The 112,655-nt window shown below is 69.8% G+C and carries 104 protein-coding genes and 1 riboswitch (2 of these 105 running past the window's edge); of the genes, 36 read left to right on the plus strand and 68 right to left on the minus strand.

All coding sequences use genetic code 11. The annotated features are described in order from the left end of the window. On the plus strand, positions 1-2,077 hold the 3' portion of the coding sequence (locus ASC98_RS11430; RefSeq protein ID WP_157597869.1) for a PAS domain-containing hybrid sensor histidine kinase/response regulator. Its footprint begins 1,109 nt before the window's first position; the window shows 2,077 of its 3,186 coding nt (coding positions 1,110-3,186); its start codon lies beyond the left edge, outside the window; it ends in the stop codon at positions 2,075-2,077. 2 nt (positions 2,078-2,079) lie between these two features. Here the strand turns inward: ASC98_RS11430 and ASC98_RS11435 are convergent, their stop codons facing one another. Together ASC98_RS11435 and ASC98_RS11440 are read right to left on the minus strand one after the other, a co-directional pair. Next, the gene (locus tag ASC98_RS11435; protein WP_235581234.1) at positions 2,080-4,368 is read right to left on the minus strand and encodes a xanthine dehydrogenase family protein molybdopterin-binding subunit; all 2,289 of its coding nucleotides are present in this window, start codon (positions 4,366-4,368) and stop codon (positions 2,080-2,082) included. Further along, on the minus strand, positions 4,365-4,868 hold the full coding sequence (locus tag ASC98_RS11440; RefSeq protein ID WP_056804212.1) for a (2Fe-2S)-binding protein: 504 nt from the start codon (positions 4,866-4,868) through the stop codon (positions 4,365-4,367). Before ASC98_RS11440 ends, ASC98_RS11435 begins: the two co-directional genes overlap by 4 nt. Positions 4,869-5,022: 154 nt before the next feature. Here ASC98_RS11440 and ASC98_RS11445 point away from each other — a divergent pair, with 154 nt between their 5' ends. From ASC98_RS11445 to ASC98_RS11465, 5 genes are all read left to right on the plus strand, one after another. Beyond that, entirely contained in the window at positions 5,023-6,072 is a 1,050-nt protein-coding gene (locus ASC98_RS11445; protein ID WP_056804214.1) for a porin, read from the plus strand. A 67-nt stretch (positions 6,073-6,139) separates the two neighbouring features. Beyond that, positions 6,140-6,394 carry a hypothetical protein gene (locus tag ASC98_RS11450; RefSeq protein WP_056804217.1) on the plus strand — a complete coding sequence of 85 codons (255 nt, stop codon included), beginning with the start codon at positions 6,140-6,142 and terminating at the stop codon, positions 6,392-6,394. Beyond that, complete coding sequence (locus ASC98_RS11455) at positions 6,379-6,825, plus strand: hypothetical protein (RefSeq protein ID WP_056804220.1); 447 nt, start codon at positions 6,379-6,381, stop codon at positions 6,823-6,825. Before ASC98_RS11450 ends, ASC98_RS11455 begins: the two co-directional genes overlap by 16 nt. Positions 6,826-6,923: 98 nt before the next feature. Next, positions 6,924-7,640 (plus strand): esterase, encoded by a 717-nt coding sequence (gene ypfH, locus ASC98_RS11460; RefSeq protein ID WP_056804224.1) that lies wholly within the window; start codon positions 6,924-6,926, stop codon positions 7,638-7,640. A gap of 160 nt (positions 7,641-7,800) precedes the next feature. After that, positions 7,801-8,631: a hypothetical protein gene (locus tag ASC98_RS11465; RefSeq protein ID WP_056804226.1), complete on the plus strand. Its 831-nt coding sequence runs from the start codon at positions 7,801-7,803 to the stop codon at positions 8,629-8,631. A gap of 9 nt (positions 8,632-8,640) precedes the next feature. Here ASC98_RS11465 and ASC98_RS11470 read toward each other — a convergent pair whose 3' ends face one another. Continuing rightward, positions 8,641-10,362, minus strand: a complete 1,722-nt coding sequence (locus ASC98_RS11470; RefSeq protein ID WP_056804229.1) for a M14 family metallopeptidase — start codon at positions 10,360-10,362, stop codon at positions 8,641-8,643. Between the two features lie 84 nt (positions 10,363-10,446). Here ASC98_RS11470 and ASC98_RS11475 point away from each other — a divergent pair, with 84 nt between their 5' ends. After that, a complete protein-coding gene (locus ASC98_RS11475; protein ID WP_056804231.1) occupies positions 10,447-11,472 on the plus strand; it encodes an RNA methyltransferase in 1,026 nt (341 codons plus the stop codon). Here the strand turns inward: ASC98_RS11475 and ilvB are convergent. Further along, on the minus strand, positions 11,418-13,220 hold the full coding sequence (gene ilvB / locus ASC98_RS11480; protein ID WP_056804233.1) for a biosynthetic-type acetolactate synthase large subunit: 1,803 nt from the start codon (positions 13,218-13,220) through the stop codon (positions 11,418-11,420). The genes ASC98_RS11475 and ilvB overlap by 55 nt on opposite strands. Positions 13,221-13,320: 100 nt before the next feature. On the opposite strand from ilvB, the gene ASC98_RS11485 reads away from it, so the two are divergent. Then, positions 13,321-13,782 carry an Lrp/AsnC family transcriptional regulator gene (locus tag ASC98_RS11485; protein ID WP_056804238.1) on the plus strand — a complete coding sequence of 154 codons (462 nt, stop codon included), beginning with the start codon at positions 13,321-13,323 and terminating at the stop codon, positions 13,780-13,782. 127 nt (positions 13,783-13,909) lie between these two features. Here ASC98_RS11485 and ASC98_RS11490 read toward each other — a convergent pair whose 3' ends face one another. The 6 genes from ASC98_RS11490 to ASC98_RS11515 all read right to left on the minus strand — a co-directional run bounded on the left by ASC98_RS11490 (position 13,910) and on the right by ASC98_RS11515 (position 19,518). Then, positions 13,910-14,824, minus strand: coding sequence for a branched-chain amino acid ABC transporter permease (locus ASC98_RS11490; RefSeq protein ID WP_235581240.1), 915 nt, complete (start codon positions 14,822-14,824; stop codon positions 13,910-13,912). Between the two features lie 50 nt (positions 14,825-14,874). Next, complete coding sequence (locus ASC98_RS11495; protein ID WP_056804241.1) at positions 14,875-15,762, minus strand: branched-chain amino acid ABC transporter permease; 888 nt, start codon at positions 15,760-15,762, stop codon at positions 14,875-14,877. Positions 15,763-15,950: 188 nt separating this feature from the next. Next, a complete protein-coding gene (locus ASC98_RS11500) occupies positions 15,951-17,156 on the minus strand; it encodes an ABC transporter substrate-binding protein (RefSeq protein ID WP_056804244.1) in 1,206 nt (401 codons plus the stop codon). A 29-nt stretch (positions 17,157-17,185) separates the two neighbouring features. Next, on the minus strand, positions 17,186-17,890 hold the full coding sequence (locus tag ASC98_RS11505) for an ABC transporter ATP-binding protein (RefSeq protein ID WP_056804247.1): 705 nt from the start codon (positions 17,888-17,890) through the stop codon (positions 17,186-17,188). 1 nt (position 17,891) lies between these two features. Then, positions 17,892-18,677 (minus strand): ABC transporter ATP-binding protein, encoded by a 786-nt coding sequence (locus ASC98_RS11510; RefSeq protein ID WP_056804250.1) that lies wholly within the window; start codon positions 18,675-18,677, stop codon positions 17,892-17,894. Between the two features lie 28 nt (positions 18,678-18,705). Further along, positions 18,706-19,518 carry an IclR family transcriptional regulator gene (locus tag ASC98_RS11515; RefSeq protein WP_056804253.1) on the minus strand — a complete coding sequence of 271 codons (813 nt, stop codon included), beginning with the start codon at positions 19,516-19,518 and terminating at the stop codon, positions 18,706-18,708. Between the two features lie 295 nt (positions 19,519-19,813). Between ASC98_RS11515 and ASC98_RS11520 the strand changes: the two genes are divergently transcribed. The 3 genes from ASC98_RS11520 (at position 19,814) to ASC98_RS11530 (ending at position 21,601) form a co-directional block, all read left to right on the plus strand. Next, on the plus strand, positions 19,814-20,365 hold the full coding sequence (locus tag ASC98_RS11520) for a cytochrome b (RefSeq protein WP_056804256.1): 552 nt from the start codon (positions 19,814-19,816) through the stop codon (positions 20,363-20,365). A 34-nt stretch (positions 20,366-20,399) separates the two neighbouring features. Continuing rightward, entirely contained in the window at positions 20,400-20,966 is a 567-nt protein-coding gene (locus ASC98_RS11525; protein ID WP_056804259.1) for a YceI family protein, read from the plus strand. Between the two features lie 62 nt (positions 20,967-21,028). Beyond that, complete coding sequence (locus ASC98_RS11530; RefSeq protein WP_056804810.1) at positions 21,029-21,601, plus strand: YceI family protein; 573 nt, start codon at positions 21,029-21,031, stop codon at positions 21,599-21,601. A gap of 30 nt (positions 21,602-21,631) precedes the next feature. On the opposite strand, the gene ASC98_RS11535 is transcribed toward ASC98_RS11530, so the two are convergent. Then, entirely contained in the window at positions 21,632-23,179 is a 1,548-nt protein-coding gene (locus ASC98_RS11535; RefSeq protein WP_056804263.1) for a methyl-accepting chemotaxis protein, read from the minus strand. 101 nt (positions 23,180-23,280) lie between these two features. Further along, entirely contained in the window at positions 23,281-26,265 is a 2,985-nt protein-coding gene (locus ASC98_RS11540; protein WP_056804265.1) for an L-glutamate gamma-semialdehyde dehydrogenase, read from the minus strand. Positions 26,266-26,357: 92 nt separating this feature from the next. Between ASC98_RS11540 and ASC98_RS11545 the strand changes: the two genes are divergently transcribed. After that, a complete protein-coding gene (locus ASC98_RS11545; RefSeq protein ID WP_056804268.1) occupies positions 26,358-26,840 on the plus strand; it encodes an Lrp/AsnC ligand binding domain-containing protein in 483 nt (160 codons plus the stop codon). Here ASC98_RS11545 and ASC98_RS11550 read toward each other — a convergent pair. Further along, positions 26,829-27,530 (minus strand): YggS family pyridoxal phosphate-dependent enzyme, encoded by a 702-nt coding sequence (locus ASC98_RS11550; RefSeq protein ID WP_056804272.1) that lies wholly within the window; start codon positions 27,528-27,530, stop codon positions 26,829-26,831. The two genes, ASC98_RS11545 and ASC98_RS11550, sit on opposite strands and share 12 nt — an antisense overlap. Positions 27,531-27,632: 102 nt before the next feature. Between ASC98_RS11550 and ASC98_RS11555 the strand changes: the two genes are divergently transcribed. The 4 genes from ASC98_RS11555 to ASC98_RS11570 are packed head-to-tail and all read left to right on the plus strand — an operon-like array spanning position 27,633 to position 31,442. Next, the gene (locus tag ASC98_RS11555; protein ID WP_056804275.1) at positions 27,633-28,676 is read left to right on the plus strand and encodes a type IV pilus twitching motility protein PilT; all 1,044 of its coding nucleotides are present in this window, start codon (positions 27,633-27,635) and stop codon (positions 28,674-28,676) included. A 50-nt stretch (positions 28,677-28,726) separates the two neighbouring features. Beyond that, complete coding sequence (locus ASC98_RS11560) at positions 28,727-29,380, plus strand: cyclic nucleotide-binding domain-containing protein (protein ID WP_082541831.1); 654 nt, start codon at positions 28,727-28,729, stop codon at positions 29,378-29,380. 18 nt (positions 29,381-29,398) lie between these two features. Beyond that, complete coding sequence (locus tag ASC98_RS11565) at positions 29,399-30,535, plus strand: PilT/PilU family type 4a pilus ATPase (RefSeq protein WP_056819964.1); 1,137 nt, start codon at positions 29,399-29,401, stop codon at positions 30,533-30,535. Between the two features lie 13 nt (positions 30,536-30,548). After that, complete coding sequence (locus tag ASC98_RS11570) at positions 30,549-31,442, plus strand: NAD(P)-dependent oxidoreductase (protein WP_056804280.1); 894 nt, start codon at positions 30,549-30,551, stop codon at positions 31,440-31,442. A 32-nt stretch (positions 31,443-31,474) separates the two neighbouring features. Here the strand turns inward: ASC98_RS11570 and ASC98_RS11575 are convergent, their stop codons facing one another. The 3 genes from ASC98_RS11575 to ASC98_RS11585 form a co-directional block, all read right to left on the minus strand. Beyond that, a complete protein-coding gene (locus ASC98_RS11575; RefSeq protein WP_056819966.1) occupies positions 31,475-32,140 on the minus strand; it encodes a BON domain-containing protein in 666 nt (221 codons plus the stop codon). Next, a complete protein-coding gene (locus ASC98_RS11580; RefSeq protein ID WP_056804286.1) occupies positions 32,137-32,733 on the minus strand; it encodes a phosphoheptose isomerase in 597 nt (198 codons plus the stop codon). Before ASC98_RS11580 ends, ASC98_RS11575 begins: the two co-directional genes overlap by 4 nt. A 71-nt stretch (positions 32,734-32,804) precedes the next feature. After that, on the minus strand, positions 32,805-33,176 hold the full coding sequence (locus ASC98_RS11585; protein ID WP_056804289.1) for a YraN family protein: 372 nt from the start codon (positions 33,174-33,176) through the stop codon (positions 32,805-32,807). Between the two features lies 1 nt (position 33,177). Between ASC98_RS11585 and rsmI the strand changes: the two genes are divergently transcribed. Then, the gene (gene rsmI / locus ASC98_RS11590; RefSeq protein ID WP_056804291.1) at positions 33,178-34,098 is read left to right on the plus strand and encodes a 16S rRNA (cytidine(1402)-2'-O)-methyltransferase; all 921 of its coding nucleotides are present in this window, start codon (positions 33,178-33,180) and stop codon (positions 34,096-34,098) included. 58 nt (positions 34,099-34,156) lie between these two features. Here rsmI and ASC98_RS30310 read toward each other — a convergent pair whose 3' ends face one another. Next, entirely contained in the window at positions 34,157-34,915 is a 759-nt protein-coding gene (locus ASC98_RS30310; RefSeq protein ID WP_157597870.1) for a hypothetical protein, read from the minus strand. A gap of 209 nt (positions 34,916-35,124) precedes the next feature. Here ASC98_RS30310 and tldD point away from each other — a divergent pair, with 209 nt between their 5' ends. Beyond that, complete coding sequence (gene tldD, locus ASC98_RS11595) at positions 35,125-36,600, plus strand: metalloprotease TldD (protein ID WP_056804294.1); 1,476 nt, start codon at positions 35,125-35,127, stop codon at positions 36,598-36,600. Positions 36,601-36,617: 17 nt separating this feature from the next. On the opposite strand, the gene ASC98_RS11600 is transcribed toward tldD, so the two are convergent. Together ASC98_RS11600 and ASC98_RS11605 are read right to left on the minus strand one after the other, a co-directional pair. Further along, on the minus strand, positions 36,618-38,324 hold the full coding sequence (locus tag ASC98_RS11600) for a hypothetical protein (RefSeq protein ID WP_157597871.1): 1,707 nt from the start codon (positions 38,322-38,324) through the stop codon (positions 36,618-36,620). Positions 38,325-38,422: 98 nt separating this feature from the next. Continuing rightward, positions 38,423-39,217, minus strand: coding sequence for a fumarylacetoacetate hydrolase family protein (locus tag ASC98_RS11605; RefSeq protein WP_056804300.1), 795 nt, complete (start codon positions 39,215-39,217; stop codon positions 38,423-38,425). 334 nt (positions 39,218-39,551) lie between these two features. Between ASC98_RS11605 and ASC98_RS11610 the strand changes: the two genes are divergently transcribed. Continuing rightward, positions 39,552-40,670 (plus strand): 3-deoxy-7-phosphoheptulonate synthase, encoded by a 1,119-nt coding sequence (locus ASC98_RS11610; protein ID WP_056804305.1) that lies wholly within the window; start codon positions 39,552-39,554, stop codon positions 40,668-40,670. A gap of 113 nt (positions 40,671-40,783) precedes the next feature. Further along, positions 40,784-41,068 carry an EF-hand domain-containing protein gene (locus ASC98_RS11615; protein WP_056804307.1) on the plus strand — a complete coding sequence of 95 codons (285 nt, stop codon included), beginning with the start codon at positions 40,784-40,786 and terminating at the stop codon, positions 41,066-41,068. A 15-nt stretch (positions 41,069-41,083) separates the two neighbouring features. On the opposite strand, the gene ASC98_RS11620 is transcribed toward ASC98_RS11615, so the two are convergent. The 9 genes from ASC98_RS11620 to ASC98_RS11660 form a co-directional block, all read right to left on the minus strand. Further along, on the minus strand, positions 41,084-41,659 hold the full coding sequence (locus tag ASC98_RS11620; RefSeq protein ID WP_056804312.1) for a cob(I)yrinic acid a,c-diamide adenosyltransferase: 576 nt from the start codon (positions 41,657-41,659) through the stop codon (positions 41,084-41,086). Between the two features lie 2 nt (positions 41,660-41,661). Beyond that, on the minus strand, positions 41,662-42,228 hold the full coding sequence (locus ASC98_RS11625; protein WP_056804314.1) for a DUF805 domain-containing protein: 567 nt from the start codon (positions 42,226-42,228) through the stop codon (positions 41,662-41,664). Positions 42,229-42,352: 124 nt separating this feature from the next. Next, a complete protein-coding gene (locus tag ASC98_RS11630; RefSeq protein WP_056804817.1) occupies positions 42,353-43,711 on the minus strand; it encodes a DUF58 domain-containing protein in 1,359 nt (452 codons plus the stop codon). 10 nt (positions 43,712-43,721) lie between these two features. Beyond that, on the minus strand, positions 43,722-44,714 hold the full coding sequence (locus ASC98_RS11635) for a MoxR family ATPase (protein WP_056804317.1): 993 nt from the start codon (positions 44,712-44,714) through the stop codon (positions 43,722-43,724). 9 nt (positions 44,715-44,723) lie between these two features. After that, positions 44,724-46,052 carry a DUF4350 domain-containing protein gene (locus ASC98_RS11640; protein ID WP_056804321.1) on the minus strand — a complete coding sequence of 443 codons (1,329 nt, stop codon included), beginning with the start codon at positions 46,050-46,052 and terminating at the stop codon, positions 44,724-44,726. Continuing rightward, positions 46,049-46,855: a DUF4129 domain-containing protein gene (locus ASC98_RS11645; RefSeq protein WP_235581235.1), complete on the minus strand. Its 807-nt coding sequence runs from the start codon at positions 46,853-46,855 to the stop codon at positions 46,049-46,051. Before ASC98_RS11645 ends, ASC98_RS11640 begins: the two co-directional genes overlap by 4 nt. Next, the gene (locus tag ASC98_RS11650; protein ID WP_056804325.1) at positions 46,845-47,570 is read right to left on the minus strand and encodes a hypothetical protein; all 726 of its coding nucleotides are present in this window, start codon (positions 47,568-47,570) and stop codon (positions 46,845-46,847) included. Before ASC98_RS11650 ends, ASC98_RS11645 begins: the two co-directional genes overlap by 11 nt. Beyond that, complete coding sequence (locus ASC98_RS11655) at positions 47,560-48,627, minus strand: stage II sporulation protein M (RefSeq protein WP_056804327.1); 1,068 nt, start codon at positions 48,625-48,627, stop codon at positions 47,560-47,562. The genes ASC98_RS11650 and ASC98_RS11655 overlap by 11 nt, the downstream gene beginning before the upstream one ends. Continuing rightward, positions 48,624-49,337 carry an RDD family protein gene (locus tag ASC98_RS11660; protein ID WP_056804330.1) on the minus strand — a complete coding sequence of 238 codons (714 nt, stop codon included), beginning with the start codon at positions 49,335-49,337 and terminating at the stop codon, positions 48,624-48,626. The genes ASC98_RS11655 and ASC98_RS11660 overlap by 4 nt, the downstream gene beginning before the upstream one ends. 107 nt (positions 49,338-49,444) lie before the next feature. Between ASC98_RS11660 and ASC98_RS11665 the strand changes: the two genes are divergently transcribed. From ASC98_RS11665 to ASC98_RS11685, 5 genes are read left to right on the plus strand one after another with little or no spacing between them, the layout of a single operon-like run. Beyond that, complete coding sequence (locus tag ASC98_RS11665; RefSeq protein ID WP_056804333.1) at positions 49,445-50,866, plus strand: FAD-binding oxidoreductase; 1,422 nt, start codon at positions 49,445-49,447, stop codon at positions 50,864-50,866. Positions 50,867-50,876: 10 nt separating this feature from the next. Continuing rightward, positions 50,877-51,827: an ABC transporter permease gene (locus tag ASC98_RS11670; RefSeq protein ID WP_056804336.1), complete on the plus strand. Its 951-nt coding sequence runs from the start codon at positions 50,877-50,879 to the stop codon at positions 51,825-51,827. Between the two features lie 8 nt (positions 51,828-51,835). Beyond that, on the plus strand, positions 51,836-52,663 hold the full coding sequence (locus ASC98_RS11675) for an ABC transporter permease (protein ID WP_056804339.1): 828 nt from the start codon (positions 51,836-51,838) through the stop codon (positions 52,661-52,663). Beyond that, complete coding sequence (locus ASC98_RS11680) at positions 52,663-53,652, plus strand: ABC transporter ATP-binding protein (RefSeq protein ID WP_056804343.1); 990 nt, start codon at positions 52,663-52,665, stop codon at positions 53,650-53,652. Before ASC98_RS11675 ends, ASC98_RS11680 begins: the two co-directional genes overlap by 1 nt. Positions 53,653-53,696: 44 nt before the next feature. Beyond that, on the plus strand, positions 53,697-54,113 hold the full coding sequence (locus ASC98_RS11685) for a DMT family transporter (RefSeq protein ID WP_056804346.1): 417 nt from the start codon (positions 53,697-53,699) through the stop codon (positions 54,111-54,113). On the opposite strand, the gene ASC98_RS11690 is transcribed toward ASC98_RS11685, so the two are convergent. From ASC98_RS11690 to ASC98_RS11715, 6 genes are all read right to left on the minus strand, one after another. Beyond that, positions 54,091-55,758 carry an FAD-dependent oxidoreductase gene (locus tag ASC98_RS11690; RefSeq protein ID WP_157597872.1) on the minus strand — a complete coding sequence of 556 codons (1,668 nt, stop codon included), beginning with the start codon at positions 55,756-55,758 and terminating at the stop codon, positions 54,091-54,093. The two genes, ASC98_RS11685 and ASC98_RS11690, sit on opposite strands and share 23 nt — an antisense overlap. Beyond that, positions 55,755-57,326: a polyamine aminopropyltransferase gene (locus ASC98_RS11695; protein ID WP_056804350.1), complete on the minus strand. Its 1,572-nt coding sequence runs from the start codon at positions 57,324-57,326 to the stop codon at positions 55,755-55,757. Before ASC98_RS11695 ends, ASC98_RS11690 begins: the two co-directional genes overlap by 4 nt. Further along, the gene (locus ASC98_RS11700) at positions 57,323-59,422 is read right to left on the minus strand and encodes a nuclear transport factor 2 family protein (protein ID WP_157597873.1); all 2,100 of its coding nucleotides are present in this window, start codon (positions 59,420-59,422) and stop codon (positions 57,323-57,325) included. Before ASC98_RS11700 ends, ASC98_RS11695 begins: the two co-directional genes overlap by 4 nt. A 104-nt stretch (positions 59,423-59,526) precedes the next feature. Next, positions 59,527-59,748, minus strand: coding sequence for a DUF350 domain-containing protein (locus ASC98_RS11705; protein WP_056804825.1), 222 nt, complete (start codon positions 59,746-59,748; stop codon positions 59,527-59,529). A 49-nt stretch (positions 59,749-59,797) separates the two neighbouring features. Continuing rightward, positions 59,798-61,366 (minus strand): DUF4178 domain-containing protein, encoded by a 1,569-nt coding sequence (locus ASC98_RS11710; protein WP_056804356.1) that lies wholly within the window; start codon positions 61,364-61,366, stop codon positions 59,798-59,800. A gap of 88 nt (positions 61,367-61,454) precedes the next feature. Continuing rightward, positions 61,455-62,492, minus strand: coding sequence for an SPFH domain-containing protein (locus tag ASC98_RS11715; protein ID WP_056804358.1), 1,038 nt, complete (start codon positions 62,490-62,492; stop codon positions 61,455-61,457). Between the two features lie 103 nt (positions 62,493-62,595). Between ASC98_RS11715 and ASC98_RS11720 the strand changes: the two genes are divergently transcribed. Next, positions 62,596-63,702: an acyltransferase gene (locus tag ASC98_RS11720; protein ID WP_056804362.1), complete on the plus strand. Its 1,107-nt coding sequence runs from the start codon at positions 62,596-62,598 to the stop codon at positions 63,700-63,702. Between the two features lie 6 nt (positions 63,703-63,708). Here ASC98_RS11720 and ASC98_RS11725 read toward each other — a convergent pair whose 3' ends face one another. Continuing rightward, positions 63,709-64,596: an EpsD family peptidyl-prolyl cis-trans isomerase gene (locus ASC98_RS11725; protein WP_056804365.1), complete on the minus strand. Its 888-nt coding sequence runs from the start codon at positions 64,594-64,596 to the stop codon at positions 63,709-63,711. Positions 64,597-64,782: 186 nt separating this feature from the next. Between ASC98_RS11725 and ASC98_RS11730 the strand changes: the two genes are divergently transcribed. Continuing rightward, positions 64,783-66,018 carry an FAD-dependent monooxygenase gene (locus ASC98_RS11730; protein WP_056804368.1) on the plus strand — a complete coding sequence of 412 codons (1,236 nt, stop codon included), beginning with the start codon at positions 64,783-64,785 and terminating at the stop codon, positions 66,016-66,018. Positions 66,019-66,158: 140 nt separating this feature from the next. Here ASC98_RS11730 and ASC98_RS11735 read toward each other — a convergent pair whose 3' ends face one another. From ASC98_RS11735 to ASC98_RS11755, 5 genes are read right to left on the minus strand one after another with little or no spacing between them, the layout of a single operon-like run. Beyond that, positions 66,159-67,370, minus strand: coding sequence for an ROK family transcriptional regulator (locus tag ASC98_RS11735; RefSeq protein ID WP_056804371.1), 1,212 nt, complete (start codon positions 67,368-67,370; stop codon positions 66,159-66,161). Then, positions 67,367-67,801: an RbsD/FucU family protein gene (locus tag ASC98_RS11740; RefSeq protein WP_056804374.1), complete on the minus strand. Its 435-nt coding sequence runs from the start codon at positions 67,799-67,801 to the stop codon at positions 67,367-67,369. The genes ASC98_RS11735 and ASC98_RS11740 overlap by 4 nt, the downstream gene beginning before the upstream one ends. A 16-nt stretch (positions 67,802-67,817) precedes the next feature. Next, positions 67,818-68,615 (minus strand): ATP-binding cassette domain-containing protein, encoded by a 798-nt coding sequence (locus ASC98_RS11745; RefSeq protein WP_056804377.1) that lies wholly within the window; start codon positions 68,613-68,615, stop codon positions 67,818-67,820. Beyond that, a complete protein-coding gene (locus ASC98_RS11750) occupies positions 68,615-69,568 on the minus strand; it encodes an ABC transporter permease (RefSeq protein ID WP_056804380.1) in 954 nt (317 codons plus the stop codon). Before ASC98_RS11750 ends, ASC98_RS11745 begins: the two co-directional genes overlap by 1 nt. Beyond that, a complete protein-coding gene (locus ASC98_RS11755; protein WP_082541834.1) occupies positions 69,568-70,584 on the minus strand; it encodes a sugar ABC transporter substrate-binding protein in 1,017 nt (338 codons plus the stop codon). Before ASC98_RS11755 ends, ASC98_RS11750 begins: the two co-directional genes overlap by 1 nt. 186 nt (positions 70,585-70,770) lie before the next feature. Here ASC98_RS11755 and ASC98_RS11760 point away from each other — a divergent pair, with 186 nt between their 5' ends. Next, positions 70,771-71,694: a carbohydrate kinase gene (locus ASC98_RS11760; protein ID WP_056804382.1), complete on the plus strand. Its 924-nt coding sequence runs from the start codon at positions 70,771-70,773 to the stop codon at positions 71,692-71,694. Positions 71,695-71,698: 4 nt separating this feature from the next. Here the strand turns inward: ASC98_RS11760 and ASC98_RS11765 are convergent, their stop codons facing one another. The 8 genes from ASC98_RS11765 to ASC98_RS11800 form a co-directional block, all read right to left on the minus strand. Continuing rightward, complete coding sequence (locus ASC98_RS11765) at positions 71,699-72,805, minus strand: DSD1 family PLP-dependent enzyme (RefSeq protein WP_056804385.1); 1,107 nt, start codon at positions 72,803-72,805, stop codon at positions 71,699-71,701. Then, positions 72,802-73,491, minus strand: coding sequence for a histidine phosphatase family protein (locus ASC98_RS11770; protein ID WP_056804386.1), 690 nt, complete (start codon positions 73,489-73,491; stop codon positions 72,802-72,804). The genes ASC98_RS11765 and ASC98_RS11770 overlap by 4 nt, the downstream gene beginning before the upstream one ends. 18 nt (positions 73,492-73,509) lie before the next feature. After that, positions 73,510-74,136 carry a YbhB/YbcL family Raf kinase inhibitor-like protein gene (locus tag ASC98_RS11775; RefSeq protein ID WP_056804831.1) on the minus strand — a complete coding sequence of 209 codons (627 nt, stop codon included), beginning with the start codon at positions 74,134-74,136 and terminating at the stop codon, positions 73,510-73,512. Positions 74,137-74,159: 23 nt separating this feature from the next. Further along, complete coding sequence (locus ASC98_RS11780) at positions 74,160-74,483, minus strand: DUF1840 domain-containing protein (protein ID WP_056804389.1); 324 nt, start codon at positions 74,481-74,483, stop codon at positions 74,160-74,162. Next, positions 74,480-75,733, minus strand: a complete 1,254-nt coding sequence (locus ASC98_RS11785; protein WP_056804392.1) for a cyclopropane-fatty-acyl-phospholipid synthase family protein — start codon at positions 75,731-75,733, stop codon at positions 74,480-74,482. Before ASC98_RS11785 ends, ASC98_RS11780 begins: the two co-directional genes overlap by 4 nt. Before the next feature lie 102 nt (positions 75,734-75,835). Then, a complete protein-coding gene (locus ASC98_RS11790) occupies positions 75,836-77,908 on the minus strand; it encodes a bifunctional diguanylate cyclase/phosphodiesterase (protein ID WP_082541835.1) in 2,073 nt (690 codons plus the stop codon). Beyond that, positions 77,905-79,206 carry an HD-GYP domain-containing protein gene (locus tag ASC98_RS11795; RefSeq protein ID WP_056804395.1) on the minus strand — a complete coding sequence of 434 codons (1,302 nt, stop codon included), beginning with the start codon at positions 79,204-79,206 and terminating at the stop codon, positions 77,905-77,907. The genes ASC98_RS11790 and ASC98_RS11795 overlap by 4 nt, the downstream gene beginning before the upstream one ends. 167 nt (positions 79,207-79,373) lie before the next feature. Next, positions 79,374-79,814 (minus strand): Lrp/AsnC family transcriptional regulator, encoded by a 441-nt coding sequence (locus ASC98_RS11800; protein WP_056804834.1) that lies wholly within the window; start codon positions 79,812-79,814, stop codon positions 79,374-79,376. 120 nt (positions 79,815-79,934) lie between these two features. Here ASC98_RS11800 and ASC98_RS11805 point away from each other — a divergent pair, with 120 nt between their 5' ends. The 4 genes from ASC98_RS11805 to pcaF all read left to right on the plus strand — a co-directional run bounded on the left by ASC98_RS11805 (position 79,935) and on the right by pcaF (position 83,817). Then, a complete protein-coding gene (locus tag ASC98_RS11805) occupies positions 79,935-81,053 on the plus strand; it encodes a saccharopine dehydrogenase family protein (RefSeq protein WP_056804398.1) in 1,119 nt (372 codons plus the stop codon). Positions 81,054-81,151: 98 nt separating this feature from the next. After that, positions 81,152-81,853, plus strand: a complete 702-nt coding sequence (locus ASC98_RS11810) for a 3-oxoacid CoA-transferase subunit A (protein ID WP_056804401.1) — start codon at positions 81,152-81,154, stop codon at positions 81,851-81,853. A 5-nt stretch (positions 81,854-81,858) separates the two neighbouring features. Continuing rightward, complete coding sequence (locus ASC98_RS11815; protein ID WP_056804837.1) at positions 81,859-82,494, plus strand: 3-oxoacid CoA-transferase subunit B; 636 nt, start codon at positions 81,859-81,861, stop codon at positions 82,492-82,494. 120 nt (positions 82,495-82,614) lie between these two features. Continuing rightward, positions 82,615-83,817, plus strand: coding sequence for a 3-oxoadipyl-CoA thiolase (pcaF, locus tag ASC98_RS11820; protein WP_056804405.1), 1,203 nt, complete (start codon positions 82,615-82,617; stop codon positions 83,815-83,817). Positions 83,818-83,951: 134 nt separating this feature from the next. Here the strand turns inward: pcaF and ASC98_RS11825 are convergent, their stop codons facing one another. From ASC98_RS11825 to ASC98_RS11880, 12 genes are all read right to left on the minus strand, one after another. Then, entirely contained in the window at positions 83,952-84,821 is an 870-nt protein-coding gene (locus tag ASC98_RS11825) for an EamA family transporter (RefSeq protein ID WP_369820439.1), read from the minus strand. A gap of 8 nt (positions 84,822-84,829) precedes the next feature. After that, entirely contained in the window at positions 84,830-85,936 is a 1,107-nt protein-coding gene (locus tag ASC98_RS11830; RefSeq protein WP_056804411.1) for a GGDEF domain-containing protein, read from the minus strand. A 51-nt stretch (positions 85,937-85,987) separates the two neighbouring features. Then, entirely contained in the window at positions 85,988-87,274 is a 1,287-nt protein-coding gene (locus ASC98_RS11835) for an FGGY-family carbohydrate kinase (RefSeq protein ID WP_056804414.1), read from the minus strand. Between the two features lie 520 nt (positions 87,275-87,794). Beyond that, entirely contained in the window at positions 87,795-88,109 is a 315-nt protein-coding gene (locus ASC98_RS11840) for an L-rhamnose mutarotase (RefSeq protein WP_056804417.1), read from the minus strand. Next, a complete protein-coding gene (locus ASC98_RS11845; protein WP_056804421.1) occupies positions 88,109-89,074 on the minus strand; it encodes an ABC transporter permease in 966 nt (321 codons plus the stop codon). The genes ASC98_RS11840 and ASC98_RS11845 overlap by 1 nt, the downstream gene beginning before the upstream one ends. Then, positions 89,071-90,054, minus strand: coding sequence for an ABC transporter permease (locus ASC98_RS11850; protein WP_056804424.1), 984 nt, complete (start codon positions 90,052-90,054; stop codon positions 89,071-89,073). Before ASC98_RS11850 ends, ASC98_RS11845 begins: the two co-directional genes overlap by 4 nt. After that, positions 90,051-91,586, minus strand: coding sequence for a sugar ABC transporter ATP-binding protein (locus tag ASC98_RS11855; RefSeq protein ID WP_056804427.1), 1,536 nt, complete (start codon positions 91,584-91,586; stop codon positions 90,051-90,053). The genes ASC98_RS11850 and ASC98_RS11855 overlap by 4 nt, the downstream gene beginning before the upstream one ends. Positions 91,587-91,794: 208 nt before the next feature. Further along, on the minus strand, positions 91,795-92,724 hold the full coding sequence (rhaS, locus tag ASC98_RS11860; protein ID WP_369820440.1) for a rhamnose ABC transporter substrate-binding protein: 930 nt from the start codon (positions 92,722-92,724) through the stop codon (positions 91,795-91,797). Positions 92,725-92,833: 109 nt separating this feature from the next. Continuing rightward, positions 92,834-94,126, minus strand: coding sequence for an L-rhamnose catabolism isomerase (rhaI, locus tag ASC98_RS11865; protein WP_056804430.1), 1,293 nt, complete (start codon positions 94,124-94,126; stop codon positions 92,834-92,836). 17 nt (positions 94,127-94,143) lie between these two features. Then, positions 94,144-96,243: a bifunctional rhamnulose-1-phosphate aldolase/short-chain dehydrogenase gene (locus ASC98_RS11870; protein WP_056804431.1), complete on the minus strand. Its 2,100-nt coding sequence runs from the start codon at positions 96,241-96,243 to the stop codon at positions 94,144-94,146. A 285-nt stretch (positions 96,244-96,528) separates the two neighbouring features. Beyond that, a complete protein-coding gene (locus tag ASC98_RS11875) occupies positions 96,529-97,473 on the minus strand; it encodes a LysR family transcriptional regulator (protein ID WP_056819967.1) in 945 nt (314 codons plus the stop codon). Next, entirely contained in the window at positions 97,470-98,033 is a 564-nt protein-coding gene (locus tag ASC98_RS11880; protein WP_082541836.1) for an Lrp/AsnC family transcriptional regulator, read from the minus strand. The genes ASC98_RS11875 and ASC98_RS11880 overlap by 4 nt, the downstream gene beginning before the upstream one ends. 192 nt (positions 98,034-98,225) lie before the next feature. On the opposite strand from ASC98_RS11880, the gene ASC98_RS11885 reads away from it, so the two are divergent. Both ASC98_RS11885 and ASC98_RS11890 read left to right on the plus strand, forming a co-directional pair. Continuing rightward, the gene (locus ASC98_RS11885; protein WP_056819970.1) at positions 98,226-101,786 is read left to right on the plus strand and encodes an indolepyruvate ferredoxin oxidoreductase family protein; all 3,561 of its coding nucleotides are present in this window, start codon (positions 98,226-98,228) and stop codon (positions 101,784-101,786) included. Positions 101,787-102,116: 330 nt separating this feature from the next. Further along, positions 102,117-102,374 carry a hypothetical protein gene (locus tag ASC98_RS11890; RefSeq protein WP_056804446.1) on the plus strand — a complete coding sequence of 86 codons (258 nt, stop codon included), beginning with the start codon at positions 102,117-102,119 and terminating at the stop codon, positions 102,372-102,374. A 39-nt stretch (positions 102,375-102,413) separates the two neighbouring features. Here ASC98_RS11890 and ASC98_RS11895 read toward each other — a convergent pair whose 3' ends face one another. The 8 genes from ASC98_RS11895 to ASC98_RS11930 all read right to left on the minus strand — a co-directional run bounded on the left by ASC98_RS11895 (position 102,414) and on the right by ASC98_RS11930 (position 110,037). Continuing rightward, positions 102,414-102,743: a low molecular weight protein tyrosine phosphatase family protein gene (locus ASC98_RS11895; protein ID WP_056804449.1), complete on the minus strand. Its 330-nt coding sequence runs from the start codon at positions 102,741-102,743 to the stop codon at positions 102,414-102,416. Positions 102,744-102,758: 15 nt separating this feature from the next. Next, complete coding sequence (locus ASC98_RS11900; protein WP_056804453.1) at positions 102,759-103,826, minus strand: phospholipase A; 1,068 nt, start codon at positions 103,824-103,826, stop codon at positions 102,759-102,761. Positions 103,827-103,974: 148 nt separating this feature from the next. Continuing rightward, positions 103,975-105,585 (minus strand): chitinase, encoded by a 1,611-nt coding sequence (locus ASC98_RS29430; protein WP_082541837.1) that lies wholly within the window; start codon positions 105,583-105,585, stop codon positions 103,975-103,977. Between the two features lie 165 nt (positions 105,586-105,750). After that, entirely contained in the window at positions 105,751-106,725 is a 975-nt protein-coding gene (locus ASC98_RS11910) for a hypothetical protein (RefSeq protein ID WP_056804456.1), read from the minus strand. Position 106,726: 1 nt separating this feature from the next. Then, positions 106,727-107,458 carry an outer membrane lipoprotein-sorting protein gene (locus ASC98_RS11915; protein WP_056804458.1) on the minus strand — a complete coding sequence of 244 codons (732 nt, stop codon included), beginning with the start codon at positions 107,456-107,458 and terminating at the stop codon, positions 106,727-106,729. Between the two features lie 11 nt (positions 107,459-107,469). Then, positions 107,470-108,678, minus strand: a complete 1,209-nt coding sequence (locus tag ASC98_RS11920) for an FtsX-like permease family protein (RefSeq protein ID WP_056804461.1) — start codon at positions 108,676-108,678, stop codon at positions 107,470-107,472. Further along, positions 108,675-109,346, minus strand: a complete 672-nt coding sequence (locus tag ASC98_RS11925) for an ABC transporter ATP-binding protein (RefSeq protein WP_056804463.1) — start codon at positions 109,344-109,346, stop codon at positions 108,675-108,677. Before ASC98_RS11925 ends, ASC98_RS11920 begins: the two co-directional genes overlap by 4 nt. A 46-nt stretch (positions 109,347-109,392) precedes the next feature. Further along, positions 109,393-110,037, minus strand: coding sequence for a hypothetical protein (locus ASC98_RS11930; RefSeq protein WP_056804466.1), 645 nt, complete (start codon positions 110,035-110,037; stop codon positions 109,393-109,395). Positions 110,038-110,174: 137 nt separating this feature from the next. After that, positions 110,175-110,287: riboswitch (TPP riboswitch) on the plus strand. Positions 110,288-110,347: 60 nt separating this feature from the next. Between ASC98_RS11930 and thiC the strand changes: the two genes are divergently transcribed. Both thiC and ASC98_RS11940 read left to right on the plus strand, forming a co-directional pair. Next, positions 110,348-112,240, plus strand: coding sequence for a phosphomethylpyrimidine synthase ThiC (gene thiC, locus ASC98_RS11935; protein WP_056804469.1), 1,893 nt, complete (start codon positions 110,348-110,350; stop codon positions 112,238-112,240). A 2-nt stretch (positions 112,241-112,242) separates the two neighbouring features. Continuing rightward, on the plus strand, positions 112,243-112,655 hold the start of the coding sequence (locus ASC98_RS11940) for an FAD-dependent oxidoreductase (protein WP_056804473.1). 640 nt of this gene lie beyond the right edge of the window; the window shows 413 of its 1,053 coding nt (coding positions 1-413); it begins with the start codon at positions 112,243-112,245; its stop codon lies off the right edge, out of view.

Raw genomic sequence — 112,655 nt, forward strand, 5'->3', positions numbered from 1 at the left:
GCTCGAGACGCTGCCGGTCGGCGAGGGCCTGGGCGTCGCGGATTTCGACCTGGTGTCGCTCGACGGCCGGCCGCTGAGCGCGCAGGCTTCGGGCATGCGGGTGAACGCGCCGGGCGGGCCGGCCACGCTGTCGATGTTCCACGACATCACCGCGCGCGTGCAGGCCGAGACCGCGCTGCGGCGCTCGCAGGCGATGCTGTCGCACCTGGTGGCGACCAGCCCCGACTGCATCACGCTGACCGAGGTCGCGAGCGGCCGCTACGTGATGGTCAACGAGAGCTTCACGCGCATCACCGGCTGGCACAGCGACGAGGTGGTCGGCCGCACCGCGCTCGAGATCGGCGTCTGGCACCGGCAGGCCGACCGCGAGGCACTGGTCGCAGGCCTGGCCCGCGGCGGCCTGGTGACCGACCTGCCGGCGACTTTCGTGCGGCGCGACGGCACGGTGGTGTCGCTGCTGCTGTCGGCGGCACGCTTCCGGATGGACGACCAGGACTACCTGGTGCTGAACGGCCGCGACGTCACCGAGACCGAGCGCGTGCGGCTGCAGCACGAGGCGATCCTGCAGAACGCGTCGATCGGCATCGCGCTGACGCGCGAGCGCCGCTTCATGCAGGCCAACCCCTGCTTCGAGGCGATGTTCCGCTGGCCGCCCGGCGCGCTGATCGGCCAGCCGGGGCAGGTGGTGTGGAGCGACGAGGCGGCCTATGCCGAGATGGGCGCGCTGGTCGGGCCGCGGCTGGCGCAGGGCGAGCCGGTGGAGGTCGAACGCATGATGCGGCGCGGCGACGGCAGCAGCTTCCTGTGCCGCCTGCTCGCGCAGGCGGTGGACCCGTCGCACCCGAGCCAGGGCGGCACGATCTGGATCGCCGAGGACGTGACCGAGCGGCGCGCGTTCGAGCAGGCGCTGGCCCATGCGCGCGACGTGGCCGAGGCGGCCAACCAGGCCAAGAGCGCCTTCCTCGCGAACACCAGCCACGAGATCCGCACGCCGCTGAACGGGTTGCTGGGCCTGGCGCGGCTGGCGATGCGCCCGGGGCTCGACGCGCCGCGCCGCGACCAGTATCTGGCGCAGATCCAGGACAGCGCGCAAAACCTGGCGAGCATCATCTCCGACATCCTCGACCTGTCGAAGATCGAGGCCGGCAAGCTCAGCGTCGAGGCGGTGGCCTTCGACCTGCGCGGGCTGCTGGTGGCGGTGCACCGCGCGTACCAGTCGCTGGCGCAGGCGCGCGGGCTGTCGCTGCGCCTGGCGATGACGCCGGAGGTGCCGGGCACGGTGCTCGGCGACCCGGTGCGGGTGCGGCAGATCCTCAGCAACTACCTGACCAACGGCATCAAGTTCACCGAGCGCGGCCAGGTGACGCTGGAGGCGGCGCTCGGCGCGGACGGGCGGGTGCGGCTCGCGGTGCTCGACACCGGCCCGGGCATCGACGACGCGACGCAGCAGCGGCTGTTCCAGCCGTTCACGCAGGCCGACTCGTCGACGACGCGGCGCTTCGGCGGCACCGGCCTCGGCCTGTCGATCTGCAAGGAGCTGGCGACGCTGATGGGCGGGCAGGTCGGTGTCGACAGCGCGGTGGGCCGCGGCAGCCGCTTCTGGGCCGAACTGCCGCTGCCGGCGACGCCGGCGCACGAGGTCGGCACCGATGCGGAATCGCTCGACGTCGCGTCGCTGGCCGGCGCGCACGTGCTGATGGTGGAGGACAACCCGGTCAACATGATGATCGGCGTCGCGATGCTGGAGCAGTGGGGCATCGACGTGGTGCAGGCGGTCGACGGGCTGGAGGCGCTGGTGGCGGTGCGGCGCTCGGTCGACGAAGGCCGGCTGTTCGACGCGGTGCTGATGGACGTGCAGATGCCGCGGCTGAGCGGCCACGAGGCGGCCCGCAAGCTGCGCGAGCAGCACCCGGCCGACGAACTGCCGATCATCGCGCTGACGGCGGCGGCGCTGGTGTCGGAGCGCGACCAGGCGCTGGCCGCGGGGATGAACGAGTTCCTGACGAAGCCGATCGATGCGCACCGGCTGCGACAGGCGCTGCTGCGGGCCGTGGCCCAGACAGAGCAGCGCCCGTAGCCCTACGAGAGCGGCAAGGCTCGTTGCCGCTTGCCGGTCAGCGCATACAGCGCGTTCGCCAGTGCCGGCGCCGCCGGCGGCGTGCCGGGCTCGCCCATCCCGCCGGGCGCGCGGGCGCTCGGCACCAGGTGCGTCTCGATGTGCGGGCAGTCGGCCAGCGTCAGCACCTTGTAGTCCGGAAAGTTGCGCTGCCTGACCGCGCCGCCGTCGATGTCGATGCGGCCGTGCAGCGCCGCCGACAGCCCGAAGATCACCGCGCTCTCCATCTGCTGCGCGACGATGCCGGGGTTCACGACGGTGCCGATGTCGGCCGCGCAGACCACGCGGTGGATGCGCGGCCGGCCATCGACCAGCGACACCTCCATCACCTGCGCGACGATGCTGCCGAAGCTCTCGTGCAGTGCCACGCCGCGCGCCTGGCCCACCGGCAGCGGCCGGCCCCAGCCGGCCTTCGCGGCCGCGAGCTTCAGCACCGCGGCATGCCGGGGCATGTCGCCCAGCAGCCCGAGCCGGAACGCCACCGGGTCCTGTCCGGCCGCCTCGGCCAGCTCGTCGATGAAGCATTCGCTGAAGAACGCATGGTGCGAATGCCCGACCGAGCGCCAGTAGCCGACCGGCACGGCGCTGTGCGTCGCGACCTGCGCGATGCGCTGGTGCGAGATGCCGTACGGCAGGTCGTACAGGCCTTCGGCCGCGCTCTTGTCGGGCGTGTCGACCGGGCCCGCCAGCGACGGCAGCACGCGCTCGATCCAGCGCGGCGTGATCGCATCCCCGGCCGCGGTGATCGTCAGCCCCGAGACCATGCCCTTGCCGTCCAGGCTCGCCTGCATCAGCGCGACGCCGGCCGGCCGGTAGAAATCGTGGGCGATGTCTTCTTCGCGCGGCCACACCAGCTGCACCGGGTGCCCGCCGCATTCGATCGCGATGCGCACCGCCTGCGCGACGAAATCGACGTCGAGCCGCCGCCCGAAGCCGCCGCCCAGGTAGGTGACGTGCAGCGTCACCGCCTCCAGCGGCACGCCGGCCACGCGGGCCGCGATCGCGCGCGCCATGTCGGGCACCTGCGTCGGCACCCACAGCTCGACGCCGCCGTCGTGCACGCGCGCGGTGCAGTTGATCGGCTCCATCGGCGCATGCGCCAGGTAGGGTGCGCGGTACAGCGACTCGATCTGCCGCGCGGCGCCGGCGCGCGCCTGCTTCACGTCGCCGCGGGTGTGGAACGCGAAGCCGCCATCGGCCTGCGCCGCCGCGCGCGCGGCCTGCTCCAGCGCCTCGTCGATGCGCTTCGTGTCGGCCGCGCCGGCCGGCGGCGGGGCCCAGTCGATCTCCAGCGCCTGCGCGCCGCGCCGCGCATGCCAGGTGCTGCGGCCGACCACGGCCACCGCGGCGGTCGAGCCGGCATACGGCCCGAGCCGCACCACGCGCTGCACGCCGGGCAGCTGCATCGCCGCGTCGACCTTCACGCGCTGCGGGCTGCCGCCGAGCATCGGGCAGTGGCGCACCACCGCGTACAGCTGGCCCGGTTCGCGGGTGTCGAGGCCGAAGCGCGCGCTGCCGTTCACCTTGGCCGCCAGGTCGGTGCGCGGCGCGGCCGTGCCGATCAGCGTCCAGTCCTTCGGGTCCTTGGTGCGCACATCGCCGATCGGCGTGGCCGCGGCCAGCTTCGCGAGCTCGCCGAAGTGCGCATGCGGGCCCGACACATGGCTGACGATGCCGCCATGCACCTGCAGTTCCGCGCGCGGCAGTTTCCATTGCAGCGATGCGGCGCCCAGCAGCTGCGCCCGCGCGGTGGCCGCGGCCAGCCGCAGCACGTCCCACGCGTCGGCGATGCTCGACGAGCCGCCGGTCACGCTGACGCCCAGTTCGCGCGCGAATTTGCTGACCATCCACTGGCCGGCCTTGACGGTCGTGGTCTCGCGGCCGGGCTCGGTGTCGTCGGGGTGGAAAGGCAGCGCGCCGACGAACATCGCGACGTTGCCGTACAGCGATTGCGGCGCCGCCTGCACCAGCTTCACGCGCGACAGCGGCGTGTCCATCTCGTCGGCCACCAGCATCGCGAGCGCGGTGTGCACGCCCTGGCCCATCTCGCTGCGGTTCATCGCGAGCTGCACGAGGCCGTCGGGCTCGATGCGGATCCAGCCGTTCAGCGTCACGCTGCCGTCGGCGGCCGGCAGCGGGTCGGAGGTGCCGGTGCGGCTGCGCGGCGGCAGCGCGCTCCAGCCGACCAGCAGCGCGCCGCCGCCGGCCAGCGCGCTCAGCAGCAGGCTGCGGCGTCCGATCGACGGGCTCATGCGCGCGCCTCGTTCGAGCGGTCGGACCGGTGCGGCTCGCCGCGCAGCACGGCTGCGGCGCCCTTGATCGCCTCGCGGATGCGCGGGTAGGTGCCGCAACGGCACAGGTTGGTGATCGCCGCGTCGATGTCGGCATCGGTGGGCGACGGGTTCTTCGCCAGCAGGTCGGCCGCGGCCATCAGCATGCCGCTCTGGCAATAGCCGCATTGCGGCACCTGGTGCGCGATCCACGCCTGCTGCAGCGCGTGCGGCTGGCCGGGGGCGCCGAGCGCCTCGATGGTGCGCACCGGCTTGCCCTGCACGGCCGACAGCGGCGTCACGCACGAGCGCGCCGCTTGCCCGTCGACGTGCACCGTGCAGGCGCCGCAGGCCGCGACGCCGCAGCCGAACTTGGTGCCGGTCAGCATCAGCACGTCGCGCAGCACCCACAGCAGGGGCATGTCGGGTTCCACCGCGTCGGGCGGCAGCGGCAAGGTCTGGCCGTTGACGGTCAAATCCATGGGTCGGGTCACTCCGGTGTCGGTCCCCATTCTGGGCCGGGCGCGGGGCCGCCGTTGTGGCGTCAACGAAACGGGGTGTGACCGGGCGCACGCGCGTCCGGGTTTATCCTGACGCCCTTTTCGTCCTTTCCACCGCCTGCCGGAGTTCCGCTGCATGAACCGTCGTCTGTCCTGCCTGGCCGCTGCCGCGGTCTCCGCCATCACGCTGTCTTCAGCCGCCTGGGCGCAATCGGCCTCCTCGACGCCGTCGGCCTCGTCGGTCACGCTGTACGGGCTGGTCGACATGTCGGCCGGCCGCTTCCAGGATGCTGGCGCCCAGCGCACGCTGCGCGCCGAGAGCGGCAAGCTGACCACCAGCTTCCTCGGCTTCAAGGGCACCGAAGACCTCGGCGGCACGCTGAAGGTGAAGTTCGCGCTGGAGCATTACCTGCGGGCCGACACCGGCTCGGTGGGGCGCAATGCGGCCGATCCCTTCTGGGGACGCAACGCCTACGTCGGCTTCCAGGGCGATTTCGGCACCAGCACGCTCGGCCGCAACACCACGCCGCTGTTCGTCTCGACGCTGTCGTTCAATGCGATCGGCGATTCGTTCGGTTTCTCGCCGAGCATCCGCCAGGTCTTCGCGCCGAGCACCGGACTGGCCTTCCAGGGCGACGTCACCTGGAACAACTCGCTGCTCTACAACACCTCGAGCGCCGAGGGCTACAACGTCGGCCTGATCGGCAACCTGGGCGAAGGCGCGCCCGGCGCGACCGGCCGCAACCTCGGCGGCAACTGGGTGCTGCTGACGCCGACCTGGGGCGCGACGATCGCGTACCAGCAGGTCAAGAACGGGCTGGTCGCGGCGCCGGTCGGCTTCGACCGCCAGGACACGCTGCAGCTCGGCGGTTCGTACGATTTCGGCCTCGCGAAGCTGTATGCACAGGCGACGCGCGTGAAGACGCGGGCGACGGTCGAAACCCGGTCGAACATCTACGGACTCGGGCTCGCGGTCCCGGTGGGCGCGCTCGGCAAGGTGGTCGCGCAGTACGGCCAGGCGAATGCCGATCTGAACCCGGGCGAGGTCAAGAACCGCACCGTCACGCTCGGCTACGACCATGCGCTGTCGAAGCTGACCGATGCGTATGCGGTGGTGATGAGCGACCGGCTGACGAATGTGGACAGCGGCACCAGCGTCGCGGCGGGCCTGCGGGTGCGGTTCTGAAAAACTTGCGTTCCCTTGCGGTTTCCCCGATAAACGGCGGAACCACCCGCGCCTGTTCGGAGGCTTCATGAAAAGAGACGATGCAGAGTTCCAACTCAATCTGGAAGTCTTCAGGACCCGGCTCCCGAAATTGCTGGACGAATCGAAAGACCAGTACGTCATCATCGCTTCGGGCGAGATCGTCCAGGTCTTCGAGACGTATGAAGCGGCGTTGAGCTTCGGCTATCGGAGCTTCCCTTCCGACGGTGCGCAGTACCTCCTTCAAAAGATTGCGCCAATCCCCGAGCGTGCCGACATCCACATGGCATGTCGAGCCGCCTGAGCTTTCAAATCGTTCAAGATCGGCCTCTGATCGAAGTGGAGGTCAAGCCCAGTCTTGTTTTTCAGCAAGTCTTCGCCAACAACGCGCCTCACCTCGTTCCCTCCACGAAGCAGCTGTTTCTCGTGGACACCGGCGCGACGTTCTGCGTCATCGACGAGGGCCTTGTCGCCAACTGGAGATTGCCGAAGAACAATCCGGTCATCGTTGGATCCGGAACCCAGATTTCAGCGGCAGGTTGGCGGTATGACCTGTCATTGAAGCTGCAGGACAGCCAGGGCGGCAGTTGGATTCACAGCCTGGTCCCGGTTGCCACCGTCAAGCCCGGCCACTTCGGGGCCGAGGTCTTCGCAGGAATCATCGGGATGGACATCATCAAACAGGCTGTCTTCCATCTGGATGGCCCTTCAGGCAGTTGCTCGCTGACCTGGTAGAGATTGCATGGTCGCAGCCTGAACGCTGCGTTCAAAGCGCTTGCGCGTTCGGGCGCTGCGGCGGCGGCACACTGTCGGGTCGATCGGAGAACCCTGCCATGCCTGCCACCGCCCTTGCCCACCTGCCCGCCGATGGCGCGCCCCAGTTGTTGTTCCTGCTGTTCCATGGCGTCGGCGCCAACGCGTCCCACATGGAACCGCTGGCGCAGCGCCTGGTCGCCGAGTACCCGCAGGCGGCCGTGGTCTGCCTCGATGCACCGCATCCGTTCGACGGCGTGCCGGGCGGCGGCAGCGGCTGGCAGTGGTTCTCGATCCAGGGCATCACCGAAGACAACCGCCCGCAGCGCGTCGCCGAGGCGCTGCCGCGCTTCATCGCCACGGTGCGCAGCGTGCAGCAGCAGCTGAACATGTCGTGGCCGTGCACCGCGCTGTGCGGCTTCTCGCAGGGCGCGATCATGGCGCTCGAGGCGGTGCAGGCCGAGCCGGCGCTGGCCGGGCGCGTGCTGGCCTTCAGCGGCCGCCACGCGACCGCGCCCGGGCATGCGCCCGAGGACACCACCGTGCACCTGTTCCACGGCATGGCCGACCGCGTGCTGCCCTGCGGCCCGGCGATCGATTCGGCCGAGCGGCTGGTCGCGCTCGGCGGCGACGTCACCGCCGACGTGCTGCCCGGCATCGGCCATGAGCTGCACCCGCAGCTGCTCGACAAGGCCGTCGAACAGCTGCGCACCTTCCTGCCGAAGAGGGTGTGGCGCCAGGCGATGAGCGAGGCGCCGATCCTGCCGCGCAGCGCGTCGAGCGACGAACTGGGCTGATCGCGAGCCGGGGCCGGGAGGCCCCATCGGTGGCATGGGGTTTGCTGACTTGCATACAAGCCGGTACCCATCGGGATCGCGTGCGCCAAGCCGGGGCATGCGTCGAGGCGGTGCCGGCCTGTTCCGCCGCATCACCACAACCCATCCCGAAGGATTCCCCATGCGTACACGCACCCTGTCGAAGTTCGCGGCCTGTGCCGCGCTGGCCGCCTGCGCCGCCGCCGCCCAGGCCGCCGAATGGAGCGATGCCTTCATCGGCTTCACCTACGGCACCAAGTTCAAGGAACCCGGCAGCGACGCGGACGTGAAGAAGAAGGTGGCGACGCTGCAGTACGTCGGCGGCTACAAGTACGGCGTCAACTTCTTCGCGGTCGACATGCTGGCCTCCGACGAGAACAACGCCGCCAACAACAGCGACCGCGGTGCGCACGAGGTCTACGTCACCTACAGCAACACGGTGAGCTTCGGCAAGGTCAGCGGCAAGCCGATGAAGTTCGGCCCGATCCGCGACGTCGGCTTCCAGTTCGGCTTCGACTTCAACTCGAAGAACGATGCCTTCGGCGCCGGGCTCACGAAGTACATCGCCGGCCCGAAGGTGGAGTTCGACGTGCCGGGCCTGCTGACGCTCGGGCTGCTGTACTACAAGGAGAACAACAACAACTCGATCGCCGGCACGCATGTGAACTTCGATGCGGCACCGCGCCTCGCGACGGTGTGGAGCTTCGATTTCAACGCCGGGCTGCCGGCGGTGTTCAAGGGCTGGGGCACCTGGACCGGCGAGAAGGGCAAGGACGGCTTCGGCGGCGACACCGCGGCCGAGACCTGGACCGAGATGGGCCTGCTGTGGGACGTGGGCTCGGCTGCCGGCACGCCGAAGACCTTCTATGCGGGCTTCGGCTACCAGTACATCAAGAACAAGTTCGGCAACCCGTCATCGCTGGCGGGCACCAAGGTGTCGGCGCCTTCGTTGAAGGCGGAGTACCACTTCTGAACGCCAGGCCTAGTCGAGCACGACCTCGGTCTTGACGGCGCCCGCGCGGTCGGCGCGGGCACTCAGTGCCAGCCGCGTGCCCTTCGGTGCGCGCACCACCCATTCCGCCACCGCCCGATCGGCCGTCACCTCGCGCGTCGGCAGGAAGGCCTGCAGCGTGCTCTTCGGCCCGTGGCCTTCGAGCTGCGGGCCTTCGATGCGCTCCTTGCCGCTGACCAACGACACCGTCGCATCGCCCGCCGGCAGGTGGATCTCGAACATCGTGCCGCGCACCGTCTTGCGCGCCAGCGCCCGCTTGCTCACATAGGCGGGCAGGTAGCCGCTGTTGCACACCGCGAGGCGCACGCGCCAGGTGTCGGGGCCGAGCGCGCGCACCTCGGTGCGCAGCAGTTCGAGCCGGGGCAGGCTCAGCGCGATCTGGTTCATCCACGCCGGGAAGCGCGCCGCCTCGCGCTCGCGCAGTTCGGGCGGCGGGTTGCGCCAGAAATTCATCTTGTCCCAGCCGCCGATCTCGACCGCGCCGAGCTGCGGATGGTGGAAGGGCGTCCACGCGACGTGGGCCTGGCCGCCGCACTGCTCGTCGCTCCACTTCAGCAGCTTCAGGTCGTCTTCCACCGGGTGGTCGCGGAACCAGTCGATCCACTTGTAGCCGGTGATGCCGGCCTCCTTGTTCGGCGACCACAGCTCCACCACCCAGAACAGCGCCCCGAGGTGCTCGTACACCCAGTCCTGCGTGCCGGTGATGACCTCCTTCGGGTGGTACTTGAAGTCGTGCCAGATGCTGATCGCCGGATAGCCGGTCAGCTTCTCGCCGAGCGCGCTGAAGCGCTTGTACGACCACAGGTCCTCCGGGATCATGTCGTCGTCGCTCTGCGTGCCCATCGGCCGCAGGATCACGCCGCTGTGCGTGTGGTAGCTGATCGCCGCGCCGATGTTCGGGTGCTTCAGGATGAACTCGACCATCGCCCGCACCTCGGGCTCGCTCGCGGGGTACGGGCCGGCGCCGACCTGCTCGAACTCCTGGCGCCAGGCCGACGGGAAGTTGCGGTTCAGGTCCAGCCCCTCCTGGTCGCGGTTCACGTTGACGGTCAGCCCGTCGTAGTTCTTCAGCAGGCCCTCGGGCATCAGCCGGTAGTACTCGCCGCCGAACTCGCCGGGCTCGCGCGGCACCATCAGCCGCTCGTCCTGCGGGCACTTCTTGTAGGTGCCGTGCGGATCGGGGATGCGCATCGTCAGCATGCGGCCGTCGCCGTCGACGTCTTCCAGCGTCAAGCCCTCGACCGGCTCCTCGTCGAATGGGTAGCTGCGCGTCGACGAGCGGATGTGGCGCGGCCGGTCGGCCAGCGCCAGCTCGGCGCCATCGGGGTTGATGCGCGGGCACAGGTAGATCGCGCGGGTGTCGAGCAGCTGCGTGACCTGGCGGCCGGTCTCGTCATCGCGGCCGTACTGCGTCACCAGGTGGTGCAGGTAGTACAGGCAGGTCGTGCTGGCGGTGAGTTCGGCGGCGTGGATGTTGCCATCGGCCCAGAACGCCGGCTTGTCGGTGTCGGGGCCGGTCGCGGTGTTGGTGACGGTCGCGAGCCAGATGTCGCGGCCCTCGTGGCTCTTGCCGATCGAGCGCACCTGCACCAGGTCGGGGTGGGCGTCGGCGTAGTCGAACAGCAGCCGGGTCAGGGCGTCGTACTTGTAGAAGATGTCGAAGCGGGGCGTGGGCGTGGCGGGCAACGTCATGGCGTACGTCTGGGCGGTTGGGGGCGAAGGCAGGAGTGTCGCGCAACGCGGGCCGTTAGACTGTGGCGCCCTCCGCCGACCCCCATGCGCATCGCCACCCTCCGCCAGCAGCTTCGCGAGCACGGCGCCAAGCCCGTTCACGAGGAACGCGTGCTGCGCCAGTGGTCGCGCGCGCTGCCGCAGGACGCCGGCAAGCGCCGCCCGGAGGATTTCCTGCCGCTCGCGCTGCGCGAGGCCCTGCCGGCGCTGATGCAGCAGCTCGACGGCCTGGCGCGCCTGCGCTCCGAGCACCCGGCCGATGACGGCTCGGCCCGCCTGCTGGTCGAGCTGCCGGACGGCCAGACCGTCGAGAGCGTGCTGCTGCCGCGCGACGGCCTGTGCGTGTCGACCCAGGTCGGCTGCGCGGTCGGCTGCGTGTTCTGCATGACCGGCCGCGACGGGCTGCTGCGCCAGGTCGGCAGCGCCGAGATCGTCGCGCAGGTGGCGCTGGCCCGCGCGCGCCGGCCGGTGAAGAAGGTGGTGTTCATGGGCATGGGCGAGCCGGCCCACAACCTCGACAACGTGATGGAAGCGATCGAGCTGCTCGGCACCGCCGGTGGCATCGGCCACAAGAGCCTGGTGTTCTCGACGGTCGGCGACCCGCGCGTGTTCGAGCGCCTGCCCGAAAGCCCGGTGAAGCCGGCGCTGGCGCTGTCGCTGCACACCACCAAGGCGGCGCTGCGCGAGCAATTGCTGCCGCGCGCGCCGCGCATCGCGCCCGACGAACTGGTCGAGCTCGGAGAGCGCTACGCACGCTCGACCGGCTACCCGATCCAGTACCAGTGGACGCTGCTCGACGGCATCAACGACGGCGACGACGAGATCGACGGCATCGTGCGGCTGCTGCGCGGCAAGTACGCGATCATGAACATGATCCCGTACAACACCAACGAAGGGCTCGACTTCCGCCGGCCGAGCGCGGAGCGCGCCGAGGCGATCGCGCGCACGCTGCACGGTCGCGGTGTGTTGACCACGCTGCGGCAGTCGGCGGGGCAGGAGGTGGAAGGCGGCTGCGGTCAGCTGCGCGCCCGCGCGCTGCCGGCGGGCAGCATTCCGATCCACGCCGCCTGAGCCTGCGGGCCGAGCAGCACCTCGTGGTGCGCGCGACCGGCCGGGATCATCGGCCAGCAGTTCTCTTCGGGTGCCACCACCACGTCGAGGAAGAACGCCCCATCGCTCGCGAGGCATTCGGCCAGCGCATCGTCGAGCTCGCTGCGCTGATCGACGCGGCGCGCACCCCAGCCGAAGGCCTTCGCGAGCGCGACGAAATCCGGCTGCACGTCGAGCGCACTGTGGCTGTAGCGCTCGCCGTGCACCAGCTGCTGCCACTGCCGCACCATGCCCATGTGACCGTTGTTCAGCAGCACCACCTTGACCGGCGCACCGGCCTGCACGGCCGTCGCCATCTCCTGGATGTTCATCAGGATCGACGCGTCGCCGCTGACGCAGACCACCAGCCGGCCGGGGTGCGCGACCTGCGCGCCGATCGCCGCCGGCAGCCCGTAGCCCATCGTGCCGGCCCCGCCCGACGTGAGCCAGCGCCGCGGCGCGTCGAAGCGCAGGTGCTGCGCAGCCCACATCTGGTGCTGGCCGACATCGGTCGAGACGATCGCGTCGCGGCCCTCGAGCGCCGACTGCAGCCGCACCAGCAGCGCCTGCGGCGCGATCTGCCCGGGCGTGTCGTCGAAGGCCAGCGAACGCTGCGCGCGCCAGCCGTCGATGCGTGCCCACCACGCGTCGAGCCGGCGCGGGTCGAGGGGCTGCGGGCCGAGCATCTCCAGCAGCGACTGCAGCAGCCAGCCGCAGTCGCCGACCAGCGGCACCTGGGTCTTCACGACCTTGTTGATCGAGGTCGCGTCGATGTCGACGTGGATGAAGCGCGCCCCGGGGCAGAAGCCGTCGAGCCGCCCGGTGACGCGGTCGTCGAAGCGCGCGCCGACGCACACCACCAGGTCGGCCTCGTGCATCGCGAGGTTGGCCTCCAGCGTGCCGTGCATCCCCAGCATGCCGAGGAACTGCGGGCTGGATGCCGGGAAGGCGCCCAGGCCCATCAGCGTCAGCGTGCACGGCGTGTGGCAGCGATGCACCAGCTCGGCGAACGCCGCGCAGGCGGCGGGGCCGGCGTTGATCAGGCCGCCACCGCCATAGAACACCGGCCGGCGGGCCTCGCGCAATGCGTCGACGGCGCGGCGCAGCGACGCGTTCGGCCTGGCCGGTCGCGGCAGCGTGAAGGCGCCCGTCGCGCCGTCGGTGATCGGCACCTGCGGCGCGAGCTGCACATCCTTCGGCACGTCCAGCAGCACCGGCCCCGGCCGGCCGCCGGCGGCCACCGCCAGCGCCTTGCGCAGCAGCGGCCCCAGCTGCGCGGCGCTGCGCGCCTGCGCGTTCCACTTCGTCACCGGCCGCGAGATGCCGAGCGCGTCGCACTCCTGGAACGCGTCGGTGCCGATCGCCGTCGTCGCGACCTGGCCGCTGATGCACAGCACCGGCACCGAATCGCACAGCGCGTCGAGCAGGCCGGTGGTGGTGTTGCTCATGCCGGGCCCCGAGGTCACGAACACCACGCCGATGCGGCCGGTGCTGCGCGCATACCCCTGCGCCGCATGCACCGCCGCCTGCTCGTGCCGCACGAGGATGTGGCGCAGCCGCGGCTCGCGGTGCAACGCGTCGTACAGCGGCAGCACCGCGCCGCCGGGGTAGCCGAACACGGTGTCGACGCCGTGCGCGAGCAGCGTCGCGATCAGCAGGTCGGCGCCGTCGGGCGCTCGCTCGGTAGGGGCGGCGGGCTGCAGGCATCGGACGGCGAGGGGTGCGTTCATGCCCGGAAGTTTCTCGTGCGAGGCGCAGCAAAGGCTGCTGAAACTTCGGCGGGTTACGATGCCGGCGGCAAATTCTCCTGCGCCTTCACAAGGTCACAGCATGCAGCTCGACAAGTTCGACATCGCCATCCTCGAAGCGCTGCAGCGCGACGCCCGCATCAGCATGGGCGAGCTCGGCGCGCAGGTCGGGCTGACCAGTTCGCCGTGCTGGAGCCGCATCAAGCGGCTGGAGCAGGCCGGCGTGATCGAGGGCTATTCGGTGCGCGTGAACCCGGCGGAGGTCGGGTTGCCCGACACGGTGATCGTGCAGGTCACGCTGGACAGCCACTCCGACGAGGCGCTGTTCGAGTTCGGCCGCGCGCTGGAGGCGATCCCCGAGGTGCTGGAGGCCTTCCTGGTGTCGGGCGACTACGACTACTACGTGCGCATCGCCGTCAGCGACACGCGCGACTACGAGCGGCTGCTGCGCGAACGGCTCTACAAGATCCCGGGAATCCGGCACAGCAAATCGAGCTTCGTGCTGCGGCAACTGAAGCAGAGCCTGCTGCCCTTGCGCCGCTGAAGAACCCGTTCGCCCTGAGCCTGTCGAAGGGCCCGATCATCCTGAGCTTGTCGAAGGACCTGAGCCTGTCGAAGGGCCTGCTCGCATCGAACCGGAGCTTCGACAAGCTCAGCCCGAACGGAACGGGTCAGCCGCTCTTGCGCTTCTGCCAGGCGATCAACTCGCCGACGAACCCACGCCGGAACGCGATCACGCACACCACGAAGATCACGCCGATGATCACGGTGACCCACGAGCCGACGCGGTCGGCCAGGTAGTCCTGCAACCCGATGATCGTGAACGCGCCCAGCACCGGCCCGGCAAACGTGCCCATGCCACCGAGCAGCGTCATCAGGATCACCTCGCCCGACAGCGACCAGTGCACGTCCGACAGCGTCGCGAAGCCGAGCACGAAGGTCTTCATCGCCCCGGCCAGCCCGGCGATGCCGGTCGACAGCACGAAGGCCAGCAGCTTGTAGCGGTCGACGTCGTAGCCGAGCGAGATCGCGCGCGGCTCGTTCTCGCGGATCGCCTTCAGCACCTGGCCGTACGGCGAATGCACGATGCGCAGGATCAGCACGAACACCGCGACGAACACCGCGAGCACGAAGAAGTACATCGCGAGGTCGTTGGCCATCGGGATCAGGCCGAACAGCTTGCCGCGCGGCACGCCCTGCAGCCCGTCCTCGCCGCCGGTGAACGGCGCCTGCAGGCAGACGAAATAGACCATCTGCGCCATCGCGAGCGTGATCATCGCGAAGTAGATGCCCTGGCGGCGGATCGCGATCAGCCCGACCACCAGCCCGAGCGCCGCGGCCACCAGCGTGCCGGCGACGATGCCGAGCTCCGGCGTCCAGCCGGCGCTGCGCACCAGCCAGCCGGTGATGTAGGCCGCCGCGCCCATGAAGGCCGCATGCCCGAACGACAGCAGCCCGGTGAAGCCGAGCAGCAGGTTGAAGGCGCACGCGAAGATCGCGAAGCACAGCGCCTTCATCATGAACACCGGGTAGATGCCGATGAAGGGCGCGATCACCAGCAGCGCCAGCAGCACGCCCCAGGCGATGACGGATTTGCGCTGGAAGGCGTCGTTCTTGGTCGGGGTGGACACCACGCTCACTTCTCCTTGCCGAACAGGCCGGCCGGGCGGATCACCAGCACGATCGCCATGATCACGAACACCACGATGTTCGAGGCCTCGGGGTAGAACACCTTGGTCAGGCCCTCGACCAGGCCGAGCATCAGCCCGGTGAGGATCGAGCCGAGGATGGACCCCATGCCGCCGATCACCACCACCGCGAACACCACGATGATCAGGTTGCTGCCCATCAGCGGCGTGACCTGGATCACCGGCGCCGCCAGCACGCCGGCCAGCGCCGCCAGTGCCGCGCCGCCGGCGTAGGTGAACATCACCATGCGCGGCACGTTGATGCCGAAGGCCTGCACCAGCGCCGGGTTCTCGGTGCCGGCGCGCAGCGTGGCGCCGAGCCGCGTCTTCTCGATCAGGAACCAGGTGCCCAGGCACACCGTGAGCGACGCCACCACGACCCAGGCGCGGTAGTTCGGCAGCACCATGAAGCCGAGGTTCGTCGCGCCCTGCAGCGCGTCGGGCACGTTGACCTGCTGGCCGGAGACGCCGAACTGGTCGCGGAACAGGCCTTCGGCGATCAGCGCGAGGCCGAAGGTCAGCAGCAGGCCGTACAGCGGGTCGAGCTTGTACAGGTGCTTCAGCAGCGTGCGCTCGATGACGACGCCGAGCGCGCCGACGATCACCGGCGCGAGCACCAGCGCGCCCCAGTAGCCGAGGCCCCATTTCTCCATCGAGAACCAGGCCACGTAGGCGCCGACCATGTAGAGCGCGCCATGGGCGAAGTTGACGATGCCCAGCAGGCCGAAGATCACCGCCAGGCCCAGGCTCAGCATCGCGTAGAACGAGCCGTTGACGAGGCCGAGCAGCAGCTGGCCGGCGAAGGCCTGCAAGGGGATGCCGAAGATTTCTGTCATGGGGTGCGTCTCAAGAATTCCGTTCGCCCTGAGCCCGTCGAAGGGCCCGATCATCCTGAGCCTGTCGAAGGGTCGGGCTGAGCCTGTCGAAGCCTTCGTGCCTGGGCGCCAACCCTTCGACACGGGCCTTCGACAAGCTCAGTCCCTGCTCAGGGCGAACGGGGGTGAGCGGCCGAACGGGGGTCACATCACTTCCAGCTGGCGCACTTGCTCTCGGCCTTGGTCGTGAACGCCGCGTCGCCCTTGATCGTCTCGACCACGTTGTAGTAGTCCCACGGCTCGGTCGACTTGTCGGGCGTCTTGACCTGCATCAGGTACATGTCGTGCACCATGCGGCCGTCCTCGCGCACCGTGCCGTTCTTCGCGAACATGTCGTTGACCTTGGCCTTGTGCAGCTGCGCGAGCACCTTGTCGCCATCGTCGGTGCCGGTCGCCTTGACGGCCGCCAGGTAGTTGGCCGTCACCGAGTAGTCGGCCGCCTGCAGCGACGACGGCATGCGCTTGACCTTCTCGAAGAACTTGCGGCTCCAGGCGCGCGTCTCGGCATCCTTGTTCCAGTACCAGCTGTCGGTCAGGTACATGCCCTGCGTCGTCTTCAGGCCCAGCGAGTGGATGTCGTTGATGAACACCAGCAGCCCGGCCAGCTTCATCGTCTTCGTGACGCCGAACTCGTTGGCCGCCTTGATCGCGTTGATGGTGTCGCCGCCGGCGTTCGCCAAGCCCAGGATCTGCGCCTTGCTCGATTGCGCCTGCAGCAGGAAGGACGAGAAATCGCTGGCCGACAGCGGATGCTTGACCTGGCCGACCACCGAGCCGCCCGCGGCCTTCACGACGTTGGTGGTGTCGTTCTGCAGCGCCTGGCCGAACGCATAGTCGGCCGACAGGAAGTACCAGCTCTTGCCGCCGGCACGCACCACCGCGCCGCCGGTGCCCTTGGCCAGCGCCATCGTGTCGTAGGCCCAGTGGATGGTGTACGGGCTGCACTGCTCGTTGGTCAGTGCCGAGCTGCCGGCACCGACCGCGATGAACGGCTTCTTCTTCTCGAGCGCCACCTTGGCCATCGCCAGGCTGGTGCCGGAGTTGGTGCCGCCGATCAGCATGTCGACGCCCTGCGTGTCGAACCATTCGCGCGCCTTCGCGGCGGCCACGTCGGCCTTGTTCTGGTGGTCGGCCACGACCAGCTCGACCTTCTTGCCGTTGACCATGCCGCCGGCGTCGGCGATCGCCATCTTGATCGCCTCGACGCCGGCCGGGCCGTCGATGTCGGAGTACAGGCCGGACATGTCGGTGATGAAGCCGATGCGGATCACGTCGCCCGAGACCTGCGCGTGCACGGGCACGGCGGCGGCGGTGGCGACGAGCGAGCAGGCGGCGGCGATGTGTCTCAGTTTCATTGAGGTCTCCTTGTGGTGGATGCTTGAAGTCAGACGCCCAGGTACTCGTGGAGCTGGGCCAGGCGGTCAGGCAACTCGGCCTGGGTGAACTCTTGAATGATCTGGCCGTGCTCCATCACGAGGAAGCGGTCGGCCAGCGGCGCGGCGAAGCGGAAGTTCTGCTCCACCATCACGATCGTGTAGCCCTGGCGGCGCAGCAGCACCACCATCTCGGCGAGCTTCTGCACGATGACCGGAGCCAGGCCCTCGGAGATCTCGTCGAGCAGCAGCAGCTTCGCGCCGGTGCGCAGGATGCGCGCGACGGCCAGCATCTGCTGCTCGCCGCCCGACAGCCGCGTGCCCTGGCTGCCGGCGCGCTCCTGCAGGTTCGGGAACATCGCGTAGATCGCGTCGACCGCCATGCCGCCGTCGGCGAGCTTCGGCGGCAGCAGCAGGTTCTCCTCGGCCGACAGGCTCGAGAAGATGCCGCGCTCTTCCGGGCAGTAGCCGATGCCGAGCCGCGCGATGCGGTGCGTCGGCAGCGCGATGGCCTCCTGCCCGCGAATGCGGATCGAGCCCTGGCGGCTGCCAGTCAGGCCCATGATCGCGCGCAGCGTGCTGGTGCGCCCGGCGCCGTTGCGCCCGAGCAGCGTGACGACCTCGCCCTCGTCGACGTGGAAGTCCACGCCGTGCAGCACGTGCGATTCGCCGTACCAGGCCTGCAGCCCGCGGACTTCGAGGAAGCGTTCGGCCATCTCAGTGCGCTCCGGCGAGTTCGACGTTGGCGGTGCCCATGTAGGCCTCGACCACCGCAGGGTTCTTCGAGACCTCGCTGTACGGCCCTTCGGCCAGCGTGGCGCCGCGCTGGAGCACGGTGATGGTGTCGGCGATGCTCGAGACCACGCTCATGTTGTGCTCGACCATCAGGATGGTGCGGTTCGCCGACACCTTCTTGATCAGCTGGCGGATGCGGTCGACGTCTTCCAGCCCCATGCCCTGCGTCGGCTCGTCGAGCAGCATCAGCTCGGGCTCCATCGCGAGCGTGGTCGCGATCTCGAGCGCGCGCTTGCGGCCGTAGCTCAGCTCGACGGTCGGCGTGTCGGCGTACCCGGCCAGGTCGACCTCGGCCAGCAGCGCGCGGGCGCGGTCGTTCAGGCCGTGCAGCGTGCGCTCGGACTTCCAGAAATGGAACGAGGTGCCGAGTTGGCGCTGCAGCGCGACGCGCACGTTCTCGAGCACGCTCAGGTGCGGGAACACCGCCGAGATCTGGAACGAGCGGATCACGCCGCGGCGCGCGATCTGCGCCGGCTTCTCGCGCGTGATGTCGTTGCCGTTGAACAGGATCTGGCCGCGCGTCGGCGTCAGGAACTTGGTCAGCAGGTTGAAGCAGGTCGTCTTGCCGGCGCCATTCGGGCCGATCAGCGCGTGGATGTGACCGCGACGGACCTTCAGGTCGACCTGGTTCACCGCGACGAAGCCCTTGAACTCCTTCGTCAGCGCGCGGGTTTCGAGGATGGTGTCGGTGGGGCTGGCTGTGCTCATGGAACCTGGAACTCCTCTTCGGTGCGGCTCAGGCGGCCGGCGCGAGCGTGCTGCCACCCAGCCGCTGCGTCAGCTCGCGCGCGACGCGCATCACGGTCTCGCTCTGCTGCGCCGCGACCTGCGGATCGAGCATCGCCTTCTGCAGGCAGACGCCGACGCCGGCCACCGCCTGGCCGGACGCATCGAACACCGGCGCGCCGAAGCAGTACACGCCTTCGCGCACGCTCTCGTCGTCGATGCTGTAGCCGCGCCGGCGGATCTCGGCCAGTTCGTCGACCAGGTCGCTGCGCTGGATCGGCGCGCGGTTCATGAAGGCCGGCAGCCGGCTTTGCGGAAAGTGGCTGAACAGCCGGGCTTCGTCCAGCCACGCCAGCATCGCCTTGCCGGTGGCCGCGCGGTGCGCCGGCAGCCGCATGCCAACGGTGAACGCCAGGCCGAGCGGCCGCACGCCATTGCGCGCGGCGACGTAGACCACGTCGGCACCGTCCAGCACCGACAGGATCACCGTCTCGGGCGGCGCCGCGCCGGCCTCGGCCCACAGCGCCGTGAACTCCTGCGCCGGGCTGGTGTGGGCGACGAACGCATGCGCCAGGCCCATCACGCGCGGACCGATGAAGAAGCAGCCGTCGTCCTCGCGGCGCAGGTAGCCGAGCGCGCTCAGCGTGTTGCACAGGCCGTGCACGCTGCTCTTCGGCAGGCCGAGGCTGGCCGACAGCCGCGCCAGGCTCATCGCCTCGCGCTGCTGCGCCAGCAGGTCCAGCAGCGCGGCCGCCCGCGTGACGGCCGGCACCAGGGCCGGCTTGGTCGCGGAGGAGCGGGGGCGGTGGGTTTCTTGCAGCATGCGTTGAACAGCGACGCGGCGCGGTGGAGGGAGAGGCGGTGCTGTTCAACAGGTTGAACCTGGATCGACCCATCGAACAGCCGGCGCAGTCTAAGAGGGGTCTTTGCAGGCCGGAATGCCGGCGCGGCCGGTTCGCGGGAAAGTCCGCACAGGGTTTGCGCGAGGCATCTCGCTTCATTTTTTTGAATGGTTGCGACAAGCGTGGTGAACTTCGTCACCTCGCCCCGCTCTTAAAGTGCCTCCCCACGGGCCGATTCGAGCGGCCCAAGTGCTTCAAACTGTTTCAAGGTCCTTCATGCGCGCTCCGCCTTCACGCTACGACGCCGTTGCCATCAGCTTCCACTGGCTGCTGGGCCTGGCCATCGTCGGCACGTTCTGCGTCGGGCTGTACATGAGCGACCTGCCGTTCTCGCCGCAGCGCCTGAAGCTCTTCAACTGGCACAAGTGGGCCGGCGTGACGATCCTCGCGCTGTCGGCGCTGCGCCTGTTGTGGCGCCTGACGCACCGCCCGCCGGCCGACCTGCCGTCGCCCGCCTGGCAGCAGCGCGCGTCGCACTGGACGCACACGCTGCTGTACGTGCTGTTCTTCGCGGTGCCGCTGGTCGGCTGGGCGTACAGCTCGGCGGCCGGCTTCCCGATCGTCGTGTTCGGGCTGCTGCCGCTGCCGGATTTCGTGCCGGCCGACAAGGCGCTGGCCGAGACCGCCAAGCAGGCCCACGCGCTGCTCGCCTATGGCCTGGCCGCTCTGGTGACGCTGCATGTGGCGGCCGCGCTGAAGCACCAGTTCATCGACCGCGACGGGCTGCTGGCCCGCATGTGGCCGCGTTCGTCACGTTCCTCGCGCTGACCCCTGTGTCCGATTCTTTCCGGGAGACCTTCGAATGAAAACCTACCTCACCGTCGCCAGCTTCGCCCTTGCCGCCGCGTTCGCCTTCCCTGCCTGCGCGCAGCAGAAGGTGGTGCCGGCGCAAAGCGAGATCGCCTTCACCAGCAAGCAGATGGGCGTGCCGGTCGACGGCAAGTTCCGCAAGTTCGACGCGCAGGTCGCGTTCGACCCGAAGAAGCCCGAGGCCGCGAAGATCGGCTTCACGATCGACCTGGCGAGCGTCTCGCTCGGCACCGCCGAGACCGAGGCCGAAGTCGCGAAGCCGGACTGGTTCAACACCAAGTCGTTCCCGCAGGCCACGTTCCAGTCGACCAGCGTGAAAGCCACCGGCCCCGGCAAGTTCGACGTCGCCGGCAAGCTGGCGATCAAGGGCGCGAGCCACGACGTGGTCGTGCCGGTGGTGCTGGCGCAGGCCGGCGGCAACACGACCGCGACCGGCAGCTTCGTCATCAAGCGCCTCGATTTCAAGATCGGCGATGGCGACTGGAAAGACACCTCGATGGTGGCCAACGACGTCACCGTCAAGTTCAAGCTCGCGCTGACCGGCGTCGGCGCGCTCTGATCTTCCGGACCTTCCGGATTCCCTTGCTGTACCCCACCCACCTCACCAGGAACGTTCCCATGATGATGAAGACCCTCGTTGCCGCCGCCGCCCTCGCCGCTGCCGGCCTCGCCCAGGCCGAAGCTGCCACCTACGCGGTCGACCCGACCCACACCTTCGTGACCTTCGAGGCGAAGCACTTCAACACCAGCACGCTGCGCGGCCGCTTCGACAAGAAGGAAGGCACCGTCGCGTTCGACAAGGCGGCCAAGACCGGCCGTGCCGAAGTGACCTTCGACATGACCTCGGTCAGCACCGGCGTGCCGGCGCTCGACACCCACCTGAAGGGCAAGGACTTCTTCAACGCTGCCGAAGCCCCGACCGCCAAGTTCGTCGGCGACAAGTTCAGCTTCGACGGCGCCGGCAAGGTGACCACCGTCGCCGGCACGCTGACGATGAACGGCAAGACCCAGCCGGTCACGCTGACCGCCGCGAACTTCAACTGCTACGAGAACCCGATGCTGAAGCGCGAAGTGTGCGGCGGCGACTTCGAGACGACGATCCAGCGCAGCCAGTGGGGCGTCAGCTACGGCCTGCAGTACGGCCTGCCGGACAACATCCGCCTGCTGATCCAGATCGAAGCCGTCAAGCAGTAAGACTTCATCCGGCGAACCGGCGCGGCCCGCTCAGGCCGTGCCGCCGGCGAGCCGGAACACCGACACCGCGCCGGCCAGCCGCTGCGCCTGCGCGCTGAGGCTGCCCGCCGCGGCGGCCGATTCCTCGACCAGCGCGGCGTTCTGCTGCGTCACGCCGTCGAGCTGCTGCACCGCGTGGTTGACCTGGCCGACGCCCTGCGTCTGCTGGCGCGAGGCCCCGCTGATCTGGCTGATCAGCGACGACACCTGCGCGAACTGGCTGACGACGCGCTGCATCGTCGAGCCGGCCTCATCGGCCAGCCGGTGCCCTTCCTCGATCCGCTGCGTGCTCTCGGCGACCAGGCCGCGGATCTGCCGCGCCGCTTCGGCACAGCGCTGCGACAGCGAGCGCACCTCGCCCGCCACCACCGAGAAGCCGCGGCCGTGCTCGCCCGAACGGGCCGCCTCAACCGCTGCGTTCAGCGCGAGGATGTTGGTCTGCAGCGCGATGCCGTCGATCACGCCGACGATCGTGCCGATGCGCGCGGCCGCCTCGCCGATCTCGTTCATCGTCGCGACGACCCGCGTGACGACCGTGCCGCCGTGGTCGGCCACCTGCGAGGCCTCGGCCGCCGCGCTGTCGACCAGCCGCGCATGCTCGGCATTGCCGCGCACGCTGTGGTCGATCTGGTGCAGCGCCGCCGCGGTCTGCTGCAGGCTGGCCGCCTGTTGCTCGGTGCGGTCCGACAAGTCCATGTTGCCCTGTGCGATCTGCGCGCTCGCGGTGGCGATGCCGTCGGCGCCGTCGCGCACCTCGCCGACCACGCGCCGCAGGCCGGCTTGCATGTCGACCAGCGCCCGCAGCACCTGGGCCGCTTCGTCGCGCCCGCTGACCTGGATGTCGCTGCACAGGTCGCCGGTGGCGATGCGCGCGGCGACGCCGCTGGCCTGCTGCAGCGGCCGCGCCACGTCGCGCTGCAGCCGCCACCAGACCCGTGCGAACAGCAGCACGCTGGCCAGCAGGGCGCCGGCCAGCACCGCGAGCGCGTTGCGGTCGTTCAGCGCGACGATGTCGTCGAAGCCGGAAATCTTCTCGTCGGCGAACGCGTTCGAGCGCTCGACGGTGCGGTCGACACCGCGCCGGTGCGCTTCGTAGTGCGCCTGCACTGCCGGCAGCGCCGCGCGCGCCGCATCGGCGTGCCCGTCGTGCAGCGGTTGCAGCACCTGGGCCCGGGCGGCCTCGAAGAAGCGCTGTGCCGCCTCGTGCTGCTCGCCGAGCAACTCGCGCTCGAGGCCGTACGGCGGATGGGTGCGCCAGTAGTCTGCGCGGGCCCGGTAGGCCTCGGCCAGCGCATCGAACCCTTGGATCGCCGCGGCCGGCGCCAGCGTGCCTTCGAGCGCCTGCGACAACACCAGCCGCGCCTCGATCAGGTACAGCGGCGGCGGCAGCACGTCGGCGGTCACGTCCTTCGCGACGAACACCTGCCGCGCCTGCGCCTGCATCCGCTGGCTGCTCCAGCGGGCGCTGGCATGCAGCACCAGCATCGCGACCACGAACACCGCGAGAAACAGCAGCAGGACGGACTTGATCGACTTCATGGCAACACCTCGACGAACACCGGAGCCAGCCGCCCGGCGCGGGCGCTGTGTCAGGTTTTTCGACGGGCTGCCGGTCGCCTTGACCGGGTCATTTGTTCAGATCAGGCGCCCCCGGCCAGCAGCGCCGCATTGCCGCCGGCGGCCGCGGTGTTGATCGTCAGCGTCTGCTCGGCGCAGAAGCGGTACAGGTAGTGCGGGCCGCCGGCCTTCGGGCCGGTGCCGCTCAGCCCCTCGCCACCGAAGGGCTGCACGCCGACCACCGCGCCGATCATGTTGCGGTTGACGTAGACGTTGCCGATGCGCGCCGCCTGCGCCAGGCGCAGCGCGCGGCTGTCGATGCGCGTCTGGATGCCCAGCGTCAGCCCGTAGCCGAGCGCGTTCACCTGCGCGATCACGTCGGCCACGTCGCCGCGCCAGCGCACCACGTGCAGCACCGGGCCGAAGATCTCCTGGCGCAGGTCGGCGATACGCGGCAGCTCGAACGCGACCGGCGCGACCAGCCGCGGGAAGGTCGAGGTCACCGGGGCCTCGCCGATCAGCGTCGCGCCGGCGCGCAGCCGCTCGACGTGGCCGCGGATGCCGGCGAAGGCCTCGTCGTCGATCACCGGGCCGACGTCGGTCGCGAGCAGCGCCGGGTCGTCGACGCGCAACTCGGACAGCGCGCCACGCACCATCTCGATCACGCCATCGGCCACGCCTTCGTGCACGCACAGCAGCCGCAGCGCCGAGCAGCGCTGGCCGGCCGAGCGGAACGCGCTCTGCACCACTGCATCGACCACCTGCTCCGGCAGCGCGGTGCTGTCGACCACCATCGCGTTGATGCCGCCGGTCTCGGCGATCAGCGGCACGATCGGGCCGTCCTTCGCGGCGAGCGTCCGGTTGATGATCTTCGCGACCGCGGTCGAGCCGGTGAAGCACACGCCGGCGGTGCGCGCGTCGGCGACCAGCGCGGCGCCCACGGTCTCGCCGGGGCCATGCAGCATCGCGAGCGCGTCGCGCGGCACGCCGGCCTCGTGCAGCAGCGCGACCATGCGCTGGGCGACGGCCGGCGTCTGTTCGGCCGGCTTGGCCGCCACCGCGTTGCCGGCCACCAGCGCGGCCACCACCTGGCCGGCGAAGATCGCGAGCGGGAAGTTCCACGGGCTGATGCAGGCGAACACGCCGCGGCCATGCAGCTGCAGCGCGTTGCTCTCGCCGGTCGGGCCGGGCAGGGTCTGCGTGGCCAGGCGGGCTTCGGCCTGGTCGGCGTAGTAGCGGCAGAAGTCGACCGCCTCGCGCACCTCGGCCACGCAGTCGCCCAGCGTCTTGTGCGCCTCTTTGACCAGCAGGCCGCAGAACTCGGGCAGGCGGGCTTCGAGCGCATCGCCGGCGCGGCGCAGCACCGCGGCGCGCTCGGCCAGCGGTGTCGCGTTCCAGGGCTCGAAACCGGACTGCAGCCGCGCCATCGCATCGCCGACGTCGGCCACCGTCGATTCGCGCACCGGCTCGACGACCGTCGCCGCGAGTGCCGCATCCAGCGGCATGCGTTCTTGGAGGCAGGCCAGGTCGACGCCACGCGAGTTGACGCGCGCCACGGGGCCGTACAGCGCCCGCGGCAGCGGCTGGCCCGGCGCCGCGGCCGGCGTCAGCGGCGACGCGAGCAACTGCTCGACCGGCACCTCGTCGTCCGACAGCTGGTGCACGAACGACGAATTGGCGCCGTTCTCCAGCAGCCGGCGCACCAGGTAGGCCAGCAGGTCGCGGTGCTCGCCGACCGGCGCGTAGACGCGCACCGGGAGGTCCGCGTCGCGCATGACTTCGCGGTACACCCCTTCGCCCATGCCGTGCAGCCGCTGCATCTCGAACGGCGCGCCAGCGGCCCGCGCCATCTGCACGATCGCCGCGATGGTGCCGGCGTTGTGCGTCGCGAACTGCGGGTAGATCACGTCGGCATGGCCGATCAGCGCGCGCGCACAGGCCAGGTACGAGATGTCGGTGTGGTGCTTGTGCGTGAAGACCGGGTAGCCGGCCAGGCCCTGTTCCTGGGCGCGCTTGATCTCGCCGTCCCAGTAGGCGCCCTTGACCAGTCGCACCATGAACTTCAGGCCGTGGCGGCGGGCGATGGCGGCGACCTCGTCGACCACCTGCAAGGCGCGCGTCTGGTAGGCCTGCACCGCGAGGCCGAAGCCGCGCCACTGCGGAAACTGCTGCGCGATGCGCCCGGCCAGCGCGTCCAGCACGTCGAGCGACAGCTCGAGCCGATCACTCTCTTCGGCATCGATCGTCAGGTTGAGGTTGGCGCGCGCGGCCGGCTCGATCAGCTGCCACACGCGCGGCAGCAGCTCGGCGCCGACGCGCTCGCGCTGTGCGTCTTCGTAGCGCGAGAACAGCGCGCTGAGCTTGATCGAGATGCCGTCGGCCGATTCGGGGGCTGCGGCAACGCGGCCGCCGCCGATCGCCTCGATCGCATTCGCATACGACGCCAGGTACCGCCGCGCATCGGCCTCGGTGCGGGCGCCTTCGCCGAGCATGTCGTAGCTGAAGCGCAAGCCGGCCTGCTGCTTGCGCGCGGAGGCCGCCTCGCCCATCGCCTCGGCGATGTGGCGGCCGAGCACGAACTGCCGGCCGAGCAGCTGGATCGCGCGCACCGTCGCGGCGACCACCGTCTGCGCACCGAGGCGCTTGAACAGCCCGGCGTCGGCGTCGGCTTCCGGCAGGAACTTCTTCGACAGCGAGATCGCGCTGGCCGACAGGCTGGCCAGCATCTGGTGCGGCCCGCCCGACGACGCGTCGAACTCGGCCTTGCCGAGCTGGTCGGCCGTCAGCGCGATCGCGGTCTCGGCATCGGGCACGCGCAGCAGCGCCTCGGCCAGCCGCATCAGCGCGAGGCCCTCGGCGCTGGAGATCGGGTACTCCCGCAGCAGCGATTCCATCGCCCAGAACGGCGCCGGCTTGTCGCGCACCGCCTGCACCCAGGGCCGCGCCGCGGCCTGCACCGCCGCCCAGTCGAGCGCCCCGGCCAGGGGTGGCGTCAGGCTTGCTAACAGCTCCAGTTCAGGGCGGTACGGGTAGGGCAGGCGGGCGCGAGCCGGCGGCAAAAAAATCATCAAAGGTCACCATTGGTGTTAGTTCTACTAGCGTATCTGCTGATCACATGAATTAATCACCGACAAAAAGCCAGTCTCCGAATTCATTCACCATGAAAACCAATCACAGCTTGCCTGCCACGCTGGACAAGATCGACGCCCGCATCCTGGGCGCGCTGCAGCAGGACGGGCGCATCTCGAACCTGAAGCTGGCCGAGACGGTGCACTTGTCGCCGACCGCCGTGTTGGAGCGGGTGAAGCGGCTGACGCGCGACGGCTTCATCCTCGGCTACGAGGCCCGATTGAACCCCGACAAGCTCGGCGCGGGAATGATGGTCTTCATCGAGGTGGTGCTCGACCGCACGACGCCGGACGTGATGAAGGCCTTCAAGGCGGCCGTGCAGGTGCGGCCCGAGATCCTCGAATGCCACCTGGTGGCCGGTGGCTTCGACTACCTGATCAAGACGCGCGTGGCCGACATGGGCTCGTACCGCGAACTGATCGGCTCGGTGATCTGGAGCCTGCCGGGGGTGCGGGAGACGCACACGTATGCGGTGATGGAAGAGGTGAAGAACACCACGGCGCTACCGATCTGACGGCGCCCGGCTGCCGAAGATCGCGCTGCCGACGCGCACCATCGTCGCGCCCTCGGCGACCGCGGCATCGAGGTCGGCCGACATGCCCATCGACAGCGTGTCGAGTGCGAGGCCGTCGGCGTTCAGATGCTCCATCAACAGGCGCAGCGCCCGGTGCGGCGCCCTTTGCGCGTCGAAGTCGCCGGCCGGCTCGGGGATCGCCATCAAGCCTCGCAGCCGCACCCGCGGCAGGCCGGCCACCTCGCGCGCGACGGCGGCCACCTCGTCCGGCGCGAGCCCGCTCTTGCTGGCCTCGCCGCTGATGTTGACCTGCAGGCACAGCTGCAGCGCTGCCAGATGCGGCGGCCGCTGCTCGCTCAGCCGCTGCGCGATCTTCAGCCGGTCGACCGAATGCACCCAGTCGAACTGCTCGGCGACGACGCGCGTCTTGTTGCTCTGCAGCGGCCCGATCAGGTGCCACTCCGCCTGCGAACGCAGCTCGGCCAGCGCGGCGATCTTGTCGACGCCCTCCTGCACGTAGTTCTCGCCGAAGCGGCGCTCGCCCGCTGCGAACGCCTCGCGCACCGCGTCCGGCCCGAAAGTTTTGGTAACAACCAGCAGCGTGACGCTTTGCACGGGGCGTTGCGAGAGCACACATGCCCGAGAGATGCGTTGGTGCACTTGTTGTATGTTCGAAGCAATCATCGCCATAATTCCCCGAGCCTATCCCAAGCTACCAGGGACACCCGGGAACAGGCGGCGCCGCGAGCCCCGCCGACGAGGTGGCCGCTCACAACCCCTTACAAGCACCCCATGGACATCACCCAACTGCTCGCGTTCTCGGTCAAGAACAAGGCCTCCGACCTTCACTTGTCGGCAGGGCTGCCGCCGATGATCCGCGTGCACGGCGATGTGCGCCGCATCAATGTCGATCCGCTCGAGCACAAGCAGGTGCACGAGATGGTCTACGACATCATGAACGACTCGCAGCGCAAGAACTACGAAGAGACGCTGGAGTGCGACTTCTCGTTCGAGATCCAGGGCCTGGCCCGCTTCCGGGTCAACGCCTTCAACCAGAACCGCGGCGCCGGCGCGGTGTTCCGGACCATTCCGTCGAAGATCCTGACGCTGGAGCAACTGAACACGCCGAAGGTGTTCGCCGAGCTCGCGCTGAAGCCGCGCGGCCTGGTGCTCGTCACCGGCCCGACCGGCTCGGGCAAGTCGACCACGCTGGCCGCGATGGTCAACCACCTGAACGAAAACGAGTACGGCCACGTGCTGACGGTCGAGGACCCGATCGAGTTCGTGCACGAATCGAAGAAGTGCCTGGTCAACCAGCGCGAGGTCGGGCCGCACACGCTGAGCTTCGCGAACGCGCTGCGCTCGGCGCTGCGCGAAGACCCGGACTGCATCCTGGTCGGCGAAATGCGCGACCTCGAAACCATCCGCCTGGCACTGACCGCCGCTGAAACCGGCCACCTGGTGTTCGGCACGCTGCACACCAGCTCGGCCGCGAAGACCATCGACCGCGTGGTCGACGTGTTCCCCGCGGCCGAAAAGGAAATGGTGCGCTCGATGCTGTCCGAATCGCTGATCGGCGTGATCTCGCAGACGCTGTGCAAGCTGAAGGACGGCAGCGGCCGCGCCGCGGCGCACGAGATCATGCTGGGCACCGCGGCCATCCGGAACCTGATCCGCGAGAACAAGATCGCGCAGATGTATTCGTCGATCCAGACCGGCAACACGGTGGGCATGCAGACGCTCGACCAGAACCTGTCCGACCTGGTCCGCCGCAACATCATCTCGCCGGCCGAAGCGCGCTCGAAGGCGAAGTTCCCCGAAAACTTCCCCGGCTGATCGGCCCCACGTCCCCATCCCGCTTCGCTCCGTCCGCCCCAAGGTGCCGCGTGAAACGACTCTTTGATCGCCTGAAGCGTGGCGGCGACGACGCGCGTGCGGTCTCGAAGGAGGACGCGGGCCTCGGCGAATCCGGCTTCTTCTCGACGCAGTTCGCCGACCGCGCCGAAGACACCCAGGCGCTGGCCACCTGGGCCGCACGGGCCGCGGCTGTCGGCGCCACCCCGATCGCGCGCCAGCAGGCCGAGCCGCTGTTCGCCAGGCTGTGGGGGGCCGACCGCTATGTCGCCGCGCTCAGCCCGGACGAGCTGCAGCGCATGAGCCAGTACCTGCAGTTCGTGCAGGTGCCGGCCAACAAGGAAGTGATCGGCCAGGACGAGCAGGGCGACTACATGCTGATCGTGCTCGACGGCACGCTGGCGGTCGACCGCATCCAGCCCTGGGGCGGACGGGCCCGGCTGGCCGAGGCGCGGGCCGGCGACATGCTGGGCGAGATGTCGCTGCTCGACGCGGGCGCCCGCTTCTCCGCCTGCACCACGTTGACGCCGTGTACCCTCGCGGTGGTGGATGCGCAGCGATTGGATGAGATGATCATGTTCGAGCCGCGACTCGGCCTGGCCCTGCTGGCCTCGCTGTCGCGGCGTTTGTCATTGCGTTTGCGGCAGGTCAGCGCCCGGCTGAGTGCCTTGTTGTCCAGCACCTGACGGGCCAGAGGAAGCATCATGGAAAGAGACCAGGCATCGAAATTCGTCAACGACCTGCTGCGCCTGATGGTGTCGCGCAATGGGTCCGACTTGTTCCTCACCGCGGATTTCCCGCCGGCCATCAAGGTCGACGGCAAGGTCACCAAGGTGTCGCCGCAGCCGCTGACCGGCCAGCACACGCTGGCGCTGACGCGCTCGGTGATGAACGACAAGCAGGCCGCCGAGTTCGAGCGCACGAAGGAATGCAACTTCGCGATCTCGCCGCAGGGCATCGGCCGCTTCCGGGTCAATGCCTTCATGCAGCAGGGCCACGTCGGGCTGGTGCTGCGGACGATTCCGCAGACGCTGCCGACCATCGACAGCCTGAACCTGCCGCAGGTGCTGAAAGACGTCACGATGACCAAGCGCGGTCTCGTGATCTTCGTTGGCGCCACCGGCTCGGGCAAGAGCACCTCGCTGGCGGCGATGGTCGACTTCCGCAACGAGAACTCGTACGGCCACATCATCACGATCGAGGACCCGGTCGAGTTCGTGCACCCGCACAAGAACTGCATCGTCACGCAGCGCGAGGTCGGCCTGGACACCGAAGGCTGGGGCCAGGCGCTGAAGAACACGCTGCGCCAGGCGCCCGACGTGATCCTGATGGGCGAAATCCGCGACCGCGAGACCATGGAGCACGCGGTGGCCTTCGCCGAGACCGGCCACCTGTGCATGGCCACGCTGCACGCCAACAGCGCCAACCAGGCGCTCGACCGGATCATCAACTTCTTCCCCGAAGAGCGCCGCGCGCAGCTGCTGATGGACTTGTCGCTGAACCTGAAGTCGCTGGTGTCGCAGCGGCTGCTGCCGCGCCAGGAAGGCCGCGGGCGGATCGCCGCGGTCGAGATCATGCTGAACACGCCGCTGATCTCCGAGCTGATCTTCAAGGGCGAGGTCTCCGAGATCAAGGAGATCATGAAGAAGTCGCGCGAGCTGGGCATGCAGACCTTCGACCAGAGCCTGTTCGACCTCTACGAGAACCACCTGGTGACGTATGAAGACGCGCTGCGCAATGCCGATTCGGTGAACGACCTGCGGCTGCAGATCAAGCTGAACAGCAACCGCGCGCGCAGCAGCGACCTGTCGGCCGGCACCGAACACCTGACCATCGTCTGAGGACGCGCCCGCGATGAGCACGAAGAGCTACGAGCCGATCGCCGCACACACCGTGGCTTTCCTGGGCCTGGGCGTGATGGGCCACCCGATGGCCGGGCACCTGGCTCGCGCGGGGCACAAGGTCACCGTCTACAACCGCACTGCAGCCAAGGCGGATCAGTGGGTGAAGGACTACGGCGGCGCGAGCGCCCCGACGCCGAAGGCCGCGGTGGCCGGCGCCGACCTGGTGTTCGCCTGCGTCGGCAACGACGACGACCTGCGCGCGGTGACCACCGGGCCCGACGGCGCCTTCGCCGGCATGAAGCCCGGCGCGATCTTCGTCGACCACACGACCGCATCGGCCGAGGTCGCGCGCGAGCTCGATGCCGCGGCGCGTGCGCTCGGCCTGCGCTTCATCGATGCGCCGGTGTCCGGTGGCAACCTGGGTGCGATCAACGGCGCGCTGACGGTGATGTGCGGTGGCGACGCCGCCGCGTTCGCGAAGGCCCAGCCGGTCGCGATGGCCTTCGCGAAGGCGGTCACGCTGCTCGGCGAGAGCGGCGCCGGCCAGCTGGCGAAGATGGTGAACCAGATCTGCATCGCCGGGCTCGTGCAGGGCCTGGCCGAAGCGATCGCCTTCGGCCAGAAGGCCGGGCTCGACATGAAGGCCGTGCTCGGCGTGATCGGCAAGGGTGCCGCGCAGAGCTGGCAGATGGACAACCGCGGGCCGACGATGATCGACGGCAAGTTCGATTTCGGCTTCGCGGTCGACTGGATGCGCAAGGACCTGGGCCTGGTGCTCGACGAGGCCAAGCGCAACGGCGCGCGGCTGCCGGTCACCGCGCTGGTCGACCAGTTCTATGCCGACGTGCAGGCCACGGGCGGCCAGCGCTGGGACACGTCGAGCCTGATCACCCGGCTGAAGTAGCCCGCCGGGCCAGCCCGCTCAGGGCTGGGTGATCAGGGCTTGTTGGACGAGGTCGCCGGCTTCGGCGGCTCGGCCGGACGCAGCCGCGCGAGTTCGTCTTCGCTGACGACCTCGAACACCCGCACCACCTTCTGCACGCCGCTGATGCTGCGCGCCAGGTCGGTCGCGCGGTCGGCTTCGCGCTGGGTGACGATGCCCATCAGGTAGACGGTGCCGCGCTCGGTCACCACCTTGAAGGCGTTGGCCATCACGTCGCGCGCATCGATCAGCGTCGCCTTGACCTTGCTGGTCAGCAGCGCGTCGCTCGCGCCGCTGCGGCTGAAGGTGTTGTTGCCGGCCAGCGTGATCTCGTTGACGACGGTGCGCACGTTCTCGAGCTGCGTCACCGCCTGCTCGGCCGCGGCCTTCTCGGTGTCGGTCTGCACCTCGCCGGTCAGCAGCACCGTGCGGTTGTAGCTGGTGACGCTGACGCGCGACTTCTGTTGATCGGTGACCTCGGCGACGCGCTTGCCGCCCTTCAGTTCGATGGACTGGTCTTCGAGTTGCGCGCCGGAGGTGCGGCGGTCGGTGGCGACGAGCGTGCCGCCCACCATCGCGCCGCCGATGAAGAGCGCGGCGCAGCCGGACAGGCCGGACGCGGCCACGACGGCGGCCACGACGATCGAGAGGGACGAGAGACGTTTCGAGAGACGCTTCATGTGTTTTCCTGTTCGCCCAGCAATTGCAGATCGACCGCGTCGCACAGGCAGTGCAGCGCGAGGATGTGGACTTCCTGGATGCGTGCGGTGCGTTCGTGCGGCACGCAGATGTGGACGTCGGTTTCGGTGAGTTCGGCCACCATCTTGCCGCCGCCGCGGCCGGTGAGGGCCACCACGGTCATCTCCTTCGCGTGGGCCGCCTCGACGGCGGCCAGCACGTTGGCGGAGTTGCCGCTGGTAGTGATCGCGATCAGCACGTCGCCGGGGGCGCCGAGCGCCTGCACCTGCTTCGAGAAGATCGCGTTGAAATCGTAGTCGTTGCCGATCGCGGTGAGGATCGACGTGTCGGTGGTCAGCGCGATCGCCGCGAGCCCCGGGCGTTCGCGTTCGAAGCGGCCGACGAACTCGGCGGCGAAGTGCTGGGCGTCGCTGGCGGACCCGCCGTTGCCGCACGCGAGCACCTTGCCGCCGGCCGTGATGCTGCCGACGACGGCGCTGACGGCATCGGCGATCGGACGGGAGAGGATTTCAGCGGCCGCGTACTTCAGGTCGGCGCTGTCGAAGAACTGTTGCTGGATTCGTTGTTCGAGCATGGGCATGGATGATATGACACGGGTGCACCAGCTTGGTTCCGAGGGGTGTGACCGCCCGCTCAATCCGTTCTTCACCCCGCATCGAAGGCCGCGCGCAGCCAGTCGAGCCGCTCGCCGTCGATCGCAACGACGTCGAAGCGGCAGGGTGGCAGTGTCGGGTATGCGCGCAGGAAATGATGCGCCGCGAAGATGACACGACGCTGCTTGACCGCGCCGACGCTCGCCGCCGCGCCGCCATGGCCGAGCCGGGCGCGGGCGCGCACCTCGACGAACACCAGCGTGCCGTCGCGATCGCGCAGGATCAGGTCGACTTCACCGCCCCGCGCGCGCGGACCGGCCGCGACCCGATAATTGCGGCGCACCAGCACGAGGCCGTGGCGCAGCAGGTGCGCGAGCGCACGCGCTTCGCCGTCGTCTCCCACCTCCTTCGTCGTCTGGACCATCGTGACCCTGGATTCAACGTTGTTGCTGAAGGCTGCCGAGGCCGCGGCCGGGGCTCAGCAGTATCCCGCCGGCGCGCTGTATGTCGTCGCGACGCCGATCGGCAACCTGGCCGACATCACGTTGCGCGCGGTTCATGTGCTGTCGCTGGTCGACGCGGTGGCCTGCGAGGACACCCGGCACAGCGCGCAGCTGATGCGCCACCTCGGGCTCGACAAGCCGCTGCTGGCGGTGCACGAGCACAACGAGCGCGAAGCGGCGCAGGCGGTGCTGGCGCGGCTGGCGCGCGGCGAGCGGGTCGCGTATGTGAGCGACGCGGGGACGCCGGCGGTCAGCGATCCGGGGGCGGTGCTGGTCGCGGCGGCGCAGGCAGCGGGGCATCGGTGCATTCCTCTTCCGGGCGCCAGCAGTGCGTTGGCAGCATTGAGCGTGGCGGGGGATGTCGTGGCCGGGGGGTTCGAGTTCGTCGGGTTCCTGCCGGCGAAGGGCGCCGAGCGGCAGCGCGCGCTGTCTGCGGTGGCAACGCGTGCGACGGCGCAGGTGCTGTTCGAGGCACCGCATCGAATCGAGGCGTTGGCCACCGCACTGGCCGGCGCGTGCGGTGCGAGACAACTGACCGTGTGCCGCGAGCTGACCAAGCAGTTCGAAAGCATCGCGACGATGCCGGCCGACCAATTGCCGGCGTGGTTGGCTGCGGATGCCAACCGGGTGCGTGGCGAGTTCGTGCTGGTGCTCCATGGCCAGGCGGTGAGCAGCGACGATGACGAGGCACGCGCCACCGCGACGCTGCAGACCTTGCTCGCGGAGTTGCCCCTCAAGCAGGCCGTGTCTCTGGCGGCCAGCCTGACGGGGCAACCCCGCAATGTGCTCTACGAGCATGCGCTGCGATTGAAACGCGAAGCTGAGGGCGTCGGGGAAGAATGAACGCTGGCGATTGCTTTGTCGCGGCTCATCGCCGGCATCCATTCGCCCTCAGCGTTCGCTATTGCTGACCGTGCCTGTCCTCACGCTCCAACGTTTGGACGATCGCGCTGATGTCCGTTTCGGAGGCGCTCGAATCCGTTCTCACTTTGCCTTGAGCAGTCGATTGGCGTGAAGAGCGCGAACCGTGAAGCAGGATTGCTGCCTCCTGATCTCTCTTCTGCTGAAGCAAGTTCAGATCTTTTTTCGCCGCAGCGAGTTGGCGTTGCAAACCCGCAATCTCGCCCTCCAGGCCCGCAATGCTCTCCCGCTTGTTGCTGAGCTTTTGGTCCAGCCCGCTCAAGTGCTTGGTCCTTGGAGTCTGCTCTCCCCGTGGGGACCGAGGCGTCGCAGGAATGCCCCGTCGCGGCGACGTCGGGGCGAGGTCCCTTTCCCTATGAAGATGCGGCGACGTGCCGGAGCCAGGTGATTGCGGAATACTCGAAGATTTGGTCTTCTTGTCCTTGGCGGGCACTTTCAGCGGCGGAATTCCGAGGTCCGCCAAAATCTGCTTCTGCCGCCCGATCTGATCGGACGACAGATCCTTGAGCTTCAATTTATTCTTTTTGTGCTCCCATTTTTTTTGCTGCTCTTCCGTCAACGCCACCGATGGAATGATCGGTTCCGCCATGACGCCCAGGACAGACGCGATGGTATTCCCGGAATTTTTGCGTTCCGAAGTGAGCTTCTTCGTCATACGCTTCCCTCGTTTTTCCTTTTCCGGCGACCAGCGCGGGCTCTCTTTGGTTCGTGGCGATCCCGGAATCTGAGTGTTGCTCAAGGAAACCTCCTGTCGTCTGTGGGTGAGGGTGTCGGCCGTACAGCGCGTTGACGTGGCTGGAACTCTCCCTGAGTAACAGCGCCAGGGGAACGGTTCCGCCTGTCCCTGTCCATGGGTTCCACCACCCACCCGGTCGCCCAAAGACCGTCCCGGCAACACCATCCATCGACACTCCTAGAATGCCCCACCACCCCACAGGAGCCGCCGCCATGATCTCGCGCGAACCCACCCTCGAACGACTGGCCGTCGCCCGCTCGCTGCTGCTCGAACCCTTCGGCCTGACCGACGCCACGCTCTCGCAGGCCCTGCAGGCCATCGCGACGCACCGCATCGACGACGCCGACCTGTACTTCCAGTACACCCGCAGCGAGGGCTGGAGCCTGGAAGAAGGCATCGTGAAGAGCGGCAGCTTCGGCATCGACCAGGGCGTCGGCGTGCGCGCGGTGGCCGGCGAGAAGACCGCGTTCGCCTACTCCGACGACATTTCCGAGGCCGCGCTGCTCGATGCCGCCGCCACCGTGCGCACCATCGCTGCGGCCGGCCAGAGCCGCAGCGTCAAGATCGCCGGCACGCCGAAGATCGCCGGCAGCCGCGTGCTCTATGCGCCGATGGACCCGATCGCCACGCTCGACAGCACGCAGAAGGTTGCGCTGCTGGAGCGCGTCGAGAAACTCGCCCGCGCGAAGGACCCGCGCATCAAGCAGGTGATGGCCGGCATCGCCGCCGAGTACGACGTGGTGCTGGTCGCCCGCGCCGACGGCACCTTGGCCGCCGACGTGCGTCCGCTGGTGCGGCTGTCGGTCACCGTGATCGCCGAGCAGACCATCGCCGGCGAGGTGCGCCGCGAGGTCGGCTCCGGCGGCGGCGGCGGCCGCTTCGGGCTCGGCTACTTCCAGGACAACATCATCGAGAGCTACGTCAACGATGCCGTCAAGGCGGCGCTGACCAACCTCGAATCGCGCCCGGCCAAGGCCGGCGAGATGAGCGTCGTGCTCGGCCCGGGCTGGCCCGGCGTGCTGCTGCACGAGGCCATCGGCCACGGGCTCGAAGGCGACTTCAACCGCAAGGGCTCCAGCGCGTTCAGCGGCCGCCTCGGCCAGCGCGTCGCGGCCAAGGGCGTCACCGTGCTCGACGACGGCACCATTCCCGACCGCCGCGGCTCGCTGAACGTCGACGACGAAGGCAACGCGACGCAGCGCAACGTGCTGATCGAGGACGGCATCCTGAAGGGCTACATCCAGGACTCGATGAACGCCCGACTGATGGGCGTCGCCACCACCGGCAACGGCCGCCGCGAGAGCTACGCCGCGGTGCCGATGCCGCGCATGACCAACACCTACATGCTCGGCGGCGACAAGACCAAGGAAGAGATCATCGCCGGCCTGAAGCGCGGGCTGTACGCCACCAACTTCGGTGGCGGCCAGGTCGACATCACCAGCGGCAAGTTCGTGTTCTCCGCCTCCGAGGCCTTCTGGGTCGAGAACGGCAAGATCCTGTACCCGGTGAAGGGCGCCACCATCATCGGCAACGGCCCCGACGCACTGACCCGCGTCAGCATGATCGGCAACGACATGAAGCTCGACACCGGCGTCGGCGTGTGCGGCAAGGAAGGGCAGAGCGTGCCGGTGGGGGTGGGGCAGCCCACGCTGCGCATCGACAAGTTGACGGTGGGCGGGACCGCCTGAAGCCCTGCCCCGGGGCGCTACAGGTTCGGTCTGCCGCCGATGGAGGCCTCACCGCCTGTACGCCTTTCTGACTCCTCACTCAGACGGGCCAACTCGGTTTTCCATTTCTTCATGGCCGCCTTTTCCTCTCGGGCATAGCCTCTGAATTGCTCGTACCTCTTGGTGTGCTCCGCAAGCTTGTCCCCTGCCTTACTTGGCTCGGCCGCCCTGGTACCACCCGTTCCACCAAGCGGCCGTGACCTGATTGACTTTTTGTCCTCGACCTGAGCTCTCTCCAGGCCAAACTCGGGTTCCGGCGTTGACAACAAATCCGCAAGTTGCACAAGCACGTCGTCCAGCGAACATGTCGCCAGCCCGAACGTCTGTTCTCCAAACGCCCGTTTCTCGGCCTCTTCCACAGACCCGTAGTCGATCAATTCCGCTTCGGCATCTTGTGCCTGACGGCTTGCTCGGCGGGCTTGCTCCGCTCGAAGCGCGGCGATTGTTTCCTGGCCTCTCGGAGCGCCACCCTTGTTGATTTTCTGAAGAGTGGCGGCCTGAGCTTCCATTTCAGCCGCGTGGCTTCTTGCCGCGTGCGCCTTGTCCAGGCACCCCCGGGCCGCCGCATCCAGATTCTGGCGACTGCTCTCGATACGCTCCAGCTTCGTCAGTGCGTCCGCGATCTGCTCATCAGTCGCATCGACCATGGAGCCCACGAGATTGGTTATTGCGTCATTGACATCCTTGCGAACCACGCCGAGTCTCGGCGTCGAAGGCTGGGTCGACGGCCTAGGGCTTTGGACGGAAGTTTGCCAGCCCGTTGATTTCAAGGGCTGCTTCTGAGCCCCCCATTCGCCGAACGTTGGCAGCGTGGCTCTCTTCTGCACAGGGGACAACGGCGATGCAGGCACGATGTGGGAGTCGTCCCTTTCCACAGGCTTTGCGAGCTTCACGGACGACAGATCGATCTGTCGCTGGTCCTTGATCTTCCCGCCATAGCGATGGCTCTTTGCGGATTGGGCAGTGCTGCGCGGGCTGGTGGCGTGATGAGACTTCCGGGTCGGGTCCACTTTCTTCTCCTGATCGATGGGTCGTTGCAAACTGCTTTGTCGAGGCGTCACTGCGACCACCAGACCCATCCCGACTGCCGATGATTCCTGGGATCGCATCGCGTGAGTACCATCGCCTGCGACGACGTTCCGTCTCAGTTTCTTCGCGAGGATCTCGCCCCTGGCTGCGCAAGCATGGATGCGACCCTCCAGCGCCTGAACATAGTCCTTTGCCGCAAGGAGTTCGTCCTGCAACCCGCGTGCAGTGTCAAGCTCTTCTCTGATCTCCCGCAGACAGAGCTGCAGCCGTTGCGGATCATCGAGTCTTGCAATGTCTGAATCGTCGTGCAAGACAAGGCCCTCCCGCATTGCGATGCCTTGTTGCTGCGCTTCTCTCAATTGAAGACGCAGCCTTTCGACGGCGGCATCGTCAATGCGCGTCATCGCGCCATCGATCTCGCGCAACAGCAACTCCACGTCACGGCGGTTCCGGGTCAACCGCTCATCGGAGCCGGGGTCGATCGTGGGCCGCCGTGGCAACTGCAGGCCCAGCGACACCAAGGTGGCTTCCGCCCTCTCCTGCGTCATCGCAGGCGTGGCCTTCGCATCAGGTTGCGTGCTTCTCGCATCGCGGGAGCGGGCGCTCTTCCGCGACGCATGCGACGAGCTGATCTTGCTCGAGGGCTGGCCGTTCATGGTCAGGTTCCTTTGCTGAGGGGTCGTTGCCACCAGGCGTCCACCCGCCTGCCCGCATTGGTAACGACACCGCCCGCCCGGTTCCCTCTCCTGCCCCGCTACACCACCCGCACGCTCAACACCGGCAAGCCCGCGATCTCCCCCTGCATCACATCCCCGGGCACCACCGGCCCGACGTTCTCCGGCGTGCCGCTGAAGACGATGTCGCCCGGCTTCAGCTCGAAAGCCTGCGACAGCTTGCTGATCTGCTCGGCCACGCTCCAGATCATCTGCTTCAGGTCGGCGTTCTGCTTCAGCTGGCCGTTCACCTTCAGCGTGATCGATCCCTGCGTGAAATGCCCGACCTGCGCGACGCGGTGGATCGGCCCGATCGGTGCCGAGCGGTCGAAGCTCTTGCCGATCTCCCACGGCTTCTTCTCGTCGCCCATCGCGCGCTGCAGGTCGCGGCGCGTCATGTCCAGCCCGATCGCATAGCCGTAGACGAGGTCCAGCGCCTGCTCCGGTGGCACGTTGCGCCCACCGCGGTGCAGCGCCGCGACCAGCTCGATCTCGTAGTGGTAGTTCTTCGTCAGCGGCGGGTACGGGTGCTCGCCGGTGCTGCCGGGCGCGACGAACTGCACCGCGTCGCTCGGCTTCTGGAAGAAGAACGGCGGCTCGCGGTTCGGGTCGGAGCCCATCTCGCGCGCATGCGCCGCGTAGTTGCGACCGATGCAGTAGATGCGCCGCACCGGGAACAACTCGGCGCTGCCGACCACCGGCAGCGTCGGTTGCGGCACGTCGAACGCGGTCTTCGCGCCGCCGGCCGCGGCACCGGCGCGGCTGTCAGTGGCGCAGCCCGCCACGGCGCCCAGCCCCATCGCCGCGCCGGTGGATATCAGGTGTCGTCGATCCATGCTTGTCTCCTCGTGGTTGGTGAACCTGTGATTGACCCGCGCCCGTGCGGTGCTGTCAATTTGCCGCCGACGGCAAACACCTGTGCGCAAAAGGAGCTTGACGGCCGGTCAGTGGCCCGTGCTACATTCGCGCCCATGCGTTTCGTTCCGTCCTACTTCTTTGCCTACTTTTGGTTCTCGCACCGCCCGGCGGAGGAGAGGTCAGCGCGTAGGCTGTAAGCGACAAACGCAAAGAACTCACCAAACCGCCGGGCTCCCCCCGGCGGTTTTTTTTTGCCCTCGCCGTCCCGACCCTTCGATCGTTCCCACATCGCTCACGCAGGAGATCACCCACATGAACGCCCAGTCCGCCAGCGCCACGGAGGGTTGGTATGCGCCCGTCGACAAGACAGGCCGAACCGACGACGAAAGGATCCAGGACGTGACTCCGCTGCCCCCGCCCGAACACCTGGTTCGCTTCTTCCCGATCCGCGGCACCGCGGCCGAAACGCTGATCTCCGACACCCGCCAGCGCATCAAGAACATCGTCGCCGGCCGCGACGACCGCCTGCTCGTCGTGATGGGCCCGTGCTCGATCCACGACCCGGTCGCTGCCGTCGACTACGCCCGCAAGCTGCGCGTGCAGCGCGAAAAATACGCCGACACCCTCGAGATCGTGATGCGCGTCTACTTCGAGAAGCCGCGCACCACCGTCGGCTGGAAGGGCCTGATCAACGACCCCTACCTCGACGAGAGCTACCGCATCGACGAAGGCCTGCGCATCGCGCGCCAGCTGCTGACCGAGATCAACAAGCTGGGCATGCCGGCCGGCAGCGAGTTCCTCGACGTGATCTCGCCGCAATACATCGGCGACCTGATCTCGTGGGGCGCGATCGGCGCGCGCACCACCGAAAGCCAGGTGCACCGCGAACTGGCCTCGGGCCTGTCGGCACCGATCGGTTTCAAGAACGGCACCGACGGCAACATCCGCATCGCGACCGACGCGATCCAGGCCGCGGCCCGCGCGCACCACTTCCTGTCGGTGCACAAGAACGGCCAGGTCGCGATCGTCGAGACGCGCGGCAACCCCGACTGCCACGTGATCCTGCGCGGCGGCAAGACACCCAACTACGATGCGGTGCACGTCGAGGCGGCCTGCAAGGACCTCGAGGCCGCCAAGCTGAACCCGTCGCTGATGGTCGACTGCTCGCATGCCAACAGCAGCAAGCAGCATGAGCGCCAGATCGATGTCGCGCGCGACATCGCCGGCCAGCTTGCCGGCGGCAGCCGCCGCATCTTCGGCGTGATGGTCGAGAGCCACCTGCAGGCCGGCGCGCAGAAGTTCAGCGCCGGCAAGGACGACCCGGCCCGCCTCGCCTATGGCCAGAGCATCACCGACGCCTGCATCGGCTGGGACGATTCGCTGACGGTGCTCGACGTGCTGCACCAGGCGGTGAAGGCCCGCCGCGGCTGAGTTGTAAGGGCGGTCACGCAGATGTAGCGAGGGTAAGCCCTGGCAAGAAGACTGGCCCCGGCGCGCCGGATCAGGTGCAATCCCGGTTCGATCCACTCGCTCCGGGGCACGCCATGACCACGCCGCACCGCATTCGCAGCAGCCTGCTGGCCGTCACCCTGGGCGGCGCGGCGCTGCTGGCCTCCGCCGTGACCCCGGCCGCCGAACCGTCGGCCAAGGACAAGGCCGCAATGGAGGCAGTCTTCACCCGCGTCGACGTGAACGGCGACGGCAAGTTGTCGCGCGAGGAGGCCGAGCGCCTGCCGGCCATCGCGGCGATGTTCGACAAGCTCGATACCGACCACGACGGCCAGCTCACGTTGGCCGAGTTCGCCGTCGGCTACAACGCCGCACCCTGACGCCACTGGGTCGGATCAGTCCGCGTCGCGCGCCAGCCGCTCGCTGCGCCAGTACACGTCGTCGCCGCCCAGCCCGTCGAGGTTGGCGCGGTTCAGCACGCGCGCCAGCACGAACAGCAGGTCGCTGAGCCGGTTCAGGTACTGCCGCGGCTCGGCCCGCACCGTCTCGTGCGCGGCCAGCGCCACCACCGCGCGCTCGGCCCGCCGCGCGACGGTGCGCCCCACGTGCGCGATCGCCGCACTGCGCGTGCCTGCCGGCAGGATGAACTCCTTCAGCCGCGGCAGCGCGGCATTGTGGTGGGCCAGCGCCTCGTCGAGCCGCAGCACCGCATCGGCCTTCAGCAGCTCGTAGCCGGGGATCGACAACTCGCCGCCGAGGTTGAACAGCTCATGCTGGATCACCACCAGCAGCTCGCGCACGTCGTCGGGCAGCGGCTCGGCGAGCAGCACGCCGAGCGTCGAGTTCAGCTCGTCGACATCGCCCATCGCCTGCACCCGCAGGTGGTCCTTCGGCACGCGCGTGCCGTCGCCGAGGCCGGTGGTTCCGTCGTCACCGGTGCGGGTGGCGATCTGGGTGAGTCGATTCGCCATGTTCAGGGCTGCGCCGGCGGCGTGACCTGCATCTGCGCCGCCTTGGCCCGCATCACGTAGCTCTGGTAGGCCGGCAGCGCGATCGCGGCGACGATGCCGAGCAGGATGAAGGCCGGGAACACCCAGGCGAGGATCTTGACCGAGCGGGTGTTCGGCGGCGGCGGGGCGCCGTATTCGTTCGTGCCCGGCGTGCCGGCCTTGAACAGCCAGATCAGCGCGACCAACGGGATGAGCGCCAGCAGCACGGACCACCCGGTCCAGCCCATGTCGTGCGAGCGCTGGATCATCATCATCACGGCCCAGACGGCGTACGCGATGCCGACCACGACATAGACCGCCACCGCGACGAACGGCGAATTCGTCAAGGCCACGATCAGGCCGACGACGAAGAACAGCGGCAACATCAGCAGGTAGCTCGCGCCGAGGTAGGCGAGGTAGCGCAGGCGACCGATGCGGCCCCGCGTCGACCACAGGTTGATCGGCTGGACTTCGCCCGACGCACGGTCGATGTCGGCGACGGCCGCGCGCGGCGGCTGATAGGGATTGGCGGAGGGGTTGGCGGTGGCCATCGGATGGTTCTCCTCGGGATGATGTGGTGTTGTAGGGCCGGGCCGGGGTCCGGCGCGGCCATCGTAGCGGAGGCCCCGCGCCGCGCCTAGCACCCCGTCGGGGGTGGGGCGCGGACCGCTCGGGCTACAGCAGCCGCGAGCGCTTCACCGCGTGGTAGCGGTTCACCAGCGCCACCGGCAGGTCGCGCGGCTCCACGTCCACCGACAGCGCGTCCTGCCCGGTCACGCGCCGGAAGGCATCGCGCCGCGCCTGCTCGAACCAGTGCGCGCCGGCCACCTCGACCGCCCGCTCGGCCACGCCCAGCGGCTGGCCCGCCAGCTCGCGCAGCACCCGCTCGCGCAGGCTGGCCACCAGCACCAGGTGGCGGGTGCGCATCAATTTCAGCGCCGGGGCCAGCTCGGCCGCGTCTTCATCGCGGAAGTTGGTCAGCATGATCACCAGGGCGCGCTTGCGCTGCAGCTTCATCACGTCGCGCGCCGCCTCGAGGTAGTCGGAGTGGTCGGTGCCGGGTTCGATGTCGTACAGCCGCGCCATCATCGCGTTCAGCGTCACCGCGCCCTTGCGCGGCGCGAAGCGGCGCTGCTGGCCCGGTGCGTGGCCGAAGGTGATCGCGCCGACCTCGTCGCCTTCCTTCAGCGCGACGTGGGTCAGCAGCATCAGCGCGTTCAGCGCCTGGTCGAAGTGGCCGCCGTCGGCACTCAGCGCGCCCTCGTCGGCCCGCATGCGCCGGCCGCAATCGAGCAGGAACAGCACGCACTGGTCGCGCTCGTCCTGGAACTGCCGCACGATCGGCCGGTTGTGGCGCAGCGTCGCCTTCCAGTCGATGTGGCGCACCGGGTCGCCGCTCTGGTAGTCGGCGAGCTGCTTGAAGTCGGTGCCTTCGCCCCGCTGCGCATAGGTCTTGATGCCGATCTGTGACAGCCGCCGGTCGCCGGCCAGCCACGCATAGCGCGCGACCGCCGCGAAGTTCGGGTACACGTGCAGCGCCTGCGGCTCGCCCAGCACCTGCAGCCATTCGAAGCTGCCGCCGCGCGAACGCAGCCGCAGCTGCGTGCGGCCGAAGCGCACCGGGCCGCGCCGGCGCGGCGTCACGCGGTAGCGCAGCTCGATGCGCCGGCGCGCCGGCAGCGTGAATGCGCGCGGCAGCCCGTCGAAATCGAGCGTGCCGTCGGGCTCGTCGAACACCGTGCCGCGCCAGCCGAGCGTCGCCGGGTTGACGACGTTCAGCACCAGCTCGCGCGGCACGCCGAGCGCCAGCGCCTGCGGCAGGCGCCGCTCCAGCCGCAGCGGCGCGCGCGTCCAGCTGCGCCGCGTGTGCCACAGGTCGGCCAGCGCCCACAGCAGCCCCGCGGCCGCGCAGGCACCGGCCACGGCCGAGACCCAGGGCGCCGGCACGCCGGCCAGCAGCGCCACCGCGCTCGCGAGCGCGGCTGCGCCCACCACTGCCACGGCGGCCCGGCTGGGGATCAGGCGCAGGCGCATCAGCGGCGGCTCACAGGCGCGGTGCCGCCACGCTGTCGACCATCGCGGCCAGCAGCTCGCCGAGCGCGCGGCCTTCGAGCTGCGCATCGGGCGACAGCATCACGCGGTGGCGCAGCGCCGGCAGCGCATGCTGCTTCACGTCGTCGGGCGTCACGAAATCGCGCGACTGCATCATCGCGGTCGCACGTGCCGCGCGCACCAGCGCGATCGCGCCGCGCGGCCCGGCGCCGGCCGACAGGCCCGGCCACACGCGCGTCGCGCGCGCCAGCCGCACCGCGTAGTCGAGCACCTTGTCGTCGACGCGGATGAACGACACCAGGCGCTGCAGCGCCAGCACCGAGCGCTCGTCCAGCCGCGGCGCGATCGCATCGAGCGGGAACTGGTCGCCGGCCAGCTGCTCGGTGGTGCGGCGCACGATCGCGGTCTCTTCGTCCTGCGACGGGTAGCCGATGTCGATCTTGAACAGGAAGCGGTCGAGCTGCGCCTCGGGCAGCGGGTAGGTGCCTTCGGTGTCGACCGGGTTCTGCGTCGCGAGCACCATGAACGGCTTGTCCAGCGGCAGCGTCTGGCCCTCGATCGTCACCTGGTACTCCTGCATCACCTCCAGCAGCGAGCTCTGCGTCTTGGCCGGCGCGCGGTTGATCTCGTCGGCCAGCAGCAGGTTGGTGAACACCGGCCCGCGGTGCACGCGCAGCGCGCCGACCGGTGCGCCGGCCTCGCCGCGCGCCTCCAGCACCGCATGGCCGGTGATGTCCGACGGCATCAGGTCGGGCGTGAACTGCACGCGGGCGTAGTTGAGCGACAGCGACTTGGCCAGCGTGCGCGCGAGCAGCGTCTTGCCGAGGCCGGGCACGCCTTCGATCAGCACGTGGCCGCTGGCCATCAGCGCGACCAGGCACTGGTCCACGGCCTGCTGCTGGCCGACGACGGCCTTGCCGACCTCGGCGCGCAGTTCGTTCAGCAGTTCGGCGGCACGGGTCAGGTCGGTGGGTTTGATCTGCATGGAGGGTCCTCAGGAAGCGGTGTGCGTGGCGCGCCCGGCCGGGGCCTGCCCCAGCCGGCGGCGCGCGGTTTCCAACAGTTCGAGCACGGGCGGCAGGTCGATGCGGCGGCGCGGGATGCTGCGGTCGAGCGCGAGGCCGAGCGCCGCGGCGTCCAGCCCGGTCAGCTTCGAGATCGCCGATGCGCGCGCGCCGCGTTCGAGTTCGTCGTAGCGCATCACGTGCAGCCGGGCGGTCTCGTCGAGCGCGCGCACCTGCGCCGCGTGCAGCGCGAGCGGGCCGTGGCGCCACAGGAAACGCGCGGTGCCGGTGACCTGCTCGACCATCGAGCGCCGGCCCGGCGGCGTCGGCACCGTCAGCGGGCCGAAGCGCGGCGCGGCGCGCCACCAGGCCAGCAGCAGCGCGAGGCCCGACAACAGCAGCGCCGCGGCGCCGGCCTGCCAGAGCCAGCCGGCCAGCGATGCCCGCGATTCCTCTTCGACGATCCACAGCCGCTGCCCGCGGTGCAGCTGCAGCGCGGCCGCGGCGATCAGCCCGTTGTCGCCGCGTGTCAGCGCCCGGTTGCCGCGCAGGTCCCAGCCGGCCAGCACGGTGACGCTGCCGCGGCCATGCGGTACGCGCAGCAGTTCGATGCCGGTGTCGGCGTCGAGCTGCCAGGTCGCCGGCACCGTGGCCCGCACCCGCGGCCACGGCGGGTGCGCGCAGCTCATGAAGCGGCGCGCCGGCGGATAGGCAGGCGCCACCGCCTCCGGCTCGGCCACCGAGCGGCACGGCGGGCCCTCGCGCAGCTGCTTCAGCAGGCGGTCGACGTCGGGCCTGCCGCCGGCGGCAGGACGCGACGCCTGCGCCACCGGGGCGGGCGGCGGCTCGGCCGCTTCGTCCTCGTCCTCGTCGTCCTCTTCATCGTCGTGCGCCTGCGCACCGGAGGCCGCGCGCTTCGGTGCCGGCGCCACCGGCTTGACGGCGTGCACCGGCAGCCAGCTGCTGAGCTCGGCCTCGCGGAGGTCGGTCGCCTGCAGCACCAGGTGGCCGCCATCGGCCACCCACGCGCGCAAGCGCTCGCCGCGGCCGGGGACGATGCCGCGCTGCCACGCGGCGAAGTAGACGGTGCTGCCGGCCGGCAGCATCTGCGGCAGCTCGGTCGGCCGCTCGACCGTCGCGCCGAGCCGGCGCGCCAGGTCCTCCAGCGCGAGCAGGTCGTTCTTCGCCGCCTCGGGCGACGGCGGCTTCGGCACGTCGACCTCGACCCATTCGGTGCACGAGGCCAGCCACAACAGGCCGCCAACCAGCAGCGCGGCGAGGCCGGCGCGCAGCAGGTTGTCGCTGGTCAGCAGCTTCATGCGGCCTCCGTCCCGACCGCTGCGGCCGGCGCCTGCAGCCGCGCGTCGAATTCATCGCACAGCGCGAGCACGACGTCGGTCGGCGGCAGCCGGGCGCCGTAGACCGCGAGCTGCCACGCGCCCACCAGCCGCGCCAGGTACTCGGCCGGTTCGGCGCGCAGCCGCGCGCGCGCCAGCGCGACGCACTCGCCCTCGGTGCTGGCCGCGCGGATCGGCAGCGCATGCGCATGCACCAGCCGCGACAGCGCACCGCGGTACAGCAGCGACAGCGCGGCCCGCTGCTCGCCGCGCTGCCAGAGCGCCGCGGCCGCCGGGCCGATGCGATCGGGCAGGCTTTCGGGGCGGATGTCGAGGTCGCGCACATGGCTGGGCAACGGCGGCGCGCGCTGCGGCAGCGCACCGGCGCGCTCGCGGATCCAGTAGCGCAGCCCGACCACCAGCACCGCGACCAGCACCGCGCCGATCGCCCACACCACCAGCCGCCCGGCCGCGGTGGCCCAGCCGGCGAACTCGCGCAGCCACTTGAACCACGGCGGGATGTCGCCCGGTTTCTCGGGCTTCTTCGCTTCGGATTCACGCGGCTTGAAGCGCCAGGTCTTCTGCTTCTGCGTGCCGCCGAAGCGCGGATCGGCGCGCAGCGTCGCGACCTCGGTTTCGATCTCGTCACGCGACGGGCGGCCCTCGACGGCCTCGGGCGCCGACGCTGCCAATGCCGCTGAAGCCGCCAACTCGGGCGCCTCTTGCGCCCGCACACCGGCGCCCAGCAGCGCCACCGCCAGCCACCAGGCAGCGCTAGAACGCACGGCGGAACTCCTGCTCGATGTCCCAGGCCTCGAGCTGCACGCGGCGGTTCAGGTACATCGCGAAACCGGCGCCGACGTAGAACGGCTCCAGCATCAGCACCACCAGCGCATAGCCGCTGGCGGTCGCGAACGAGGCCGACAGGCTGCCGCCGGTGAACCAGTCCCAGGCCTGGCTGCGCAGCCCCTCGGGCAGCAGCAGCGCGATGAACGCCATCAGCCCGATGCCGAGGAAGGCTTCGGCATGCGCGAACGCCAGGTGCATCATCCCGGCCGGCCCGCGCTGCGCGCGCAGCATCAGCGCGCGCCGCTGGCGCCGTGCCTTGCCGCGCTGGCCTTCGAGCTGGTAGATCGGCTGCGTGTACGAGCGCCACGGCGACAGCCGCCGCCACAGCAGGCTGCCGAACCATTGCCCCCACCAGACCTCGCGCTGCGCGCGCCACAGGTCGGCGAAGCGGGTCGACTGGCCGAAGGCCGCGCGCGACAGCACGAACAGCACGCTGCGGTCGATCCACGGCTTGAACCAGAAGATCAGCACGCTCGGCAGCCAGCTCGCGATCTCGACGCTGGACAGCGCGAGCACGAACACCGCGGCGAACACCGGCGTGCAGGTCAGCCACACCGAACGCGCGTGGGCCTGCACCAGCCGCACGCCCAGGTCGCCGGCCTCGTGCATCGGGCGCGGGCGCAGCTCGACCGCGATCGCATCAACCTGCATGCGAGCCCTCTTCCGCCATGACCGCGCGGCGCGGCCGCCCCTGCCAGCCCAGGTAGGCGATCACCAGCGCCCAGCAGGCCGCGCCGACGCCGTACTTGACCTGCGGCGCGACCCAGCGGGCCGACGACCAGAAGGCCTCGACCGCGGCGGCGATCAGCAGGAACGCGATCACGCCGTACATCACCACGATGGCATGCGACGACGCATGGCGCAGCGCCTCGAGCCGAGTGCGCCGGCCCGGCGCGAGCAGCGCATGGCCGAGGCGCAGCCCGGCCGCGCCGGACATCACGATGGCCGTCAGTTCGAAGGCGGAGTGGGTGACGATGAACGAGTAGAAGGCGGTGCCGTGGCCGCGGGCCGTCAGGTAGCCGCCGACCGCGCCGCCCTGCAGCCCGTTGAAGACCAGGAAGAAGGCGCTGCCGATGCCGCCGAACAGCCCGGCCGCGAAGCACTGGAAGCCGATGCCGATGTTGTGCTGGATGTAGTAGCCGAACATCTGCCAGTCGGTCTCGGCGCTGCGCGGCTTGCCGATCGGCTCGGCGCCGGGGCCGTACATCTGGTCGAAGTTGCGCACCTGGTCGGCGCTCATCAGGTGCAGCACGAAGCCGGGGTCGCGCCAGCAGGCCCAGCCGACCAGCAGCGTCGGCAGCACGAACAGCAGCGCGGCCACCAGCAGGTAGCCGCGGTGCGCGCGCACGCTCTGCGGGATGTCGACCAGCAGCAGCCGGCGCAGCCGCCCGATGCCGAAGCCGGGTTCGTGGCGGCGGTAGATCAGCTGGTGCGCGCGGTGCGTCAGCTGTTCGAGGCGCTGCGTCAGGCCGATCGGGTAGGCGCGGGCCTGCGCCAGCGCGAGGTGCTCGCAGGCGCGGCGGTACAGCACGCTGAGGCGGGCGCCGTCGACGACGCCGGGCCGGGCCTTGCTGCGCTCCTGTCGCGCCTTCTTGCCGTCGGTCTTGTCGGCCTTTTTTCGCGGCCGCGTGCCCTCCGCCCGCTCCAGCAGGGCCTGCAACTCGTCCCACAGCGGCGCATAGGCGGCCTCGAACTGCAACGGCGTCATCGGGCGGCATCCCCGCGGTGGCCGAGCAGCCAGTGCGCGACGCCGAGCAGGCGCTGCGTCGCATCGGCCGGCGCGGCCCCGGCGCCGTCGGCATCGGTCGCCGAGCGGGCGAGGGTGGCCAGCTCGTCGAAGCGGGCCGGCGTGAGCCGCGCGCCGCGCATCGCCCAGTTGACGATCGCGGCCTGCTCGCGCAGCGCGAGCGGCCGCGCCGGCGCGCGCGGCGGTGCGTCGGGCAGCGCGCCGTGCAGCTCGACGCTGCCGGCATGCACCACCAGCGTGCCGGCCGCCATGTCGCCCAGGCGCTTGAAATCGGGTCGCCACAGCATGGCCAGCACGCCGAAGCCGTACAACAGCGGCATGAAGTCGGCCGCGCGCAGCAGGTTGCGGATGATCGATGCGGCCGGCGTCACCGGCAGGCCGGAGTCCATCACCACCCGCAGCCCCAGCATGCGCTTGCCCGGCGTCGCGCCGGCCAGCGCCAGCTCGAACGCCACCGGGTAGAACCATTCGAGCAGGAAATAGACCATCAGCTGCAGCCCGGCGCCCAGGCCGCCGCCGAGCCCGAGCAACGCCGACAGCACCAGGAACAGCACGATGCGGATGCCGAAATCGGCGGCGAACGCCAGCACGCGCGGCACCAGCCCGGCCGGTCTCAGCGACAGCGCGATGCCTTCCGGTGTCTCGGCAGTGGTCAGCGTATCCAGGGACACGGAAGCGTTCGGTGGTGAGGTCGCAGATTCTAGGGTCAGCGCGCGCGCTGCGGCGCCGGCCCGGCGCGCGGTGCAGAATCGACGGTCCGTTGTCGGAGGCCCCCGCCATGAATGCACCCATTCCCGCCCACCTGCTGCCGCAGCTCGATCCGCGGCCGGTTCCTGCCGAGATGGTCGAGGCGCTGAAGGCCCGCTTCGGCGAGCGCTGCTCCACCGCGCTCGCGGTGCGCGAGCAGCACGGCCGCGACGAATCGCCGTTCGACGTGCCGCCGCCCGAGGTGGTGGTGTACTGCGAGAGCACCGACGACGTCGCCGCGGTGGTGACGCTGGCCGACCGGCATGCGGTGCCGGTGATCCCCTACGGTGCCGGCTCGTCGCTCGAAGGCCACCTGCTCGCGGTGCAGGGCGGCGTCAGCATCGACCTGACGCGCATGAACCGCATCCTGTCCGTGCGCCCCGAGGACCTCACCGTCACCGTGCAGGCCGGCGTCACCCGCATGCAGCTGAACGCCGAGGTCCGCCATGCCGGCCTGTTCTTCCCGATCGACCCCGGCGCCGACGCCACGCTCGGCGGCATGAGCGCCACCCGCGCGAGCGGCACCAACGCCGTGCGCTACGGCACGATGCGCGACAACGTGCTGGCGCTCACCGTCGTCACGCCGCAGGGCGAGGTGATCCACACCGGCACGCGGGCGCGCAAGTCGTCGGCCGGCTACGACCTGACGCGGCTGATGGTGGGCAGCGAAGGCACGCTCGGCGTGATGACCGAGATCACGCTGAAGCTGTACCCGCTGCCCGAGGCGATCTCGGCGGCCACCTGCAGCTTCCCGAGCATCGACGCCGCGGTGCGCACCACCATCCAGCTGATCCAGATGGGCGTGCCGATCGCCCGCTGCGAGCTGCTCGACGCCAACGCGGTGCGCGCGGTGAACCGGCACGACAAGCTGACGCTGCCCGAATCGCCGCTGCTGCTGATGGAGTTCCACGGCAGCGAGGCGAGCGTGGCCGAGCAGGCCGCGACGGTGCAGGAGATCGCCAGCGAGTTCGGCGGCGAAGGCTTCCAGTGGGCGACCACGCCGGAAGAGCGCACGAAGCTGTGGACGGCGCGCCACCGCGCGTACTTCGCCGGGCTGCAGATGAAGCCCGGCAGCCGCACCGTGACCACCGACACCTGCGTGCCGATCTCGCGGCTGGCCGAGTGCATCAACGACAGCGTCGCCGAGGTCGAGGCCTCGGGGCTGATGTACTACATCGTCGGACATGTCGGCGACGGCAACTTCCACCTTGCGTACCTGATCGACCCCGACAAGCCGCAAGAGCGCGAGACCGCCGAGCGGCTGAACCTGCAGCTGGTGCAGCGCGCGCTGCGGCTCGACGGCACCTGCACCGGCGAGCACGGCATCGGGCTGCACAAGATGGGCTTCCTGGTCAGCGAGGCCGGTGCCGGCGCGGTCGACATGATGCGCAGCGTCAAGCGCGCGCTCGATCCGAAGAACATCATGAACCCCGGCAAGATCTTTTCGCTGTGAGACCGCGGCCATCGGCGTGTTCCTGATCCGGCGCGGCGCCGCGTTCGTCGCCACGCTGCTGGCGGCCTCGGCGCTGATCTTCGCGGTGCTCGCGCTGCTGCCGGGCAGCGCGGTCGACGTGCGGCTGGAGACCGGCGCGACGCCGGAGGCCGCCGCGGCGCTGGCGCAGCAGCTCGGGCTCGACCAGCCGCCGCTCGCGCGCTATGGCCGCTGGCTGCGCGGCCTCGCGAGCGGCGACCTGGGCCGCAGCGTCGCCTACGACGCGCCGATCGCCGAGCTGCTGGCCGAGCGGCTGCTCGTCACGGTGCCGCTGGCGCTGATCGCGATGGCCCTCACGGTCGTGCTCGCGCTCGCGCTCGGCGTGTTCGCCGCGTCGCGGCACCGCCGGCTGGGCGATGCCGGCGTGATGGCCGCGAGCCAGCTCGGCATGGCGGTGCCGAACTTCTGGCTCGCGATCCTGCTGATCGGGGTGTTCGCGGTGAAGCTGCAGTGGTTCCCGGCTGGTGGCTTCGACGGCTGGGCCGACGACCCGGCCGCCGCGCTGCGTTCGCTGCTGCTGCCGGCCATTGCGCTGGCCGCGGTGCAGGTCGCGATCCTCGCGCGCGTGACGCGCAGCGCGGTGCTCGAGGTGATGCGCGAGGACTTCGTGCGCAGCGCCCGCGCGCAGGGCCTGGGCCGGCGCGCGGTGCTGTGGCGCCATGTGCTGCGCAACGCGCTGGTGCCGGTGCTGACGGTGATGGGGCTGCAGTTCGCGAACCTGCTGACCGGCGCGATCGTCGTCGAGAAGGTGTTTGCGTTGCCGGGACTCGGGCTGCTGGTGTTCCAGGCGATCGCGAACCGCGACCTCGCGGTGGTGCAGAACGTCGTGATGCTGTTCGCCGGCGCGGTGATCGCGATCAACTTCGCGGTCGACCTGCTGCTGGTGGCCGTCGACCCGCGGCTGAAGGCGGTGCACCGGTGAGCGGGGCGATGACGACGGCGATGCGCCGCCACCCGAGCTTCGTCGCCGGCTGCGGGCTGGTGGGGCTGTGGCTCGCCGCGGTGCTGTTGTCGCTCGCGTGGACGCCGTACCCGCCGACCGAGATCGACGTGCCGAACCGGCTGCTGCTGCCGTCGGCCGCGCACTGGCTGGGCACCGACAGCCTGGGGCGCGACATCGCGTCGCTGCTGATCGTCGGCGCGCGCACCTCGCTGCTGGTGGGCGTCGCGGCGGTCGGGCTGGGCGCGCTGCTCGGCACCGCGATCGGCGTGCTCGGCGCTGCACGCCGCGGCTGGCTCGATGCGCTGCTGATGCGCGCCGCCGACTTCAGCTTCGCGTTCCCGGCGCTGCTGACCGCGATGATGCTGGCCGCGCTGGCCGGCCCGGGCGCCGCCACCGCGGTGGCGGCGATCGCGGTCTTCAACGCCGCGGTGTTCGCGCGCATCAGCCGCTCGGCGGCCGGTGCGGTCTGGTCGCGCGACTTCGTGCTGGCCGCGCGCGCCTGCGGCCGCGACCGCTGGCAGATCACCCTCGACCATGTGCTGCCGAACATTGCGGCGCCGCTGATCGTGCAGGCGACGATCCAGTTCGCGGTCGCGATCCTCGCCGAGGCGGCGCTGAGCTACCTCGGCCTGGGCGTGCGGCCGCCGCAGCCGAGCTGGGGTCGCATGCTGAACGAGGCGCAGGAGATGATGTTCCAGGCGCCGCAGCTGGCGCTGTACCCGGGCATCGCAATCGCGCTCGCGGTGCTGGGCCTCAACCTGGTGGGCGACGGGCTGCGCGACCTGCTGGACCCGCGGCTGGTGACGGAGCGCTGATGGCCGACCCGCTGCTCCAGGTGCGCGACCTGCGGGTCAGCCTGCCGTCGGCGCGCGGGCCGGTGGACGCGGTGCGCGGGGTCGACCTGGACCTGGCGCGCGGCTGCACGCTCGGGCTGATCGGCGAGAGCGGCTGCGGCAAGTCGATGACCGCGCTGGCGCTGATGGGCCTGCTGCCCGATGCGGCGCGTGCGAGCGGCAGCATCCGCTTCGACGGGCAGGAGCTGGTCGGCCTGGACGATGCGGCGATGTGCCGCCTGCGCGGCCGGCGCATCGCGATGGTGTTCCAGGAGCCGATGACGGCGCTCGATCCGCTGCAGCCGCTGTGGCGCACGGTGTCGGAACCCTTGCGCGTGCACCGTGGCCTGGATGCGCGCGGCGCCCGCGCCGAAGCGCTGCGCCTGCTCGACCGCGTGCAGCTGCCGCAGGCCGCGCAGCGGCTCGACGCGCGCCCGCACCAGCTGTCGGGCGGGCAGCGGCAGCGCGTGATGATCGCGACGGCGCTGGCCTGCGGGCCGGAGCTGCTGATCGCCGACGAGCCGACGACCGCGCTGGATGCGACGCTGCAGCGCGAGATCCTGTCGCTGATCGGCACCCTGGTCGCCGACGGCGGCATGGCCTTGCTGCTGATCTCGCACGACCTCGACCTGATGGCACGCAGCGTCGAGCGGGTGATGGTGATGTACGGCGGCACGGTGGTGGAGGAAGGCCCTGGCGCGCAGGTGCTGGCCGCGCCGGCGCATCCGTACACCCGCGGGCTGGTCGGCGCGCGGCCGCGGCTCGGTGCGTCGCGCGGCACGCGGCTGGCGACGATCCCGGGGCGCGTGCCGGCGCTCGGCGAGTGGCCGGCGGGCTGCCCGTTCGCCGACCGCTGCGGGTGGGTGGTCGACGCGTGCCGGGCCGGCCTGCCGGCGCCGATGGGCGTCGGCGTGGATCGCGCGGCGCGGTGCATCCGGCTGACATCTGCTCACACGTGGGACAGCCGGTAACCACGCTTGCATCTCGTGCACAGCCCGCAACCCGACAATCCCGCATGTCCCAAATCCTGATCCTCGCGGGGGCCGCGATCTACGGCGTGCTCGGCGTGCTGCACCTGGCGTACACCTTCTTCGGCACGAACTTCGATCCGCGCGATGCCAACGTCGCCCGCGCGATGCGCTCGAGCTCGCCGCGCCTGACGCGCGACACGACGATGTGGAAGGCGTGGATCGGCTTCAATGCCAGCCACAGCCTCGGTGCGATGCTGTTCTCGCTCGTCTACCTGATGCTTGCCGCGCGGCACATGGACATGCTGCGCCAGTCGCCGACCTTCGTGTGGCTGGCCGGCATCGCGAGCGCCGCCTACGTGGTGCTCTCGCTGCGCTACTGGTTCAGGATTCCGCTCGCCGCGACGGCGATCGCGACCAGCTGCTTCGTCGCCGGCTCCCTCACGATGTCAATGGGGTATTGAAGGCCTTCGCAATCCGCCGCGCCGCCTCGTTCCCATGAAAGAACGCCTCTTCGAACACCGAGTACCCCGACAGGTCGGCATGCGCGAACTGCACGCGGCCGTTGCCTGAGGCCAGCGCCGCCAGCGCAGCGCTGCCGCGCACGCCCGGCAACGGGATGCTCATCGCGTGGCCGTAGCGCATCAGGTCGACGCGCGCCAGCTTGTGCGGCAGGTCGGGGTGCGCTTCGACCAGCGTCTGCACCACCGCCTGCGACCAGGCCTGCCAGGGCTGGTCGAGCAGGCGTTTGCGCTGCGCCTGCAACTGCGCCTCGTTGTCGCCGCCCAGCGCCCAGTAGCTTGTCAGCACCGTCGGACCGGGGAAGGGCCGCGTCGCCTGGTGCATCGCGTCGACATACCCGAGCGTGCTGCTGCCGTACAGCACGTTGTCCCACGACGGCGGCGCGCCGGGCCGGTCGTCCAGCGCGTCCGACAGCTGCAGGTTCGCGACCAGCCACGGCGCGTACCGCATCGCGGCCACCGCCGGCTGCAGGGCCGCCGGCGGCGTGCGCAGCACGCGGGCCGAGATGAACAGCGGCGTCGCGAGCACCGCCTGCGCCGCGATCCATCGCTCGGTGCGCTGCGCCTTCGCGTTCCACAGGTCCAGGGTCACCTCGTGCCGGCTTTCGTCGAGCGCCAAGGCGACGCAGCCGTCGTGCAGCCGCCCGGCCAGCGGCGCCGCCAGCCGCTGCGACAGCCAGGCATTGCCCTCGGGCCAGGTCAGCACGCCGTCGTCGCGCGGAGCGTCGTCGCCCGGCGCGTGGAAGCCGTGCCGGCTCGCGAAGTAGTGCAGCCCGGCCCAGGCCGACACCTGCGCGGCGCCGGCGCCGTAATCGTCGCGGCAGCAGTAGTCGAGGTACCAGCGCAACGGCGGCGCGGTGATGCCCTGGTCGTCCAGCCAGCGCGCGAACGTGATGCCGTCGAGCGCCTGCAGCGCCGGTGTCCATGCGGCGCGTGCGGTCGGCAGCGCGAAGCTGCCGGCCGGTCCGGCCACCGACACCAGCCCGGCAAAGCGGCGGTACTGCGCGAGCGTCGCGGTGCGCTGCGCTTCGGGCAGCGCGGCGATCGGCGGCAGCAGGCCGTCGTGCCAGTGGCCGTCGATGAAGAGCCGCTCCTGCGGGCTGTGGCACAGGTGGCGCTCGTCCCACACCGTGCGGCCCCCCTCGGTGCGGCGCAAGCCCAGCGAATCGAGCAGGCCCACCAGTTCGACCGCGTCGTCGCCCGGCACCGGCAGGTAATGCGCGCCGAGCGGGCAGGCCATGCCGCCCATGCGGTGCGCGCGGCTGTTGCCGCCGGCGGCATCTTCCAGGTCGAACACCTGCACGTCGTCGATGCCGGCCTGTGCCAGCTTGCGAGCACACGACAGCCCGGCGATGCCGGCGCCGACGATGATCACCGCCGCGCGCCTGTGCACCGTCGGCTCGGCGAGCGTGCGGCCGCCGTCGCGCAGCCGGTGGCCGCGCTCGTGCTGCGCGCCGACCCATTCGCCGCCGTACGCCGTCGGGCGCTTCGCCTCGCAGCCGGCGAGACCGGTGAGCGCAGGTGCGGCCAGCGCGGCAGCCGTCGCGGCAAGCAGCGTGCGCCGGTCGCGGTCGGGCGCCGCCGTCATTGATGCACCTTGCCCCATTCGTCTTCGAAGGTCTGGACCAGGACTTGATTCGACAACCGGTTCACCTCGGTCGGCACGCGTGCCATGTCGATCGGGAAATCGAACAGCGCCGGCAGCCCGCCGAGGCTGATGAAGCGCAGCCCGTCGGGCAGCTGCGTCGGCATGCGGTACGGCCGGCGGCTCGCGAGGATGAAGCCCCATTCGCCGAAGCTCGGCACGTGCGCGTGGTACGGCGTCACCTGCAGGCCAGCGGCCTCCAGCGTGGTCGCCACCGTCCAGAAGCTCTTGCGCGCGATCAGCGGCGAGGTGGTCTGCACCACCGCATAGCCGCTCGCGTTCAGGTGCTGCTCGACCAGCCGGTAGAAGCCGGTGGTGTAGAGCTTGCCGATCGAGAAGTTGGTCGGGTCGGGGAAGTCGATGACGATCACGTCGAACGCGCCCGGGTTCTGTTCGAGCCACGCGAAGGCGTCGGCGTTGACGATGCGCAGCTTCGGCGACTGCAGCGAATCGCCGTTCAGCGCGCGCAGCAGCGGCGACTGCGCGAACAGCGTCGTCATGTGCGGGTCGAGCTCGACCAGCGTGACCTGCTCGACGCCCGGGTATTTCAGTATCTCGCGCGCCGCCATGCCGTCGCCGCCGCCCAGCACCAGCACCTGGCGCGGCGCGCCGTGGCCGGCCATCGCCGGGTGCACCAGCGCCTCGTGGTAGCGGTACTCGTCTCGCGAATGGAATTGCAGGTTGCCGTTCAGGAACAGCCGCACGCCGACGCTGCTGGCGGTGACGACGATGCGCTGGTAGGCGCTGCTCGCGCTGTAGACGATGCGGTCGGCGTAGAAGCGGTCTTCGGCCCAGCTGCTGACGCGATCGGCGCCGGCGAAGGCCGCGAGCAGTGCCACGACGACGCCGCCGCACGCGAGCGCATGCAGGCCCCAGCGCCGCAGCTCGCCCTTGAACAGCCACAGCGCCCACACCGCGACCGCGGCATTCAGCAGCCCGAAGAACGCACCGGTGCGGATCAGCCCCAGTTGCGGCACGAACAGCAGCGGGAACGCGATCGCGACGACCAGCGCGCCGAGGTAGTCGAAGGTCAGCACCTGCGACACCAGGTCCTTCAGCGCGTACCGTTCGCGGAAGTGCCGCTTCAGGATGCGCATCACCAGCGGGATCTCGAGCCCGACCAGCGTGCCCACCAGCAGCACCAGCGCATACAGCGCGAAGCGGAACGACGGCGCGGCCAGCGTCTGCAGCGCGAACAGCGCGAGCGGCATCAGCCCGCCGACCAGCCCGACCAGCAGCTCGATGCGCAGGAAGTGCGCAATGATCTGCCGCTCGAAGAAGCGCGACAGGTACGAGCCGATGCCCATCGCGAACAGGTAGGTGCCGATGATGGTCGAGAACTGCAGGATCGAATCGCCCAGCAGGTAGCTCGCCAGCGTGCCGGCCGCGAGCTCGTAGACCAGCCCGCAGGCGGCGACGACGAAGACGGACGCGAGCAGCGCCACCTCGGCCGGGCGGATGCCGGCCGCGGCCGGCGTCTCGGGAGGGGGTTCGGCGCGCGTCTCGTTCATTCGATGTTGTGGTCGTTCACCTCGTGCTTGTAGGTGTTGCCGAAGTGGTCGTAGACCTCGATGTTGGCATAGGCACCATTGAAATGCAGGCCGCGCGTGACGGTGAGCGGCAGGCTCTGGCGATCGCTGTCGAGGTACGAATCGAAGCGCGACACTTCGTGGAAGTTGAACGCCGCATCGCTGTAGAAGGTCGAGAAGCCGACGCCGTGCAGGCTCATCTTCGGTGCCGTCGGGAAGCTCCAGTGCAGCACCAGCATGGCACCGTCCTTGAACGCGCCGTTCTCGTCGTACAGGTTGGCCACGCTGAACTTCTGCGACGCATCGAGCTGCAGGCGTGCGAAGAAGCGGCCCTTGTCCGCCAGCAGCTGCGTCGCATCGGCCGGCTTGGCCGGCAGGCGGCGGCGCATCTCGCCGAGCACGTTGCCGCCGGCATCGCGGAAGCTGAACACGTACTCCGAGCCGGTCTGCACCTTCGACAGGTCGAAGCCGCAATCGGGCACCGGGTTGGCGGCGTTGTTCACGGCCCGGCAGCGCGACGCGTTGAAGGCGGTCCAGGCGTCCGAGTCGCCCTTGAAGATCCAGGCCCAGCGCGGGCGCTCGGCGGTCGGCGCGGTCAGCGTCAGCCCACCGCCCGGCAGGCCGGGGCCGGTCAGCAACGCCGACGCGACGTGCGGCGACACGCGGTCGCTCAGGATCGCCGGGATGAAGTACTGCTCGATCGCGCTGTTCGGCGTTGCGTAGTACTCGGTGTTCTGGCGGTACTTGACCAAGCCGTCCGGCGTGTAGCTGTCGCCGGAAGAGTAGCCGACGTAGCCGAAGCCGTAGTCGCCCGGCGCGCCGAGGTAGAGCGTGTCCACGACCTCGCCGGCGGCGTCGAGCACGTCGCGCCAGTAGAGGGTGCGCGGCGCGCCGCTGCCGTCGACGGTGCTCTGCGCGCGCACACGCGGCAGCGCGAGCAGCGCCTCCTGCGCCAGCGGCGTCGCGACCAGCCGCGATTCGAACGACAGCGAGAGCGCCGCCAGTTCGCCGTCGCCCTTGAACTGCCAGGCGCCGGCGACCTTCTGCATGCGCAGCGTCTCGGTGATCGGCCGCTCCTTGGTCGCGGCGTCGAAATGCACGCGGTAGCCGACGACGACGTTGCTGTCGTCGATCACCGACAGGATGCGCGGGTTGTCGAAGCTCGCGTTGACATACAGCGGCTTGCGCAGGAAGGCGGCGAAGTCGTCCGCGTCCAGACCGGTGTGCAGGAAGTCGGCGGTGAACAAGGCCTTCAGGTCGGCCGCGGCCGGCGTCGTCGCCTTGAACAGGGCCGTCAGGGCCTGCAGTCGGGTCCGGATCGCGGGCAGTGCATTCAGCGCCGTGCCCAGCTGCGTGGCCGAACCGCCGTCGAACGCGAGCGGCGTTGCCGCTTGAGGCGCTGCCGGGTCGAGGTCGGTGCTGCTGTCGCCGACCACCGAGGTCACGGTGTAGCCGGCGGCGCTGCGCTCGATGCGGATCGCGTCGAGCGCGCGGTCGAGCCCGCTGTGGTCGGCTGCGAACACGGCAGTGCGCAGGTCGACGGTGGACGCCACGCCCATCGCGTCGAGCACCGCGCGCAGCAGCGCCTGCACGCTCGCCTGCGCCGACTGCAGCTTCGGCGCCGTCAGCAGCGCCGGATCGAAGGTTTCGCCGGGCGCGGTGCCGAGCGCCAGGGCCGTGATCAGCTCGGTCAGCGGCGTCACGTTGACGTGGGCGCCGTTCGTCTCGCCGACCAGCACCGGTGCGTGCAGTTCGACGCTGGCGCCGCCGAGCGTGCCCTTGGCCGTCAGCAGGAAGGGCGCCTTGTACGTGCCGACATCGGCGAAGCGGAAGCTGCCGTCGGCGGCCGCGGTGACCACCAGGCCGCGGCCCTCGGCGTCCTTCAGCGTCACGACCGCATCGGCCAGCGGCGCGCCGGCGGCGGCCAGGCCGGTCAGCTCATGCGACACCGTCACCGGTGGCGTCACCGGCGGCGGCGCGGTGCTGCCACCGCCCGCATCGCCACCACCACCTCCTCCTCCGCAACCGGCCAAAGCCAGTCCCAGGGCCAGCACAGCCGGCCATCCACGCAACTTCATGGGTTCTCCTCGGTTCGTCTTTTTTGTCGACTGCCATTGAGCGGGCGCAGTCGTGCCCGGCGGGGCGGCCCTCCGCCGCCCCAGTTCTTCGAATTGCCGCCGCGTCAGCCGTGGATCGCGGCCGAGACGATCATCCCGATCGCGATGCACATCGCGCCGACCACGATGGCCAGCGCGACGTTCTTCTTCTCGACGATCTCGGCCCACAGGTCGTAGGGCGTGATCTTGTCGACGATCACGAAGCTGATCCAGAACACCAGCACGCCGATCAGTGCAAACAGGATGGAGCCGACGAAGATGCCGGGCTTCATCCATTCGATTCCCATCATGAGAGCCTCCTGTGTGTCGATGTGAAAGGGTCGCGCATGCCGGGACTCACTTGTGGCCGCCGCCGCTCGAGAAGCCGCCGAACGAGCCGCCGCCGGTGCGGAAACCACTGCCGCTGCGGTTGCTGTTCAGGCAGCTGACGTACTCCTGCGAATTCTCGCCGTAGGTGGTGCGCAGCCCGTCGCAGTTCGACGAACTGCTGCTGCCGCAGCGGAACAGCATCAGCAGCACGGCGATCACGAACATCACGAAGAAGATCTTCGCCAGCAGCCCGCCCGAGCCGGACGACGGCAGCGCGTCGCGCTGCAGCGCCGCGCGCCGGTCGTCGCCGAGCCGGAAGGCCTTCAGGATGTCGGCGGCGTTCATCGCGTCGCCGGCCGACCAGACGATCTCGTCGCCGGTCTGCTCGCGGTTCAGCCGCTTGCTGCCGGACTGGTAGTCGGTGTTGAGCGTGCGCTGCTCGCGCGTGAGCTGCCAGTAGAACTCGCCGAGCACGTAGGTGACCTGCCCGGTGTAGGTGTAGAGCTTGCGGTAGGTCGCGCCCTGGTACACGGCGCTGTCGCCGCGCAGTTGCGGCACCCCGGTGATCGGCGCGGTCCAGCTCCAGCCGTCTTCCGCGTCGACCAGGAACGCGAAGCCCTCGCTGCGGTGGTACAGCAGGTACTCGCGCCAGAAGGTCTGCTCGTCGTCCGAGCCGTCGGGCAGCTCGCAGCGCTCGACATAGCCGACCACCTGCCACGCCAGCGGCGCCTTGCCGAGCGCCAGCGTGCCGACGCTGCCCAGCGGGATCTGCGGTTCGCTGCCGTTCTCCTGCACGTAGTGCGCCAGGTCGCCGCCGACGCCCTGCGACACGTCGACCACCGAATGGCACTGGTGGCAGACGATGGATTGCGTCGTCGCGAGCTTCACCTCGAGCGAGGTGCCGCAGTTCGGGCATTCGATGCTGCGGGCCTTCAGCGTCTTTTCCGCCGGCTCGGCCAGGCCGGTCATCGCGAGTTCGCTGATCGCGACCGAGCGGCCGACCGACCATTTCGGCGCCGCCGGGTTGCCGTAATCGAGCGTGCCGACCTCGTCGCGCGTGCTGCGCAGGTCGCTGACGACGAAACCTCTTTCGGTGTTGGGCTTGACCGGCAGCTCGCCCTGCGCCGCGATCAGCTTCGCGGCCGAGACCGAGGCCACCGACCACGGCTGGCCGTTGACGATCTGCTGCTGGCCCGGCCGCAGGCTGGTCGGATCGGGCGCCGCGGCCTGCAGCGGCTGGTCGAAGGCCAGCACGTAGCGGCCGTTGTCCTCCGACAGCCAGCCGCTGCGGCCGTTGTCGAACAGCGCATGCCACTCGTTCCAGGTGCCCTCGGCATAGCGGTACTGCAGCCGGCCGACCAGCGTGAAGGCGGCGCCCTGCATGCGCCCGCTGGCACCGAGCTGCAGCGGCGAATGGTCGTCGAACAGCTCGGCGCTCTCGCCGATCTTGCGCAGCGCATCGCCGTCGCGCACGATGGTGCTGCGACAGAAGCTGCAGACCGCGAAGGCCGACGCGGCCGAGCGGAACTCGACCTCGGCCCCGCAGTTCGGGCAGGCCGCGCGGTAGACGCGCTGGGGGCTGGGTTCGGTCGCCAAGAAGAGGTCAGCCGGCGCCGAGCCGCCTCAAGGCGGCTGACGGCCCCCGCGGGGGGCAGGAGCGCAGCGACGTGGGGGTCGTCATCCTCTAGACCAGTTTCTTCAGCAGCTCGGCCTTCTTGGCGTCGAACTCGTCCTGGGTCAGGATGCCCTTGGCCTTCAGGTCGCCGAGCTTCTCGAGCGTGGCCATCACCTCGTCGGGACGGATCGCCGCCGCGGCGGCTGGCGCGGCCGGCGCCGCAGCGGGTTGCTGCAGGCCCTGGCCCAGCTGCTGCGCCAGCACCTGGCCGAGCGCGACCCCGGCGCCCAGGCCCATCGCATCGCCGGCGATGCCGCCGCCACCGCCGCCGCCTTCGGCGAACTTCGGCAGCGACTGCGCGGTCTGGTACTGCATGAACTTGCCCATGTCGTTGCCGACCATGCCCATGCCGATCTTCTGGTCGAGGATCTTCTGCAACTCCTCGGGCAGCGAGATGTTCTGCAGCGTGACGCTCTCGAGCAGCAGCCCGAGCTTGTTGAACGACGGCTGCGTCGCTTCCTGCAGCGCCTTCGCGAACTCGACCTGGTTGGCCGCGAGGTCGAGGAAGGCGATGCCACTGGACGCGACCGCGTCGGAGATGTGCTGCAGCATCAGCGCGCGCAGCTGGCCGTCGAGCTCGGCGGTGGTGTAGCTGGCGCGGGTGCCGGAGACCTCGGTGTGGAACAGCTTCGGGTCGGCGATGCGGTAGCTGTAGTTGCCGAAGCCGCGCAGGCGCACCGCGCCGAAGTCCTTGTCGCGGATCGTGACCGGCTGGGTCGTGCCCCAGCGCTGGTCGATCTGCTGGCGGGTGCTGAAGAAGTAGACGTCGCTCTTGAACGGGCTCTGGAACAGCTTGTCCCAGTTCTTCAGGTAGGTCAGCACCGGCAGCGTCTGCGTTGTCAGCTTGTAGGTGCCGGGGCCGAACACGTCGGCGACCTTGCCCTCGTTGACGAACACCGCCATCTGCGATTCGCGCACGGTCAGCGAGCCGCCGTACTGGATCTCGTTGTCGGCCATCGGGTAGCGCCAGGCGAGCACGCCGTCGCCGGACTCGGTCCACTCGAGGATGTCGATGAACTGTTTCTTGATGAAATCCATCAGGCCCATGGCGCGAAGCTCCTGGAAAACGACACGCTCCGGAAGCGGAGTGCGGCGAATAATACGCCGACGGGACATCCCGTCACTCCCCCTTTCCGGTGAGCCGCCGCGCATGTCCGCCCTCTCGAACGACTCTTCCCGCGCCGACGTTCTCCAGGAAGCCGTCGCCGAACCCGCACGCTTCCTCGGCGACATCCATCGGCTGCGCGGCGTCGCGATCCTGCTGATCGTCGCGACGCACTGCCTCTATTTTTTCCACTGGAGCGCCCACCCGCAGCTGCAGGGCGCACTTGCCGACCTGCTCGACAACTCGACGGTGCTGTTCGTGTTCATCGCCGGCTACCTGTTCATGCACGGCAGCGGCCGGTTCTCGTACCCGCGCTACCTGCTGGGCAAGCTGCGCCATGTGATCCTGCCGTTCCTGGTGGCATCGATCCCGGCGGTCGCGCTGGAGCTGCGCCACGACAGCCTGGCATTCGCCGCGCCGGGACTGCACGCGCTGTCGATGCCGGCGAAGATCCTGTACCTCTTGCTCTACCCCGGCGCGCATGTCAACTACGCGCTGTGGTTCATCCCGGTCGTCACGGTCTACTACCTGGTGTCGCCGCTGATGCTGTGGGTGGCGCGCCGGCCGCTGCGCTACGCGCTGCTGTGCCTGCTGGTGCCGCTGTCGATCCTGATGCACCGGCCGAGCTATGCGCACGACCACGACCTGGCGCTCGCGCTGTATTTCCTGTCGGCCTACCTGCTGGGCATGTGGTGCCGGCAGTACCGCCAGGCGACGCTTGCGGTGATCGAGCGGCACTTCGCGTGGTTCGCGGCGGCGTTCGGCGCGGTGTTCGTCGGGCACCTGATGCTGTCGGGGCACCACGGCAAGTACACCTTCACGCAGCCGTTCGAGTTCCACGGCCAGGGGGCGATCGACTGGAGCTTCGTGCAGAAGCTGCTGCTGTTGCCGCTGCTGTGCGGCCTGGCCTGGCGCTGGCGCCACCTGCGGCTGACCATGCTCGACTACCTGGCCGACGTCAGCTTCACCGTCTACTTCCTGCACCTGTACGTGATCTTCTTCGCCAGCTGGCTGTTGCACTGGCGCACGCCGGAGGTCAGCGCCGCCGGGCTGGCCGCGCTGTTCGCGGCCGCGGTGCTGCTGCCGTGCGCGGTGGCGACGAGTTCGCGGCGCCTGGTGCCGCAGTGGAGCCGTTCGCTGGTCGGCAGTTGAACCGCGTCAGCGTTGCACCGGGGCCGATGTCGCAGCGGCGCTCCACCGCATCGAGCGGCCGATGTACTCGACCCGGGCCTGCTGCTGCAAGGCTGCGAGCCCGCGCTCGACCGCCTTGCGGCGCCGCTCGCCACGGATCACCGCCGCGATCTGCTTGACCGCCGCTGCGCGCGACACCGCGGCGGACTGCGTCTGCAGCACCGTCAGCACGCGCACGCCGCCTTCTTGCGGCAGCACCAGCGACTGGCCGACGCGCAGCGGCGCCAGGCCGTCCAGCAGCGCCTGCGGGGTCTCTTCGGGCTGCAGCGCGAACTGGCGCGCGTTCAGCGGCACGCCTTCGACGCGCAGCGCGTCCATCGTCTTGTCGGGCGTGGTGGCGGCCTGCAGCCGGGCCTTCAGCGCATCGATGCGCGCGGCCGGCAGCGGCAACACGGCCTCCTGCAGCCACACCAGCCGGCGCTGCGCGAACCAGGCGGGGTGGGCCTCGTAGAACTGGTCGATCTCGTCGCTGGACGGCTCGACCGCGGTGCCGGCAAGTCGTTCTTCATAGGCACGGGCGAGCACCTCGCGTTGCGCGGCCTCGATCATCTGCACGGTGCGCGGGTCGCGGTCCAGACCGGCCTGGCGTGCGGCCTGCGCCGCGAGCGATGCCTGCACCAGCCCGGCCACCGCGTCGCGGTTCGCGGCCTGCGACTGCGCATCGCTGTCGCCGATCGCCGCGCGCGGCAGCACCAGTTCGAGCTGGTGTTCGCTGACCGGCTCGCCGTTGATCCTGAAGGCGGCCTGTTCGGTGGAGGCGCCGGCCTGCGGGCTGCAGGCGCCGAGCATCGCGCCTGCGGCGACGACGGCGGAGATCAGGAATGACAGGCGCGCGGGAACTGCGAAGGCGGGCATGGGTGGGGTACGACGAAGAGACATCAGCTGGCACCGTAACCTCGCCCGCGCAGGCGAGCCATGCCCTGAGTCGGGGGTAGGACAGCGGCGGGCTGGCGATCGGTGCGAAATGTCACGCCACGGCCTGGAAAAGGGGTCGGGTGCGGCAGCGCGACAATGCCGTTTTTCCGCCACACGAGGTGCCCGATGAACGCTCCCCGCCCCACCTCTTCCCCGGCCGGCAAGCCGCTGACGCTGGCCGTGGTCGGCGCCGGACCGGTCGGGCTGGCGCTGGCGCTGCTGGCGGCGCAGTCGCTGCCGCAGGCCCAGGTCAGCGTGTTCGATGCCCGCCCGCTCGACAAGGATGTCTCCGGCGACCCGCGCACGCTGGCGCTGTCGCTCGGCAGCGTGCAGCTGCTGCAGCGGCTCGAGGCCTGGCAGGCCGATGCGGCGCAGCCGATCGTCGAGGTGCATGTCTCGCAGCAGCCGCCGTCGCTCGGCGCGGCGCTGGCGGCCTGGGTCGGCGAGCCGACGGTGCGCATCAGCGCACTCGAAGAGGCGGTGCCGATGCTGGGCGCGGTGCTGTCCTATGGCGGCATCGTCGCGCCGCTGCAGCGCGCCTGGCTGGCCGCCTGCGAGCGTGAACCGCAGCGGCTGCTGAGCCGCTTCGGCCAGCCGGTGCAGGGGCTGAAGCCGATGGCCGACGGCGTCGAGGTCGATGCCGGCATCGCCGAGCGCTTCGACCTGGCGGTGGTGGCCGAGGGCGGCGTGTTCAGCCAGCTGCCCCGCGAGCGCCTGGGCAGCGTGCGCGAGCCGCTGCACCGCGACTACCGGCAGACGGCGTGGGTCGGCACCGTGACGCTCGCGAACGCGCGGCCGGGCGTCGCCTACGAGCGCTTCACGCGCCACGGGCCGGCGGCGCTGCTGCCGCTGAAGAACGGCCAGGCCTCGCTGGTGTGGTGCGTGCCGGGCCACGACGACCCGGTCGAGCCGCTGAACGACGCGCAGCGGCTTGCGGTGCTGAACACGATGTTCGATGCCGAGGTCGGTGCGATCACCGCGGTGTCGCCGCTGAAGCGCTTCGCGCTGGGGCTGAGCGCCGAGCGCACGCTGACCGACGGCCGCACCGTGCGCATCGGCAACGCGGCGCAGACGCTGCACCCAGTGGCGGGGCAGGGCCTGAACCTGGGCTTGCGCGATGCGTTCGAGCTGGTGCAGGCCTTGTCGCGCAACGCGGACGTGGCGCAGGTGCTGCGGCGGCTCGAATGGCAGCGCGGGCCGGACCGCTGGGCGATGATCGCCGCGACCGATTTCCTGGCGCGCAGCTTCACGTGGAAGCTGCCGGGGGCAGGGGCGGCACGCGGGCTGGGGATGGTGGCGTTGCAGGCGCTGAAGCCGGTCAAGTCGGCACTGGCGCGGCAGATGATGTTCGGTTCGAGGTGAACACCAACCCGTTCGCCCTGAGCAGGGACTGAGCTTGTCGAAGGCCCGTCCGTCGAAGGGTTGTGTCCGAGCGCGCGAGGCCTTCGACAAGCTCAGTCCGACCCTTCGACAAGCTCAGGGCGAACGGAACATGGCCGGAATCAAGGCTCCAGCTTCAGGAACAGATCCCGGTCCGGCGCGAAGTTCGCGTACAGCGGCAGCAGCGCGCCACCCATCGCCCGCGCATCCGAACCGATCGTGCCCGGCAGCACCTCCGGCCGCGCGACGCCTTCCCAGCTGTAGCCGTCCAGCGCCGCCGTCAGCTCGCGCAGCAGCGCCGCCAGCAGCCCTCGGCCGAACGAGCCGTCGATGATCACGCCCTCCAGGTCGAGCAGGCAGGCCGCCGTGTGCACCGCCAGCGCGATGCCGGGGCAGGCGTCGCGCAGCCAGGCCTCGGTGATCGGCAGCCACGGCGCACTCAGTGCGCGCTCGTCCAGCCAGGCGTCCTCGGCCAGCCCGGCCTCGCGCCAGCGCGCTTCCAGGTCGAACAGCGAGGCCAGGCTCAGCAGCTGTCGCGGGAGGCCGCTGCCGTCGTTCGCGCCCAGCGCCAGCGAGCCGACTGCGCCGGCATTGCCGCTGACGCCGCCGCGCAAGTGGCTGTCCAGCACCAGCCCGCCGCCGATGAAGGTGTCGACGAAGATGTACAGGTAGCTGCGCATGCTGCGCCCGCGGCCGGCCACCAGCTCGGCCACGCAGGCGGCCGCGGTGTCTTTCACGAACACCACCGGCAGCTCGGTCAGCGCGGCCACGCGGGCGCGGATGTCGATCAGCGCCCAGGCCCGCGCCGCCTCGGCCGACAGCCCGAGCAGCGACTCCCATCCGCCGAGCGACAGCGGCGCCGCGACACCCACGCCGTGCAGCACGCGCGCCCGCTCGGGGCCGAGCCGGCCGCGCAGTTCCGCCAGGCCGTCGGCGATCTCGTCGAACAGCGTGCGCGGGTCGGGGAAGGCATAGGCCCGCACCAGCCGCTCGCGCACCTGGCCGGTGAAATCGACCAGCAGCATGTCCATGCCGCGCCGGCCGATCTTGATGCCGATCGAGAACGCGCCGTCCGGGTTCAATGCCATCGGCACCGACGGCTGGCCGACCTTGCCGCGCACCGGCGCCTGCTTGACGACCAGCCCATCGCCTTCGAGCCGGCCGATGATCAGCTGCACCGTCTGCGGCGTCAGGTGCGTCAGCCGTGCGATCTCGGCCTTCGGCAGCGCGCCGTGCAGCCGGATCGCCTGCAGCACCACGCGCTCGTTGAACTGCCGCATGCCGACATGGTTGGAGCCGCGCGGCCGCAGCCGGCTGGACTGGAGCTCGGTCATGGCCGAAGGGCGTCGGCGATGACGCCCTTCTTGAAGAGGATGTTGGCGAACGGTTGCATCTCGCCAGTCTGCACGATCGCGAAGGCGCCGCGCACCCGCTCGTAGAACGCGAAGCGCTCGACGGCCTCGCACTGCGCACCCAGCGGATCGAGGATCTCGCGCTGCAGCGCCGAGCGGTAGCCGTCGGCCGTGCCGCTCACCTGCATGTAGGCGACCGGCCGCGGCACCGCCGCGTCGAGCGGGAACACCGACAGCACGGCCGCGCAGGCGCGCGCCATGCCGATGCCGGGCAGGCGCAGCACCGGCTTGCCGCCGGCCAGCGATTCGGCGGTGAAGTTGGCGTCGGCCAGCACCACCTCGTCGCCGTGGCCCATCTCGCACAGCAGCTTCAGCAGGGCCGGCGTCAGCACCGGGTCGATGTTCTTCAGCATGGGGTCGGCACCGGGTTCAGGCCAGGCAATCGGCCGGCAGTTCGTCGACCCGCTTTGCGCCGGTCATCACCGCCACCGTGTCGCTCATGCTGATCTTCTTCGGGTTGACCACGGCCGCGCGCTTGCCGAGCCGCGCGATGTGGATGCGGTCGGCGATCTCGAACACATGCGGCATGTTGTGGCTGATCAGGATCACCGGCAGGCCCTTGTCGCGCACGCGGCGGATCAGCTCCAGCACCATGTTGCCTTCCTTGACGCCGAGCGCCGCGGTCGGCTCGTCCATGATGACCACGTGCTGCGCGAACGCCGCCGCGCGGCCCACCGCGACGCACTGGCGCTGCCCGCCCGACAGCGTCTCGACCGCCTGCGTCATCGAGCGGATGCCGACCTTCAGCTCGTTCATCCGCGTGATGCTTTCCTCCAGCATCTTCTTCTTGTCGAGCATGCGCAGCACGTTGCCGAGGAAGCCCGGGCGGCGCAGTTCGCGGCCGAGGAACAGGTTCTCGGCGATGCTCATCGCCGGCGCCACCGCGAGGTCCTGGTAGACGGTCTCGATGCCGGCGCGGCGCGCGTCGATCGGGCTCCTGAAGTGGATGACCTTGCCGTCGAGCTTGATCTCGCCCTCGTCGGGGATGGTCGCGCCCGACAAGGCCTTGATCAGCGACGACTTGCCGGCGCCGTTGTCGCCGATCACCGCGAGGATCTCGCCGGCGCGCAGCTCGAAATCGGCGCCGTCGAGCGCGACGACCTGGCCGTAGCGTTTCACGAGGCCGCGGGCCTCCATCACGATCGGCGCGTTTGCCGTGGTGCTCATCAGCGCGCTCCCTTGCGAGACAGTTGGTCGGTGGCCACCGCGAGGATCACCAGCACGCCGGTCACCAGCACCTGGTAGATCGACGACACGCCCATCAGCGTGAGGCCGTTGCGGAACACGCCGACGATCAGCGCGCCGACCAGCGAGCCGAGGATCACGCCGCGCCCGCCGAACAGGCTGGTGCCGCCGAGCACCACCGCGGTGATCGCGTCCAGGTTCTCGGTCTGCCCGGCGTTCGGGTCGCCGACGCCGGTGCGGGCCACCGACAGCAGCGACGCGATGCCGTAGAACACCCCCGCCAGCACGTACACCGCGAGCAGCACGCGCTGCGTCGGGATGCCGGTCAGCCGGGTCGCCTCGGGGCTGTTGCCCACCGCGTAGACGTGGCGGCCGGAGGCCGTCTCGCGCAGCGCGAACCAGGCCAGGCCGTACAGCGCGAGCATCAGCACCACGCCGTACGCGACGTTGGTGGTGCCGCCGAGCGCGAAGGTGTTGCCGAGCATCGTCATCGCGTCGGGCACGTCGGTCACCGTCTGCGAGTTCGAATACAGCTGCGTGATCGCGAACGCGATGTTCAGCGTGCCCAGCGTGACGATGAACGGCGGCAGCTTGATGCGCGTGACCAGCAGCCCGTTGACCAGCCCGAACAGCGTCGTGACGCCGATGCCGCACAGCACCGCCAGCAGCGGCGGCACGCCGAGTTCGGTGGCGAACTTCGTCATCACGATGCCGCCCAGCGCCATCACCATGCCGCACGACAGGTCGATGCCGGCGGTCAGGATGATCAGCGTCTGGCCGATCGCGATGACCCCGACCACCATCACCTGCTGCAGCACCAGCGACAGGTTGCCGCCGGTCAGGAAGCGGTCGTTCTGCGTCGCGAAGAAACCGCAGGCGAGCAGCAGCGCGATGAAGGGGCCGAGCGTCGCGAGCGGGGGCAGCCGCCCCTTCATCACTTCTTGCCCCAGCACAGGTCCGTGCCGGTCTTCACGTCCTTGCTGTCGACGCCGGCCACCGGCTTCGCGGCGATCAGCGTGACGCCGGTGTCGGTGTAGCCGCTCGGCTTCTTGCCGGTCTTCGCGTACTCGATGCCGGCCTCGACGCCCATCGCCGCCATCTTCAGCGGGTACTGCTGCGAGGTCGCCGCGATGACGCCGGCGCCGACGTCCTTGATGCCCTGGCAGCCGCCGTCGACCGACACGATCGTCACGCCCTTCTCCTTGCCGGCCGACTTCAGCGCCTTGTACGCACCGGCGGCGGCCGGCTCGTTGATCGTGTAGACCAGCGTCACCTCGGGGCTCTTCTGCAGGCAGTTCTCCATCGCGGTCTGCGCCTTGGCCTGGTCGCCGAAGCTGTCGGCCATGCAGACCACCTCGGCGGCCTTGCCGAGTTCGTTGCTCTTCGCATCGGGCGCGGCCAGGCCGAAGCCCTTCAGGAAGCCGTTGTGGCGCTGTGCACCGACCGGGTGGCCGGGGAACAGGTCGAGCGTGACGATCTTCACCGGCTTGCCCGCCATCGCCACCTTCGCGTACTGGCCGATCAGCACGCCGGCCTGGTAGTTGTCGGTCGCGAACAGCGCGTCGGTGCCGTCGGTCGGGTCGGTCGGGCTGTCGAGCGCGATCACCAGCACGCCCTTGTCGCGCGCCTTCTTGATCGCCGGCACGATGGCCTTCGAGTCGCTCGGCGTGATCAGGATCGTCTTGGCGCCGGCGGCGATCATGTTCTCCATCGCGGTCACCTGGCCGGCGTTGTCGCCATCGGCCTTGCCGGCACCGGTCAGGAGCTTCGCGCCCTTGGACTTGGCGGCCTCGTTGGCGCCTTCCTTCATCTTCACGAAGAAGGGGTTGGTCTCGGTCTTCGTGATCAGGCCGATGATCGGCTGGTCGGCGGCCTGCGCCGCGGGTCCGGCCACCAGCAGGGCAGCAGCGGCGGTGATCGACGAGAGGATCGGCAGGGTCTTCAGGCGCATGGCTTGTCTCCGTTGTGGTGTGGGGTGAGGTGGCGTATCGGGAACGCGCCGCAAAGTATGGACAGCGGCGTTTAATAAATCAAGTTGATTGATTAATGGAAAACCCTGTAGCCTCCGCGTCCCGCCGGCGGGCAAGCTGGCGGGCCGATGGCCGTCTTTCCTTCATCTGTCCCGTGGGAGCGTTCGATGTTCGTGGTGTGTGGCGAAGCCTTGATGGATGTGTTCTCGACCGGCTCGACGCCGACCGGCGTCAGCCTGGATGCGCGCATCGGCGGCTCGCCGTTCAACGTCGCGGTCGGGCTGGCGCGGCTGGCGCAGCCGGTGGCGTTCTTCGGCGGCGTGTCGAGCGGCTTCCTCGGCGAGCGGCTGGTGGCGGCGATGCAGGCGGAGCGCGTCGACACGCGGGCTTTGCACGTCAGCAGCGCGCCGACGACGCTGGGCCTGGTCGGGCTCGATGCGGCCGGCGTGCCGTCGTATGCGTTCTACGGGCATGGCGCGGCCGACCGCGAGGTGCCGGTCGAGGCGCTGCAGCGCGTGCCGGCCGATGCGGCGGTGATCCACGTTGGCTCGTTCAACACCGTTGTCGAGCCGGTGGCCGGCACCTTGCGCGCGCTGGTCGAGCGCGAACACCGTCGCTGCCTGATCTCGTACGACCCGAACATCCGGCTGAACGTCGAACCCGATGTCGTGCGCTGGCGCGAGCAGCTGCAGTGGATGCTGCCGCGCACGCACCTGCTGAAGGTCAGCGACGAGGACCTGGCGCTGCTGTACCCGGGGGTGGCGCACGAGGCCTTGGCGCGGCAGTGGCTCGCGGCCGGTGTCGCGCTGGTGGTGGTGACGCGCGGCGCCCAGGGCGCGATCGGCTGGACCGCGTCGGCGCAGGCCGAGGCGAAGCCGGTGGTGGTGACGGTGATCGACACCGTCGGCGCCGGCGACACCTTCCAGGCGGCGTTGCTGACCTGGCTGGCCGAGCGCGATTCGCTGAGCGGCGCGGCGATCGCGGCGCTGGCGTCGACGCAGCTGGGGCAGGCGCTGGACTTCGCGGCGAAGGCCGCGGCGATCACCTGCTCGCGGCGGGGCGCGGACCTGCCGCGGCGGGACGAACTCTAGGGCCTCAGACCACGCATCCCCGCGCATCGACCGGCCACACGCCTTCGACGACGCTCTCCGCCAGGCCACCCCTCACCGCGACATAGCGGTCGTGCAGGTTGACCGTCGGATCGCAATGCCCCGGCACCAGCCAGACCGTGTCGCCCAGCGCCGGCAGCGCATCGCGCCCCGGGTGCAGGATGCCGTGCTCGTCGCCGCCGTTCGCGAACACCAGCTCGCGCTGCCAGGTGCGCGGCAGCCCGCTGTCGATCGCATGCGACTTGTGGCCGGCGTCGACCACCGCATGCGACGCGCCGCGGCTGACCACCTGGCTCTTGACGAACAGCGCCTGCTCGAACACCGGCGCCCCAGGCGTCGGCTGGTTGTCGGCGTAGTCGCGGTCCATGAACAGGTAGCTGCCGGCCTGCAGCTCGCCGCAGACGCCGCCGGCCGCCTCGAATGCGAAGCTGCCGGTGCCGGCACCGGTCACCAGCGGGCACGCGATACCGGCCGCCGTCACCGAGGCCTGCGCGGCCCGCGTCAGCGCGATCGCATGGCGGATCGCCGCCGCGCGCTCGTCGGCGTTGCGCAGGTGCTGCGCCTTGCCGTGGTACGCCTGCAACCCGGCGAAGCGCAGACCGTGCGACACCACCTGGTGCGCGAGCGCGCCGGCCGCGGTCGGCGCGACGCCGCAGCGGCCCTGGCCGACGTCGATCTCGACGAACACGTCGAGCGCGCTGCCGGCCGCTTTCAGCGCGAGCGCGAGCCGGTCGATGCCGAGCGGCGAATCGACCGCGATCGCGAGCCGGATCCGGCCGGCCAGCGCGGCCACCCGCGCCAGCTTGGCCGCATCGACGATCTCGTTGCTGATGTAGATGTCGCCGACCCCGCCGGCCGCCAGCGCCTCGGCCTCCGACAGCTTCTGCACGCACACGCCGACCGCACCGGCGGCGATCTGCAGCCCGGCGATGTGCGCGCTCTTGTGCATCTTCGCGTGCGGGCGCAGCTTCAGCCGGTGCTCGCGCGCGAACGTGGCCATGCGCGCCAGGTTGCGCTCCATCGCGTCGAGGTCGATCACCAGCGCCGGCGTCTCAACCGCCGCGACCGGGTCGCCGACCCGCGCGCCCGTCATGCCGCGTGGCCCACGCGGTCGGGGATCGCCTGGCCGGTCGCGTTGCCGGGGTCGTCCAGCGCCGGCGCCTCGACGCCGTCGAAATGGTGCGTGTCGTTCCAGCCGACCAGCGTGAAGCCCTCGGGCGTGTAGAGCAGCCGGTTGATGCTCGCATTGCCGAGCTGCCACGAGCGCGGCGCCTGCAGGTCGATGCGGGCCGCGGCGCGGTACAGGCAGTCCATCACGCCGCCGTGCGCGACGATCGCGATGCTGCGGCCGAGGTGCGCCTCGGCCAGCCGCGTCACGGCGCCGACGCAGCGCGCCGACAGCTGCTGCAGGTTCTCGCCGCCCTCGGGGCCGTAGTCGGGGTCGCGCTGGCGCCAGCGCAGGCTCTGCTCGGGCCAGCGCGCCTCGATCTCGGCGAAGGTCCAGCCCTCGAAGATGCCGAAGCTGCGCTCGCGCAGGCCGGCATCGGCGTGCACCGGCAGCCCGTGCGGCCGGGCGACCGCCTGTGCGGTCTCGAAGGCGCGCTGCAGGTCGCTCGCGAACACCAGGTCGATCTGCTCGTGCGCCAGTGCGGCGCCGAGGCGCCCGGCCTGCCAGCGGCCCTTGTCGTTCAGCGGAATGTCGGTGTGGCCCTGGATGCGGCCGTCGACATTCCACGCGGTCTCGCCGTGGCGGATCGCGAGGATGCGGGTCAGTTGCATGGAATCAGTGGATTGGAATCAGGCGAGTCGTCGGTTGAGCGTGTAGGTGCCCGAATGCGTGGCTTCGGCCAGCACATGGCGGGCGATCGCGGCGCGCACCTGCGCGCCGGTGAACGCGCCGTCGACCGGCGCGCGGGCGATGTCGAGCGCATACAGCGTGAACACGTAGTGGTGCACCAGCGAATCGTTGAACGGCGGGAACGGGCCGTCGTAGCCGAAGTACTGCCCGGCCTTCTCGGCGTCACCGGCGAACCAGCCGGTGTAGTCGTTCAGGCCGTGCCGCGCGCCGTGCAGCGTCTGCGGGCCCGGCTTGCCACGCGGGGTGAAGCCGCGGCTGAACTCGCCCTCGGCGATCGCCGACAGGTCGGCCGGCAGGTCGACCATCACCCAGTGGAAGAAGTCGACGCGCGGCAGGTCGCTCGGCACCTCGCGGTCGGCCTGGTTCACGTCGTCGCCCCGGCTGGGCACGTCAAAGTCGTGGCAGATCAGCGCCAGCGACTGCGTGCCGGGCGGCACCTCGCTCCAGGCCAGGTGCGGGTTCAGGTTGTCGGAGAAGCCGACACCGGCGCTGCCGTCGAGCCGCCCGGCGGCATGGCGGGCCGGGATGCGGTCTCCGTTGATCCAGCTGTCACTCCACAACTTCATGGCCATTCCTTCTCGAACCGCGTTCAGACACCCCAGGTGATCTCGGCGTCGGCCGATTGCGAGCGCTTCATCATCTCGACCAGCGGCCAGGCCCGCTGGCGCAGGTTCACGCCGTCGGCCGGCGGCAGCTTCTTGCCGGCGGCCGCGGCCTCCTGCTCGGCCGCCTTGCGCGCCGCCTCGTCCTGCGCGATGGCCGCTTCCAGCGCGCCGATCGCGCCCGGCATCTGCGCCGGCTCGATGATGCCGGTCGCGCCCGGCGTCTTTCCGATCAGGCGCAGCACCTGGTCGCCGTTCGGGCCCATCATGATCACGTCGCCGGCCGCCTTCGATTTGAACTTGTAGATCATCGGTACATGTACTCGCGGTTGAACGGGAACCCGGATTGTGCGCCGCGCATCGGGCCGCTGGCCGGATCGCCGTCCGGCCGCGCGGCCAGCATCTGGAACAGCGAGATCCAGCCCTGCTCGAAGCACATCGCGCTGCCGGCGAGGTAGAGCCGGTAGGCGCGCACCACCGATTCGCCGGTCAGCTCGCGCGCCTTGTCGAGCTGCTTCTCGAGCGCGGCGCTCCAGGCCCACAGCGTGCGCGCGTAGTGCGGGCGCAGGTTCTCGGCGTCGACCGGTTCGAGCTGCGATTCGCTCATCACCTTCAGCACGTGCGACATGTGCAGCAGCTCGCCGCCGGGGAAGATGTAGCGCTCGATGAAATCGCCCATGCCGGCGCCGAGCTGGTCGTTGCGCGTGCTGCCGGCGGTGATGCCGTGGTTCATCAGCAGCCCGCCCGGCTTCAGCAGCCGGCGGATCTTGTCGAAGTAGGCCGGCAGCTGCACATGGCCGACGTGCTCGAACATGCCGACCGATGCGATCTTGTCGAACGGCTCGTCTTCCGGCAGTTCGCGGTAGTCGCGCAGCTCCATCGTGACGCGCCCGCGCAGCCCGCAGCGCTCGATCAGCTGCTCGACGTGCGCATGCTGGTTCTTCGACAGCGTGATGCCGTGCGCCCGCACGCCGTAGTGCTGCGCTGCCCACATCAGCAGCCCGCCCCAGCCGGCGCCGATGTCGAGGAAGCGCTCGCCGTCGCGCAGCATCAGCTTGCGGCAGATGTGGTCGAGCTTGGCCTCCTGCGCCTTCGCGAGCGACAGGCTGCCCTCGCGGAAATATGCGCAGGAGTAGACCTTGCGCGGGTCCAGCCACAGCGCGTAGAAATCGTCCGAGACGTCGTAGTGGAACTGGATCTGCTGGGCGTCGGATTCGGTGCTGTGGCGCGCCCGCGAGCGCGCGGCCCGCGTGATGGTGCGCCACCAGGCAAGCGGTGCGCCGCTGGCCTCCGACTTGGTCGGGTCGTCGTCGATCAGCTGGGCGGCGATGGCCATCAGGTCGCGCACCGTGCCGTCGAAATCGAGCCGGCCCTCGACGTAGTCCTGCGCGACCCGGCCGACCTGGCCGCCGGCGATGTGCAGCAGCGGCGACAGCTCGTTGAGCCGGATCGTCACCGTCGGCTGCGCATGGCCGAGCCGCTGCCCACCGGGCAGCACCACCGCCAGCGGGACACCCAGCGCTTCGACGCGCTGCTCCAGCGTTCGCTCAAGAGGGCTCATCGGGATCCTCCAGGATCCCCAAAATGTAGGGAAAAAGTAAACGCCTCGCAGCGTGCGGACTTTTCCGTCCGGCGCCGCAGCGCCGATCCGTGTCAGTTCATGTCACGCGGGATGCACCAGCCGCACGCTGCGCGGCGCCGGCGCGCCGTGGCCGATGCGGCCTTCGAAACTGCCGTGGTCGAGCGCCGGCGCGAACAGGAAGCCCTGGAACTCGTCGCAGCCGGCGTCGTGCAGGAACTGCCGCTGCGCCTCGGTCTCGACGCCCTCGGCGATCACGCGCAGGTTCAGCGCCCGGCCGAGCTGGATGATCGCGTTGACGATCGCGACATCGCTGGTGTCGTCGGGCAGGTTCTTGATGAAGCTGCGGTCGATCTTCAGCCGCGCGATCGGGAAGCGCTTCAGGTAGCCCAGGCTCGAATAGCCGGTGCCGAAATCGTCGATCGCCATCTGCACGCCGAGTTGCTCCAGCGCCTGCAGCCGCTGCAAGGCGCCGGCCGCGTCGTGGATCAGGATCGATTCGGTGAGCTCCAGTTCGAGCAGCCGTGGCGGCAGGCTCGCGCCCTTCAGCGCGTCGGCCACGCGGTCGATGAAGTCGGGCTGCTGGAACTGCAGCGCCGAGACGTTGATCGACACCGGCATCTCCAGCCCGTTGGCGCGCCACGCGGCGGCCTGCCGCACCGCCTGCGCCAGCACCCAGTCGCCGATCGGGATGATGAAGCCGCTCTCCTCGGCCACCGGGATGAACTCGGCCGGCGAGACCTCGCCGAGCACCGGGTCGCGCCAGCGGATCAGCGCCTCGGCACCGATCACCTGGCCGCTCTTCAGGTCGATCTGCGGCTGGTAGTGCAGGCGGAACTGGCCGCTCGCCAGCGCCTGGCGCATCGCATGGTCGATCTGCATCGGCGAGCTGTCGGAACGCTCGCCGGCATCGCCGCGCGGCTGGTGGAAGCGGAAGCTCGCCCGCCCCGCCTCCTTCATGCGGTGCATCGCGGCGTCGGCGCGGCGCATCAGGTCGTCGGCGCTGTCGCCGTCGGCTGGGCACAGCGCGATGCCGATGCTGCAGGTGACGGTGAAGCTGACGCCGTCGAGCGTGAACGGCCGCGCCATCGCGTCGATCACGCGGCGCGCGGTGGCTTCGGCGGTCACGGCATCGGCCTGGTGCACGAGCAGCACGAACTCGTCGCCGCCCAGCCGCGCGACCGTGTCGACATTGCGCAGGCTGGCCTTGATGCGGTCGGTGACCTCCAGCAGCACGCGGTCGCCGAAGCCCAGCCCGAGCGTGTCGTTGATCTGCTTGAAGCGGTCGATGTTCAGCACCATCAGCGCGAACGGGTTGCCGCCGCGCTGCGCCATCGCGAGCGCGAACTCGATGCGGTCGGCCAGCAGCCGCCGGTTCGGCAGGCCGGTCAGCGCGTCGGTGTGCGACAGCTCCTCGATGCGCGCGCTGGCAGCCAGCTTCTCGGTGATGTCGCGGAACGAGAACACGCGGCCGATCGGGTGGCCGCGGGTGCATTGCGGCAGCGTCAGCCGCTCCAGCACGCGGCCGGAGTGCAGCGTGAAGACGTCGCTGGTCTGCAGCATCGTCGCTTCCTGGATGGCGGCCAGGCGGCGCTCGTAGTCGGCGCCGTCGACGACGCTGCGGCGCATCCAGTCGCGCACCGCTTCGTCGTCGCGCCGGGCCAGCACGTCCTCGGGCAGCGCCCACAGCCCGGCGAAGCGGTGGTTGAAGCTGCGGATGTGGCCCGACAGGTCGGTCACCAGGATGCCGTCGGCGGTCGATTCGAGCGTCGCGCGCAGTTCGGCCAGGCGGGTTTCGAGTTCTTCCTCGGCAGCACGCTGCGCGCTGCGGTCGCGGCAGGTCACCAGGAACAGGCCGTCGCCGATGCGGCTGACGCGGCGCGTCACCGGCAGCAGCCGGCCGCCGGCATCGCGCACCAGCGTGTCGGAGACGATCTGGTCGACCAGCCCGCCCGACGCCTCGCTCCAGAACACCAGGTCTTCGGGCGTCGCGCACAGGTCGGTGGCGCCGCGGCCGCACAGCGACGCGGGCTCGACCCCGAACAGGTTGCCGGCCGCGGCGTTCGCCGCGCGGATCTTCAGGCTGCCGGCATCGACCAGCCACACCGCCTCGAGCAGGCCATCGATCAGGTCCTGCATCGGGTCGGCGACCGTCATGCAACGGCCTCGGTGTCCGCGGTGTCCGGCACTTGCTCCGGTTCGAAGAAGTAGGCCACGCGGGCACGCGGCGACAGGTAGATCAGCGAGGCCGTCGGCAGCTGCTGCGGCTTCAGGCTGCGCCGGATGCCCAGGCGCGGGGTCTGCTCCAGGTCGAGCATCAGCGCTTCGTCGCGCGGCACCTTCGGGTCGTGCACCAGCACGCGCGGCTTCAGCGGCCGGGTCGAGTTGACCGACACCACCATCGCATAGCGGTCGTCGGTGAGCTGCACCGTCGAGCCGGGCGGGTAGACGCCCATCATGCGGATGAAGGCGCCGAGGATCGCGGTGTCGAACTTGGCCTTGCTCTGCGCGAACAGCGTCGACAGCGCCTCGTGCGGCGTCAGCGCGCGCGACGGCACGTGCGGGTTGCACAGGTTGTCGTAGCGGTTCACCAGCGAGACGATGCGGGCCGCCGTCGTCATGCGGTCGCTGTTGAGCTTGAGCGGAAAGCCGCTGCCGTCGGCATGCTCGTGGTGCTGCGCGATCACCAGCGTCGCGCCCGGCTGCAGCTCCATCTTCTTGGCCAGCGTCACGCCGTGCGTCACGTGCTCCTGGTAGAACTGCGTCTCGGCACTGGTGAAGTGCTCTTCGCGGTGTCGCACGCGGTCGGGGATCTCGATCTTGCCGATGTCGTGCAGCAGCGCGCCGACGCCCAGGTCCATCATCTCGGCCTGCGACAGCCCGAAGGTCTTGCCCATCAGCAGCGAGATCACCGCGACGTTGACCGAATGCATCGACGCCTTGTCGCCGATGCCGTCGCTCAGCAGGCGGATGCACAGGTCCTGCGCCGCCAGCATCTTGTCGACGAAGGCCCGGCTCAGCGCCTCGGTGTTCTCGCGCGCCTGCTGCGGCTTCGACGACACCAGGTCGAGCGACTGCTTGCAGGCCTTGGTGGCTTCGGCGAACTGGCGCTCGCAGACCGCGAGCGTGGCGCGCTCGGCGGCCAGCGCTTCGCGCAGGCGGCGGCGTTCGCCGGCTTCAGGGGATTCGGCCGGGGCGGCCGGTGCGGCAGGCGGGGCCGGTGCGGCGGCCGCATCGGCGGTGGCCGCGGGCACCGGCGGCGGGTCGCTCTTGTCCGGGCTCCAGCGCACGCGCGGCAGCCCGAGGCTGCGGATCGTCGCGATCTGGTCGGCCGTCGTCAGCTTGAAGCTGCTGAGCGGAAACGGGTGTGCCATCCAACCGACGTCGAGATGGACGAACATCCCGACGCGCAGTTCCTGGACCTCGATGACCAATGGGGAGATGGCTTCTTTCATGCGGATGGCGGGCAGCCTGGGACCAGGGTTGCGCGCCGGGTGATGCGCTTGCAAGGTTGTCGGCGGCCGGATGCCTTGACTTGAAGTTCATTATCCCGAGGGACACATGTCCTCACACCTGCTAACTCTGACAGGAAATGGGGGCTGCAGGCCGTCTTCCGTGACTTTTACCGCTCTATCCGCGTCGACAGCACGATGGCCGAGGTCGTCCGCTCGACCCCTTCGAGCGCGCCGATGCGGTCGATCAACGCGTCGAGCTCGCCGATCGACTGCGCCGCGACGATCGCGATCAGGTCGAACGGCCCGCTGACCGAATGCAGCACCCGCACTTCGGCGATCTTGCGCAGCGCTGCCTCGATCGCTGCGCTCTGCCGCGGCGCGACCGTGATCAGCACGTGGGCGCGCACCAGCGCGGCTTCGAGTTCATCGGGCACGACGATCGTGTAGCCGGCGACGACCCGCTGCCGCTCCAGCCGCTCCAGCCGGCTCTGCACCGTGGTGCGCGACAGCGCGAGGCGCCGCGCCAGTTCGGCGGTGGAGGCGCGGGCGTTCTCGCGCAGCAGCGCGAGCAGCGCGTGGTCGGTCTTGTCGAGGATGGGTTTGGGCATTTCGTCGGCAGTCGTCGGCAATATGCCGAAATGTGCACTGCGTTTCGTTGAATTTCAAGCTGCCTTTTGATCGCATGCTTCCGACAATCGCCGTCACTCTCCACAGCACGCGAGGCGGCAATGAAAGACATCCTGGTGATCGGCGGCGGCAAGATCGGCTCCGTCGTGGGGGCCTTGCTGGCCTCGGCGAGCGGCGGCGAGCGCTACACGGTGACGGTGGCCGACCGGTCGGCGCCGCAGCTGGCGGACATCGCCGCCGAGATGGCCGGCACCCCCGGCCTGTCGACGCTGGTGCTCGACGTCAACGATGCCGAGCAGTTGCGCCGAGCCCTGCGCGGCCGCTTCGCGGTGCTGAGCGCGGCGCCCTACCACCTGACGGCCAAGGTGGCGCAGGCCGCGCGCGACATCGGCGTGCACTACCTCGACCTGACCGAAGACGTGGCCAGCACCCGGCGCATCCGCGAACTGGCGGTGGGCGCCGGCACCGCCTTCATCCCGCAATGCGGGCTGGCGCCGGGCTTCATCTCGATCGTCGCGGCCGACCTGGCGCGCGGCTTCGACACCCTCGACAGCGTGCGCATGCGCGTCGGCGCGCTGCCCGCCTACCCGAGCAACGCGCTGAACTACAACCTGACCTGGAGCACCGAAGGCGTCATCAACGAATACTGCGAGCCCTGCGAGGCGATCGTCGACGGCGTGCAGCGCGAGGTGCCGGCGCTCGAGGAGCGCGAGGAGTTCTCGCTCGACGGCGTGCTGTACGAAGCCTTCAACACCTCCGGCGGCCTCGGCACGCTGTGCGAGACGCTGGCCGGCAAGGTGCGCACGCTGAACTACCGCACAATCCGCTACCCCGGCCACGCCGCGATCATGAAGGCGCTGCTGCACGACCTGCGGCTGAAGGATCGGCGCGACGTGCTGAAGGACATCCTCGAACAGGCCGTGCCGACGACGATGCAGGACGTGGTGATCGTGTTCGTCACCGTCTCCGGCATGAAGGAGGGCCGGCTGGTGCAGAACACCTACGCGCGCAAGACCTATGCGCACGTGCTGGCCGGCAAGCTGCGCAGCGCCATCCAGATCACCACCGCCAGCAGCCTGTGCGCGATCCTCGACATGCTGGCCGACGGCCAGCTGCCGCAACAAGGCTTCGTGCGCCAGGAAGACGTGAAGCTGGCCGACTTCCTGGCCAACCGCTTCGGCCGCGTCTACGCGATGGACGAACTCGCGAAGGCCGCCTGAGCGGCGCGGTCCGGCCCGGGCGGTTTAAACTGTTCCTATACAGAACCTGGGTTCGTCAAAAGAACTTTTGACGACGCCAGGTTTCCGCGAGGAACAGGATGATCAACAAGCTCTGCGATTCGGTGCAGGACGCGCTGGCCGGCGTGGCCGACGGCGCGACGGTGATGATCGGCGGCTTCGGCGGTGCCGGCCAGCCGGGCGAGCTGATCGACGCGCTGATCGCGCAGGGCGCGCGCGACCTGACCATCGTCAACAACAACGCCGGCAACGGCGAGACGGGGCTCGCGGCGCTGCTCGCGACCGGTCGGGTGCGCAAGATCATCTGCAGCTTTCCGCGCCAGGCCGATTCGCAGGTGTTCGACGGCCTGTACCGCAGCGGCCGCATCGAGCTCGAACTGGTGCCGCAGGGCAACCTGGCCGAGCGCATCCGCGCGGCCGGCGCCGGCATCGGTGGTTTCTTCACCCCCACCGGCTATGGCACCGAGCTGGCGCGCGGCAAGGAAACGCGCGAGATCGGCGGCCGCATGCACGTGCTCGAGTCGCCGATCCATGCCGACGTGGCGCTGATCAAGGCCGAGCGCGGCGACCGCTGGGGCAACCTGGTCTACCGCAAGACCGCGCGCAACTTCGGGCCGATCATGGCGATGGCGGCGAAGCTCAGCATCGCGTCGGTGCACGAGGTGGTGGCGCTCGGCGAACTCGACCCGGAGCACATCGTGACGCCGGGGATCTTCGTGCAGCGGGTCGTGCAGGTGCCGCGCAGCAGCACCGGCCCGGCCGGTTTGAAGCAGGCGGCGTGATGGCGATGCAACGCTTGAATCGAGACCAGATGGCGGCCCGCGTTGCACGCGACATTCCCGAGGGCGCGTATGTGAACCTCGGCATCGGCCTGCCGACGCTGGTGGCCAACCACCTGCCGCGCGAGCGCGAGGTCTTCCTGCACAGCGAGAACGGCCTGCTCGGCATGGGCCCGGCGCCGGCCGCCGGCGACGAGGATTTCGACCTGATCAATGCCGGCAAGCAGCCGGTGACGCTGCTGGCCGGCGGCGCGTTCTTCCACCATGCCGACAGCTTCGCGATGATGCGCGGCGGCCACCTCGACATCTGCGTGCTCGGCGCGTTCCAGGTGTCGGCGCGCGGCGACCTGGCCAACTGGCACACCGGCGCGCCCGATGCGATCCCCGCGGTCGGCGGTGCGATGGACCTGGCGATCGGCGCGAAGCGCACCTTCGTGATGATGGAGCACCTGACCAAGGCGGGCGAGAGCAAGATCGTCGCCGACTGCAGCTACCCGTTGACCGGCGTGGCCTGCGTCAGCCGCATCTACACCGACCTGGCCGTCATCGACGTGACAGCCGCCGGGCTGAAGGTGGTGGAGACTTTCAACGGCCTGCCCTTCGATGAACTGCAGCGATTGAGCGGCGTGCCGCTGATCGCCTGAAAGAGCCTCCATGAAACCCGAATCGTTTGACGCGCAGCCGGCCGAGCGCCGGGCCGCTCCCAAGCCGGCCGGCATCCCCTCGGGGGATCGGCTGATGTACTCATCAGTCGAGGGGTTGTCATGACACAAGCTTTCATCTGCGATGCCATTCGCACGCCGTTCGGCCGCTACGGCGGTGCACTGTCGTCGGTGCGCACCGACGACCTGGGCGCGATCCCGCTGAAGGCGCTGATGGCGCGCAATGCCGGCGTCGACTGGGAGGCGGTCGACGATGTGCTGTTCGGCTGCGCGAACCAGGCCGGCGAGGACAACCGCAACGTCGCGCGCATGTCGGCGCTGCTCGCGGGGTTGCCGATCGGCGTGCCGGGCATGACGATCAACCGGCTGTGCGGCTCGGGGATGGATGCGGTGGGCAGCGCGGCGCGCGCGATCCGCAGCGGCGAGGCCGGCCTGATGATCGCCGGCGGCGTCGAGAGCATGAGCCGCGCGCCGTTCGTGATGCCGAAGGCCGAGAGCGCGTTCAGCCGCAGCACCGCGATCCACGACACGACCATCGGCTGGCGCTTCGTCAACAAGCTGATGAAGGAGATGCACGGCGTCGACTCGATGCCGGAGACCGCGGAAAACGTGGCCGCCGATTTCGGCATCGCGCGCGATGCGCAGGACCGCATGGCGCTCGCGTCGCAGCTGAAGGCCGTCGCGGCGCAGAAGGCCGGCTTCTTCGACGCCGAGATCACGCCGGTGACGATCGCGCAGAAGAAGGGCGAGGCGCTCGTCGTGAAGCAGGACGAGCATCCGCGCGAGACCTCGCTCGAGGCGCTGGCGAAGCTGAAGGGCGTGGTGCGGCCCGACGGCACGGTGACGGCCGGCAATGCCTCGGGCGTCAACGACGGGGCCTGCGCGCTGCTGTTGGCAAGCGAAGCCGCGGCGTCACGCCACGGCCTGACGCCGCGCGCCCGCGTGCTCGGCATGGCGACGGCCGGCGTGGCGCCGCGCATCATGGGCATGGGCCCGGCACCGGCGTCGCGGCGCGTGCTCGCGCTGACCGGCCTGCGCCTTGACCAGATCGACGTGATCGAGCTGAACGAAGCCTTCGCCGCGCAGGGCCTCGCGGTGCTGCGCGACCTGGGTCTGCAGGACGACGATGCGCGCGTCAACCCGAACGGCGGCGCGATCGCGCTCGGCCACCCGCTCGGCGCGAGCGGCGCGCGGCTGGTGACGACCGCGGTGAACCAGTTGCACCGCAGCGGCGGCCGCTACGCACTGTGCACGATGTGCATCGGCGTCGGCCAGGGCATTGCGGTGGTGATCGAGCGGGTCTGATCCACATCCGTTCGCCCTGAGCCCGTCGAAGGGTCGGACTGAGCTTGTCGAAGGCCTTGTGCGCTTCGTGCACAACCCTTCGACGGACGGGCCTTCGACAGGCTCAGTCCCTGCTCAGGGCGAACGGAAGTCTGCTATCCGGCGGGCCGCAGCCGCGGCCACAACAGGTTCAACGCCAGCCCCGCCATCACCAGCCCGGCAGCGACCAGCTTCCAGGCCGGCAGCGATTCGCCGAGCCACCATGACGATGCGGCCATGCCGAACACCGGCACCAGCAATGCCATCGGCGTGACGGTCGCGGCCGGGTGGCGCGCCAGCAGCCAGCCCCACGCCGCATAGCCGAACAGCGTGTTGCCGACCGACTGCCACAGCACCGAGGCCCAGGTCACTGCATCGGCCTGGCGCAGGCCGGCCTCGATCGCCGTGCTGCCTTCGAACCACCACGACAGCAGGAACAGCGGCGGCACCGCGAACGCGCTGGTCCACACGACGTAGGCCAGCATGTTCACGCGGCCCGCGGCGCGGCTGACGATGTTGCCGCCGGCCCACGACAGCGCGGCGAACAGCACCATCAGCACGCCGGCCACCGTGGTGTCGCCGCCGGTGTGCGAACCGATCACGACGATGCCGGCCGCGGCCAGCAGCAACGCGACCCACTGGAACGGCCGCACCACTTCGCCGCTGCCGCGCATCGCGAGGCCGATCGTGAAGAACACCTGCGTCTGCACGACCAGCGACGCGAGCCCCGGCGTGATGTGGCCGCGCATCGCGAGGTACAGCACGCCGAACTGGCCGACGCCGATCAGCAACCCGTAGGCCGCGAGCTTGCGCCACGGCACCGCTGGGCGCGGCAGGAAGAACACCGCCGGCAGCAGCGCGAACGTGAAGCGCAGCGCGGCGAACAGCAGCGGCGGCAGGTGCGCGAGGCCGAGCTTGATAACGACGAAGTTGGTGCCCCAGACCGCGACCACCAGCAGCGCGAGGAAGAAGTGCCTGGCCGGCAAGGCTGCACTCATGCGAGCACCACCCGGTTGCGACCCGCGCCCTTGGCCGCGCGCAGCGCCTGGTCGGCGCGCGCGACCGTGTCGGCCACCGATTCGCCGGCCCGGTGCTCGGTGACGCCGGCCGAGAAGCTGACGTGGATCGGCGGCCCCTGCGCGTCGATCTGCATCGCGAAGATGCGTTCGCGCAGCCGCTCCAGCCCGAGCCGCGCGAGCGAGGCCCGGGTGTCCGACAGCAGCAGCAGGAACTGTTCGCCCTGCCAGCGCCCGAGCAGGTCGGAGATGCGGATCACGTTCAGCGCCTCGCGGGCGAAGCGCTTCAGCAAGCGGTCGCCGAACTCGTGGCCTTGCTGGTCGTTGATCTTGCGAAAGCCGTCGAGGTCGATCATCGCGATGCAGAAGGTGTAGCCGGAGCGCACGCCGCGCTGGCGCTCCTGCTCCATGAGTTCCTGCATGTGGCGGCGGTTGATCAGCCCGGTCATCTCGTCGCGGGTGGCGAGGTCCTGGATGCGCGCCAGCGCCGTCGACAACTCCTTCTTCTGCCGCCGCATGCGCTCGCGCAGGCGGCTGAGCTGCCCGGCCAGCACGGCGATCGCCGGCACCATGATCGCGATCATGATGAAGTGCCCCCATTCGACGGCCGGCTCGTAGGTGGCCGGATCGTGCCAGGCCATCGCGGCCATCGTCGCGCCGAACAGCACGACCGCGAACAGCGCGATGCGCATCACCTGGGCCGGCGGCAACGCATACATGCTGAACATGAAGATCACCATCAAGATCGGGAATGCACCGCCGCGACCCGCACCGGCCAGCGCGTAGCCGCCGGCGCCGCAGGCGATCGCGAACAGCATCTGCGGCTGCGTCAGCGCCGGATCGGGCAGCTTCAGGTTGAGGCCGCTGCGGATCACGCCGAAGAAGACCGCGAAGCCGCCGGCGAGCACCGCGCTCCACAGCGCCACCGGCCAGGCCGGCGCGAGGCCGGCGACCACGAGGTACTGCATGTTGAGCACGCTGCCGAGCACCAGCAGCATCGCGACGCCGCATTGCACGAGCCGCAAGCGCTGCTTGGGTTCGGTGCCGAACACGCGGTCGGCGAGGGAGACGAGGACGGTCCGCACGGGGCGAGAGGTTAGCAGCCCCGCGGTCCCCGGTCGTCCCAGCTCATCGGTTCAATCGTTCCAGCGGGTCAACCCGAGTGCGCCCAGCACGGTCCCGTCGATCGCGGCGTCGCCCACCTGGCAGCGGTGACCGGGCAACGCCTGCGAGAGCAGCGCGAGGTAGGCGGCATTGCGTGCGAGCGGGCCTTCGATGACGACCGGCGACGGGCCCGACAGGGCGCGCACCCGCTCGGCGGTCATCGCCGCGCAGTACTGCGCGGCCAGCGTGGCGCGCTGCACCGGCGTGAGCCGTTGCGGCGCTTGCGCGGTGATGTCGTCGCCATGGCAGACGATGCGGGGGTGGCCGCCATCGGCCGACGGCACGGCCTGGATGCCGGCCTCGGCGAGTGCGGGCAGGCACGCGAGGTCGGCCGCGTCGGGATCGGCACCGGCACACAAGGCCGCGTGGTCGCGCCCGCCCATGAAGCGCGCGGTCGGCACCAGGTCCTGCGCGACCGACACGTTGGCCAGCATGTCGGCCGACAGGTCGAGGCGATCGACCTTCCCGCCGCAGGCCATCACCACGGTCCAGGTGCCCGAGGTGACCAGCGTCATTTCCGGCGAGCGCCGCAGGTGGCGCGCAAGGCAGGCGTTGCTGTCGTGCACGCCGGCATGCACGCGGCAATCGCCCGGCAGGCCGAGCCGCTTCGCCAGCTCCGGGCGCATGGGGCCGAGCACGTCCCACGCAGAGCGCAGCGGTGCGAAGCGCCGATCCCAGCCTTCGGCCCGGGCGAGGCGAGACCAGCTGCGTGCCACCGGCGCCCACAGGTGCGTGTGGCACCCCAGCGAACTCGCCTCGCTCGCGGCAACACCGCTCAGCCGCCAGGCCCAGTACTGCGGGTATGGCAGCAGCGTGGTCGCCCGCGCAAACTCGCCCGGGCATTCGCGCGACAGCCAGTACCACGGCCGCGCCGCATTGAGGCCCATGGGCAGGTGAGGAGACAGCGACTCGCGCAGGTCGCCGACGGCCTCGGCGTAGGCATCCCGTTGACCGTCGTAGGCATCGAACTCGTAGTCGACGATCGGCAGCACGAGGCCGTCCGCGTCGATCGCGGCGAAGGCCGCACCGTGGGTGCTGGTGACGATGCGATCGACGTGGAACTCGCTCGCCAGCGACGCGAGGCTGTCCCACAGCCACGCTTCGATGCCATCGGTATCGAGGGCCGCGTAGCCGGCGGGGGCCTGGACGCTCGCGTTGTCTCGCGTGCGGACGGCGAGGACGCGGTCGCTCGCGTCGAGGGCGCACAGCTTGACGTGCGTCTTGCCGATGTCGAGCACGACGGTGGCTTGGTGCTTCATGGTCGCGTGTCTGCTTCGGCGCGTCGCGCCGGGTGGCGGGATGCGCTGGGGGCTCGGCTGGGGCGGTCGGCCCTGGCGGGCCGACTCCACGGAGAAGATCGGCTTCGGGGGTGCATCGGCAAACTCCCTCCACTCACTTCGTTCGTTGTGGTCAAACAGTGCCGATGAGTCAGTCCACGAAGCGCGCTGGCGCGCGCCACCCCCGAAACCAATCTTCTCCGTCGCCCCAGAAGTCGCCCCCAGCGCATCCCGCCACCCGCCGCGAAGAACCAGCAGCGCTTGTTGGGGGCAAAAGACTGAAGTGATTGTTGAGCATGCGAGCGCCCGCACGCTTCGTCGGCCTGTTCAGTCTCTTTCGCCCTCACGCAGAGAGCGGCGGGAGTTTCGGCGACGGGCCATGACACCAGCCGGCGGAGGGAAGTCTTCGCCCCGGGAGGGGCGAAGACCGACCCGTCCGGCGCACCACAGCCTCCCCACCTGCGCCTTTGCGAGAGCCCCCGACAGACAACAAACCAGTACCTCATTCAAGATGAAACATCGGCTTCAAGTCGACGACGCAAGGCGCCGATGAAGGCTCGACCTCCATCAGCTCCGCCATCTCCGCCCACCACCGCTGCATCACCGGATGCAACGGCAACTCGTCCATCCGATGATCGGCAGCCCGGCGCAGCACCGCGAACAAGGCCAGGCTCTCCTCGTCGAGAAAGATGCTGTAGTCGCGCACGCCGGCCTCGTGCAGCAGGCTCGCCAGCTCCGGCCACAGCGCATCGTGCCGTCGCTTGTACTCGGCCGCGCAGCCCGGCTTCAGCCGCATCCGGAACGCAACCTGCTCCATCACAGCAGCACCCGCGGGCCGCGCATCAGCCGCGGCAGCACCATCGAGACGATCAGCAGGATGCCGACGATCATCGCCATCACGATGCCCGAGATGTTCGCCATGCCGAGCGCGAAGGTGAACAGGCCCAGCAGCAGCGCCGCCAGCAGCACGCCGACGATGCTGCCGCGACCGCCTTCGATCGCGACACCGCCGAGGATCACCATCGTCACTGCGTCCAGCTCCCAGCCGAGCGCGATGTTCGGGCGCGTGCTGCCGATGCGACCGGTCAGCAGCACGGCCGCCAACGCCGCCATCAGGCCGGCGAACACGAACAACGCGAAGCGGTGGCGGTCGACCTCGATGCCCGAGAAACGCGAGGCGACGGGGTTCGCACCGATCGCCACCAGCCGGCGGCCGGTGACAGTGCGGTGCAGCAGCACGGCAACAGCCACCGCCATCGCCAGCAGGATCGCGAACTCGATCGGCACGATCAGCCACGGCAGGCCGACCAGGTCGCCGAGGTAGCCGTTGCCGAGCACCGACAGCGCGTCGGGGTAGCCGGTGATCGCCTGGTCGCCGAGCACCACCAGCGCGATCCCGCGGTACAGCGACAGGCTGCCGATGGTGACGACGATGGACGGCAGGCGGTATGCGGTGACGAGCCAGCCGTTCAGCGCACCCGCGGCCGCACCGGTGCCGAAGGCGGCCAGCAACATCAGCGGCAGGCCGGCGCCGGCCTTCATCGCGAAACCCATCGCCAGCGAACACAGCGACAGCGTCGCGGCGATCGACAGGTCGATCTCGCCGGCCAGGATCAGCAGCGCCATCGCGAGGGCGAGCAGCCCCTTCTCGCTGAAGTTGAAGGTGCTGTCGGCCAGCGCATACGGCGTCATGAAGCCGTCGATGCCGAGGCCGAAGCCGGCCAGCAGCAGCACCAGCAACGCGAGCAGCATGCGCTCCCACAATCCAAACGCGCGCGTCATGCGGGCACCTCCCGTCGTTCGAGAATCTGCCGGCCGCTGCGCCGCTGCGCACCGGCATTGACCGCGACCGACACCAGGATCACCAGGCCGGCGATCGCCTGCTGCCAGAATGGCGACACCTGGATCACCGGCAACGCGCCGTTGACGACGCCGATGAACAGCACGCCGAGCACCGCGCCCGCCACGCTGCCCACCCCGCCGCCGATGCTGACGCCGCCGATCACGCAGGCGGCGATCACCGTCAGCTCGTAGCCCGCCGCCAGCTCGGTGAACGCGATCGCGTAGCGGCCGACCCACAGCAACCCGGCCAGGCCGGCCAGCGCGCCCGAGACCGCATAGACCAGCAGCAACCGCCGCCGCAGCGGGATGCCGACATACGCCGCCGCGGTCGGGTTGCCGCCCAGCGCGTACAGCTCGCGCCCTTCGCGGCGCCAGCGCAGGAACACGGCCATCGCCAGCACCACTGCCGCGGCGATCCACACCAGCGCCGGCAGCCCCAGCCATTGCTCGCGCGGCAGGCCCTTGATCACCGGATGGATCTGGTGGTCGGAGATCCACGCGCCCTGGCTCGCGACGAAGATCGCGCCGCGGTAGGCCGACAAGGTGCCGAGCGTCACGACGATCGGCGGCAGCTCGAAGACCGTGATCAACCAGCCGTTGACGAGGCCGAGCAGCGTGCCGATCGCGATCGCCAGCAGCAGCAGCGGCACGACGCCAAGCTGCGGCAGCGCGCGCCCGGCCAGCGCGCACAGCATGCCGGTCAGCGCCAGGTTCGATGCGGCCGACAGGTCGACGCCGCGTGTCAGCAGCACCAGCATCTGCCCCATCACCAGGATCGCGAGGATCGCCGAATCGTTCGCGATGTCGAGCGCGTTGTGCCAGGTCAGGAACACCGGCGCGCGCGCACCGACGGCCAGCGCGATTGCGACGATGATCGCCAGCAGCACGATCTCGCGGTACCGATCCTTCAGGCCCTTCATGCCGCCAACTCCCGCAGTTCGAGCGGTGCCTGCGGCCGCGGCGGCGGCGCCAGGCCCGACGCGGCCGCGACGACCGCTTCCGCTTCGGCACCGTCGCGCGCGAACTCCGCCACCTGCCGGCCGCGCCGCATCACGATCACGCGGTGCGCCAGGTTCATCACCTCCGGCAGTTCCGACGACACCAGGATCACCGCCAGCCCCTGCGCGACCATCTCGCCGATCAGCTGGTACACCGCCTGCTTCGCGCCGACGTCGATGCCCTTGGTCGGCTCGTCGAGGATCACGATGCGCGGGTCGAGCCCCAGCCACTTCGCGATCACCACCTTCTGCTGGTTGCCGCCCGACAGCCCCGCCATCGGCGTGTGCGGCGAACCGGTCTTGATCTGCAGCCGCTCGATCATCCGGCCGCACAGCGCCGATTCGCGCAGCGCCGACAGCCACGGCCCGCGCGCAAAGCGCGACAACCCCGCCAGGCTGATGTTGTGCTGCACCGAGAAGCTCAGGATGCCGCCCTGGCGCTGCCGCTCCTCGGGCACGTAGGCGATGCCGGCCGCGATCGCGTCGCCGGCCCGGCCCGGCTTGAAGCGCTTGCCGTCGATCTCGAACTCGCCGCGCGCGTCGGGGTTCAGGCCCATCAGCGCCAGCATCGCCTCGCTGCGGCCCGAGCCGACCAGCCCGTAGAAGCCGAGGATCTCGCCGCGCCGCAGCTCGAACGACAGGCCGTCGAACTCGCTCGGGTGCGACAGCCCACGCACCCGCAGCACCACCTCGCCGGGCGGCGCGGCGGGAGCGGGGTAGATCTGCTCGATCGCGCGGCCGGCCATCAGCTTCACCAGTTCGCGCTCCTCGGCCTGCGCGATCGCCCCGCAGCCCACCGACGCGCCGTCGCGCAGCACCAGCCAGCGGTCGGCCACCGCGAAGATCTCGTCGAACTTGTGGGTGATGAAGATCACGCCGACACCCTGCTCGCGCAGCGTGCGCACCAGCCCGTAGAAATCGCGGATCTCCTGCTGCGACAGCGCGGCCGTCGGCTCGTCGAGGATGACGACCGAGGCCTGCTGCGACAAGGCCCGCGCAATCTCCACCAGGTGCCGCTCGGCCAGGCTCAGGTCCTTGACGAGCACCCCCGGCGCGAAGCGCGCGCCGATCTTCGCGAGCACCTGCGCCGCCTGCGCGTGCATCGCTGGCCAGTCGATGAACGGCCCGCGCTGCAGGTGCCGGCCGATGAAGATGTTCTCGGCCACCGACAGCTCGTCGAACATCACCGTCTCCTGGTGGACGGCGACGATGCCGGCGGCCTGCGAGGCCTGCGCATGCGCGAAGCGCAGCGCACGGCCATCGAGTTCGATCGTACCCTCGTCCGGCTGCACCACGCCGGTCAGGATCTTCACCAGCGTCGACTTGCCGGCACCGTTCTCGCCGACCAGCGCGAGCACCTCGCCGCGCTGCAGTTCGAGGTCCACGCCGCGCAAGGCATGCGTCGCCCCGTAGCGCTTGTGGATGCCGCGCAGGCGCAGCAGGGGTTCGCTCATTGCCACCCCCGTTCGGGCTGAGCCTGTCGAAGCCCGGGTGCCCTGCGCGCAGGCCCTTCGACAAGCTCAGGGCGGCCCTTCGACAGGCTCAGGGCGAACGGAATCTTCCATTCGGGCTGAGCTTGTCGAAGCCCTTGCTCGATGCGCGCCCACCCTTCGACCAGCTCAGGGCGAACGAACAGGCGCTGTCCATTCATCGTCTTGATGCTCAGAAGAACTTCGCGAATTTCTCGACGTTGCCGGCGTCGTAGGTGAACGGTTCGGCCATCGCCGCCTCGTTGTTCGCGTCCAGCGCCACCGTGCCGACCCGGCCCAGCGACACCTTCTCGCCCGCCGCGCCCTTGGCCTTGCCGTGCACGAACTGGTGCGCCGCATACACCGCGGAGTAGCCGAGGTCGATCGGGTTCCAGATCGCGAACGACTTCACCGCGCCGCTCTTCACATGGCCGGCCATCTCCGACGGCAGCCCGAGCCCGGTGACGAACAGCGCACCGACCTTCTTCTCGTCCTGCACCGCCTTCGCCGCGGCCGCGACGCCGACGGTGGTCGGCGCGACGATCGCCTTCAGGTTCGGGTAGCTCTTGAACAGGCCCTGCGCCTCGCGATAGCTCTTGTCGGTCTGGTCGTCGCCGTAGACGACGCTGACCAGCTTCAGCCCGGTGTACGGCGGCTTCGCGAGCACCTTCTTCATCTCGTCGATCCAGATGTTCTGGTTGGTCGCCTGCGCGGTCGCCGACAGCACCGCGATCTCGCCGTTGGCGCCGATCGCGTCCTGCGTCATCTTCACCAGCTTCTCGCCGATCAGCGCGTTCGACGACGGGTTCAGGTGCATCAGCCGGCCGTCCTTGCGCACGCCGGAATCGAACGACACCACCTTGATGCCGCGCGCCATCGCCTTCTTCAGCGCCGGCACCAGCGCGTCGGGGTCGTTGGCCGAGATCACGATCGCCTTCACGTTCTGCGCGATCAGCGAGTTGATGATCTCGATCTGCCCTTCGGCGGTCGCCTTGGCCGGGCCGGTGTAGATGATCTCGACGTCCTTCAGCTCCTTGGCCGCTTCCTGCGCACCCTGGTTGGCGGCATCGAAGAAGCCGTTGCCCAGGCTCTTGACGACCAGCGCGATCTTGTCGGCCGCCATCGCGCCCGGGGCGAAGGCCGCGCACACCAGCGCGGCCAGCAACACTTGCAGAGGTTTCTTCACGGGTTTGTCTCCTGATTGGTTTTTGAACTGACGGGGGAACATGAAATCAGACGATGCCGCTGCTCGGGCCCGACGCCGGCCGCGCCTCGGCGACCCGCGCGCGATAACCACTGGCGCGGTACGCCGCCACCGGCTCGATCGCGCCGCCGGCCTCCAGCCGCACGCGCTGCAGGATCGGCGTCACATCGGTCTGGTAGGCCTGCTTCAGCGCCTGCGCGGCCATCAGCGCGTCGTTGCCATCCTGGTAGGCGGTCAGCGCCTTGCGGTCGACGATCAGCGCCTGCGCGTAGCAGCGCTGCACGCTGGCGGCGCTGGTCATCAGGCTCTCGATCGGGTCGGTGACGTTGTGCGACTGGTCCAGCATGTAGGCCGGCGCGAAGTCGGGCGCACCGGACTGCGCGGCATCGACCAGCTCGTTGAAGACGAGGAACAGCTGGAACGGGTTGATGCTGCCGCTGTCGAGGTCGTCGTCGCCGTACTTGCTGTCGTTGAAGTGGAAGCCGGCCAGCTTGCGCGCATGCACCAGCCGCGCGACGATCATCTCGATGTTGACGTTCGGTGCGTGGTGGCCCAGGTCGACCAGGCAGCGCGCCCGCTCGCCCAGCGATTGCGCGGCGAGCAGGCTGGAGCCCCAGTCCTGGATCACCGTGGCGTAGAACGCCGGCTCGAACATCTTGTGCTCGAGGAATAGGTGCCAGTCGGCCGGCAGCCCGGCGTAGATGCGCCGCGTGCTGTCGAGGTAGCGCTCGAAGCTGCGCCGGAAATGCTGCTGGCCGGGGAAGTTCGAACCGTCACCGATCCACACCGTGATCACGCGGCTGCCGAGCTGGCGGCCGATCTCGATCACCTCCAGGTTGTGCGCGACCGCCTGCGCCCGCACCGCTGCATCGCTGTGCGTCAGGCTGCCGAACTTGTAGCTCAGCGGCTGGCCCTTCTGGTCGGAGAAGGTGTTGGAGTTGACCGCGTCGAAGGCCAGGCCACGCATCGCCGCATGCTCGCGCAGCTCGCTGTAGTCGCTGCACTTGTCCCACGGGAAGTGCGGCGAGACGGTCGGCGTGCAGCGCGCCAGTTGCTGGATCACGCTGCAGTCCTCGATCTTGTCGAACACGTCGCGCGGCTCGCCGGCGCCGGGGAAGCGCGCGAAACGCGTGCCGCCGGTGCCGACGCCCCACGACGGCACGGCCACCGTGAAGGCCGCGACCTGCCGGCGCACGGTCTCGATGTCGATGTCGCGCCGCGCGAGCTGCTCGCCCAGCGTGTCGTAGTCGTCGCGCACGCGCTGCGCCAGCGGTGCGTTCTGCGCGTCGATCAGGGTCCTGGCGATCAGCGGGGTGGCCATGTCGTGCTCCTCGGGATTCAACGCGGAAAAGCAGCGAGGTTGCCCGCGTCCACGTTGAGGATGTTGCCGGTCGATTTGGCCGACAAGTCGGATGCGAAGAAATAGGTGGCTTCCGCGATGTCCTGCGGCAGCACGCTGCGCTTCAGCATCGAGCGGTCGCGGTAGAAGGCCTCCAGCTCTTCTTCCTTGATCTTGTTGGCGGCCGCGCGTTCCTGGCTCCAGCTGCCCGTCCAGATCTTGCTGCCGCGGATCACCGCATCGGGGTTCACCACGTTGGCGCGGATGCCCAGCGGCGCACCCTCCAGCGCGAAGCAGCGCGCCAGCTGGATCTCGCTCGCCTTGGCCGCGCAGTAGGCCGAGGCCTGGTTGCTCGGGATCATGCCGTTCTTGCTGGCGATGAAGACGATGGCGCCGCCGATGCCTTGCGCCTTCATCACGCGGAAGGCTTCGCGGCCGACCAGGAAGTAGCCGGTGCTCAGGATCGACTGGTTGCGCATCCACAGCTCGAGCGTGGTGTCCTCGATCGGCGCGGCCGATGCGATGCCGGCGTTCGACACCAGGATGTCGATGCCGCCGTACTCGATCACCGCATCGGCATGGGCGCGCATCACGCTGGCCTCGTCGGTCACGTCGCAGCGCAGCGTGCGCACCACGTCGCGGCCGAAGCGCGTGCGCAGCTCGTCGCCGACCTGCGCCAGCGCTTCGGTGTCGATGTCGAGCAGCACCGCGCAGGCGCCTTCGCCGAGCAGGCGTTCGACGATCGCGCGGCCGATGCCGCCGGCACCACCGGTCACCAGCGCCACCTGGCCGACCAGCGGCTTCGGCTTCGGCATGCGCTGCAGCTTGGCTTCTTCGAGCAGCCAGTACTCGATGTCGAAGGCCTCCTGCTCCGGCAGGCCGACGTAGCGGTCCAGCGCATCGGCCTCGCGCATCACGTTGATCGCGTTGACGTAGAACTCGCCGGCGATGCGGGCGGTGGCCTTGTCCTTCGCGAGCGACACCATGCCGACGCCGGGCAGCAGCACGATCACCGGGTTCGGGTCGCGCAGCGCCGGGCTGTCCGGCCGCTTGCAGCGCTCGTAATAGGCGCTGTAGTCGGCGCGGTAGGCGGCCAGGCGCTCCTCGATCGCGGCGGCCAGCGCCGGGCCGTCGAGTGCGTACAGCGAGGCCGGCAGGATCAGCGGGCGGATCTTGGTGCGCAGGAAATGGTCGGGGCACGAGGTGCCGAGCGCGGCCAGGCGTTCGAGGTCATGGCTGTCGACGAATTCCTGCACGACGGCCGAGCGGTCGACGTGCGCCAGCTTGTGGCCGCTGCGCGAGACCGCACCGCGCAGCACCGGCAGCAGCCGGGCCAGCAGCGCCTGCTGCGCGTCGCCGGGCAGCGGCTCGCGGGCCGGGCCGCCGAAGCTGACGAGCTTGCGCTCGCGCCGCTCGGCCTGCAGCCACGCCTGGGCATCGCGGATCACGCCGACGGTGTTCTCGTAGCAGCTGCGGGCGTCGTCGCCCCAGGTGAACAGGCCGTGGCCGGCCAGCACGAGGCCGCGCAGGCCGGGGTGCTCGGCGACGTGGCGCTGCAGCTGCATGCCGAGCTCGAAGCCCGGGCGGCGCCACGGCAGCCAGCCGACGGTGCCGCCGAAGATCGTCTGCGTCAGCGCGCGGCTGTTCTCCATTGCCGCGATCGCGATCACCGCGTCGGGGTGCATGTGGTCGACGTGCTTGAACGGCAGGTAGGCGTGCAGCGGCGTGTCGATGCTGGCGGCGCGGGCGTTCAGGTTGAAGGTGCAGTGCGGCAGGTAGCCGACCATCTCGTCTTCATGCTCGGGGCCGCGGTAGATCGCCTGCAGCGCGCGCAGCTTGTCGAGGTAGAGGGTCGAGAAGCCGCCGAGCTTCATCGAGCCGAGATCGCCGCCGGAGCCCTTGACCCACAGCACCTCGACCTGCTGCTGCGTCAGCGGGTCGCGCTGCAGCAGCTTGGCGGAGGTGTTGCCGCCGCCGTAGTTCGTGATGCGCAGGTCGGAGCCCAGCAGGTTCGAGCGGTACAGCAGCCGGCCGGGTTCGTCGAGGCGTTCGGCCTGGGCGGCATCCCAGGTCGGGAAGGGGTGGGTCGGATCAGTCATGGAGACGGAATCTAGGAGCCTCCAGGCATAAGGACAAGCAATGGTTTCTTATTCGGAGGCATTGAATCTCCTGATGCCTCGCGCCGCCGTTCGAACACGCTCCGCTCGCCCTGAGCCTGTCGAAGGGTCGCGCGCTCCGACTGCAACCCTTCGACACGGGCCTTCGACAAGCTCAGTCCCTGCTCAGGGCGAACGGTGAGGGAACGGGAAGGTGCGGGAAAACGCTGAGGCGTGCTCCTTGCCGCGCTCTTCCGGTGCCGCACCCCGGCACCGGGCAGACCCGCGTCATGCATTCATTCCCTGTGTCCGCTTCAATTCGCAATGCGCCAACCGCGCCCCCTGCTCCAGCACGAACTCGCGGAATGCGGCGTTCACCCCCGCCAGCACCCCGTCGCGCCGGTGCAGCAGGCACCAGTCGAGCAGCTTCGGCATGCCCACCAGGTCGAGCACCGCCATGCGCCCGGCCGCCAGCTCGATCTGGAACGCATGCGCCGACATGAAGCTGATGCCCATGCCGGCCATCACCGCCTGCTTGATGGTCTCGTTGCCCGACAGCTCCATCGTCACGTTGACCTGCAAGGCTTGCGACTGCAGCAGGTGCTCGAGGAACTGCCGCGTCGCCGACCCCGGCTCGCGGAAGATGAACGGCTCGCCCTTCAGCTCGCTCCACGCGATGCGCCGCTTGCCGGCCAGCGGGTGCCCGGGCGCCGCGACGATGCAGTGCGGGTGGCGCGCGAAGGCCTCGGCCTCGACATCGGCCTCCGACGGCGGGTAGCCGGCGATCGCGACGTCGATCTGGTGCTCGTTCAGCAGCGCGAGGATGGTGTCGCGCCGGTCCACCGACAGCTTCAGCTTGACCTCGGGAAAGCGCTCGCGGAACGCCATCATCAACAGCGGCGCGAAGTAGTTCGCCGTCGGCACCACGCCCAGGTGCAGCTGCCCGCGCGTGCGGCCTTCCAGCGAGTTCATCGAGGTCAGCGCGTCCTCGGCGTGGCGGACCGCGCCGAGGATGCCGCGCGCATGGCGCAGCACCTCGTCGCCCGCGTCGGTGAGCTGCAGCCCGCGGCCCTGCTTGCGAAACAGCGGCAGGCCGAGCTCGTCCTCCAGCAGCCGGATCTGCATCGACACCGCCGGCTGCGTCAGGTGCAGTTGCTCGGCGGCCCGCGAGTGGCTCAGCGTGGTCGCGGCGGCCTCGAAGGCGCGCAGCTGGCGCAGCGTCAGGTTCTTCATGCGCCGCTCGCCTTCAGGTGCCCGAGCGGCAACGCGCCGCTCGCCTTCACCTCGCCGAGCGAGAAGCTGGTGTGGATGTCCTTCACGTTCGGCAGGTTCAGCAGCGTCTCGATCGAGAAGCGCGAGAACGCATCCAGGTCGGTCGCCATCACCTGCAGCTCGAAGGTGCCGGCGCCCGAGATGTAGTGGCAGGCGATCACCTCGGGCAGTTGCCGGATCGCGTCTTCCAGCTGGCGCGTCTCGCTGCCGGTGTTGCGGTTGGCATCCACCCGCACGAAGGCCAGCACGCCCAGGCCGACCTTGCGCCGGTCGAGCTCGGCCCGGTAGCCGGTGATGTAGCCCTGCTCCTCCAGCCACTTGACGCGCCGCCAGGTGGGCGCGGCCGACAGCCCGATGCGCGCCGCCAGTTCGGTGTTGGACAACCGCGCGTCCTGCTGCAGCTCGCGCAGGATCAGCACGTCGTAGCGGTCGAGCGTGGCGCCATGCGGCTCGGGGGTGGGGACGGGCGAGGTCGCAGCTGGCCTGCTGGTTTTCCCTGATATGGCCTTTTTGAGCGTCATTCGCGTCCCCAGGTACAAATGTCAGCAAGATTATTGCGCCGACCCCACCGGAGCGGGCAAACAAAGAAAGGACTTGCGAGGAGCGAATCCCTACACTGACCGCTTCCCGCCCATCACAGCGCAGCCCGGTGCCGACACCGCCACGAGCGGTCGACGCGCCTCACCGAACCCTCCCCCAAGGAGCCCTGGCCGATGAACGCCCCGCTACCCGAATCCATCCGCAAGGCGCTCGAGAGCGTCTCCCTCGACGACAAGTACAGCCTCGCGACCGGCCGCGCCTTCATGAGCGGCGTGCAGGCGCTGGTGCGGCTGCCGATGCTGCAGCGCACGCGCGATGCGATGGCCGGCCTGAACACCGGCGGCTTCATCAGCGGCTACCGCGGCTCGCCGCTCGGCGGCTACGACCAGGCGCTGTGGCAGGCCAAGAAGCACCTGCAGGCGCAGAACATCGTGTTCCAGCCCGGCGTCAACGAAGAGCTGGGCGCCACCGCGGTGTGGGGCACGCAGCAGCTCGACCTGTACCCGCAGAGCAAGAAGTTCGACGGCGTGTTCGGCATCTGGTACGGCAAGGGCCCGGGGGTGGACCGCTGCTCCGACGTGTTCAAGCACGCCAACATGGCCGGCACCGCGAAGCACGGCGGCGTGATCGCGCTGGCCGGTGACGACCACATCGCGAAGAGCAGCACCGCGGCGCACCAGAGCGACCACATCTTCAAGGCCTGCGGGCTGCCGGTGTTCTTTCCGTCGAGCGTGCAGGACATCCTCGACATGGGGCTGCATGCGTTCGCGATGAGCCGCTTCGCCGGCGTCTGGTCGGGCATGAAGACGATCCAGGAGATCGTCGAATCGTCGGCCAGCATCAGCGTCGACCCCGACCGCGTCAACATCGTGCTGCCGGAAGACTTCGTGATGCCGGCCGGCGGCCTGCACATCCGCTGGCCCGACGCCCCGCTCGAGCAGGAGGCGCGGCTGATGGACCACAAGTGGTACGCCGCGCTCGCCTACATCCGCGCCAACAAGCTGAACCACAACGTGATCGAAGGCCCGAACGATCGTTTCGGCCTGATCGCGAGCGGCAAGGCCTACAACGACACCCGCCAGGCGCTGCACGACCTCGGGCTGGACGACGACGCCTGCCGTCGCCTGGGCATCCGGCTGCACAAGGTCAACGTGGTGTGGCCGCTCGAAGCGACCATCACGCGCGAGTTCGCGAAGGGCCTGCAGGAGATCCTGGTCGTCGAGGAGAAGCGCCAGGTCATCGAGTACCAGCTGAAGGAAGAGCTCTACAACTGGCGCCCCGACGTGCGGCCCACCGTGCTCGGCAAGTTCGACGAGGTCGCCGGCGACCAGAGCGGCGGCGAGTGGTCGCAGCCGAACCCGGGCAGCAACTGGCTGCTGCGCGCGCAGGCCGACCTGACGCCGGCGATCATCGCGAAGGCGATCGGCAAGCGGCTGAAGAAGCTCGGCGTCGATGCCGACACCGCGGCGCGCATCGATGCGCGGCTCGCGCTGATCGAGGCCAAGGAGCGCAGCCTGGTCGAGGTGAAGAGCGAGGGCGGCGACCGCCTGCCGTTCTTCTGCAGCGGCTGCCCGCACAACACCAGCACCAAGGTGCCCGAGGGCTCGCGCGCGGTGGCCGGCATCGGCTGCCACTACATGGTGGTGTGGATGGACCGCAGCACCAGCACCTTCACGCAGATGGGCGGCGAAGGCGTGCCCTGGGTCGGGCAGGCGCCGTTCACGACCGACGAGCACATCTTCGCGAACCTGGGCGACGGCACCTACTTCCACAGCGGCAGCCTGGCGATCCGCCAGAGCATCGCGGCCGGCGTGAACATCACCTACAAGCTGCTGTACAACGACGCGGTCGCGATGACCGGCGGGCAGCGCGTCGGCGAACGGCCCGAGGGCCATTCGGTGCTTCAGATCATGAACAGCCTGAAGGCCGAGGGCGTGGCCGCGCTGTGCATCGTGACCGACGAGCCCGAGAAATACGACGGCGTCGCGCTCGCCGACGGCGTGCAGGTGTTCCACCGCGACGAACTCGACCGCATCCAGCGCGAGTACCGCGAGCTGAAGGGCACCACCGCGATCATCTACGACCAGACCTGCGCGACCGAGAAGCGCCGTCGCCGCAAGCGCGGCACGATGGTCGAGCCGGCGAAGCGGGTCGTGATCAACGAGCTGGTGTGCGAGGGCTGCGGCGATTGCTCGGTGCAGAGCAACTGCCTGAGCGTCGAGCCGGTGGAGACCGAGTTCGGCCGCAAGCGCCGCATCAACCAGAACACCTGCAACAAGGACTACTCCTGCGTGAAGGGCTTCTGCCCGAGCTTCATCACCGTCGAAGGCGGGCAGCTGAAGAGCGCGAAGAAGGCGAAGCAGGAGCGGCCCGAACCGTCGCGCATCGCGGTGCCGGAGCCGGTGCTGCCGGTGGCCGAGACGGCGTGGGGCATCGTCGTCGCCGGCGTCGGCGGCACCGGCGTGATCACGATCGGCCAGTTGCTCGGCATGGCCGCGCACCTGGAGGGCAAGGGCATCGTCACGCAGGATTCGGCCGGACTTGCGCAGAAGGGCGGCAGCACCTGGAGCCACATCCAGATCGCGAACCGCATGGAGGCGATCCACACCACCAAGGTCGGCACCGCGGAGGCCGACCTGGTGATTGCCTGCGACCCGATCGTCGGTGCCAACAAGGCGACGCTCGCGACGCTGCGAGAAGGCCGCAGCTTCGTCGCGCTGAACACGCACGGCTCGCCGACCGCGGCCTTCGTGACCAACCCGGACTGGCAGTTCCCGGGCGCGAACTGCGAGGGCGCGATCGTCGCGGCGGCCGGTGCGGCGCAGGTCGGCATGCTCGATGCCGAGGAGCTCGCGGTGCAGCTGGTCGGCGATTCGCTGTACACCAACCCGCTGATGCTCGGCTATGCGTGGCAGAAGGGCCGCGTGCCGCTCGGCCATGCGGCGCTGATGCGCGCGATCGAGCTGAACGGCGTGCAGGTCGACAACAACAAGGCGGCCTTCGAATGGGGCCGGCGCGCGGCGCACGACCTGGCCGCGGTGAAGGCGCTGTTCAAGGCGGCGCAGGTGATCGAGTTCGTGCGCAAGAGCGTGAACGTCGACGACCTGATCGCGAAGCGGGTCGAGTTCCTGACCGGCTACCAGGATGCGGCGTATGCGGCGCAGTACCGGGCCTTCGTCGAGAAGGTGCGGGCGGCCGAGGCGCCGCTGGGCGGCCACAAGCTGACCGAGAACGTCGCGCGCTACCTGTTCAAGCTGATGGCCTACAAGGACGAGTACGAGGTCGCGCGGCTGCACACCGACAAGAGCTTCCTCGACAAGGTGGCGGCGCAGTTCGAAGGCGACTACACGCTGAACTACCACCTCGCGCCGCCGGCCATCGCGAAGAAGAACGACAAGGGCGAGCTGGTGAAGCAGCGCTTCGGCCCGTGGATGCAGACGGCGTTCCGCGTGCTCGCGAAGTTCAAGGGGCTGCGCGGCACCGCGTTCGACCCGTTCGGCCGCACCGAAGAGCGCAAGGCCGAGCGCGCGCTGATCGGCCAGTACCGCGACTCCATCGACGAGGTGCTGCGCGGGCTGGATGCGCAGACGCTGCCGCTCGCGCTGCAGATCGCACGCATCCCGGAAGACATCCGCGGGTATGGACATGTGAAGGAGCGGCACCTGGCGACGGCGATGCCGAAGTGGACCGGGCTGATGGCGCAGTGGCGGGCGGGGGAGCAGAAGGCGGCTTGAGCCACGCTGCGCGACACTGGGGGGCGGGCCGCACGACCGGCCGACACCAATGTCGGCCGGCATGGCCGCACCCAGGGAGAGACAACAACAATGGATCCGACCCGGCGACCGCGTCGCCTCATCGTCATTCCGCCGGCGCGTGCCGGCAAGAACGCACCGGCCCCTGCGGCCACGATGCGCAGGCTGCCGCCTGGCCGTCAGCGCGGTGTTGGGCATGCCGCGCGACGCCCGGCGTTCGGCCGCCATCGTGAGCCTGGCCACCGCGCATGCCCAGGACCTCGGATTCCCCGCCCGTATGCAAGGCAAGGGCTTGGCGCGATAATCCCGGCCATGGCGCGCTTCGTCTTCTTCAACTCCAGCGACGTGGACGCCAAGGCGCTCACGGCGGCGAAGAAGTCGGTGCGTGCCTTGGGCGGCATCGTCGTCGGCGGTGCCGCCGGCTCGATGCTCGTCGAGGCACCGCCCACCAAGGCGGCGCAGGTGGCCAAGGCCCTGCCGGGCTGGCACTACGCGCAAGACCGCAAGACAGCCCGCATCCCCGAGCAGACGCCGTTGCAGCGTGCCAAGCGGGCCGCCGCCAAGGGCTGACAGCCTCCTCTCACCGCTTCCCGTTTCACCGCACCCGCGTCAGCGCACCCGCAAGTAGGGTCCCACCTTCGTCGTCAGCAAGTCGACGAGCGCCGGGTCCATGAAGGCGTACTCGTCGGGAATGCCCAGCACGATCACGCGCTTGCCGCTCAGCCAGGGCTTGAACTTGCGCGCCAGCTTGTTGCGGTGCGACCGCTCCATCACGAAGATCACCTGCGCCCACTGCACCGTCTCGCTGTCCAGCGGCGTCAGCGCCGAGCTGTCGAGGCCGGCCGACGTGCATTCGACGTCCGGCCACGACGCGAACACCTGCTCGGCCGTCGGGCTGCGCAGGCGGTTCTGGCTGCACAGAAAAAGCACGCGTTGCATCGTCAGCGTCTCAGCTCAGAACTGCAGGAACGTCACCCCCGCCCCCATGCTCGTCTGCCGGAAGTTGTAGTCCGTCAGCGTCTCGCCGTAGCCGCGGAAGGCCTGCAGGTACCAGCGCAGGCCGTTCGGCTGATCGCCGAAGACCGGGTAGGTCCACTCCAGCTGCAGCGCGCCGTACTTCACGCCCTTGAGCGTGCTGCGGTACAGCAGCGACGCGGTCGACTTGCCGCTCGCCCAGTTCAGCTGCGTCTCGCTGCGGCCGCGGTAGTCGATCAGGTCCGGGTTGTTGTCGGTGTCGCCGTTCTCGCTGAAACGGTGGATCAGCCGCGTGCTCAGCGACAGGGTCTCGCGCTCGAAGCCGACGCCGAACCAGGCGCGGTTCCAGCTGCGCGACAGCGGGTCGGACTGGCCGTTCGACTGGTGCGCGATGCCCAGTTGCGCATAGCGCCACTGCCAGCCGAACGGCAGCCCGCGCCAGGCCTTCGGCGTCGGCACCACGTACAGCACCTCGGGCTCGTAGTCGCTGTTGCGGAACGGCTTCGAATCCTTGCCGTTCCAGATCTGCCACAGCGCCTGCTGCGTGAAACCCAGCCACACGTCGCCACCGTCGAAGCCGACGTCCTGCAGCGCCTTGGTGCGCAGCGACAGCTGGAACTTGGCCTCGACGCGCTTGTAGTCCGGCAGCGGCACGCCCGCCTGGTTCGGCGATTTCGGCTCGCGGTTGATGCGGCTCGTCAGGTGCACCGGCAGGATGTAGTTGGGCCGGTAGCCGACGAAGTTGAAGGTGCCGCGCTTGTCCTCGGGATCGAGCTCCCAGTAGCGGGACACCAGGCTGCCGCTGCCGGCAATCGGCTGCTTCGCCGGCGGCAGCAACTGGGCCTTGGGCGCGAGCTGCGAATCGCTGGCGCCTTCAGGGCCGGTGGCTGCCGGCAGGTCGACGGCGCGACCCGCGAGCTTGTCGTAGCAGGCGAGCCGGTCGGCCGGCGCACCGATCTCGGCGCAGGCGGCCAGGTCATTCGCCTGCGCGAACGCTGTCGACAGCGGAACGATCAGGCTGGCGAGGGCCCCGGCATGTCGGAGCATCGAGGGAGTCGACGGGGTCGGCGTGGTCAGTGGCATGCGCCCGGATGGTAGGGCCATGTCGTGAATCTCCGAGCGGCGGGCGCCGGATGGGCGTCCCGCCGCTCGGGTATCACTACTGCATCAATCGACCTTGCCGACGGCCGTCATCTCAGGGCAGCGACTTCAGGTGGGCACCGACCGGCGCCGAGAAGTTGTAGCCGTCGAAGCGGTCCCAGTTGATCGACCAGGTCATCACGCCGCGGAAGGTCGGATACGCCTGGTTCGGGCGCACGCTGCCGCAACCGGTCAGCTTCACCATGCAGTCCACCGCGTTGTTGACGGTGGCCGACGTGACGAAGCCGGAGTTCGCCGAGCGCGGGCCCGACGGCACGCCGAACGCGACCTGGTCCGCACGCAGGCCGGCGAAGTTGCCCGCCGAGCCGTTCGACAGCCCGAAGCCTTCGATCAGCATCTTGCTGCCGGCCACCAGCATGTCGACCGAGCCTTCCGGATACGGGTTGCCCTGGTACGGCGTGTAGAGCCCGCCGTTGTTGTAGTACTGCACGTGGATGATCGACAGGTCGTTGCGCAGGCCGTCGATGATCGGCAGGTAGGCGCCCCAGATGCTGCCGTACGAGATGAAGCCGCCTTGCACGTACGGCCACTCCGGCGCCATCGACAGGTAGAACTTCGAGCCGACCTTGGCCTTCAGCGCCTTCACCGAGCTGACCAGGTACTGCTGGATCGGCGCACCTTGCGCGACGCCGTTCTCCAGGTCGAGGTCGATGCCGTCGAAGCCGTACTTCTGGATGATCGCGTACAGGCTGTTCGTGAAGTTCGTGGCCTCGGCCTGCGAGCCGACGCTGACCGAGCCGTTCTGCCCGCCCAGCGACAGCACCACCTTCTTGCCCTTGGCCTTCAGCGCCCGCACGTCGGCGATGAACTGCGCCTCGCTGCCGGCGTTGGAATCGACCGTGAAGCTGACGTTGCCGCCACCGGCGTTGTCGGCGAACGCGACGACGATCACGTCCCAGGCATCCGGGATCTGGCTCAGCGGGTAGGTGTTGCCGGCCGGGTTGGTGAAGTTGTGCCAGTAGCCGACGAGCGCGTGCTTCGCGATGTCGGCCGACGGCGCGGGCGCCGGTGCAGGGGCCGGCGCGGGAGCCGGAGCCGGAGCGGGCGCAGGGGCCGGTGCAGGCGCAGGCGCGGGCGCGGGCGCGGGAGCCGGTGCGGGGGCAGGCGCCGGGGCGGGAGCGGGTGCCGGTGCGGGTGCGCCGTTGCAGTTGGTGGTCGCGGTCCACGGCTGGCCGCTGCCGACCGGCCCGTTGTTGGACGACGGGTTCTGGCCCTGCGTCCACCAGTTCGCCTTGTAGTTGGTGCCGTTCACGCTGACCAGCGCACCGCCGTTGTACTGCGTGGCGGCGAGCCACAGCGGGCTGCAACCGGCCGGTGCCGGGGCGGGGCTGGGCGACGGCGAGGGAGACGGTGCGGGTGCCGGGGCCGGCGAGGGAGCCGGAGAAGGTGCGGGGGCAGGCGCCGGCGAGCCGCTGCTGACGCCGAGGTCGGTCCACAGGCTCGCGGTGGTCGGGTTCCAGCCGGTGCTCGCATAGTCGGTCTGGCTGACCAGCGCACGGTAGTCGTGGCCGTTGTACGAGACGACGGTGCCGGCAGCGTAGAAGGTGTCGACCTTCCAGGCCGGGTAGGCGGCATAGGCGGACACGGCGGCGACGGACGTCGCCAGCGCGGCGAGCAGGCGCAGCTTGTGCGGTGCGTTGAACATGGTGGATCTCCCCTCGGCAAGTCGATGAACCCCACCTGCACGGCGGGACGGCATTTGCCTGATTGGCGCATGGAACCAATCCGCTACCAGGCAATACCATCGTAATACCAGTAACGAACGGTGTGAAGCGAGGAGATCCCGTCCCGTGCGTTCGTTCGACGCCCGTCAAAACGGCCAGGTTGCCGCAAAAAAGGCGAGCCGCCGGATCGGCAGGTGCGCGATGGCGGCCGTCTCCGGTCCGCCGTACCAACGCACGCCGCCATCGAATCGCCAGCGGTCGCCCTGCCAGCCAAGCGCCGCGGTGGCGATGCGGCCGCGGTCGGCCGGCACCAGCAGCAAGTCGACCACAGGTTGCCAGCCTTCGTGCTCCCAAGCTGCACGCAGATACACATTTCCGCGCGGCTGCGGCCGGGCCGCGCTGCCGTCGAACCAGGCCTCGGCCGTCAGGCTGAGCTTGCTCTCGCCGGTCCAGGTGGCGCCGGCCAGGGCTTGCGTGATGTGCGACTGCAAAGCTCGCCGTGCCGAGGCATGCAGTTCGAGGCTCTCGGTCGCGACCCACGAGGTGGCCGCGCCGATGCTGCCGCGCGAATGCTCGCCGACGCGCGCGAAGCCATGCCAGTCGGCCGCGCCGACGCGCCGGTACACGCGAGCGGCCAGCGCCTCTTCATCGCCGCCTGCGCCCGCCTCGCTGCGCGGGTTGACCCACACCAGGGTCCACGCGGTGTCGGCATCGAAGTGCTCGGCCTGCAGCACGCCGCGGCCTTGCGGCGTGGTCGCGAGCAGGGTGCGGCGCTGCTCCTGCTGCACGACGTCGTTCGGACGGAAGCCGTAGCCGACGTCCCACGCGACGATCTTGCGACCGCCGCTCCACTGCCAGCCCAGCGCTTCGCCCGAGGCATACAGCTCGTTGACGGTGGCGTCGCCGTGCCACGCGCCACCATCAAGCCGCTGCTGCGTGAAGACGACGTTGCCGCTGAGTGCCTTCCAGTGGCCGCGCAGCTCGGCGTCGAGCGTGTCGGTGCTCGGCGGTGCGGTGCCCTGCACCTGCTCCCGGTGCGCGCGCACCTGTCCGCTGAATTCGTCGCCGGCCGCGGCCCCGCCCGCGAGCGCCCACAGCGCGATCCAGAGCACGCGGCGCATGTCAATCGAGAGTGGGGTTGCGGGCCAGGAACATCGGGTTCAGCCAAGCCTCGGGCACGCTGCGCGGCGCGCGCGAGACGTAGCGCACCCGCGTCTCCTTGTGGTTGCTCAACTGGTCGCGCAGCAGCATCTCGGTCACCTGCGTCGGCGCGGCCGGTTTGTCGAACACGAAGACCGCCTGCTTCGCCAGCTTGTCCGACTGCACGTACAGCTCGGCCCGGATCGGCTCGTGCCGCGTTGTGCCCAGCCACAGCTCGATGCGCTGGTAGGTGACGCCCTTGCGGCCGGCCGCGAGGCTCAGGTGCAGGCACGCCACCTCGCCGCAGCGTTCCTCGTCGACGACGCGGCCACCGTAGTCGTCGGCCCAGCTCAGCGTCGCGATGTCGCCGGTCGACGCGTCGCCCAGCAGCTTCTGCATCGGCGTGATGCGCAGCGGGCGCTGGCTGCCGGGCATCAGCAGCCAGAAGTCGTCACCGAGCATCAGCACCTTCTGGCCCTTCTCGGCCGGGCTCTGCATCAGCACCAGCGAGCGGTGGCCGGCCTGCGCGAAGACGGTGTAGCGCCGCTCCTTGTCGGGCGAGCCGTCGGTGTTGAAGACGCTGACCAGCGTGTCGACCTGCAGGTTGTCGCTGCCCATGCGGAAGCGGTCGGCGGCCTTCAGCAGCGGGGCGATGTCCTGTGCGTGCGATGACGCGGCGAGCAGGCCGAGCGCGATCGCGAGGAAGCGTTTCATCGGGAGTTCCTTCAGGTGTGGGCGAGCGCATCCACCACCGGCGTGTGGACGGTCTTGCGGGCGACCAGCGCGGCTGCGGCCATCGCGAGCAGCAGCATCGCGAGCACGGTGGCGGCGAACATCAGCGGGTCGACCTCGATCGTCAGCGGGTAGCCGCTGGAGCGGCCGGGCGGCGGTGGCATCTGCACCGGCACCACGTACAGCAGCAGCGAGACCGCGCCGGCCAGCGCCGCGCCGAGCAGCGCACCGGTGCCGCCGAGCAGCAGGCCCTCCAGCGCCAGCGTGCGCAGCAGCTGCGACGGCAGCGTGCCGAGCGCACGCAGCGTGCCGATCTCGCGCGTGCGTTCGATGATGGCCATCGCCATCGCGTTCGCGACGACGAAGATCACGATCACGCCGATGATCAGCCCGAGCGCGCCGAAGATGCGGTTGTAGAGGTCGCGCACAGAGCGGTAGAAGAACGCCTGGTCGAGCCAGGTCTGCACGGTGAGCGACGGGAACATCGCTGCCATGCGCTCGCGTGCCGGTGCGGTCGACTCCATCCGGTCGAGGAACACGCCGAGCGTCGACACCCGTGTCGTGTTCAGCAGCTTCTGCGCGGTGGCCAGGTCGGTGTAGACGAGGCGCTTGTCGATCTCCGGCACGCCGGTCGAGAACACGCCCTTCACCCGCACGTCCAGCGCATTCAGCGCGCCGTCGGTGGTGCTGGCCAGCAGCGTCAGGCTGCTGCCGGGGCGCGCCTTCAGGCTGCGCGCGAGGCCGTCGCCGAGCATCACCTCGGCGCGGTCGGCGCTGTACAGCACGTCGCCCGCCGTCATCGTCAGGAACGGGCCCTTCACCGAGAACTCGCCGTCGGGGTCGACGCCGTGGGCCATCATCACGGTCGACTTGTCGCCGTTGCTGACCAGGCCGCTGAACTCGACCCGCGGCAGCACCTGGCGCACCGCGCGGTCGGCCAGCAGCTGCGTGCGCAGCGCGGCGACATCGTCGAGGCCGTGCTGCAGCGGCGTGTCTTCGTCGCTCGTGAACTGCGCCGGCCGGCCGATCACCAGGTGCCCGGTGCTGCGCGCCGCCGCCTGCGCGAGCGCATGGTAGGTCGACAGCGCGAAGCCGCCGGCCAGCAGGATGGCCGCGGTGCCGAGCGCCGCGATGCCGACGGTGACGAGCGAGCGCCGCCGGTTGCGCAGCGTGTTGAGCCACGCGAAATACAGCCACTTCATTCGATCCTCCCGTCGCGCAGCGCCACCGTGCGGTCGCAGCGTTTCGTGAGGCGCGCATCGTGCGTCGCGATGACGAACGCGGCGCCTTCGGCATGGCCGCGCTCGCGCATCAGTGCGAGCACCTGGTCGGCGGTGGCGGAGTCGAGGCTCGCGGTCGGCTCGTCGGCGATCACGAGCTTCGGCCGCTTGACCAGCGCGCGTGCGATCGCGACGCGCTGGCGCTGCCCGCCCGACAGTGCGTCGGGCCGGTGACCGGCATGGTCGTGCAATCCGACCGCGGCCAGTTGCGCGGCGACACGCTCGCGCCGTTCGGCCGCCGGCACGCCGGCGATGAACAGCGGGTAGTCGACGTTCTCGGCCACCGTCATCACCGGCACCAGGTTGAAGCCCTGGAACACGAAGCCGAGCGCATCGCGGCGCAGCAGCGTCCGCTGCACCTCGTCCAGGCCAGCCACGGGCCGGCCGCCGATCGCGATCTCGCCGGCATCGGCGGTGTCGATCAGGCCGCACAGGTTCAGCAGGGTGCTCTTGCCGCTGCCCGAGGGGCCGGTCAGCGCGAGCAACTCGCCGCGCGCGACCGCGAGGTCCACGCCCTGCAGAGCCGGGATCAGGTGCGACCCGAGCCGGTAGCTCTTGCGCACGCCGCGCAGTTCGACGGCCGCATTCATGACGACCCCTCGCTCGCCTGGAGAGCGGCCCGGCGCTCGGCCCGCCTCACGACGGCAGGCCTTGCAGCGCCGCCTTCGCGTGCTCGGCCTGCGGCGCGCCGTGCTGCACCACCTGCTCGTAGAAGCGACGCGCATCGGCCACGCGGTTCTCCTTCGCGGCCTGCGCGCCGGCGCGCATCCACACCGAGGCCTGGAACGGCAATGGCGCCTGCGCGAGCAGCGGGCTGGCCAGCACCTCGGCCAGCAACGCGTTGCCGCGTGCGCCGCGGTGCATGAAGTCGGGCACCGCGAGGAAGGTGCTGGCCGCGACGAAGCGCGTCTCCAGGCTGGCCGGCGTGCCGTGCTGACCGATCGCATCGTGTACCGGCGTCAGCAGCGCGAGCGCCTTGTCGAGCATCGCGAGGCCGTCCTCGGCGAAGCCCATCTTCTTCCACGGCAGCAGCGTCGTGCGGGCCTTCATCGCGATGGCGGCGCCGCTGTAGGCCATCAGCACCGGACTTGTCGGCTCGGCCTGTTGCAGCTTGTCGAAGGCTTCGGCCGCGTCGTCGACGGCGGCCTTGTCGCCGGCCATGCCCTGGTTGAAGCGCTGGAACGCGGGCTGGAATTGCGTGTCGGGTGCGGCCTGGCTGGTGGCGAGCAGCAGCGAGAGCGCGGCCGAGGCCAGCGCGCGCGGAACGAAGGAAGCAGGCATCGAAGTCTCCGGAGGTGGCGATGCCGTGCATCCTCGGAGCGCTGCCGCGGCCACGCAGCCGCGCTGCGACGAAACGGCACGGGCCGGCGCCAGATGCCGCAAAGCTGGCGCGAGCAACGTTCCGTGTCCTAGAATCCACCCGCTTGTCGGGGTGCCGAGGATGCGAATCCAAGGCTGAGAGGGCTTCATGGCCTAACCCGTTGAACCTGATCGGGGTCATCCCCGCGTAGGAAACAGCACTCGGCCACCGGTCCCATCCGCTCACGCGGGGCACGGTCTCCCAGGCAGGCACACCACCTCTGGAGACCGCATGGCCAAGCAAGCTTCCTCCGTCGACACCGACGAGCTCTCCCGCCGCATCACCCGCACGCCGTTCGCCGGCTCGCGCAAGGTCTACCTCGACGGCAGCCGCCCCGACCTGCGCGTGCCGTTCCGCGAGATCGCGCTCTCCGACACGCTGGTGCAGCAGCCGCACGGCGAGCCGCTGCGCGAGCCGAACCCTCCGCTGCGCGTCTACGACCCGTCGGGCCCGTACACCGATCCGCAGGCCGCAATCGACATCACCCGCGGCCTGCCGCCGCTGCGCCGCGCGTGGATCGCCGACCGCGGCGACTCCGAAGCCCTGCCGCACATCAGCAGCGCCTACGGCCGCGCCCGGCTCGACGACCCGGCGCTGGCCGCGCTGCGCATGGCCAGCCCGCCGCTGCCGCGCCGCGCGAAGCCCGGCGCCAACGTCTCGCAGATGCATTACGCGCGCCGAGGCATCGTCACGCCCGAGATGGAGTTCATCGCGCTGCGCGAGAACCTGGTTAAGGCCCAGCTGCGCGAGCGCCTCGCGACCGAGCGCCTGCCGCAGCGCGGCCACCCGTTCGGCGCGGCGCTCGCCGTCGACATCACGCCCGAGTTCGTGCGCAGCGAGGTGGCGCGCGGCCGCGCGGTAATCCCCTGCAACATCAACCACCCGGAGAGCGAGCCGATGGTGATCGGCCGCAACTTCCTGGTGAAGGTCAATGCCAACATCGGCAATTCGGCCGTGACGTCCGGCATCGAGGAAGAGGTCGACAAGCTGGTGTGGGCGATCCGCTGGGGCGCCGACACGGTGATGGACCTGTCGACCGGCGAGAACATCCACGAGACCCGCGAGTGGATCCTGCGCAACTCGCCGGTGCCGATCGGCACCGTGCCGATCTACCAGGCGCTCGAGAAGGTGAACGGCCGCGCCGAGGACCTGACCTGGGAGTTGTTCCGCGACACGCTCGTCGAGCAGGCCGAGCAGGGCGTCGACTACTTCACCATCCATGCCGGCGTGCGGCTCGCGCACGTGCCGCTGACCGCGAACCGCCTGACCGGCATCGTCTCGCGCGGCGGCTCGATCATGGCCAAGTGGTGCCTGTCGCACCACCGCGAGAGCTTCCTGTACGAACGCTTCGACGAGATCTGCGAGATCATGAAAGCGTACGACGTCTGCTTCTCGCTCGGCGACGGCCTGCGCCCCGGCTCGATCGCCGATGCCAACGACGAGGCCCAGTTCGCCGAACTGACCACGCTGGGCGAGCTGACCCAGGTGGCCTGGCAGCACGACGTGCAGGTGATGATCGAAGGCCCCGGCCACGTGCCGCTGCAGTTGGTGCAGGAGAACGTCGACAAGCAGCTCGCCGCCTGCGCCGAGGCGCCGTTCTACACGCTCGGCCCGCTGATCACCGACATCTCGCCCGGCTACGACCACATCGCGTCGGCGATGGGCGCGGTCAACATCGGCTGGTACGGCACCGCGATGCTCTGCTACGTGACGCCGAAGGAGCACCTCGGGCTGCCGAACCGCGACGACGTGAAGCAGGGCCTGATCGCGTACAAGATCGCGGCGCATGCGGCCGATCTGGCGAAGGGCTTTCCCGGCGCGCAGATGTGGGACAACGCGGTGTCGAAGGCGCGTTTCGAGTTCCGCTGGGAAGACCAGTTCCGCCTCGCGATCGACCCCGACACCGCGATGGCGTACCACGACGAGACGCTGCCGAAGGAGAACGCGAAGGTCGCGCACTTCTGCTCGATGTGCGGCCCGAAGTTCTGCTCGATGAAGATCAGCCAGGAGGTGCGGGCCTTCGCGCAGCGCGACGTTGCCGCGAAGCCCGTGATCGAGATCCGCCAGGCGCTGGACGGCAAGGCCGAAGAGTTCCGCGCGCACGGCGGCGAGCTCTACCTCTGAGCATGGCCGCCGACGACGAGGTGCTGATCGCCGGTGCGGGCCTCGCCGGCCGGCTGTGCGCCTGGCGCTATGCGCGCGCCGGCCGCCGGGTGCGGCTGTTCGATGCGGCGCGCCGCGACGACGCGCGCTCGGCCAGCGCGGTGGCCGCGGCGATGCTGTCGCCGCTGGCCGAGCTGGCGGTGGCCGATGCGCAGGTGCATGCGCTCGCGCTGCAGGCGATGGTGCTGTGGCCCGACTGGCTGCTCGCGCTGCAGGCCGACAGCGGCCGGCCGGTGTACTTCCGGCGCGCCGGCACGCTGGTCGTGGCGCATGCGGCCGACGGCGGCAGCCTCGACCATTTCGAGCGCGTGCTGCGGCACAAGCTGGCGCCGGCGGAGCAGCACGCGATCCACGGCCTCGACGCGGCCGGCATCGC

Source organism: Rhizobacter sp. Root1238, assembly GCF_001425825.1.
Taxonomy (GTDB): domain Bacteria; phylum Pseudomonadota; class Gammaproteobacteria; order Burkholderiales; family Burkholderiaceae_C; genus Rhizobacter.

Coding starts and splice junctions, on each gene's coding strand:
- tldD (WP_056804294.1), top strand. CDS start 35,125: ATGATCTCGCGCGAACCCACCCTCGAACGACTGGCCGTCGCCCGCTCG.
- ASC98_RS11605 (WP_056804300.1), bottom strand. CDS start 39,217: ATGGATCGACGACACCTGATATCCACCGGCGCGGCGATGGGGCTGGGC.
- pcaF (WP_056804405.1), top strand. CDS start 82,615: ATGACACAAGCTTTCATCTGCGATGCCATTCGCACGCCGTTCGGCCGC.
- ASC98_RS11545 (WP_056804268.1), top strand. CDS start 26,358: ATGAAAACCAATCACAGCTTGCCTGCCACGCTGGACAAGATCGACGCC.
- ASC98_RS11810 (WP_056804401.1), top strand. CDS start 81,152: ATGATCAACAAGCTCTGCGATTCGGTGCAGGACGCGCTGGCCGGCGTG.
- ASC98_RS11785 (WP_056804392.1), bottom strand. CDS start 75,733: ATGAGCCCTCTTGAGCGAACGCTGGAGCAGCGCGTCGAAGCGCTGGGT.
- ASC98_RS11915 (WP_056804458.1), bottom strand. CDS start 107,458: ATGAAACGCTTCCTCGCGATCGCGCTCGGCCTGCTCGCCGCGTCATCG.
- ASC98_RS11815 (WP_056804837.1), top strand. CDS start 81,859: ATGCAACGCTTGAATCGAGACCAGATGGCGGCCCGCGTTGCACGCGAC.
- ASC98_RS11530 (WP_056804810.1), top strand. CDS start 21,029: ATGATGAAGACCCTCGTTGCCGCCGCCGCCCTCGCCGCTGCCGGCCTC.
- ASC98_RS11455 (WP_056804220.1), top strand. CDS start 6,379: ATGTCGAGCCGCCTGAGCTTTCAAATCGTTCAAGATCGGCCTCTGATC.
- ASC98_RS11435 (WP_235581234.1), bottom strand. CDS start 4,368: ATGAGCCCGTCGATCGGACGCCGCAGCCTGCTGCTGAGCGCGCTGGCC.
- ASC98_RS11780 (WP_056804389.1), bottom strand. CDS start 74,483: ATGATCTACAAGTTCAAATCGAAGGCGGCCGGCGACGTGATCATGATG.
- ASC98_RS11690 (WP_157597872.1), bottom strand. CDS start 55,758: ATGACGGCGGCGCCCGACCGCGACCGGCGCACGCTGCTTGCCGCGACG.
- ASC98_RS11895 (WP_056804449.1), bottom strand. CDS start 102,743: ATGCAACGCGTGCTTTTTCTGTGCAGCCAGAACCGCCTGCGCAGCCCG.
- ASC98_RS11495 (WP_056804241.1), bottom strand. CDS start 15,762: ATGACAGAAATCTTCGGCATCCCCTTGCAGGCCTTCGCCGGCCAGCTG.
- ASC98_RS11630 (WP_056804817.1), bottom strand. CDS start 43,711: ATGCGCCTGCGCCTGATCCCCAGCCGGGCCGCCGTGGCAGTGGTGGGC.
- ASC98_RS11910 (WP_056804456.1), bottom strand. CDS start 106,725: ATGCGCCGCGTGCTCTGGATCGCGCTGTGGGCGCTCGCGGGCGGGGCC.
- ypfH (WP_056804224.1), top strand. CDS start 6,924: ATGCCTGCCACCGCCCTTGCCCACCTGCCCGCCGATGGCGCGCCCCAG.
- ASC98_RS11565 (WP_056819964.1), top strand. CDS start 29,399: ATGGAAAGAGACCAGGCATCGAAATTCGTCAACGACCTGCTGCGCCTG.
- ASC98_RS11840 (WP_056804417.1), bottom strand. CDS start 88,109: ATGGAGCAGGTTGCGTTCCGGATGCGGCTGAAGCCGGGCTGCGCGGCC.
- ASC98_RS11700 (WP_157597873.1), bottom strand. CDS start 59,422: ATGAAGTTGCGTGGATGGCCGGCTGTGCTGGCCCTGGGACTGGCTTTG.
- ASC98_RS11730 (WP_056804368.1), top strand. CDS start 64,783: ATGAACGCTCCCCGCCCCACCTCTTCCCCGGCCGGCAAGCCGCTGACG.
- ASC98_RS11715 (WP_056804358.1), bottom strand. CDS start 62,492: ATGGGCCTGATGGATTTCATCAAGAAACAGTTCATCGACATCCTCGAG.
- ASC98_RS11575 (WP_056819966.1), bottom strand. CDS start 32,140: ATGAAGCGTCTCTCGAAACGTCTCTCGTCCCTCTCGATCGTCGTGGCC.
- ASC98_RS11750 (WP_056804380.1), bottom strand. CDS start 69,568: ATGAAGGGGCGGCTGCCCCCGCTCGCGACGCTCGGCCCCTTCATCGCG.
- ASC98_RS11635 (WP_056804317.1), bottom strand. CDS start 44,714: ATGCAGATCAAACCCACCGACCTGACCCGTGCCGCCGAACTGCTGAAC.
- ASC98_RS11925 (WP_056804463.1), bottom strand. CDS start 109,346: ATGAATGCGGCCGTCGAACTGCGCGGCGTGCGCAAGAGCTACCGGCTC.
- ASC98_RS11900 (WP_056804453.1), bottom strand. CDS start 103,826: ATGCTCCGACATGCCGGGGCCCTCGCCAGCCTGATCGTTCCGCTGTCG.
- rhaS (WP_369820440.1), bottom strand. CDS start 92,724: ATGGCGGCCGACAAGATCGCGCTGGTCGTCAAGAGCCTGGGCAACGGC.
- ASC98_RS11850 (WP_056804424.1), bottom strand. CDS start 90,054: ATGAAGGGCCTGAAGGATCGGTACCGCGAGATCGTGCTGCTGGCGATC.
- ASC98_RS11720 (WP_056804362.1), top strand. CDS start 62,596: ATGTCCGCCCTCTCGAACGACTCTTCCCGCGCCGACGTTCTCCAGGAA.
- ASC98_RS11585 (WP_056804289.1), bottom strand. CDS start 33,176: ATGGTCCAGACGACGAAGGAGGTGGGAGACGACGGCGAAGCGCGTGCG.
- rhaI (WP_056804430.1), bottom strand. CDS start 94,126: ATGGCCACCCCGCTGATCGCCAGGACCCTGATCGACGCGCAGAACGCA.
- ASC98_RS11870 (WP_056804431.1), bottom strand. CDS start 96,243: ATGACTGATCCGACCCACCCCTTCCCGACCTGGGATGCCGCCCAGGCC.
- ASC98_RS11550 (WP_056804272.1), bottom strand. CDS start 27,530: ATGGCGATGATTGCTTCGAACATACAACAAGTGCACCAACGCATCTCT.
- ASC98_RS11725 (WP_056804365.1), bottom strand. CDS start 64,596: ATGCCCGCCTTCGCAGTTCCCGCGCGCCTGTCATTCCTGATCTCCGCC.
- ASC98_RS11705 (WP_056804825.1), bottom strand. CDS start 59,748: ATGGGAATCGAATGGATGAAGCCCGGCATCTTCGTCGGCTCCATCCTG.
- ASC98_RS11640 (WP_056804321.1), bottom strand. CDS start 46,052: ATGAAGCTGCTGACCAGCGACAACCTGCTGCGCGCCGGCCTCGCCGCG.
- ASC98_RS11745 (WP_056804377.1), bottom strand. CDS start 68,615: ATGAGCACCACGGCAAACGCGCCGATCGTGATGGAGGCCCGCGGCCTC.
- ASC98_RS11625 (WP_056804314.1), bottom strand. CDS start 42,228: ATGGCCACCGCCAACCCCTCCGCCAATCCCTATCAGCCGCCGCGCGCG.
- ASC98_RS11855 (WP_056804427.1), bottom strand. CDS start 91,586: ATGAGCGAACCCCTGCTGCGCCTGCGCGGCATCCACAAGCGCTACGGG.
- ilvB (WP_056804233.1), bottom strand. CDS start 13,220: ATGAACGCACCCCTCGCCGTCCGATGCCTGCAGCCCGCCGCCCCTACC.
- ASC98_RS11760 (WP_056804382.1), top strand. CDS start 70,771: ATGTTCGTGGTGTGTGGCGAAGCCTTGATGGATGTGTTCTCGACCGGC.
- ASC98_RS11570 (WP_056804280.1), top strand. CDS start 30,549: ATGAGCACGAAGAGCTACGAGCCGATCGCCGCACACACCGTGGCTTTC.
- ASC98_RS11655 (WP_056804327.1), bottom strand. CDS start 48,627: ATGACGCCGTTGCAGTTCGAGGCCGCCTATGCGCCGCTGTGGGACGAG.
- ASC98_RS11470 (WP_056804229.1), bottom strand. CDS start 10,362: ATGACGTTGCCCGCCACGCCCACGCCCCGCTTCGACATCTTCTACAAG.
- ASC98_RS11740 (WP_056804374.1), bottom strand. CDS start 67,801: ATGCTGAAGAACATCGACCCGGTGCTGACGCCGGCCCTGCTGAAGCTG.
- ASC98_RS11515 (WP_056804253.1), bottom strand. CDS start 19,518: ATGCTGCAAGAAACCCACCGCCCCCGCTCCTCCGCGACCAAGCCGGCC.
- thiC (WP_056804469.1), top strand. CDS start 110,348: ATGGCCAAGCAAGCTTCCTCCGTCGACACCGACGAGCTCTCCCGCCGC.
- ASC98_RS11890 (WP_056804446.1), top strand. CDS start 102,117: ATGGCGCGCTTCGTCTTCTTCAACTCCAGCGACGTGGACGCCAAGGCG.
- ASC98_RS11620 (WP_056804312.1), bottom strand. CDS start 41,659: ATGGCGAATCGACTCACCCAGATCGCCACCCGCACCGGTGACGACGGA.
- ASC98_RS11520 (WP_056804256.1), top strand. CDS start 19,814: ATGCGCGCTCCGCCTTCACGCTACGACGCCGTTGCCATCAGCTTCCAC.
- ASC98_RS11525 (WP_056804259.1), top strand. CDS start 20,400: ATGAAAACCTACCTCACCGTCGCCAGCTTCGCCCTTGCCGCCGCGTTC.
- ASC98_RS11535 (WP_056804263.1), bottom strand. CDS start 23,179: ATGAAGTCGATCAAGTCCGTCCTGCTGCTGTTTCTCGCGGTGTTCGTG.
- ASC98_RS11805 (WP_056804398.1), top strand. CDS start 79,935: ATGAAAGACATCCTGGTGATCGGCGGCGGCAAGATCGGCTCCGTCGTG.
- ASC98_RS11510 (WP_056804250.1), bottom strand. CDS start 18,677: ATGAGCACAGCCAGCCCCACCGACACCATCCTCGAAACCCGCGCGCTG.
- ASC98_RS11775 (WP_056804831.1), bottom strand. CDS start 74,136: ATGAAGTTGTGGAGTGACAGCTGGATCAACGGAGACCGCATCCCGGCC.
- ASC98_RS11680 (WP_056804343.1), top strand. CDS start 52,663: ATGGCCGACCCGCTGCTCCAGGTGCGCGACCTGCGGGTCAGCCTGCCG.
- ASC98_RS11540 (WP_056804265.1), bottom strand. CDS start 26,265: ATGATTTTTTTGCCGCCGGCTCGCGCCCGCCTGCCCTACCCGTACCGC.
- ASC98_RS11450 (WP_056804217.1), top strand. CDS start 6,140: ATGAAAAGAGACGATGCAGAGTTCCAACTCAATCTGGAAGTCTTCAGG.
- ASC98_RS11735 (WP_056804371.1), bottom strand. CDS start 67,370: ATGACCGAGCTCCAGTCCAGCCGGCTGCGGCCGCGCGGCTCCAACCAT.
- ASC98_RS11665 (WP_056804333.1), top strand. CDS start 49,445: ATGAATGCACCCATTCCCGCCCACCTGCTGCCGCAGCTCGATCCGCGG.
- ASC98_RS11505 (WP_056804247.1), bottom strand. CDS start 17,890: ATGGCCGAACGCTTCCTCGAAGTCCGCGGGCTGCAGGCCTGGTACGGC.
- ASC98_RS11885 (WP_056819970.1), top strand. CDS start 98,226: ATGAACGCCCCGCTACCCGAATCCATCCGCAAGGCGCTCGAGAGCGTC.
- ASC98_RS11835 (WP_056804414.1), bottom strand. CDS start 87,274: ATGAAGCACCAAGCCACCGTCGTGCTCGACATCGGCAAGACGCACGTC.
- ASC98_RS29430 (WP_082541837.1), bottom strand. CDS start 105,585: ATGTTCAACGCACCGCACAAGCTGCGCCTGCTCGCCGCGCTGGCGACG.
- ASC98_RS11475 (WP_056804231.1), top strand. CDS start 10,447: ATGCGCATCGCCACCCTCCGCCAGCAGCTTCGCGAGCACGGCGCCAAG.
- ASC98_RS11920 (WP_056804461.1), bottom strand. CDS start 108,678: ATGAAGTGGCTGTATTTCGCGTGGCTCAACACGCTGCGCAACCGGCGG.
- ASC98_RS11790 (WP_082541835.1), bottom strand. CDS start 77,908: ATGACGGTCGCCGACCCGATGCAGGACCTGATCGATGGCCTGCTCGAG.
- ASC98_RS11485 (WP_056804238.1), top strand. CDS start 13,321: ATGCAGCTCGACAAGTTCGACATCGCCATCCTCGAAGCGCTGCAGCGC.
- ASC98_RS11610 (WP_056804305.1), top strand. CDS start 39,552: ATGAACGCCCAGTCCGCCAGCGCCACGGAGGGTTGGTATGCGCCCGTC.
- ASC98_RS11440 (WP_056804212.1), bottom strand. CDS start 4,868: ATGGATTTGACCGTCAACGGCCAGACCTTGCCGCTGCCGCCCGACGCG.
- ASC98_RS11465 (WP_056804226.1), top strand. CDS start 7,801: ATGCGTACACGCACCCTGTCGAAGTTCGCGGCCTGTGCCGCGCTGGCC.
- ASC98_RS11675 (WP_056804339.1), top strand. CDS start 51,836: ATGACGACGGCGATGCGCCGCCACCCGAGCTTCGTCGCCGGCTGCGGG.
- ASC98_RS11580 (WP_056804286.1), bottom strand. CDS start 32,733: ATGCTCGAACAACGAATCCAGCAACAGTTCTTCGACAGCGCCGACCTG.
- ASC98_RS11695 (WP_056804350.1), bottom strand. CDS start 57,326: ATGAACGAGACGCGCGCCGAACCCCCTCCCGAGACGCCGGCCGCGGCC.
- ASC98_RS11755 (WP_082541834.1), bottom strand. CDS start 70,584: ATGCGCCTGAAGACCCTGCCGATCCTCTCGTCGATCACCGCCGCTGCT.
- ASC98_RS11765 (WP_056804385.1), bottom strand. CDS start 72,805: ATGACGGGCGCGCGGGTCGGCGACCCGGTCGCGGCGGTTGAGACGCCG.
- ASC98_RS11500 (WP_056804244.1), bottom strand. CDS start 17,156: ATGAAACTGAGACACATCGCCGCCGCCTGCTCGCTCGTCGCCACCGCC.
- ASC98_RS11770 (WP_056804386.1), bottom strand. CDS start 73,491: ATGCAACTGACCCGCATCCTCGCGATCCGCCACGGCGAGACCGCGTGG.
- ASC98_RS11930 (WP_056804466.1), bottom strand. CDS start 110,037: ATGCCTGCTTCCTTCGTTCCGCGCGCGCTGGCCTCGGCCGCGCTCTCG.
- ASC98_RS11875 (WP_056819967.1), bottom strand. CDS start 97,473: ATGAAGAACCTGACGCTGCGCCAGCTGCGCGCCTTCGAGGCCGCCGCG.
- ASC98_RS11600 (WP_157597871.1), bottom strand. CDS start 38,324: ATGAACGGCCAGCCCTCGAGCAAGATCAGCTCGTCGCATGCGTCGCGG.
- ASC98_RS11845 (WP_056804421.1), bottom strand. CDS start 89,074: ATGACGCGCGCGTTTGGATTGTGGGAGCGCATGCTGCTCGCGTTGCTG.
- ASC98_RS11800 (WP_056804834.1), bottom strand. CDS start 79,814: ATGCCCAAACCCATCCTCGACAAGACCGACCACGCGCTGCTCGCGCTG.
- ASC98_RS11795 (WP_056804395.1), bottom strand. CDS start 79,206: ATGAAAGAAGCCATCTCCCCATTGGTCATCGAGGTCCAGGAACTGCGC.
- ASC98_RS11445 (WP_056804214.1), top strand. CDS start 5,023: ATGAACCGTCGTCTGTCCTGCCTGGCCGCTGCCGCGGTCTCCGCCATC.
- ASC98_RS11615 (WP_056804307.1), top strand. CDS start 40,784: ATGACCACGCCGCACCGCATTCGCAGCAGCCTGCTGGCCGTCACCCTG.
- ASC98_RS11880 (WP_082541836.1), bottom strand. CDS start 98,033: ATGACGCTCAAAAAGGCCATATCAGGGAAAACCAGCAGGCCAGCTGCG.
- ASC98_RS11685 (WP_056804346.1), top strand. CDS start 53,697: ATGTCCCAAATCCTGATCCTCGCGGGGGCCGCGATCTACGGCGTGCTC.
- ASC98_RS11555 (WP_056804275.1), top strand. CDS start 27,633: ATGGACATCACCCAACTGCTCGCGTTCTCGGTCAAGAACAAGGCCTCC.
- ASC98_RS11650 (WP_056804325.1), bottom strand. CDS start 47,570: ATGCAGGTTGATGCGATCGCGGTCGAGCTGCGCCCGCGCCCGATGCAC.